Origin of the sequence: Pseudoalteromonas sp. J010, from assembly GCF_003934235.1 — a bacterium.
In the GTDB taxonomy this organism is placed as follows: Bacteria; Pseudomonadota; Gammaproteobacteria; order Enterobacterales; family Alteromonadaceae; genus Pseudoalteromonas; species Pseudoalteromonas peptidolytica.
Genome location: NZ_RDBW01000020.1, coordinates 1 through 115343, shown reverse-complemented (window position 1 = coordinate 115343; position 115343 = coordinate 1). Strand labels below are relative to the sequence as shown.

General features: G+C 41.9%; 90 protein-coding genes and 4 tRNA genes (1 of these 94 running past the window's edge). 29 read left to right on the top strand and 65 right to left on the bottom strand.

The window, feature by feature from the left end; genetic code table 11:
- Both EAG18_RS12700 and EAG18_RS12695 read right to left on the bottom strand, forming a co-directional pair.
- Positions 1-731, bottom strand: partial view of a 4-hydroxyproline epimerase gene (locus tag EAG18_RS12700; RefSeq protein WP_125252754.1) — the 5' portion only. 271 nt of this gene lie to the left of the window's left edge; only the first 731 of its 1002 coding nucleotides appear in the window; the start codon lies at positions 729-731; the stop codon falls past the left edge of the window.
- A gap of 4 nt (positions 732-735) precedes the next feature.
- Complete coding sequence (locus EAG18_RS12695; protein WP_125252753.1) at positions 736-1650, bottom strand: dihydrodipicolinate synthase family protein; 915 nt, start codon at positions 1648-1650, stop codon at positions 736-738.
- Positions 1651-1876: 226 nt separating this feature from the next.
- On the opposite strand from EAG18_RS12695, the gene EAG18_RS12690 reads away from it, so the two are divergent.
- The 3 genes from EAG18_RS12690 to EAG18_RS12680 all read left to right on the top strand — a co-directional run bounded on the left by EAG18_RS12690 (position 1877) and on the right by EAG18_RS12680 (position 4766).
- Positions 1877-3112 carry an FAD-dependent oxidoreductase gene (locus EAG18_RS12690; protein WP_125252752.1) on the top strand — a complete coding sequence of 412 codons (1236 nt, stop codon included), beginning with the start codon at positions 1877-1879 and terminating at the stop codon, positions 3110-3112.
- Between the two features lie 15 nt (positions 3113-3127).
- Entirely contained in the window at positions 3128-4339 is a 1212-nt protein-coding gene (locus EAG18_RS12685) for a Xaa-Pro peptidase family protein (protein ID WP_125252751.1), read from the top strand.
- 115 nt (positions 4340-4454) lie between these two features.
- Positions 4455-4766 (top strand): antibiotic biosynthesis monooxygenase, encoded by a 312-nt coding sequence (locus EAG18_RS12680; protein WP_125252750.1) that lies wholly within the window; start codon positions 4455-4457, stop codon positions 4764-4766.
- A gap of 292 nt (positions 4767-5058) precedes the next feature.
- Here the strand turns inward: EAG18_RS12680 and sucD are convergent, their stop codons facing one another.
- From sucD to sdhC, 8 genes are all read right to left on the bottom strand, one after another.
- Positions 5059-5931 carry a succinate--CoA ligase subunit alpha gene (sucD, locus tag EAG18_RS12675; protein WP_099641555.1) on the bottom strand — a complete coding sequence of 291 codons (873 nt, stop codon included), beginning with the start codon at positions 5929-5931 and terminating at the stop codon, positions 5059-5061.
- Complete coding sequence (sucC, locus tag EAG18_RS12670) at positions 5931-7097, bottom strand: ADP-forming succinate--CoA ligase subunit beta (RefSeq protein WP_010371452.1); 1167 nt, start codon at positions 7095-7097, stop codon at positions 5931-5933. The genes sucD and sucC overlap by 1 nt, the downstream gene beginning before the upstream one ends.
- A 173-nt stretch (positions 7098-7270) precedes the next feature.
- Positions 7271-8764 carry a 2-oxoglutarate dehydrogenase complex dihydrolipoyllysine-residue succinyltransferase gene (gene odhB, locus EAG18_RS12665; protein WP_125252749.1) on the bottom strand — a complete coding sequence of 498 codons (1494 nt, stop codon included), beginning with the start codon at positions 8762-8764 and terminating at the stop codon, positions 7271-7273.
- A 10-nt stretch (positions 8765-8774) separates the two neighbouring features.
- On the bottom strand, positions 8775-11588 hold the full coding sequence (sucA, locus tag EAG18_RS12660) for a 2-oxoglutarate dehydrogenase E1 component (RefSeq protein ID WP_125252748.1): 2814 nt from the start codon (positions 11586-11588) through the stop codon (positions 8775-8777).
- 84 nt (positions 11589-11672) lie between these two features.
- Positions 11673-12392, bottom strand: coding sequence for a succinate dehydrogenase iron-sulfur subunit (locus tag EAG18_RS12655; protein ID WP_125252747.1), 720 nt, complete (start codon positions 12390-12392; stop codon positions 11673-11675).
- A gap of 10 nt (positions 12393-12402) precedes the next feature.
- Complete coding sequence (sdhA, locus tag EAG18_RS12650) at positions 12403-14175, bottom strand: succinate dehydrogenase flavoprotein subunit (protein WP_125252746.1); 1773 nt, start codon at positions 14173-14175, stop codon at positions 12403-12405.
- Positions 14176-14523: a succinate dehydrogenase, hydrophobic membrane anchor protein gene (sdhD, locus tag EAG18_RS12645; RefSeq protein ID WP_125252745.1), complete on the bottom strand. Its 348-nt coding sequence runs from the start codon at positions 14521-14523 to the stop codon at positions 14176-14178.
- On the bottom strand, positions 14514-14891 hold the full coding sequence (gene sdhC, locus EAG18_RS12640) for a succinate dehydrogenase, cytochrome b556 subunit (protein ID WP_125252744.1): 378 nt from the start codon (positions 14889-14891) through the stop codon (positions 14514-14516). The genes sdhD and sdhC overlap by 10 nt, the downstream gene beginning before the upstream one ends.
- Positions 14892-15308: 417 nt before the next feature.
- On the opposite strand from sdhC, the gene EAG18_RS12635 reads away from it, so the two are divergent.
- From EAG18_RS12635 to EAG18_RS12625, 3 genes are all read left to right on the top strand, one after another.
- Positions 15309-16595, top strand: a complete 1287-nt coding sequence (locus tag EAG18_RS12635; RefSeq protein ID WP_125252743.1) for a citrate synthase — start codon at positions 15309-15311, stop codon at positions 16593-16595.
- Positions 16596-16697: 102 nt separating this feature from the next.
- A complete protein-coding gene (locus EAG18_RS12630; RefSeq protein WP_125252742.1) occupies positions 16698-17912 on the top strand; it encodes a cysteine desulfurase in 1215 nt (404 codons plus the stop codon).
- A 3-nt stretch (positions 17913-17915) separates the two neighbouring features.
- Positions 17916-18323 (top strand): SufE family protein, encoded by a 408-nt coding sequence (locus EAG18_RS12625; protein WP_125252741.1) that lies wholly within the window; start codon positions 17916-17918, stop codon positions 18321-18323.
- 61 nt (positions 18324-18384) lie between these two features.
- Here the strand turns inward: EAG18_RS12625 and tcdA are convergent, their stop codons facing one another.
- The 7 genes from tcdA to EAG18_RS12590 all read right to left on the bottom strand — a co-directional run bounded on the left by tcdA (position 18385) and on the right by EAG18_RS12590 (position 25783).
- Positions 18385-19182: a tRNA cyclic N6-threonylcarbamoyladenosine(37) synthase TcdA gene (tcdA, locus tag EAG18_RS12620; protein ID WP_125252740.1), complete on the bottom strand. Its 798-nt coding sequence runs from the start codon at positions 19180-19182 to the stop codon at positions 18385-18387.
- 1 nt (position 19183) lies between these two features.
- Complete coding sequence (locus EAG18_RS12615) at positions 19184-19849, bottom strand: pseudouridine synthase (RefSeq protein ID WP_125252739.1); 666 nt, start codon at positions 19847-19849, stop codon at positions 19184-19186.
- The gene (gene kdsB, locus EAG18_RS12610; protein WP_125252738.1) at positions 19842-20597 is read right to left on the bottom strand and encodes a 3-deoxy-manno-octulosonate cytidylyltransferase; all 756 of its coding nucleotides are present in this window, start codon (positions 20595-20597) and stop codon (positions 19842-19844) included. Before kdsB ends, EAG18_RS12615 begins: the two co-directional genes overlap by 8 nt.
- Entirely contained in the window at positions 20585-20782 is a 198-nt protein-coding gene (locus tag EAG18_RS12605) for a Trm112 family protein (protein ID WP_125252737.1), read from the bottom strand. The genes kdsB and EAG18_RS12605 overlap by 13 nt, the downstream gene beginning before the upstream one ends.
- The gene (gene lpxK / locus EAG18_RS12600) at positions 20772-21755 is read right to left on the bottom strand and encodes a tetraacyldisaccharide 4'-kinase (RefSeq protein ID WP_125252736.1); all 984 of its coding nucleotides are present in this window, start codon (positions 21753-21755) and stop codon (positions 20772-20774) included. The genes EAG18_RS12605 and lpxK overlap by 11 nt, the downstream gene beginning before the upstream one ends.
- Complete coding sequence (gene msbA, locus EAG18_RS12595; protein WP_125252735.1) at positions 21756-23495, bottom strand: lipid A export permease/ATP-binding protein MsbA; 1740 nt, start codon at positions 23493-23495, stop codon at positions 21756-21758.
- A 62-nt stretch (positions 23496-23557) separates the two neighbouring features.
- The gene (locus EAG18_RS12590; RefSeq protein ID WP_343327577.1) at positions 23558-25783 is read right to left on the bottom strand and encodes a DNA internalization-related competence protein ComEC/Rec2; all 2226 of its coding nucleotides are present in this window, start codon (positions 25781-25783) and stop codon (positions 23558-23560) included.
- On the opposite strand from EAG18_RS12590, the gene EAG18_RS12585 reads away from it, so the two are divergent.
- Positions 25784-26293: a DUF2062 domain-containing protein gene (locus EAG18_RS12585; protein WP_125252734.1), complete on the top strand. Its 510-nt coding sequence runs from the start codon at positions 25784-25786 to the stop codon at positions 26291-26293. It begins immediately after the preceding gene.
- 149 nt (positions 26294-26442) lie between these two features.
- On the opposite strand, the gene EAG18_RS12580 is transcribed toward EAG18_RS12585, so the two are convergent.
- The 22 genes from EAG18_RS12580 to EAG18_RS12475 all read right to left on the bottom strand — a co-directional run bounded on the left by EAG18_RS12580 (position 26443) and on the right by EAG18_RS12475 (position 56623).
- A complete protein-coding gene (locus EAG18_RS12580) occupies positions 26443-28164 on the bottom strand; it encodes a DUF3466 family protein (RefSeq protein ID WP_125252733.1) in 1722 nt (573 codons plus the stop codon).
- Positions 28165-28172: 8 nt separating this feature from the next.
- Complete coding sequence (locus EAG18_RS12575; RefSeq protein ID WP_125252732.1) at positions 28173-30089, bottom strand: ABC transporter ATP-binding protein; 1917 nt, start codon at positions 30087-30089, stop codon at positions 28173-28175.
- Position 30090: 1 nt separating this feature from the next.
- Complete coding sequence (locus EAG18_RS12570) at positions 30091-30321, bottom strand: glutaredoxin family protein (RefSeq protein WP_125252731.1); 231 nt, start codon at positions 30319-30321, stop codon at positions 30091-30093.
- Positions 30314-32425: a bifunctional 23S rRNA (guanine(2069)-N(7))-methyltransferase RlmK/23S rRNA (guanine(2445)-N(2))-methyltransferase RlmL gene (rlmKL, locus tag EAG18_RS12565; protein ID WP_125252730.1), complete on the bottom strand. Its 2112-nt coding sequence runs from the start codon at positions 32423-32425 to the stop codon at positions 30314-30316. The genes EAG18_RS12570 and rlmKL overlap by 8 nt, the downstream gene beginning before the upstream one ends.
- Positions 32426-32591: 166 nt before the next feature.
- On the bottom strand, positions 32592-32981 hold the full coding sequence (locus EAG18_RS12560; protein WP_125252729.1) for a zf-TFIIB domain-containing protein: 390 nt from the start codon (positions 32979-32981) through the stop codon (positions 32592-32594).
- A 391-nt stretch (positions 32982-33372) separates the two neighbouring features.
- The gene (locus EAG18_RS12555; RefSeq protein WP_125252728.1) at positions 33373-33900 is read right to left on the bottom strand and encodes a cell division protein ZapC domain-containing protein; all 528 of its coding nucleotides are present in this window, start codon (positions 33898-33900) and stop codon (positions 33373-33375) included.
- Positions 33901-34022: 122 nt separating this feature from the next.
- Positions 34023-35033, bottom strand: a complete 1011-nt coding sequence (pyrD, locus tag EAG18_RS12550; RefSeq protein ID WP_125252727.1) for a quinone-dependent dihydroorotate dehydrogenase — start codon at positions 35031-35033, stop codon at positions 34023-34025.
- Positions 35034-35169: 136 nt separating this feature from the next.
- Complete coding sequence (locus tag EAG18_RS12545) at positions 35170-40008, bottom strand: NAD-glutamate dehydrogenase (protein ID WP_125252726.1); 4839 nt, start codon at positions 40006-40008, stop codon at positions 35170-35172.
- 211 nt (positions 40009-40219) lie between these two features.
- Complete coding sequence (locus tag EAG18_RS12540; protein ID WP_125252725.1) at positions 40220-42541, bottom strand: MMPL family transporter; 2322 nt, start codon at positions 42539-42541, stop codon at positions 40220-40222.
- A complete protein-coding gene (locus EAG18_RS12535) occupies positions 42541-43545 on the bottom strand; it encodes a YCF48-related protein (RefSeq protein WP_275557290.1) in 1005 nt (334 codons plus the stop codon). Before EAG18_RS12535 ends, EAG18_RS12540 begins: the two co-directional genes overlap by 1 nt.
- A gap of 76 nt (positions 43546-43621) precedes the next feature.
- Positions 43622-44989, bottom strand: coding sequence for a DUF1329 domain-containing protein (locus EAG18_RS12530; RefSeq protein WP_125252724.1), 1368 nt, complete (start codon positions 44987-44989; stop codon positions 43622-43624).
- An 11-nt stretch (positions 44990-45000) separates the two neighbouring features.
- Entirely contained in the window at positions 45001-47100 is a 2100-nt protein-coding gene (locus EAG18_RS12525; RefSeq protein WP_125252723.1) for a DUF1302 domain-containing protein, read from the bottom strand.
- A 249-nt stretch (positions 47101-47349) separates the two neighbouring features.
- Positions 47350-47571 (bottom strand): DUF2835 domain-containing protein, encoded by a 222-nt coding sequence (locus EAG18_RS12520; RefSeq protein ID WP_125252722.1) that lies wholly within the window; start codon positions 47569-47571, stop codon positions 47350-47352.
- Entirely contained in the window at positions 47572-50157 is a 2586-nt protein-coding gene (gene pepN, locus EAG18_RS12515; protein WP_125252721.1) for an aminopeptidase N, read from the bottom strand.
- 155 nt (positions 50158-50312) lie between these two features.
- Complete coding sequence (nhaC, locus tag EAG18_RS12510; RefSeq protein ID WP_125252720.1) at positions 50313-51776, bottom strand: Na+/H+ antiporter NhaC; 1464 nt, start codon at positions 51774-51776, stop codon at positions 50313-50315.
- 499 nt (positions 51777-52275) lie between these two features.
- On the bottom strand, positions 52276-54306 hold the full coding sequence (gene prc, locus EAG18_RS12505; RefSeq protein ID WP_125252719.1) for a carboxy terminal-processing peptidase: 2031 nt from the start codon (positions 54304-54306) through the stop codon (positions 52276-52278).
- Between the two features lie 10 nt (positions 54307-54316).
- On the bottom strand, positions 54317-54967 hold the full coding sequence (gene proQ, locus EAG18_RS12500) for an RNA chaperone ProQ (RefSeq protein ID WP_125252718.1): 651 nt from the start codon (positions 54965-54967) through the stop codon (positions 54317-54319).
- Positions 54968-54982: 15 nt separating this feature from the next.
- Positions 54983-55261, bottom strand: a complete 279-nt coding sequence (locus EAG18_RS12495) for a hypothetical protein (protein WP_125252717.1) — start codon at positions 55259-55261, stop codon at positions 54983-54985.
- The gene (locus EAG18_RS12490) at positions 55261-55719 is read right to left on the bottom strand and encodes a GAF domain-containing protein (protein WP_125252716.1); all 459 of its coding nucleotides are present in this window, start codon (positions 55717-55719) and stop codon (positions 55261-55263) included. Before EAG18_RS12490 ends, EAG18_RS12495 begins: the two co-directional genes overlap by 1 nt.
- A gap of 121 nt (positions 55720-55840) precedes the next feature.
- Entirely contained in the window at positions 55841-56218 is a 378-nt protein-coding gene (locus EAG18_RS12485) for a hypothetical protein (RefSeq protein ID WP_125252715.1), read from the bottom strand.
- A gap of 181 nt (positions 56219-56399) precedes the next feature.
- Positions 56400-56490: transfer RNA gene (locus EAG18_RS12480), tRNA-Ser, on the bottom strand.
- Positions 56491-56532: 42 nt separating this feature from the next.
- A tRNA-Ser gene (locus EAG18_RS12475) sits at positions 56533-56623 on the bottom strand.
- A 295-nt stretch (positions 56624-56918) separates the two neighbouring features.
- On the opposite strand from EAG18_RS12475, the gene EAG18_RS12470 reads away from it, so the two are divergent.
- Genes EAG18_RS12470 through EAG18_RS12450 form a run of 5 tightly spaced genes read left to right on the top strand, consistent with a single transcriptional unit; the run spans position 56919 to position 58935 of the window.
- The gene (locus EAG18_RS12470; protein WP_125252714.1) at positions 56919-57584 is read left to right on the top strand and encodes a Bax inhibitor-1/YccA family protein; all 666 of its coding nucleotides are present in this window, start codon (positions 56919-56921) and stop codon (positions 57582-57584) included.
- Between the two features lie 55 nt (positions 57585-57639).
- On the top strand, positions 57640-57993 hold the full coding sequence (gene tusD, locus EAG18_RS12465) for a sulfurtransferase complex subunit TusD (RefSeq protein WP_125252713.1): 354 nt from the start codon (positions 57640-57642) through the stop codon (positions 57991-57993).
- The gene (locus EAG18_RS12460; protein WP_125252712.1) at positions 57990-58349 is read left to right on the top strand and encodes a DsrE family protein; all 360 of its coding nucleotides are present in this window, start codon (positions 57990-57992) and stop codon (positions 58347-58349) included. The genes tusD and EAG18_RS12460 overlap by 4 nt, the downstream gene beginning before the upstream one ends.
- A complete protein-coding gene (locus EAG18_RS12455) occupies positions 58346-58600 on the top strand; it encodes a DsrH/TusB family sulfur metabolism protein (protein WP_125252711.1) in 255 nt (84 codons plus the stop codon). Before EAG18_RS12460 ends, EAG18_RS12455 begins: the two co-directional genes overlap by 4 nt.
- 5 nt (positions 58601-58605) lie before the next feature.
- Positions 58606-58935 (top strand): TusE/DsrC/DsvC family sulfur relay protein, encoded by a 330-nt coding sequence (locus tag EAG18_RS12450; RefSeq protein WP_125252710.1) that lies wholly within the window; start codon positions 58606-58608, stop codon positions 58933-58935.
- A gap of 292 nt (positions 58936-59227) precedes the next feature.
- Here EAG18_RS12450 and EAG18_RS12445 read toward each other — a convergent pair whose 3' ends face one another.
- Both EAG18_RS12445 and EAG18_RS12440 read right to left on the bottom strand, forming a co-directional pair.
- Positions 59228-60457 (bottom strand): amidohydrolase family protein, encoded by a 1230-nt coding sequence (locus tag EAG18_RS12445; protein WP_125252709.1) that lies wholly within the window; start codon positions 60455-60457, stop codon positions 59228-59230.
- 12 nt (positions 60458-60469) lie between these two features.
- Positions 60470-61852, bottom strand: a complete 1383-nt coding sequence (locus tag EAG18_RS12440; protein WP_125252708.1) for an amidohydrolase — start codon at positions 61850-61852, stop codon at positions 60470-60472.
- 447 nt (positions 61853-62299) lie between these two features.
- Between EAG18_RS12440 and EAG18_RS12435 the strand changes: the two genes are divergently transcribed.
- Positions 62300-62644 carry a DUF3718 domain-containing protein gene (locus EAG18_RS12435; RefSeq protein ID WP_125252707.1) on the top strand — a complete coding sequence of 115 codons (345 nt, stop codon included), beginning with the start codon at positions 62300-62302 and terminating at the stop codon, positions 62642-62644.
- Positions 62645-62762: 118 nt separating this feature from the next.
- Here EAG18_RS12435 and EAG18_RS12430 read toward each other — a convergent pair whose 3' ends face one another.
- Positions 62763-63455 (bottom strand): DUF445 domain-containing protein, encoded by a 693-nt coding sequence (locus EAG18_RS12430; RefSeq protein ID WP_125252706.1) that lies wholly within the window; start codon positions 63453-63455, stop codon positions 62763-62765.
- A 125-nt stretch (positions 63456-63580) separates the two neighbouring features.
- Between EAG18_RS12430 and EAG18_RS12425 the strand changes: the two genes are divergently transcribed.
- The gene (locus EAG18_RS12425) at positions 63581-64435 is read left to right on the top strand and encodes a fructosamine kinase family protein (protein ID WP_125252705.1); all 855 of its coding nucleotides are present in this window, start codon (positions 63581-63583) and stop codon (positions 64433-64435) included.
- Positions 64436-64505: 70 nt separating this feature from the next.
- Positions 64506-64709 carry a CPXCG motif-containing cysteine-rich protein gene (locus EAG18_RS12420; RefSeq protein WP_125252704.1) on the top strand — a complete coding sequence of 68 codons (204 nt, stop codon included), beginning with the start codon at positions 64506-64508 and terminating at the stop codon, positions 64707-64709.
- Positions 64710-65005: 296 nt separating this feature from the next.
- On the opposite strand, the gene EAG18_RS12415 is transcribed toward EAG18_RS12420, so the two are convergent.
- Positions 65006-65653 carry a riboflavin synthase subunit alpha gene (locus EAG18_RS12415; protein ID WP_125252703.1) on the bottom strand — a complete coding sequence of 216 codons (648 nt, stop codon included), beginning with the start codon at positions 65651-65653 and terminating at the stop codon, positions 65006-65008.
- Positions 65654-65879: 226 nt separating this feature from the next.
- On the opposite strand from EAG18_RS12415, the gene EAG18_RS12410 reads away from it, so the two are divergent.
- The 5 genes from EAG18_RS12410 (at position 65880) to opgC (ending at position 69846) form a co-directional block, all read left to right on the top strand.
- Complete coding sequence (locus EAG18_RS12410) at positions 65880-67238, top strand: MATE family efflux transporter (RefSeq protein WP_125252702.1); 1359 nt, start codon at positions 65880-65882, stop codon at positions 67236-67238.
- Positions 67213-68208, top strand: a complete 996-nt coding sequence (locus EAG18_RS12405; protein ID WP_125252701.1) for a DUF3080 family protein — start codon at positions 67213-67215, stop codon at positions 68206-68208. The genes EAG18_RS12410 and EAG18_RS12405 overlap by 26 nt, the downstream gene beginning before the upstream one ends.
- A 107-nt stretch (positions 68209-68315) precedes the next feature.
- Positions 68316-68392: transfer RNA gene (locus EAG18_RS12400), tRNA-Val, on the top strand.
- 20 nt (positions 68393-68412) lie between these two features.
- A tRNA-Val gene (locus tag EAG18_RS12395) sits at positions 68413-68489 on the top strand.
- A gap of 253 nt (positions 68490-68742) precedes the next feature.
- Complete coding sequence (gene opgC, locus EAG18_RS12390; RefSeq protein WP_125252700.1) at positions 68743-69846, top strand: OpgC domain-containing protein; 1104 nt, start codon at positions 68743-68745, stop codon at positions 69844-69846.
- 40 nt (positions 69847-69886) lie between these two features.
- Here opgC and EAG18_RS12385 read toward each other — a convergent pair whose 3' ends face one another.
- Together EAG18_RS12385 and EAG18_RS12380 are read right to left on the bottom strand one after the other, a co-directional pair.
- Positions 69887-70879 (bottom strand): NAD(P)H-quinone oxidoreductase, encoded by a 993-nt coding sequence (locus EAG18_RS12385; protein WP_125252699.1) that lies wholly within the window; start codon positions 70877-70879, stop codon positions 69887-69889.
- A complete protein-coding gene (locus EAG18_RS12380) occupies positions 70861-71241 on the bottom strand; it encodes a hypothetical protein (protein WP_125252698.1) in 381 nt (126 codons plus the stop codon). The genes EAG18_RS12385 and EAG18_RS12380 overlap by 19 nt, the downstream gene beginning before the upstream one ends.
- Positions 71242-71364: 123 nt before the next feature.
- Here EAG18_RS12380 and EAG18_RS12375 point away from each other — a divergent pair, with 123 nt between their 5' ends.
- A complete protein-coding gene (locus EAG18_RS12375; RefSeq protein WP_125252697.1) occupies positions 71365-72201 on the top strand; it encodes a hypothetical protein in 837 nt (278 codons plus the stop codon).
- A 5-nt stretch (positions 72202-72206) separates the two neighbouring features.
- Here the strand turns inward: EAG18_RS12375 and EAG18_RS12370 are convergent, their stop codons facing one another.
- The 5 genes from EAG18_RS12370 to EAG18_RS12350 form a co-directional block, all read right to left on the bottom strand.
- Positions 72207-74888, bottom strand: a complete 2682-nt coding sequence (locus EAG18_RS12370; RefSeq protein WP_125252770.1) for a 7TM diverse intracellular signaling domain-containing protein — start codon at positions 74886-74888, stop codon at positions 72207-72209.
- A gap of 100 nt (positions 74889-74988) precedes the next feature.
- On the bottom strand, positions 74989-77226 hold the full coding sequence (locus EAG18_RS12365) for a TonB-dependent receptor (RefSeq protein ID WP_125252696.1): 2238 nt from the start codon (positions 77224-77226) through the stop codon (positions 74989-74991).
- Positions 77227-77515: 289 nt separating this feature from the next.
- Positions 77516-79756, bottom strand: coding sequence for an NAD(P)-binding protein (locus EAG18_RS12360; protein ID WP_125252695.1), 2241 nt, complete (start codon positions 79754-79756; stop codon positions 77516-77518).
- 100 nt (positions 79757-79856) lie between these two features.
- Entirely contained in the window at positions 79857-80834 is a 978-nt protein-coding gene (locus EAG18_RS12355) for an acetoacetate decarboxylase (RefSeq protein WP_125252694.1), read from the bottom strand.
- 134 nt (positions 80835-80968) lie between these two features.
- Positions 80969-81556 (bottom strand): dienelactone hydrolase family protein, encoded by a 588-nt coding sequence (locus tag EAG18_RS12350; RefSeq protein ID WP_125252693.1) that lies wholly within the window; start codon positions 81554-81556, stop codon positions 80969-80971.
- Between the two features lie 511 nt (positions 81557-82067).
- Here EAG18_RS12350 and EAG18_RS12345 point away from each other — a divergent pair.
- On the top strand, positions 82068-82853 hold the full coding sequence (locus tag EAG18_RS12345; protein WP_125252692.1) for a transporter substrate-binding domain-containing protein: 786 nt from the start codon (positions 82068-82070) through the stop codon (positions 82851-82853).
- Positions 82854-82931: 78 nt separating this feature from the next.
- On the opposite strand, the gene EAG18_RS12340 is transcribed toward EAG18_RS12345, so the two are convergent.
- From EAG18_RS12340 to EAG18_RS12325, 4 genes are all read right to left on the bottom strand, one after another.
- A complete protein-coding gene (locus EAG18_RS12340; protein ID WP_125252691.1) occupies positions 82932-83504 on the bottom strand; it encodes a YceI family protein in 573 nt (190 codons plus the stop codon).
- 3 nt (positions 83505-83507) lie between these two features.
- Positions 83508-84083 (bottom strand): cytochrome b, encoded by a 576-nt coding sequence (locus EAG18_RS12335; protein ID WP_125252690.1) that lies wholly within the window; start codon positions 84081-84083, stop codon positions 83508-83510.
- Between the two features lie 402 nt (positions 84084-84485).
- Positions 84486-85868: a cytochrome c oxidase accessory protein CcoG gene (gene ccoG, locus EAG18_RS12330; RefSeq protein ID WP_125252689.1), complete on the bottom strand. Its 1383-nt coding sequence runs from the start codon at positions 85866-85868 to the stop codon at positions 84486-84488.
- 141 nt (positions 85869-86009) lie between these two features.
- Positions 86010-87437, bottom strand: coding sequence for a sigma 54-interacting transcriptional regulator (locus EAG18_RS12325; RefSeq protein ID WP_125252688.1), 1428 nt, complete (start codon positions 87435-87437; stop codon positions 86010-86012).
- Positions 87438-87587: 150 nt separating this feature from the next.
- Between EAG18_RS12325 and rsmF the strand changes: the two genes are divergently transcribed.
- Positions 87588-89027, top strand: coding sequence for a 16S rRNA (cytosine(1407)-C(5))-methyltransferase RsmF (rsmF, locus tag EAG18_RS12320; protein ID WP_125252687.1), 1440 nt, complete (start codon positions 87588-87590; stop codon positions 89025-89027).
- 455 nt (positions 89028-89482) lie between these two features.
- On the opposite strand, the gene EAG18_RS12315 is transcribed toward rsmF, so the two are convergent.
- From EAG18_RS12315 to EAG18_RS12295, 5 genes are all read right to left on the bottom strand, one after another.
- Positions 89483-90817: an ATP-binding protein gene (locus EAG18_RS12315; protein ID WP_125252686.1), complete on the bottom strand. Its 1335-nt coding sequence runs from the start codon at positions 90815-90817 to the stop codon at positions 89483-89485.
- Positions 90818-90946: 129 nt separating this feature from the next.
- Positions 90947-91636 carry a response regulator transcription factor gene (locus EAG18_RS12310; protein WP_045989012.1) on the bottom strand — a complete coding sequence of 230 codons (690 nt, stop codon included), beginning with the start codon at positions 91634-91636 and terminating at the stop codon, positions 90947-90949.
- Between the two features lie 211 nt (positions 91637-91847).
- Positions 91848-92336 (bottom strand): hypothetical protein, encoded by a 489-nt coding sequence (locus EAG18_RS12305; protein ID WP_125252685.1) that lies wholly within the window; start codon positions 92334-92336, stop codon positions 91848-91850.
- A gap of 203 nt (positions 92337-92539) precedes the next feature.
- On the bottom strand, positions 92540-93352 hold the full coding sequence (locus EAG18_RS12300; protein WP_125252684.1) for a hypothetical protein: 813 nt from the start codon (positions 93350-93352) through the stop codon (positions 92540-92542).
- A gap of 499 nt (positions 93353-93851) precedes the next feature.
- On the bottom strand, positions 93852-96569 hold the full coding sequence (locus tag EAG18_RS12295; RefSeq protein WP_125252683.1) for a hypothetical protein: 2718 nt from the start codon (positions 96567-96569) through the stop codon (positions 93852-93854).
- A gap of 275 nt (positions 96570-96844) precedes the next feature.
- Here EAG18_RS12295 and EAG18_RS12290 point away from each other — a divergent pair, with 275 nt between their 5' ends.
- On the top strand, positions 96845-99082 hold the full coding sequence (locus EAG18_RS12290; RefSeq protein WP_125252682.1) for a ricin-type beta-trefoil lectin domain protein: 2238 nt from the start codon (positions 96845-96847) through the stop codon (positions 99080-99082).
- Positions 99083-99270: 188 nt separating this feature from the next.
- Here EAG18_RS12290 and EAG18_RS12285 read toward each other — a convergent pair whose 3' ends face one another.
- The gene (locus tag EAG18_RS12285; protein WP_125252769.1) at positions 99271-99567 is read right to left on the bottom strand and encodes a YkgJ family cysteine cluster protein; all 297 of its coding nucleotides are present in this window, start codon (positions 99565-99567) and stop codon (positions 99271-99273) included.
- A gap of 406 nt (positions 99568-99973) precedes the next feature.
- Between EAG18_RS12285 and EAG18_RS12280 the strand changes: the two genes are divergently transcribed.
- Both EAG18_RS12280 and EAG18_RS12275 read left to right on the top strand, forming a co-directional pair.
- A complete protein-coding gene (locus EAG18_RS12280) occupies positions 99974-101149 on the top strand; it encodes an efflux RND transporter periplasmic adaptor subunit (protein WP_125252681.1) in 1176 nt (391 codons plus the stop codon).
- Positions 101150-101155: 6 nt separating this feature from the next.
- Positions 101156-104317: an efflux RND transporter permease subunit gene (locus EAG18_RS12275; protein ID WP_185745595.1), complete on the top strand. Its 3162-nt coding sequence runs from the start codon at positions 101156-101158 to the stop codon at positions 104315-104317.
- A gap of 300 nt (positions 104318-104617) precedes the next feature.
- Here the strand turns inward: EAG18_RS12275 and EAG18_RS12270 are convergent, their stop codons facing one another.
- Positions 104618-105832 (bottom strand): pyridoxal phosphate-dependent aminotransferase, encoded by a 1215-nt coding sequence (locus EAG18_RS12270; protein ID WP_125252679.1) that lies wholly within the window; start codon positions 105830-105832, stop codon positions 104618-104620.
- A gap of 351 nt (positions 105833-106183) precedes the next feature.
- A complete protein-coding gene (locus EAG18_RS12265) occupies positions 106184-106528 on the bottom strand; it encodes an Hpt domain-containing protein (protein WP_125252678.1) in 345 nt (114 codons plus the stop codon).
- An 88-nt stretch (positions 106529-106616) separates the two neighbouring features.
- Here EAG18_RS12265 and EAG18_RS12260 point away from each other — a divergent pair, with 88 nt between their 5' ends.
- Together EAG18_RS12260 and EAG18_RS12255 are read left to right on the top strand one after the other, a co-directional pair.
- Positions 106617-107237, top strand: coding sequence for a tRNA-uridine aminocarboxypropyltransferase (locus tag EAG18_RS12260; RefSeq protein ID WP_275557289.1), 621 nt, complete (start codon positions 106617-106619; stop codon positions 107235-107237).
- 7 nt (positions 107238-107244) lie between these two features.
- Positions 107245-108045, top strand: a complete 801-nt coding sequence (locus EAG18_RS12255; protein WP_125252677.1) for a CLCA_X family protein — start codon at positions 107245-107247, stop codon at positions 108043-108045.
- On the opposite strand, the gene EAG18_RS12250 is transcribed toward EAG18_RS12255, so the two are convergent.
- The 3 genes from EAG18_RS12250 to apbC all read right to left on the bottom strand — a co-directional run bounded on the left by EAG18_RS12250 (position 108005) and on the right by apbC (position 112858).
- Entirely contained in the window at positions 108005-110470 is a 2466-nt protein-coding gene (locus tag EAG18_RS12250; RefSeq protein WP_125252676.1) for an EAL domain-containing protein, read from the bottom strand. The two genes, EAG18_RS12255 and EAG18_RS12250, sit on opposite strands and share 41 nt — an antisense overlap.
- A 697-nt stretch (positions 110471-111167) precedes the next feature.
- A complete protein-coding gene (dcd, locus tag EAG18_RS12245) occupies positions 111168-111752 on the bottom strand; it encodes a dCTP deaminase (RefSeq protein WP_125252675.1) in 585 nt (194 codons plus the stop codon).
- A gap of 2 nt (positions 111753-111754) precedes the next feature.
- Entirely contained in the window at positions 111755-112858 is a 1104-nt protein-coding gene (gene apbC, locus EAG18_RS12240) for an iron-sulfur cluster carrier protein ApbC (protein ID WP_125252674.1), read from the bottom strand.
- A gap of 202 nt (positions 112859-113060) precedes the next feature.
- Here apbC and metG point away from each other — a divergent pair, with 202 nt between their 5' ends.
- Positions 113061-115097: a methionine--tRNA ligase gene (gene metG, locus EAG18_RS12235; RefSeq protein ID WP_125252673.1), complete on the top strand. Its 2037-nt coding sequence runs from the start codon at positions 113061-113063 to the stop codon at positions 115095-115097.
- Positions 115098-115343 lie beyond the last annotated feature (246 nt).

The following is a 115343-nucleotide window of genomic DNA, read 5'->3' as shown; positions in this document are numbered from 1 at the left end:
CCATAAAATACCGCGTTTGCTGCATGACTATCTGAATGCTGTGGCTTGCCTGTCCATAACACATGGGAGGCACCGCACACGGTAGAGTCTTCAGGGTGGATAGGGTTTATTTGCGCATTAACTGCCGCGCGCACTTTGGGGCTCCATGCCAGTAATTCAGCGGCGCAGCTTTGATCCACGCCAGCAAATAGACTTTGAGGCTCAACAATTATGTAAAAGTTACCGCCGTAAGCGATATCAACAGTAAGCTCTCCTAGCCCATCAACGTGGACAGGCACCGCTTGATACGCCAAAAATGCCGGTACATTATAAAGCCTTACCCAAGTCACTTTACCTGCATTCATTTCATAATAGGCATTCACGCGCCCCGCTGGAGTATCAAGTTTGAGTACACCCTGTTCTTTTGGAGTAATAAGGCCGCTTTCAAGGCCAAAAGTGACTGTCCCGATAGTGCCATGTCCGCACATCGGCAGACACCCAGAGGTTTCGATAAATAGGATTGCCACATCCCCATCTGCAGTGGTCGGTGGATATAAAAAGGCACCCGACATCATGTCATGGCCTCTGGGCTCAAACATCAGTGCGCGCCTTATCCAATCGTAGTCACGTAAAAAATGTTGGCGCTTTTCACTCATGCTCTCACCCAAAAGCGTTGGATGACCGCTTGTGACCAAGCGCACAGGGTTGCCACAGGTATGGCCATCAATACAATAATAGGTGCCCAAAATCATACGCTTAGTCCAAGTTAAATTGGCTTAAGTCAACTCGATTTGCCATTGCTTCATCGAACAAGCGACTTACATAGGCTTTTTCTTCTTGAGTAAGAGGTAATCTTGGCGAGCGAGTTACTTCACTACCTCGTCCAGCTAGCTGCTCGGCATATTTAATGCACTGCACCAGTGTTGGGATTGTATCTAAGCGTAACAAAGGTAAAAACCAACGCCACAGCGCGCGCGCTTCCTCAAAACGACCTTGCTCAGCAAGCCTATAAATAACCACTGACTCGCGTGGGAATACATTAGTCAATCCCGAGATCCAACCCGTTGCGCCAAGCATCAGGCTTTCCAGTGCGATGTCATCAACACCACCAAATACCACGTAGCGATCGCCAAATGCGCTAAACAGCTCGCTAATACGACGGGTATCTTCCGTTGCTTCTTTTACAGAAACAATATTGGACTCTTCAGCTAAGGTTTTCATGCCTTCGATTGACACGTCGACACCATAGGTCACTGGATTGTTGTAAATCATAATAGGTAACGCGGTGCTGCGCGCCACCTGTTGGTAATGATGAATAGCTTCACGCTCGGTTGAACGGTAGACCATTCCCGGCAATACCATCAGCCCATCTATGCCAAGCGCTTCTGCATCCTTGGCAAACTCAATAGCCAGTGCTGTTGTGGTCTCAGCCACACCACTAAGTAGTGGCACTCTATCACCTACCACTTCTGTTGCAGCTTTTAAGACTTGGCGTTTCTCGTCAGCCGTGAGTGAGCAATTTTCACCTACGGTGCCTAATACTATGATGCCATGAACCCCTTCGTTAATCAGGTTATCTATCATCGCTTTGGTGGTATCAAAGTTGATACTTTCATCATCGTGGAATTGAGTGGTTACTGCTGGATATACACCCTGCCAATTTACCTTCATGGTTCTCGCCTTTCATTAAGTTGTTTAGTAATTGTGCTTGCCATCATAGGTATATTGTATACAATAATCAATGTTCAACTTGAGATTTTTTAGCCATCCACTCAAATGATTGGCTTAACTCTCTGTAGTCTTATGATTTATATGTAATAAATTTTTCTTCTTGGTATTTAAACGAGGCCTGATTGATGGCTATGTGGAAATACAATTTAAGATGGTGAGGTAAATCGTGGAAAATAATAATAACATTGCAGTGATAGGTGCTGGGATTATTGGGATCACCACAGCGCTGCAATTAACTCGACGAGGCCACGCTGTTACCTTGATCGATAAAAATCAGCCCGCAGAGGGTTGCTCTATGGGCAACGCGGGGCATTTTGCCACAGAGCAAATATTTCCCATGGCAGATGCAGATATACTCACAAAGGTGCCTAGCATGTTAGTCAATCCGGTGGGGCCTTTGCGAATTGAGACTACTTCTTTGCTCAAAAATATTCCTTGGTTTGTACGATTCTTAAAGCAAATGAAAAGTAGCTGCTTCCATAAAGGTACAATCGCACTTAGAAGTTTAAATGAACGCGCACTCCCCGCATATCAACGTTTGCTTGGTGATAAGTATCATACACTTATATCTAGCAACGGCAGTTTACTGGTATTTGAAGGCGCCGAAAGCGTAGCGCGTCAAAGCTATCACAAATACGCCGAGCAGGACATTTCAGTGAGCTTACTAACAGGTGATCAAGCCCGAGAAATGGAGCCGAGCCTATCAAATACCATTACCTCAGCACTGTATTTTGATAAAGTCGCGCATAGCACAGATCCCTATGCTCTCTGTTTGACGTTATATGAGCAGTTTATGCAGCTAGGCGGTACGTTCAAGCAAGGCTCAATCGATAATATTACCCACACAGGGCATGGCTATACACTTCACTCCAAAAGCCACATGATGGCCTTTAACAAAGTAGTTGTGGCAACAGGTGCTGCAAGTAAAACGCTCTGTGCGTCTTTAGGTTACTCACTACCCATGATTGCCGAGCGTGGTTATCACAACATGTTGGCAGTGAATAATACGCTTACCAGACCCGTCGCATCAAGTGAACGAGGGTTCATTATGACGCCAATGACAACAGGGTTAAGACTTGCCGGTACAGTAGAATTTGCCACACTGGAGAGTAAACCCAACTACAGCCGTGCTCACGCGTTATTACATCATGCACGCATGCTGTTAAACTCATCGCTGCCACAGGAAAATGATAACTTGTGGGTTGGTTGCCGCCCTTCACTCCCAGATTATTTACCCGTCATCGGACAAGCGCCTAATCATCACAACCTTTATTTTGCACTAGGTCATCAACACCTAGGACTGACCCAAGCCGCAATTTCAAGTGAATGTATCGCAGATCTTATTGACAACAAGCCCAACGACATCGATCTTACTCCTTTTAGTATTGCTCGATTTAATTAAACAAGGAGCACAAAAATGAAAGGTATTGCATACCAAAGTGCGCAGCAAGCGCTAGATAACTTAGAAGATATGATCAAAGGCGTAGCACCGATTGGCGAAAGCGAGTATTTAGCAAGAATAGAAAAAGCTCAACACTATATGCAGCAAAACAACATTGATGCACTCTATTTAAATGCAGGTACAAATTTAAAGTACTTTACCGGTTTACAATGGTACGCCAGTGAACGTTTGGTCGGCGCTATTTTACCCGCCACCGGACAGGTCCAGTTTATCGTCCCATTTTTTGAAATTGGCTCTATTAAAGATTATTGGCTGATTGAAGGCCCTATCCATGCTTGGCAAGAAGAAGAATCTCCTTACGAGCTTGTCGCAAACGTACTTAACACACTCAATATTGATAGCACAGGTACACTCGCCATTGACGAAAGCACTGCGTTTTTTGTTGCTGATGGGATCAGGCTCGCGGCACCAGAGCTTTCGCTTATTAATGCAAAGCCAGTAACAGCACATTGCAGAATGCATAAATCGGCAAATGAAATTGCCCTTATTCAACGCGCAATGGACATGACACTTACCGTACATAAAGCGACGGCATCTATGCTGTATGAAGGGATCACCACAACCGAAGTGGAAGCCTTTATTAATGAAGCGCACAAAAAAGTGGGTGCGCCGGGCAATTATTTTTGTATTGTGTTATTCGGTGTCGCGTCCTCATTCCCACATGGCGTGAAAAATCCGCAAACGTTGAAAAAAGGCGATGTGGTTCTCGTCGACACAGGCTGTAAGTTACACGGCTATCTTAGTGATATCACCCGTACTTATGTTTTTGGCGACCCCAGTGAAAAGCAAAAATCCGTTTGGCAAATCGAGAAGCAAGCGCAACTTGCAGCATTTAACGCAGCCAAAGTTGGCGCGAGTTGCGGCGCTGTTGATAAAGCCGCGAGAGAATATATTGCCAGCAATGGGCTAGGTCCTGACTATCAACTACCTGGTTGCCCACATCGCACTGGACATGGTATCGGCTTAGATATCCATGAATGGCCTTATTTAGTCAAAGACAACCCAGAGCCGCTTGCCGCTGGAATGTGCTTTTCAAATGAGCCTATGCTGGTTATTCCTGACGAATTTGGCATTCGCTTGGAAGACCATTTCTATATGACCGACGATGGCCCACGTTGGTTTACTGAACCTGCCCACAGCATAGACAACCCTTTTGGGGTCGAATAGCATTAGCAATAAATGATGAGTTGTTCTGATGAGTAACTCATTATTTATCATGATTGATTTGAGCACAGCTTAATTGGTATAAACTTCACACCTACAATTTACTGCGCCACAACTTATGATAGCAACGACTCCACCGCCACCCTATTACGCCGTAATTTTTACCAATATAAAAAATGAAGACGACGAGGGCTACGCCCAAACCGCGTCGAGAATGGTCGAGCTTGCTATGCTTCAACGCGGATTTTTAGGATTAGAATCAGCGCGTGAAGAAATTGGGATCACGGTTTCTTATTGGCGAGACCTTGAGTCAATCAAAGCATGGAAAGCGAATGCTGAGCACATTGAAGCGCAAAAAAGCGGTAATAATAAATGGTATCAAAGCTATACCACCCGTATCGCTAAAGTGGAAAGAGAATACAGCTTGTAACGACACAGTACCAGTGAGCTTAATACATGCTCAATTTTAAGGCGTAAACCTGACGCAAACAGCGTTAAAAATTGCTTATTTAGAAAAACTAAATAGCAAAATTTTTGCCTTGCCTACAGGATGTAGGTACCTCGGCGTGAGCAGGACGCGGAAGCGGTGTTATCGACAAGATTTTCTCACCTCAAAATAGACCACTTAAGTCAGAAAATTGGTATAACTTAAGGTTTGGATTAGTCATCATCGAGATCAAAAAAGGCTCCATAAGGAGCCTTTTTAAAACGATGGTATTAACTTACCAACCCGCTTTCTCTTTTAGTGCAGAACCGATTTCTGCAAGAGAGCGAACGGTCTTAACACCCGCAGCTTCAAGTGCTGCGAATTTCTCGTCAGCTGTGCCTTTACCACCTGCGATAATTGCACCAGCGTGACCCATACGCTTACCTGGAGGCGCTGTAACACCAGCAATGTAAGAAACTACTGGCTTAGTTACGTTGTGCTTGATGTACTCAGCCGCTTCTTCTTCAGCTGTACCGCCGATCTCACCGATCATTACGATAGCTTCAGTTTGCGGATCGTTTTGGAACATCTCAAGTACGTCGATGAAGTTAGTACCTGGAATTGGATCACCACCGATACCAACACAAGTAGATTGACCGAAGCCAGCGTCAGTAGTTTGCTTAACTGCTTCATAAGTCAAAGTACCAGAACGTGACACGATACCTACTTTACCAGGCATGTGGATGTGACCAGGCATGATACCAATCTTAGTTTCACCCGGAGTGATAACACCTGGGCAGTTAGGACCAATCATGCGAACGCCAGTTTCTTCTAGCTTCACTTTAACATCAACCATATCTAGCGTAGGGATGCCTTCAGTGATACATACGATTAGCTCGATACCTGCGTCAATCGCTTCAAGGATAGCGTCTTTACAGAAAGCAGCTGGTACGTAGATAACAGATGCAGTTGCACCAGTTGACTCTACCGCCTCACGTACTGTGTTAAATACAGGTAGACCTAGGTGAGTTGTGCCGCCTTTACCAGGAGAAACACCACCAACCATTTGCGTACCGTATTGGATAGCTTGCTCAGAGTGGAAAGTACCCTGACCACCAGTGAAACCTTGACAGATTACTTTAGTATCTTTGTTAATTAGTACAGACATTATTTGCCCTCCGCAGCAGCAACTACTTTCTCAGCAGCGTCAGTTAGTGACTCAGCTGCAATGATGTCAAGGCCTGAGTTAGCTAGTACTTCACGACCAGCTTCAGCGTTAGTACCTTCTAGACGTACAACTACTGGTACGTTTACGCCAACTTCTTTAACCGCACCAATGATACCTTCTGCGATCATGTCACAACGTACGATACCACCGAAGATGTTTACTAGTACTGCTTTAACATTGTCATCAGAAAGGATGATCTTAAACGCTTCAGATACACGCTCTTTAGTCGCGCCACCACCAACATCTAGGAAGTTAGCTGGCTTACCGCCGTGTAGGTTTACGATGTCCATAGTACCCATCGCAAGGCCTGCACCGTTAACCATACAACCAACGTTACCGTCTAGTGCAACGTAGTTCAGCTCGAAGCTTGCCGCGTGTGCTTCACGTGCGTCTTCTTGTGAAGGATCGTGGAACTCACGGATTTTAGGCTGGCGGAATAACGCGTTACCGTCAACACCAATTTTGCCGTCTAGGCAGTGTAGGTTACCAGCGTCTGTGATTACTAGAGGGTTGATCTCTAGAAGTGCAAAGTCGTGGTTGATAAACATTTGCGCTAGACCCATAAAGATCTTAGTGAACTGCTTAACTTGAGTTGGGTTCAAACCTAGTTTGAACGCTAGCTCACGACCTTGATAAGCTTGAGGACCTACAAGTGGGTCAATCTCAGCTTTATGAATTAGTTCAGGCGTTTCTTCTGCAACTTGTTCAATCTCTACACCACCTTCAGTTGATGCCATGAACACGATCTTACGTGAACCACGGTCAACAACAGCACCTAGGTATAGTTCATTTGCAATATCAGTGCAGCTTTCTACTAAGATTTTAGCAACTGGCTGACCTTTCTCGTCTGTTTGGTAAGTAACTAGGTTTTTACCTAACCAGTTTTCAGCGAATGCGCGGATTTCGTCTTTGCTGTCTGCAAGTTTAACACCGCCAGCTTTACCACGGCCGCCTGCGTGTACTTGACACTTAACAACCCACTTGTCTCCACCGATTTTACCAGCAGCTTCTACTGCTTCTTGAGGTGTATCACAAGCAAAGCCTTCTGATACAGGTAAACCATATTCGGCAAAAAGTTGTTTTGCCTGATACTCATGCAAATTCATGATGCTTTWTCCAATTTTTTATACTAAAAAAGCTGAATATTTATGCAAATAGTCAGCTATCCCAAATTGCGCACATAGTATAGATCCCAAGGCTTCTGATGAAAACCCCACTTAGACCAAAGGCGCAAAAAAAAAGCTGTATGCGAGCATACAGCTTATTCTTTAAACAAATATTATACGTCTAGCAGTAGACGTGTTGGATCTTCAAGCAACTCTTTAATTGTCACTAGGAAGCCAACTGACTCTTTACCATCGATTTGACGGTGGTCATAAGAAAGCGCTAGGTACATCATAGGTAGGATTTCAACCTTACCATTTACTGCCATAGGACGCTCTTGGATTTTGTGCATACCCAAGATTGAAGACTGTGGTAAGTTGATGATAGGTGTAGAAAGTAGTGAACCAAACACACCACCGTTGGTGATAGTGAAGTTACCGCCAGTCATATCATCTACTGTTAGTTTACCGTCACGACCTTTGATAGCCAGTTCGCGAATGTTCTTTTCGATTTCAGCAACTGATAGCTTATCGCAATCACGTAGTACCGGTGTAACCAGACCACGAGGCGTAGATACCGCGATACTGATATCGAAGTAGTTGTGGTAAACGATATCATCACCGTCGATAGATGCGTTCACTTCAGGGAAACGTTTAAGTGCTTCAGTTACCGCTTYCACGTAGAAAGACATGAAACCTAAACGGATACCGTGACGCTTCTCAAACACTTCTTGGTATTGTTTACGAAGATCCATGATTGGCTTCATGTTTACTTCGTTAAACGTTGTCAACATTGCTGTTGAGTTTTTCGCTTCTAGTAGACGGTTAGCAATTGTCTTACGAAGACGTGTCATCGGTACACGTTTTTGTGTACGCTCGCCAACAGGGGCAGCAGCTGCTGATGCAGCTGGCTTAGACTCAGCTTTTGCTGGCGCTTTAAGGAAGGCGTCAACGTCTTCTTTTGTGATACGACCGCCTTTGCCAGAACCTTTGATCTTAGAAGCGTCAAGGCCTTTTTCTGCGATAAGGCGACGAACAGATGGTGTTAGTACATCTGAGTTTTCGTCAGAAGATGCTGCTGGTGCTTCTTCTTTTTTCTCGCTAGATGCTGCCGCTGGTGCACCACCGGCTACAATTTTACCGATCACTTGTTCTGCAAGTACGGTATCGCCTTCAGCGTGAATATGTTCACCCATTACACCGTCTTCAGGTGCAACAACTTCAAGAACCACTTTATCTGTTTCAATATCAACCAAGTTCTGGTCGCGGCTAACCGCTTCACCTGGTTGAACGTGCCAAGTTGCGATAGTAGCATCTGCTACTGACTCAGGAAGTACAGGTACTTTAATGTCCACTTCTTTACCTTCTGATGCTGGCGCCGACTGAGGCGCTGCTGTTTTTTCATTTGATTGTGCAGGCGCTGCTGCTTCATCAGCAGCACCTAATTGTGCAATAACCTGTTSGCCAAGAACGGTTGCGCCTTCTTCTTCTGAAATTGCAACGATAACACCATCTTCAGGTGCTACGACTTCTAAAACGACTTTATCTGTTTCGATGTCAACTAAGTTTTGATCACGAGTCACTTTATCGCCAACGCTTACATGCCATGTAGCAACCGTTGCATCAGCAACAGACTCAGGAAGAACAGGAACCTTAATTTCGGTTGTCATCTCTTATTCCTTATTTCTTGATTGTTAAAGCGTCAGCAATTAACGCGTTTTGTTCTTTAGTATGTGTAGACATGTATCCACATGCTGGAGCAGCTGAGGCCTTGCGACCTGCGTAAGTTAAATTAGCGCCAGATGGAATAGCTTCCCAGAAATGATGCTGTGAACAATACCACGCACCTTGGTTTTGTGGCTCTTCTTGACACCAAACAAAATCTTTCACGTGCTGGTAGCGAGCCATGATCTCGTCCATTTCTTTGTGAGGGAACGGATATAGCTGTTCAACACGAACAATAGCAACGTTGTTTAACTCTTGTTTACGACGTTCTTGTAAAAGTTCGTAGTACACTTTACCGCTACAGAATACGACACGCTCAACATTTTCTGGATTGATATCATCAATCTCGTCGATCATGTTATTAAACACGCCTTCTGAAAGCTCTTCTAAACTAGACACAGCTAACGGATGACGTAGTAGTGATTTAGGTGTCATCACAATCAAAGGACGACGCAATGGACGTACCGATTGGCGGCGCAACATTGCATAAACTTGTGCTGGTGTTGACGGCACACATACTTGCATATTGTGGTCAGCACATAGCTGTAAATAACGCTCTAGACGTGATGAACTGTGCTCTGGGCCTTGACCTTCATAACCATGAGGTAGAAGTAGTGTTAGACCGCATAAACGTCCCCACTTTTGCTCACCTGAGCTTAGGAACTGGTCGAATACGACTTGAGCGCCATTTGCAAAGTCACCGAACTGTGCTTCCCACAGTACCAATGACGTTGGTTCTGCTGTGGCATAACCATATTCAAATGCAAGTACCGCTTCTTCAGAAAGCACCGAGTCATAAACCTCAAATACGCCCTGACCTTCACGTACGTTTTGTAGCGGAAGATAAGTAGTGGCATCTTGTTGGTTATGCACGACAGCATGACGGTGGAAAAATGTACCACGACCAGAGTCTTGACCCGTTAAACGAACATCAGTACCTTCGTCAACTAACGTTGCATAAGCTAACGTCTCTGCCATACCCCAATCTAATAGCTTTTCGCCCTTCGCCATTAATTTACGATCGTCGTATATCTTTTTCACACGCGATTGTGCTTTATGCGTTTCTGGGTAATTGACAATCTTCTCACCGAGCGCTTTGAGTTTTTCTAACTCAACTTTTGGCTCATATGGCGCGTCCCAGTCATGACCGACATATTTAGACCAATCCGAAGAATGCTTAGTTTCTTTTTGAATTTCTTCTACTACACACACACCTTTATCTAAGCCGTTACGGTAGTCTTCAGAAATTTGTTTTGCATCTTCTTCAGAGAACACACCTTCACGTACAAGCTGCTCAGCATATAGCTGGCGAGGTACTGGGTGCTTTTTGATCTTTTGATACATCAGCGGCTGTGTTGCATTTGGCTCGTCCGCTTCATTGTGACCGTGACGACGGTAACAAACTAAGTCAATCACTACGTCACGCTTGAACTTGTTACGGAAATCAAGTGCCACTTGTGTAACGAATGCAACCGCTTCTGGGTCGTCAGCGTTAACATGGAAGATAGGTGCTTGAACCATCTTCGCAATGTCAGTACAGTATTCTGTTGAACGTGTATCTTCACGCTTTGACGTCGTGAAGCCAACTTGGTTGTTCACAACAATACGAATTGAACCACCGACACCGTATGCACGCGTTTGCGACAAGTTGAAAGTTTCTTGAACAACACCTTGTCCAGCGATCGCTGAATCACCATGGATCGTAATAGGTAGAGCCTTCGATCCGCTTTGGCAATTTAATCGGTCAAGACGAGCTCGTACAGACCCCATAACAACAGGGTTCACAATCTCAAGGTGAGATGGGTTAAACGCCAATGCCATGTGGACATTGCCGCCTTTTGTACCAAAGTCTGACGAGAAGCCCATGTGGTATTTAACATCACCAGAACCTGCATGTTCACCGTATTTACCAGCAAACTCATCAAATAGTTCTTGTGGGTTTTTACCCAATACGTTAACCAATACGTTAAGGCGACCACGGTGTGCCATACCAATAACAGCTTCTTGCTGACCGCTCTCACCTGCACGGTGAATTAATTCTTTCAGCATAGGTACTAAAGAATCACCACCTTCTAAAGAGAAACGTTTTGCACCTGGAAATTTTGCACCCAAGTATTTCTCTAAACCATCAGCGGCAGTAAGGCCTTTGTAGATTCTTAATTTGGTTTCTTTGTCGAATTGTGGCTTAGCGAAGGTCGATTCTAAACGCTGCTGTAACCAACGTTTTTCTTCGGTAGACGTGATGTGCATGTACTCTGCACCGACAGAGCCACAGTATGTCGCTTTTAGTGCAGCGTACAAGTCTTTTAGCTTCATCGTCTCTTTGCCACATGCAAAAGAGCCGACGTTAAATTCTTTTTCTAGATCTGCGTCAGTTAAATCATGAAAAGCGGGGTCTAAATCGCGAACGCGTTCTCGCTCCCAAATCCCAAGTGGATCTAGGTTCGCGTTTTGGTGACCCCTAAAACGAAATGCATTTATTAACTGCAGAACTTTAACTTGCTTGGCGTCAGCAGAACCCTCTGTTGATACCACGACTTCTCTGTGTTTGTTTTTTGCAAGTTCCGCAAATTGCGCTCTTACTTCGGAATGTTTTGTATCAACATCCACACCATCAACTTTAGGTAGTTGATCAAACACCTCTCGCCATTCTTCTGGCACTGAAGCTGCATCATCTAGATACGCCTCATATAGATCTTCTACGTACGCAACGTTGCCGCCGTACAAATGCGAAGATTCTAGCCATGCCTTCATCACACCTTCGTGCATCTATTAGCCCTTTTATCTAGCGCAGAAACTCAAACGAAAACAAGATGGCAAGCGATTGCTTGCCATCTTAGCTAGTAGTATGTGTTATACCGAGCGGTTTAACAACATTGATTTAATTTGTCCAATTGCCTTAGTTGGATTAAGACCTTTAGGACATACGCTAACACAGTTCATAATACTGTGACAGCGGAATACGCTGAACGCGTCATCAAGATCTGCAAGGCGCTCTTCTGTTGCTGTATCACGGCTATCAGCCAAGAAACGATAAGCATGTAAAAGACCCGCAGGACCGATGAACTTGTCTGGGTTCCACCAGAAAGAAGGACAAGACGTTGAACAACATGCACAAAGAATACATTCATACAAGCCATCTAGTTTTTCGCGGTCTTCAATAGACTGAAGACGTTCTTCACCACCAGTTGGCTTGTCGTTGATCAAGAAAGGCTTAACCTTCTCGTATTGCGTATAGAACTGACTCATATCAATTACTAGGTCACGAATTACTGGTAACCCCGGTAATGGACGAATAACGATCTTGCCCTTACCACCTTTCTGCACTGCAGAAATTGGGGTAATACAGGCGAGGCCGTTCTTACCGTTCATGTTTACACCGTCAGAGCCACAAACGCCCTCACGACATGAACGGCGGAAAGATAAAGTTGGATCTTGCTCTTTTAACTGCATCAGAGCATCCAACACCATCATGTCACGACCTTCCTCTACTTCTAGAGTGTAGTCTTGCATACGTGGTGCTGAATCTTCATCAGGGTTATAACGATAAACTGATAATTCTAAAGTAGCCATCGCTGAACTCCTAGTATGTACGTGCTTTTGGTGGGAACGCTTCACGAGTCGTAGGCGCAAAGTTAACCTTACGCTTAGTCATCGAATCAGATTCCGGATGATGAACTGAGTGGCACAACCAATTTTCATCATCACGCTCTGGGAAGTCAAAGCGAGAGTGAGCACCACGACTTTCAGTACGGAAATTAGCAGCTACTGCTGTTGAGTATGCTGTTTCCATCAAGTTATCAAGCTCTAAGCATTCGATACGCTGCGTGTTGAACTCTGATGACTTATCATCAAGGCGTGCAAACTTAAGACGCTCGCGGATTTCTTTAAGCTCTTTAAGTCCTTCTGCCATTGCGTCGCCTTCTCTGAATACTGAGAAGTTAAGCTGCATACACTCTTGCAAGTCTTTCTTAATTTGTACTGGGTCTTCACCTTTACCGACCTCTGACGACTCCCAGCGATTGAAACGTGCAAACGCATTATCAACGTCATCTTTAGACGCATCACCTGTAGACTCAAAGTCATTCAAGTAAGTACCTAAGAAGTTACCAGCTGCACGACCAAATACAACAAGGTCAAGTAGTGAGTTACCACCTAGGCGGTTTGCACCATGTACAGATACACATGCAATTTCACCTACTGCGAATAAACCTTCTACAATACGCTCATCGCCATTTTCACTTACGCTAAGCACCTGACCATTAACGTTTGTCGGTACACCACCCATCATATAGTGACAAGTTGGGATAACCGGAATAGGTTCTTTCGCAGGATCAACGTGTGCAAATGTCTTTGATAAGTCACAAACACCAGGAAGACGAAGGTTAAGCATTTCCTCACCTAGGTGATCAAGCTTAAGCTTAATGTGCGTACCCCATGGGCCTTCACAGCCACGGCCTTCACGAATTTCAGTCATCATTGCACGTGCAACAACGTCACGACCAGCAAGGTCTTTGGCGTTAGGCGCGTAACGCTCCATGAAGCGTTCACCGTCTTTGTTCAGAAGGTAACCACCTTCACCACGACAACCTTCAGTCACTAGTGTACCAGCGCCAGCAATACCGGTCGGGTGGAACTGCCACATTTCCATGTCTTGCATTGAAATGCCAGCACGAACAGCCATACCTACGCCGTCGCCCGTGTTGATGTGTGCGTTAGTAGTCGATGCGTAGATACGACCTGCACCACCCGTTGCCAACACAACCGCTTTAGACTTGAAATAAACGACTTCGCCGCTCTCAATGTCAATTGCGGTAACACCGACGACGTCGCCTTTATCATTTTTAACTAAATCAAGCGCGTACCACTCTGAGAACACGTTGGTTTTGTTTTTCACGTTTTGCTGATATAAGCAATGTAGCAGTGCATGACCAGTACGGTCGGCCGCAGCCGCTGTACGTGCAGCCTGTTCACCACCGAAATTCTTAGACTGACCACCGAAAGGACGCTGATATACGCGACCATTTTCAAAACGAGAGAAAGGTAAACCCATATTCTCTAACTCAGTGATAGCTTCAGGACCTGTTTTAGTCATGTATTCGATGGCATCTTGGTCACCAATGTAGTCTGACCCTTTCACCGTATCGTACATGTGCCATTCCCAGTTATCCTCATGCGAGTTACCTAGCGCAACAGTGATACCACCTTGTGCAGACACTGTGTGAGAACGAGTTGGGAAAACTTTTGAAATAAGAGCACAAGTTTTACCTGATTCTGAAATAGCAAGTGCCGCGCGCATACCCGCGCCACCTGCACCAACTACAACTGCGTCAAATTCGCGTACGTTATATTTCACTTAAACACCCCACAGAACAAACAGGCCAATAGCTACGTAAGCTAGCGCCATAAGGTTTAATACAAAGCTAAGGATAGAGCGGGTTGTTGAGTTCTTAACATAGTCAGTTAGAACCTGCCATAAACCAATACGTGTATGTACCATAATACATACTAGCGTGATCATGGTTGCTGCTTTCACAGCCAAGTTTGAGAACAACCCTGACCATGCTTCATAAGTAAGTTCAGGTGTGATTAACAGATAGCCTACGATGAATACCGCATAAGCTAGGATAATTAACGCAGTCGCGCGCAATGATACGTAGTCTTGTACGCCATCACGCTTCAATGTCGCTTGATTTAAGACCATATCCATACTCCAGCTAAAATTGCTACGATAACCCAAAGTGCTAATGCAATCTTCGCGCTATTGTTGCCTGATTCTAATTCTTCCCAATGTCCCATATCCTGAATCATGTGACGGATACCACCGATAATGTGGTAAGACAATACAGTTAGGGTGCCCCATGCGATGAATTTCGCAATAAAGCCAGACATCAGTTCTTTTACAAACTCGAAGCCTTCAGGAGAAGAAAGAGATTCAGACCAAGCCCAAATCACAAAGGTTAAAGCGAAGAAAAACGCAACACCGGTTACACGATGAAGGATCGACGCTTTAGCCGTTGGTGGCATAGATATAGTCGTAAGATCTAGATTTACAGGTCTTTGCTTTTTCACAGTTACTTGCCCATCTTTGCCCACAAAGGAGCTCATCTACTTGTTTTTATGAAACCCACCTACATATTGCAAATGTAGATGGCACACTCTAGATAAACCAATTAGGACACCAAAAAGTTCACTGGAGTGTAAAAAATTGATGTAAAAATAGGTTTACCCACAGACGATACGGTATAAAACCGTTGACAGTATATAAGGCTACGCGGCCTTTTACAATTCTTGTTTAGATAGAGACGCTTGCGAATTAGCGAATGGTCTAATATTTAATCGCAATAGAATATTTATTATACATTTATGCATAAATCACATAAAAATTGACTTTTAGCCTAGGTTATAAGTTAGAATGATCTGAATTTGCTTAACATTAGTATCACAACATAACAATCAGAATATTGTTATTAAATAGGAGACAAATAGATGGCAGATAAAAAAGCCACAGTCCATATTGATGGTCACGATCCGATTGAGTTACCAATCTACGAAGGTACAGCTGGTCAAGACGTAGTTGACGTTCGTTCATTAGGCGCTCACGGGCTATTTACGTATGACCCAGGATTTATGTCGACTGCCTCTTGTGACTCGTCTATCACTTACATTGACGGTGCCAAAGGAGTACTGCTTCACCGCGGTTACCCTATTGAGCAACTTGCTGAAAATTCTAACTATATTGAACTTTGCTACTTACTACTTAACGGTGAGTTACCAAGCGAAGCACAACTAGCAGAGTTCTCAGATGAGATCACTCGCAACACCATGATGCACGAGAAAATTGCTGCGTTTTTCCAAGGCTTCCGTGTAGACGCTCACCCAATGGCTATGCTGTGTGGTGTTGTTGGTGCATTATCATCGTTTTATCATTCAGACCTTGATATTTCTGATGAAGATCAACGCATGCGTTGTGCGGTTAAGTTGGTTGCAAAACTGCCAACTATCGCTGCAATGGCATACAAATACAACGTTGGCCAGCCGTTCGTGTATCCGCGCAACGACTTAAGCTACGCTGAAAACTTCCTGCACATGATGTTCTCTGTGCCAGCGGAAGATTACAACGTAAGCCCGGTACTTGCTAAAGCAATGGACCGTATTTTCATGCTTCACGCGGATCATGAACAAAACGCGTCAACGTCGACAGTACGTTTAGCAGGTTCTTCAGGTGCAAACCCATACGCATGTATTGCAGCTGGTATTGCATCACTTTGGGGCCCTGCACACGGCGGCGCAAACGAAGCTTGCTTAACGATGCTTGAAGAAATCGGCTCTGTTGACCGTATTGACGAGTATGTTGCTAAAGCAAAAGACAAGAACGACCCGTTCCGTCTAATGGGCTTTGGTCACCGCGTTTATAAAAACTTTGACCCACGTGCAACAGTAATGCGTCAAACGTGTCATGAAGTGCTTAAAGAGCTTAACATTCAAGATCCATTGCTTGATGTGGCAATGAAACTTGAACAAATTGCATTGGAAGACCCGTACTTCATCGAGAAGAAACTATACCCTAACGTAGACTTCTACTCTGGTATCATTCTTAAGGCAATTGGTATTCCAACAAGTATGTTCACTGTTATCTTCGCGATGTCTCGTACTGTCGGGTGGATTTCACATTGGAACGAAATGCTTTCTCAGCCAGGTCATAAGATTGGTCGTCCACGTCAGCTTTACAAAGGCTACACAGCACGCGACTATAAATCACAAAACGACAGATAATACTGACGTTTTATTGCAAAAGGCCGCTTAATGCGGCCTTTTTTGTTTAACTATGAACAGTTATTAGCTAAAATCCCGCTGCCAAATTAACTCAGGTACGTTATGACTGATATACATTCTCTGCGCGACGACTTCCCTATTTTAGGCAAATCACTAAATGGGCAGCCGCTTTGCTATCTCGACTCAGCTGCAACTGCACAAAAACCGAACAAAGTTATTGATGTCATCAAAACTTTTTATCAAGCTGAGAATTCAAATGTACACAGAGGTTTACATACACTGAGTGAAAACGCGACAAATCGATATGAAGCCGCACGTGAAACTATCGCCAAATTTTTAAATGTTTCTGCAAAAGAAATTGTCTGGACCAGTGGTGCCACAGAATCACTAAACTTTTTGGCTCATGGCCTCAGCCAAGCATTAAATGAAAACAGTAAAATAGCGATCAGCCCATTTGAGCATCATGCTAACATCGTGCCTTGGCAAGAAGCATGTAAGCGTACCGGCGCACAGTTGTTAGTGTTGCCTATGCTTGAAAATGGTGTGCTTGATGAAGCGGGTGCTATCTCGCTATTGCAAACACACAAACCAGATATCTTATCGATAGGACATGCTTCTAATGCGCTTGGTAATATACACCCCATCGAATCTCTTATAAAAGCTTGTAAAACGCTTGGTACGAAGACAGTCATAGATGGCGCACAGTCTTTTATGCACTTGCGGCCTGATTTGGTAGCATTGGATTGCGACTTTTATGTTTTTTCTGCTCACAAGGCGTTGGGGCCTACAGGTGTTGGAGGATTATATGGTCGATATAATTTGCTCAATACCCTGCCCGTATATAAAACGGGAGGAGAAATGATCCAAGAGGTAACGTTTGCACACTCCACTTATCGTGATGCTCCTGGTAAATTTGAACCTGGCACGCCTAATATCTCTGGCGTCATAGGATTGGCCGCTGCGGTTGATTACTTGAACAACATTAGCCCGTCGGCACTTCAGCGCTACGAACGAGCCCTCTATCAGTCCCTTTTACAACAGTTAAACCAAATTAAAGGCGTAACCGTGTATGGTGACACGCAGAACAACGTGGGGATTGTCAGTTTTAATTACAAAAATGAGCATCACTATGACCTTGCTACACTACTCAACACCTATGGTGTCGCCGTCAGAAGCGGACATCATTGTGCTCAACCGTTGATGAACATGCTTAATGTCAATGGAACAGTGCGAGCAAGTTTAGCATTTTACAATAACGAAGATGATGTCGAGCATTTTATTAATGCCTTAAAAGCCACAATTGAATTACTAGATTAAACGATGAATATTGAAAATATCACAAAAAAGTTATCAGAAAGTCATGGCTGGCAAGCCAAGTACCGAGAAATAATGCTTTTTGGTAAACAACTTCCTGAGCTTCCAGAGGCATTAAAAGTTGGATCCGCATTAGTATCGGGCTGTGATAGTAAAGTGTGGTTATACGTCGACTTAGACGAAAGTGCACAACAGCTTGTGCTTATTGCAGACTCAGATACGCGTATCGTGAAAGGATTACTTGCAATTATCATCGCAGCATATGCAGGGAAAACACCGGAACAGGCAAGCCAATTTAGTGCTTATACGCTTTTTGAGTCCTTAGGATTAATCAGCCATTTAAGCCCTTCAAGAGGCAATGGTATACGGGCGATTGTCGACCAGATCCAGATGCAAGCAAATAGGTTAGCGTAATACTAACCTGAGCTGCGGACAGTTAACAACATAAGCGTTCAAGGTGCTCATATGAGCACACTTACTTGCTACTTCTGCTTTGCTTATCTAGATACTTTCGTATCGCTTTAGAGGCCGCAAAGAAACCGAAACTCCCCGTTACCATCGTGGCTGAGCCAAACCCTGTGGCACAGTCCATATTTTTTCCACCTTCAGCTTGCTGCTTGGCTTTACATACGGTGCCATCGCTACTTGGATAAACCAGCTGCTCGGTTGAATAGACACAATCTACGCCAAACTTGCGTTTTGGATTATCGCTAAAGTTATATTGCTTTCTGAGAATATAACGAACTTTTGCTAGTAATGGGTCATGCGTAGTCTTTGCAACGTCTGAGTATTGGATCTGACTTGGATCGGTCTGTCCACCTGCACCACCTGTGGTGATCACGGGTATTTTATTGCGTTTACAATGGGCGATTAACGCCGCCTTTTCTTTAACAGCATCAATACAGTCAATAACATAATCAAAATCTTGGATGTAGCTTCTAATATTATCTAACATCAGGAAGTCATCAATAAGGATGACCTCGCAAGCTGGATTAATCGCAATACAACGATCCCGCATCGCCTCAATTTTCTGCATCCCGATACTTTCACTATGAGCATGCAGCTGGCGATTAACATTAGTGATACAAATATCATCCATATCAATAAGCGTTATCTTGCCTACCCCAGTTCGAACTAGCGCTTCAACAGCCCAACTGCCAACACCACCAATACCAATAACACAAAAGTGTGCCTTGCTTAATGCTTCTAACTCTGCGTTACCGTATAGACGAGCAATACCGCCAAACCTAAGTTCTGTATTTGAATCAGTCATGTTACCACTCTAATTGACTTGGCTTTTGCCAATTTGCAAATATTTCATGTGTTAAAAGGTGAGTAAATGCGCCTTCTTCTGGAGGACAAGCTTGGTAGCTCACCGGCTTACCATGCCACTCAAACTCCAAACAAAAGGCGTGTAAATATGTTCTGTCCGCAGATTCCCCACCATACGCAAGATCGCCTAGGATCGGTGCACCAATACTTTTCAGTGCAACGCGGATCTGATGCGTTTTACCTGAAAATGGTTTAATAATACATCCACGTAAATTAACGCCAACGGAGTGAGAATAAAAACGAGTTATAGCTGGGTTTAGCTTGGTTTTCAACAACTTAAATGTACCACGCCGAGACTTAGCCATATCACCCTTTATCCAACCTTGCTTTTTTTTGGGCTTGGCTTTAATCATTGCAAGATAATATTTATCTATTTTCCGCGACGTGAACATCTCTGTAAGCTGCTTTGCCGCTTGGCTCGATTTAGCCAGTAAAATAAGGCCTGATGTTACCTTATCTAAGCGGTGGACTGGAAATAGTTGATAGCCTAGTTGCGTATTTAGTAGCGATACAAAGCCAGGGCCTTCTTCACTGTGGAAGTTAACCCCACACGGCTTATAGGCTACGATATAATCCGCCTCATCAGCAATCAGCTTAAGCTTATCCATTTAGTATCTCTTGGACACGCTGCAAATCTTCAGGTGTATCAACGCCACCGTGCACAGGCTTTATCGCCTTAGCAACTTTGATTTTATAGCCATGATATAACACACGTAGCTGTTCCAGCGACTCTTGTAACTCTAGTGGTGAAACACTGAGCGACAAATAGGTTTTAATAAAGCCCGCACGGTAGGCATATATCCCTACATGGCGATTAAAATGATTTACAGGAACATTATTTTTGTCGAGCTTTAACATGCTATCACGCTGAAATGGAATGGACGCGCGTGAAAAATATAGCGCGTTTTCATGAATATCCGACACCACTTTTACTGCGTTTGGATTCAGCACTTCTTCTACATCATCAATATCAACACACAATGTCGCCATTGGTGCATCGGAATGATGTAATAAAGTAGCTACTTGCGCGATATTTTCAGGCTCTAGCAGCGGTTCGTCCCCTTGTACATTCACCACTAAAGTTTGCTCATCAAGTTCAAGCAGCTCTACAACTTCAGCTAATCGCTCAGTCCCAGATTGATGATCATCTTTAGTCATAAGTACGTTATCAGTAAATCCTTTTGCTGCATCAAACACCGCGCTGTGATCGGTTGCAATATAAACTGCTGTAGCACCGGATTGACACGCTTGCTCATACACGTGCTGGATCATGGGTTTGCCTGCTATATCAGCTAGGGGTTTACCTGGTAATCGACTAGACGCATATCGAGCAGGAATAATGACTACGAATTCCACTGCTCAACCTCATCACTGCTTAGCTCTCGCGCTTCATTTTCTAGCAACACCGGAATATCTTCTTTTATTGGATAAGCAAGTTTAGCCGCGGTGCTAATGAGCTCTTGGTTTTCTTTGTCATATCTTAATTTACCTTTACACACAGGACAGGCAATTATTTCTAGTAATTTGGTATCAAAGGCCATGATGGATCCCTTTATCTTTAAGTAATTCGAGTATTGCTTTTTCAAGCGCTTGTGTTGGTTTGGCATCCACTCTCAAGTAATACCAATTATCTTTTGCAAAGGTGCGACACTTTACCGCATCTTTCTCTGTCATAAAAATAGCATCACCACCAAACGGTGAAAAGTCCGACGGTTGATAAGGGTGATGATCAGCAAAATGTAGACAATGAGTTAGGTCAATGCCCTTCTTTCGTAGTGTATGCTCAAACCTTTTTGGATTGCCGATAGCACATACAGATACACCTTCAGTGTGTGCTTCATTTGACAGCGAATTGTCTGTGACATGGAAAAACCCGGTACCCTCTAAAGCATATGAAAATGCTTCTGAGCCACCGTTATAAACTGTTAAGTCGACGGTTTTCGTTCTACTAGGTAGCTCCCTAAGTGGACCTGCTGGGATCCAATAACCGTTACCAAATTTACGTTCGGCATCTACAATACAAAACTCTATATCTCGCGCCAGTTTGTAGTGTTGTAATCCGTCATCACTGACAATAATATCAATATTATGGTGTTGTAGTAATGATTCAATACTCTTTTGTCGGTCAGCGCCTATCATCACAGGACAAGCTAATCTTTGAGCAAGCAAACAAGGCTCATCACCGCCTTGCTCTGTTGGCGTGTCTTTGGTCACCAAAAATGGCGTAGTAGGAGGATTTGCACCATACCCTCTGCTGATTATCCCCACTTTCAAACCAAGCCGCTCAAGAAAAGGAACCAACCAAAGTACAAACGGTGTTTTACCATTTCCTCCGACACTAATATTGCCCACAATAATAACTGGCACTGACGCGTTGTATTGTTTAGTTACACCAAGTGTATAAAGCTTTTTTCGCACAGCACTTATTAGGCCAAACAATAATGCCAGCGGCAGTAGTAATAAAGTCAGTAGCCCAGGCTTTTTATACCAGCTTTGTTCGATTCTTGACGCCATTTATTGTTCACCAAATTGCATCTTACAAAGTGCGTGATACACCCCCTGCTGGGCAACGAGCTGTTGGTGTTCTCCTTGCTCAATAACTTTACCTTTATCTAATACGTATATTTGGTCGCAATGCTCGATTGTCGATAGGCGATGGGCAATAACAATACTGGTCTTGTCGTGCATTAACTCTTCTAGGGCTTGCTGAATTAAGCGCTCTGATTCGGTGTCTAATGCTGATGTAGCTTCATCCAATATTAAAATCGGCGCGTCTTTTACAATTGCACGAGCAATTGCAATACGTTGGCGCTGACCACCTGAAAGCATCACTCCGTTTTCTCCAACTAGAGTGTTCAAGCCTTCTGGTAAATCCTTAACAAACTCCCAAACATGGGCTTGCTTTGCCACACGCTCTAGCGCTTCATCCGATAACGGACGTTCGAGTGAATACATAATATTATTAGCGATAGTATCGTTAAATAGTACCACTTGCTGAGATACAATTGAGAATTGTGCACGTAAATCCGCCAGCTTGTAGTCACTGATATCAACCCCATCAAGCTCAATACTCCCGGAGTCAATATCATAATAACGTGGCAATAAATTTGAAATTGTAGATTTGCCAGAACCACTTCGGCCAACAAAAGCAATGCTTTGTCCCGCCTTTATATCTAAGTTTAATGCGGTAATGACTGGATCATTTTTAGACGGATAGGTGAAAGTCAGATTCTGTATTTTAATATCACCGTTTGCACGCACCAAAGGCTGCGTGCCAGTGTCCTTTTCTTGCTCTAAATCAATCACGGCAAAAACACTTTTTGCTGCCGATATACCTCGTTGTAAATCGCTGTTGACATTAGCGAGCTGCTTGAGTGGGCGAAGCATCATCATCATTGAGGTAATGAGCGTTACAAAGGTGCCTGATGAAATCTTATCCACCATAGAAGGCATGGCGATAATAGCAAGGATAACGGCCATAGCACTTGCTGCAATGATTTGGATAACCGACACACTCAATGCCTTGGTTGCATCCATTTTTACTCGTTGTTGGCGGTTATGATTATTCACTTTGGCAAAGTGCGAAATGGTTTTATCTTGGCCACCAAAACCATGGATCACCTTGTGACCAGACATCATTTGCTCTGAGCTCTTTGTCACTTCGCCCATAGCATCTTGAATACTCTTCGATATTTTTTTAAAACGTTTTGAAACAATGGTGACAATAACAGCAACGATTGGCACAACAACTAGAAAAATAAGCGACAACTGCCAGCTGGCATAAAACATAGTGATCAGCAGAAAAAAGACAAATGCCCCCTCTCTTATCAAGACTTGCAACGCCTTAGTCACGGCCTGCTGCACCTGCTCCGTATCAAAAGTGATCTTAGAAATCAGCTCACCATTAGAATGTTGATCATGAAAAGATACCGGTAAGTACAACATATGTTCAAACAATTGCTGTCGCAAGCTGCGTACGACTTGTGAACCAACATAAGACAAGCAATAAGAAGCCATATAATTAAATATGCCACGGCCTACCACCAGAGCAATCACAACAAACGGGGCGAGTTTAAGCACTTCTCGGTTTCCAGCAGTCAACCCGTCGTCTATAAATGGATCCATCAGTGCAACGAATGAGGCATCCATTGCTGCATACCCTATCATTCCAATGATAGAAAATATGGCTGCAAGTTTAAAGTCTTTTACGTAACTAAATAATCTAGCGTAGATTTGCTTATCGGTTGGTTGCATTGCCAGCCTCAATTTTTCTATATGGCATTATTGTAACTTTCAAATCACTAAAACTGAATGGAYTATCTGAGAAACCAGTAATTTTCAACTAGTCGGCCTCGTTGAATTGCTATTTTTTGGTCAAAAATCAAAATTCTAATATGTCCATCCAACGCGGTATCTAAAAGTGTTGCGCCTATTTGCTTGTATCTATTAACCACTAGCTCATTTGGGATCTTCCATGGCGAATGAAACGCTCTTGAAAATACAGCAAACTTGGGCATAACAGCCTCAACAAATGCTTCGCTTGAGGAACTGGCACTACCGTGGTGTGGCACCAATAAAATATCCGCCTTTAATGACTCGCGCGCTTCATTAATTAATTTTGCCTCTATTCGTTTTTCAATATCTCCCGGTAACAGTGCTGAGAACTGTCCGTCACTCACCCGAACCACACAAGAGTTGTTATTATCATTGCCAGACAATTCGCTTGGCCAAATTATTTGTACGTCAAGTCCTGCAAACTGATGCTTACCAAGGTTACAACCAAGCAGTTGCTCATTGTTATGAAATTGCAGTAACGACCGTCCACCATCATAAGCATACAGATCATCAAGTCCGCCATTGTGGTCGCCATCATCGTGACTGACAATCGTGGCATCCAACTGAATACGGTTGTTGCTGAGGTAAGGCTTAATTACAAATTCAAATATTGAGAAGTAACCAAAATATTTTGCACCTAAATCATATAACAAACCTTTTCGGTTTTTAGATATTAACACGGCCGTTCCATGCCCAACATCAAACACATCAAGCTGCCAGTTTGGTTGTACTTTAGTAAGATTGCTCAGTAGATAAAAGAATAACGGTAGTACACTCAAGTAATGTCTGAAAATAACAAAGAGCAAGACGCTCAGATAAGTACAAATTAGTAACTCTGCGGATACACTTGAAAGTGCTAACCAGTCAACAGGAAGGTGTTTGAAGCCTAAAAGTGCCATTGTCAACACAGTATCCACCAAATCCAAAGGTAGTTGCCAATCAACATAATCAAATACACAGAAATGAAGTATGAGTACAGGAAAGACGATTATTGAAATAAAGGGAATGATAATAAGGTTCGCGAAGGTTGAGACCACACTAACCCCTGCAAAAAAATACAGGTTAAGTGGCAATAGGAAGACAAATAATGCTACTTGTAGTTTAACTAAGACAAGCAGTTTCCCAACCACCCCACTCCCTGACTTGGGCAGTAAAGTAAGGATAATGGCAACGGCAAAGAAAGAGTAATATAAACCGGGGTTAAGTAATGCAAATGGGTCGATTATCAGTACCACGACCAATGCCGTCGTAAGGATCTGCATGGCACTCACCCTAAGCGTAAACAGATAGCAAGCTGTCCATGCTGAAGCCATGACCAAAGCTCTTGCCGCTGAGACGCTATAGCCGCATACAAACACATATCCGGCGCATAATAACACCGCAAAAATTAAGCATATTTGATGCAGGTTGGTGTGTTGTGAAATGGTGATGGGACTACAATAGAACAGCATTTTTAATGATAAAAAAGCTAAGCCAAAAACAATACCAATGTGTAAACCTGAAATTGCCAGTAAATGACTCAGCCCGAGTTGTCTGAACTGCCGTTTGTTATCAAATGTCGCTTTACTAGTGTCACCAGTCAGTAGAATATAATAAAACCAACCATATTCTGTACCTTGTAACTCACTGGCGATATGTTGGCGATACAATGTTCGCCAATCTGGACGACTCTCTATTTGCTGTATACGTAAGATATTGCCTTTAAAATAATGATGCTTTCTGAAAGCATTGAGCTCAGCATTAAAAAGTCCGATATTAATTCGACTACGAAATCGTTTAAGCTTTACTAATACCTCAACTTTATCACCGATACTAAATACAATGTTGGAGTCATTCTGATAAAGCTTAGCGCGAACACTTCGCCAGCTGTCAATGTCTTCAGAGGCAATTTTTTGCATATCAATTACAACAGCGCCACCACTGGGCGTATTTGAGGCCTCAATCACCTCTCCAACAATCATAACGGGGCCGCTGAGCCATTGTTGTGGTATATGTAATTTATAAAAAACGACATAATGACAAAGAACTACAGAAATCCCTAAAATAAATCCTGCCAATATCTGAGAAAAAGGCTTAGAATAACGCCCCATGAAGTAGAGGAATAAGCTTGTTGCGGCCACGCGCCAGTTATCAAGAAAAAATACTGCGCAGAAGCTCCCTAGGATTATTCCAAAACATATCAGAATCCAAGTAGACGGCAGCTGCAAATGGCGAAAAAAACGATCCAACGCTTTTTACCTGATCATAATAAAATCAAACAACAGAAATCATTAAAAATCTTCGGTAAATTATTACATGATGCTAACTTATGGCACCTCAACCGGCGCTCGGCAAGAGGAGCTTTTTCAGTGGGGTTATTTTTCGCTTTCATCCCTGTTCCTTTTCAAATGGTGCTTGCTGCAGCCCTCGCAATCCCTTTTCGCGTTAACTTACCCTTATCTATTGCATTAGTATGGATCACCAATCCCTTAACCATGCCACCCATTTTTTACTGTTCATATCTGGTTGGTGTATTCGCACTCGGGCAAGAGCAGCAACCGTTTCATTTTGAAGCAAGTTGGGAGTGGCTTGCACAAAGCCTAACGACCATCGGCCCTGCTTTTATCGTCGGCTCGTTAATCTGTGCGAGCATCGCTGCAGTTATTGGCTTTTTTGGTATTGATTATTTATGGCGACGCTCAGTCAATAAAGCTTGGCAAAACCGTGGACAAGATTGATTAATCTCATACCACCAGATCTTAATACTAGCTGCGTTAAAAGTTTCTTATTTAGAATAGCTACATAGAGTATAGACAAGAACTTCGCTACATTAGTGTTAAATATAAAAAAAGCCCTTCAGGGCTTTTTTTATTGGCTAGTACCAGCTTTATTTACGTCTTCTTCTCAGCGCAACCAAAGGTAGAGCTAGCAAACTAAGCCAAGACCAACTTGCTGACTGACGCTCATAAGTTTCAGCTTCAGGTGGAGTACAAGTTTCAGGCTCACCAGAGATAGGAGTTAATACAACCGGTAAGGTGACTGACTCATATTCTATTTCACCCTTACTGTCTTTTTCTATCTCGCCTAAGGTGTTACGTCTTTCAACAGTTTTCGTTGCAACAGCGTAGATTTTATTATCATCGGTGATTTTAACCGCTTCCGCTATAGTGTAAGGAAAATCATCGCTCTTACATGGAAGAAGAGAGTTGATATTCACCAACTTATCTGCACCAATTTCATATAAGAATGCTTCACGTCGTCGGCTAGAGCCTGACTTTTCAACAACCCCCTGACCAACAACAAAACCATTGTTATTAATATCATTAACTACGGTTACTGAGTTTTCAAAATATGCCGGCATTTCTTTAAATTCGGAGGTATTAGTATCGAAATAAAAACCCGTTGAGTCATTCTCTTTGGAGCCATTCGCTGTCCGACCAAAAGCACCAATAATGATGCCATTGTCATTTACATCAATCGCTTGGCTATATTCATAAAAGCTTTCAACTTCTTTAATACGCTTAATTTCGCCCTCTTTAAAATAAACCGCTTGATCATTCGGAAGCAAATCATCATTGCTTTGTCTTCGTGCACGTGAATCACCTACAGTCAGTCCATTGGCATTGGTCGCAATTGCAATACTTGAATAAGCAATCTCACTGTCTTCATCAGGTGTAAAAGCCAGTCCTAAATCAGTTGCACTGGTTAAATTGAAGTCATTATCGAACGTCCACTTGTATGCTCGAGTATGGTATGGATTAGAAAGCCTTTGAATACAGACCTCAACAGGTTCGTCCACGCCATCACAATTATCTTCAATGCTTTCTATCGTACGTTTTGATAACGATGTTGAACTTTGTCCAACTACCACATACCCACCATCATTGGTTTGCTTTATGTCGGTAGCTAAAGACAAGCCGCCATGCTCAGCAAATGCAGGTTCTAAAGCAATTTTTTCACCGGCTGGCGTAATTAGAACACCCTTATTACGCCAATCCCGGACAAAGTAGGTATCTACTTCTGTTTCACCTTCTTTGGTGAAGGTGATCTTTTTGTAAGGCGCAGAGCCCCACCCAACAATCGTGCCGTCATCTGCAATACCGGTTAAATAATTGCTTACAGAGCGAGTTAACCCTTGATAATCCGGTGATTGCTCATCAAATACAACAAACTCTTCTGCTGTATTATTGTTAAACATAAGCGAAATAGAGCGGTTAACCTGCTGATACTCCAATGATGCTGAACGACTCGCCGACGTGATGTAAGACAACATAAACGCATGCGCTTGTGCATTGGTATTTGCAGCATTGTTATTTTGAATATCATCTAGTGTAAACGTGATGGGCTCATCAATTTGCTCGTACTGCTGCTTCGCGTTGTCGTAATAGTTTTTTAAGTTTGAATCGTCAAAATCAATATAAGATACATCAATTTTTACACCAAATAAGTTTGATGCTTGACCAATAACTTCACCCGCCTCATTCGCGTCCGATACATTGGTATATTTACTGTTTGCGTGTCTTGGTAGTTCTGTTAACTGATATGTTGCAGCGACCGCTTGTTGTGAAATGGCAACAGCGATACTCGCGGCTAAAAGTTTAAATTTCATCTTAATCCTTACTGCTGATTCTGTAATGCTTCTAATTCTTCCCAGCGCTCAAACGCGGCTTCCAGCTTCGACTCTAGTTCAGTCAATTGGTTCAATGCCTCGTGGGTGGTTTGCTGATCTTGTTTAAAGAAGTCAGGATCACTGACCAGCGCTTGTTGTTTATTCACTGCCTCTTCAAGTTCCTCTACTTTACTGGGCAATGACTCTAATTCAAGTTTTAATTTGTAACTCAGCTTGTTTGCTCGAGTCGTAGCTGGCGCCTTTTTGAGCGGCGCGGTCTGTTGTTTTTCTTGGTCAACTTTTTGGGCATCTTTTCTTTGTTGGTCGCGCTTTTGCTGATACAGCTCAAAATCGCTATAACCACCAACTATTTCAGTCACTTGACCTTCGCCTTCAAAAGCCCACACACTGCCACAAGTATTGTCAATAAACTCTCGGTCGTGACTTACCACCAAAACAGTACCTTGATATTGATTTAAAATTTCTTCGAGAAGTTCCAGTGTTTCAATATCCAAATCGTTGGTTGGTTCATCCAGCACTATGATGTTAGAAGGCTTTAAGAAAAGCTTCGCAAGTAATAAGCGGTTCTTTTCTCCGCCTGATAACGCCTTTACTGGCGTTCTTGCTCGAGCTGGAGGAAACAAGAAGTCTTGAAGATAACCAAGTACATGGCGTGAGCGTCCTCCCATCATGACTTCTTGTTTGCCTTCGGCAACATTATCTTGAACAGTCGCTTCCTCGTCTAGCTTTTCGCGGTATTGATCAAAGTATGCAACTTCTAGGTTAACCCCTTGTTTTACTGAACCAGAATCTGATGAAATATCACCAAATAACATTTTCAATAACGTGGTTTTACCAGCACCATTAGGCCCAACCAATCCAATACGATCGCCACGCATAACCAAAGTAGAAAAGTCCTTTACAATGACTTTTTGTTGGAACGCTTTGTTCAGATGCTTAGCTTCAAACACCAACTTACCTGAGCGCTCAGCAGTCTCGATGTTAAAGTCTGTTTTACCTTGTTGCTCGATACGTTGCTTACGCTCCACACGTAATGCTTTGAGGGCTCGCACACGTCCTTCATTACGTGTACGTCGAGCTTTGATCCCTTGACGGATCCAAGCTTCTTCTTCCGCTAGCTTTTTATCAAATAGCGCATTTTGCTGTTCTTCAACTTTCAAATCATGGGCTTTTTGCTCTAGATACTGTGCGTAGTTTCCCGGGTATGAAACCAGCTGACCACGATCTAAATCTAGGATGCGAGTTGCCATAGAGCGAATGAAGGCACGGTCGTGTGAAATAAACACGATTCCGCCTTTAAATTCTTTTAAAAATTGCTCTAGCCAAATAACACTCTGCATATCGAGGTGGTTCGTTGGCTCATCTAAGAGTAATAAATCAGGATCACTAACAAGTGCTTTTGCCAGTGCGACCTTGCGTAACCAGCCTCCTGACAACTCTTCAAGCCGCATATTAGCATCCAGCTGTAACTGACTCAGTACTTGCTTGATCCTTGACTCAAACCGCCAAGCATCCTCGCTTTCTAATCTTTGCGTTAGGCGCTCAAGCGTTGTCATTAATTTATCAGACTGGTTAGTTTGCAGCTTCTCACTAATTTCGTGAAATTCAATCAGCAATTCAGCGACGTCGGGTAATCCATTAGCAACGTAGTCAAACACCGAGCCATTTGCCCCTTTTGGAGGGTCTTGCTCCAGCCTTGATACTTTCAGACCACCTACTCGGTTTATTTCACCATCATCAAGTTGAACTTGATCATCGAGTACTTTGAGTAAGGTAGACTTACCTGCACCGTTTCGTCCTACAATACAAACACGCTCCCCTGACTCAATCACTGCATCAGCCTGATCGAGTATAGGGTGCGAGCCAAAAGCCAGTTGTGCTTTAGCGATTCGAATAAGATCCATACTATGCTATAAATTCTTGTAATTGTTGTTGAGAAAAGGGCCAGCCAAGTTCGTGCCCTGTTTCGATTTTTTTGATAATGGGAATCCGATATTGATATGTCGTCATCGTTTCTTCGTCATCAACGATATCTATTAATTCAATTTCTGCTTCAGGTAATAGCTGAATGAGCATTGCTAATGCTTCTTCACACAAATGACAGCCTTCGGTGTGAAATAATGTGCACTTAATCATGGCGGATCAACCAACTGTTATGAATTTGTTTGTTGCGCTTAAAGTCTGGGGATAGAGTTTGCGTAGAATACTCTTCAGCACTTAACCCCAAGGCCGCGAGTCCAACCTCATCGATTTTAAAGCCACGCTTGTTATTAGAAAACAAGAGTACGCCATTAGGTGCCAATATTTTTTTAACCCAGCCAAATAATTTTAGGTGATCTCTTTGTACATCAAAGGCATCTGACATTCGTTTTGAATTTGAAAATGTTGGAGGGTCTAAAAAAATAAGATCATATTGACCAACTGCTCGCTCGAGCCATTTTAAACAATCAGCTTGCTCAAATCTGAAACGAGGATTCTTCAAGCCATTAAGCTCAAAGTTCTCTTCCGCCCATTTCAAATAGGTTTTCGACATATCAACCGTAGTGACCGATTTAGCACCACCAACAGCTGCATGTACCGAGGCGCTTCCTGTGTATGCAAACAGGTTCAATACCCGCTTATCTTTTGCATGTTGTTGAATAAATTTACGTGCTAAGCGGTGATCTAGAAATAACCCCGTATCAAGGTAATCAAATAGATTGACTTTAAACTTTGCGCCATATTCTTCTACTATTTCAGTACGATTTTGCTTGTCTAATGCCTTGTATTGCTCTTGACCTTTTTGACGCTTTCTTACTTTTACCGCAATGTTAAGCGGATCAATATTAAGCTGTTCGGCAGTCAGTGTGATCACGTCCTGTAGACGTTTTTGCGCTACCGTATCATCAATTTCTTTCGGCGCCTTATATTCAAAAATCACCGCACTATCGTTATAAACATCTACCGCAACGTTGTATTCTGGAATATCCGCATCGTAAACTCGATAAGCCTTTACGTTTTCTTTCTTTAACCACGACTTAAGATTCTGCACATTTTTCTTTAGGCGGTTACCAAACGCGCTAGACCCTTCAAAGTTTAAGCCACTACTTTGTTTATTTTGTTGTACCTGCGCATCGTTCATTTCATACAGGTTTAACAGCACATCTAACGGGCCATTTTTAAACTTATATGATTTTTTACGTGCTAGCTTTAGTACTTTTAGCAAGCTCTCTTCACTGGCCAATAAAGCCAAATCCCAGCCTCTATAATGCTTTTTGAAAGCAATACCCATATTGCGGTAAAGCGTGATTATCTCAGCCATTCCACCTAAGCGCTCACCGTAAGGTAAGTTACTGAGTACTGTACCTGGACGCTTGGCGGCAAGGCTCAGCTGGTTGGCATCTTCAAACTTAAATTTGATATGTGACCCAAGTCCAGCTCGCTTGGCATTGCGCTCTGCTATGGCAAGTACACGTTCATCTATATCGCTACCTATTAACCATAGGTTTTTCTGTTCTGGGGATACGTTAAGCTGCGCTTTTAACTCGCTAAACTTGCTTTCACGAAAGCTTGGCAAACGTTTAAAAGCAAAATCCTTGTTTGGATTGGCTGGTAATCCAAGCGCCATTGATGCCGCTTCAATCAACAACGTACCCGAGCCGCAACAGGGGTCAAATAGTGGTTTATTGGTATCTTGCAACCAACCACTGCGCTTCACAAGCGCTGCGGCTAAGTGCTCACGGATAGGTGCTTTACCTTGTTTATCACGATAGCCTCTGTCAGACAAACGAGGGCCAGAGAAGTCAATATAAAGCGCACAACCTTGTTTGGTCAGTTTCGCAATTATGCGAATATCTGGTGTTTGCTTATCCACATCGGGGCGCTGTTCGAACAGGTCATTAAAGTAATCAACAATACCGTCTTTTACAACTAAACCAGAGAATTGAGTATTTTTTAGCGCATTGTTGGTGCCATTAAACTCAACAGCAAACGTTTGCTTAGGACTAAACCAGTCTTGCCAAGCTTGAAAACGCACAAATTTATACAGCGAGTCTTTATCGTTTACTTCTGGCTTGTCATCAATCAGCAACATTACGCGTGTTGCAAATCGAGTCATCATACAAAACTTTTGTACGTCTAAATTAGTGCCAGTGAACTTTACAGATCCAACCGTTTGCTTGTTAATTTCAAAACCGAACTCGGTTAATTCTTCTACCAGTAGCTGCTCTACACCAATAGATGTCAATGCGATAAATTGCAATTTGAATACCCTTAAATTTCAACTGAGCGCAGTATAACACACAAGTTATGGTTAGTTATTAGTTGACTTTGATTGAAGACGATAAATAGCAGGAGCACTGTTATTATATGCAAATTAGCTTTAGACAAAGCCAATCCGTCTGTTTTTATTGCCAATTTCAAACTCGTTAAGACAATATGTTAAACAAATTAAAAATATCTAGCTTGTCTAAGATACTCGTGTTGCTATTAACGCGTTGGTAATTTTGCAACAGTGCCTGTAACTCCCCTGCTTCAAACCAAATACTGGCACAACACGGACATTCGCTAAACGACGCATTATTGAGCTGATACGCAACAAGCTTATGGCCATCGTCTGGACATGATTGTACAGCGTTCTGTTTGAGTGGTGTTCGGGTCGCAAGAAAGCCTGCGTATGTAAAATGGTAGGTATGTTTAATCGCTTCTACAAATTTACGAGGCAGCCAAACTGCATCACAAGATGGGCATTGATAACCGCAATAGCCTTCAATGTCGGTGTAGATCAGTTTTAAAGTTTTGTCGCAAAGACAGTTCATAGTTATTCCCTTAATTCATTACTACAATGATTTAACACCAATTATCTTAATTAAGTGGTCTATGTTGAGGCGAGAAAATCTTGTCGAAAACCCCGCTACCGCCTCCAGCTATCGCTAAGGTACCTACATCCATTTAGGCAGGGCATAAATTTTTCTATTTAGCTGATCTAAATAAGAAATTTTTAACGCGGTTAGCGTCAGATTTACTCCTTCAAATTGAGCAAGTATTAAGTCTAATTGGTTTAAGGTACAAGTTAATACAACCTAACGGCTCGGGTCAATTAGACTTTATAAAAGCTAATAGCTACTTTGTGGAGAAGTACTTTGATTGGGAGCTAGAGTATATTTATGGGCGAGACATTACGTTGTGTTATTCCTTAACTCAATATCGCTAAGCGCTTTGGTGTACTAGGTTCGATAAAACTAGGGGAGATAATCTATCATTCAGTACCTTAATTGCTTGAAATTGCTCAAGTTCAATTCCTTCATCTAAGATAAATTGTTGACTTAGACTTAGACATAGGCTTGCTTTGCCGTCATGCTCTATTATCAAAAACTCGCCTTGGCTTTGTTTTGAACGTAAACAAACCACAGCTTCACTAACGGGCTCGCACCCATTGTACGGTTTGAAAAACCAGCTTTTAGCTTGCATTGGCTGAAGGTGGAATTTAGCAGCGGTTGCATTCAAAGCAATTTGACAGCATTGTGGCTCACTCCAGACAGAAAAACCACAAAGGTAATCGAATACGTTTTGATAAAATTCGGCCTCATTTAGGCTAAAGGTCGGGCTTGATGCAGAGTCGTCGGTCAGGTGTCGAATTCGAAAAGGCGTACAAAGCTGAAGCTCTTCACCTAAGTCAATTAACAGCCTATTTCTTTTCTCGCAGCGTATCCATTGCCACTCTTTTGAAGCTTGCAAAACGACTCTCCCACAAACTAATTAACTATAACCAGTAAGTGGGAGTATAACGCGAAAAGCGCAATGATGAAATTTTTTATAATAACGTTTTGTTTTCGATCATTTTGTTATATGAGCGATCCTTATAAGGACGTAACGATCCTTTTGACCAATTCTGGTCCCTCGTAAATAAAGCCAGTATACACTTGAACAAGATCAGCTCCCGCTGCAAACTTCTCTTTAGCAGACTCAGCACTGTCGATCCCACCAACACCGATAATGGGTAGCTTACCTTCAGTAATACGCTTTAGTTCGCTAACAACGTGCGTTGATTTCTCACGAACCGGTCGACCAGACAGGCCTCCAGCTTCATTTCCATGCTCTAAGTTTTCTACGGCATCACGAGCTAATGTTGTATTTGTTGCAATAACACCATCGATACGATTGTTCACAAGAGACTCGGCAATTTGCGCTAGCTGAATACCATCAACATCAGGGGCGATCTTAACCAGCATAGGCACCGACTTGTTGTGCTTAGCTACCAGATCCATTTGTTCATTTTTTAAGCTTTGCAACAGATCATCTAATGCTTCACCATATTGCAAATCTCTAAGACCCGGTGTATTTGGTGAAGAGATATTGACGGTAATATAAGACGCGTGCTCAAACACTTTTCTCATACAGTGAATGTAGTCATCTTTACCTTGCTCGTTCGGTGTATCTTTATTTTTACCGATGTTGATCCCAAGGATCCCATCGTATTTTGCCGCTTTAACATTGTTAACTAAGTAATCAACACCCTTGTTATTAAATCCCATGCGATTGATAATCGCATTCGCTTCAGGTAGACGAAAGATCCTAGGTTTATCGTTGCCAGCTTGCGGTCTTGGCGTAACAGTGCCTACCTCGATAAAACCAAAGCCCATTTGTGCGAATGCTTCGATACACTCAGCATTTTTGTCAAGACCCGCAGCCAGCCCTACTGGGTTTTTAAATTCTAATCCCAAAAAGTYAACTGGTTTGTCTTGAACTGATTGAGACCATGCAAGGCTCATTGGCGTATTTGCAAAGCGACGAAGGTTGCCTAGGGCAAAATCGTGTGCCCACTCCGCATCTTTGTTGAACATAAAACGACGCGCAAGATCGTAAAACATGGTAGCTCCTCAGTATTGGTACGTAATCGACTTAGCTAAAATCACCTTTTTGTGATTTTAGCTAAATGGATTATGACAATGACATTAGACAAAAAAATACCCCAGTCAAAGCTGGGGTATTGTAGCGATTTCTAGATTATTTGGAAGTATCACAGTTGTGGCTTAATAACATTAGCTCACGCAGTGCAACTGAGAACTTAGCAAAGTCATGGCTTTGCGACGTCTTAAACTCAGTTAACATTTGTTGCCAACGGTGTAATAAACCAGCTTGTTTATCCATCCACTGCTCAATCTGTTCATTGATGTCACTATCATCACCGGCAAAGCTATTTAGCACTACCTCTGATAGTGAGCGTTGCTGCCAATCAAGTTCTTCACGATAAGATGCACGAGCAAGTGCTTGCCAGTGGTTTGCCACAGGCTGCGCTGTAATTTGGTCCAGGAACCAATGTAGACCCATGTTTGCACCCAGTGTGAAGTAAGTGTTTGACACAACGCCAATCTTACGACCCGCACTATGAGCTACTTCTGCTAAGTCCATTACCGAGAACAAGCTTGAAAGCGATACGATGCGCAGTGCAATCTCAGCTGGTACACCTTGAGATTGAAGGTCGCGCGCTTTATCTACAATTTGCTCGCTTTCGTTTGCAACCATGTAGTTGTGTAAGTTTGCACTTAAATCTTTGAATGTAGGAGCAAAGAACGCGATAGTTTGCTCGATTGTTTGAGACTTATCACGATGACGTAAAAACCAACGCGTTGCACGACGAACCGTACGACGTAATTGATACAACATTTCCGTTTGGACTGCTGCCGGGATCTTATTATCCAGTGAAGAAATAGCTGACCACGTTTCTTTCATTTCAAAGATAGCGCTTGCAATTGAGTAACAAATTGCAATCTCTGCATCTGTTGCTCCTGTTTCTTCATGCATACGAACCATAAAGTTAAGACCCATGTCATTAACGATATTGTTCGCAAGTTTAGTTGCAATGATCTCTTTACGTAGCGGGTGGTTATCCATTGCAGCATTAAAACGCTCACGTAGTGGTAACGGGAACGAGTTAACTAAAAGCTGACGGTAATATGGGTTTTCTGAGATCTCATCAACCACTAACGTTTCTTTTAGTACCATCTTGGAGTAAGAGACTAACACCGAAAGCTCTGGACGAGTTAGGTCTTTACCTGCCGCTGCACGCTCTGCTAGCTCTTCATCTGTTGGTAAGAATTCGATTGCACGATTTAGCTTGCCATCTTTTTCAAGTGCATGGATAAAGCGTACTTTCTCTTTTAGCGTAGCTGGACCTTTAGACTTAGTGATCGAAAGTGTATGCGTCTGACGGTAACAGTCTTTTAATACCAACTCCGATACTTCATCAGTCATCGAGTAAAGTAATTCATCTCGCTGTTTCTTCGTCAAATCGCCTTCAGCAACTAAACCATTCAGTAGGATCTTAATATTAACTTCATTATCCGAGCACGCTACGCCACCAACATTGTCGATAAAGTCAGTGTTGATACGCCCACCGTTTGAAGCAAACTCTATACGTCCTAACTGAGTAGCACCTAAGTTACCGCCTTCACCAAATATCTTCGCACCAAGTTCACCGCCGTTGATACGCAGTGCATCGTTTGCACGATCCCCAACTTCAGCGTCAGTTTCAGATTTAGACTTGATGTAAGTACCGATACCACCATTCCACAGTAAATCAACTGGCATCTTCAACAATGCTTTGATCAACTCGTTTGGTGTCATGCTAGATTTTTTGGTGCCCATCATCTTCTTCATTTCAGCGCTTAGCGTAATTGCTTTGGCTGCACGAGAGAAGATACCACCGCCTTCAGAAATCAGATCCTTATTATAATCTTCCCAGCTTGAGCGTGGCAGATTAAATAGACGTTCACGCTCTACATATGAGCTTGCTGCATCTGGGTTTGGATCGATAAAAATGTGCATGTGGTTAAACGCAGCTTGCAAACGAATGTGCTTAGAAAGCAGCATCCCATTACCAAATACGTCACCACCCATGTCACCAATACCAACCGCTGTAAAGTCAGTTGTTTGACAATCAATGTCCATCTCACGGAAATGACGCTTAACCGACTCCCACGCACCTTTTGCAGTAATGCCCATCTTCTTATGGTCATAACCGATCGAACCACCAGAAGCGAACGCATCTCCCAACCAGAAGTTGTAAGACTCTGCGATACCGTTTGCGATATCAGAGAAGGTAGCTGTCCCCTTATCTGCTGCAACAACTAGGTATGGATCATCTTCATCATGACGAACAACATCGATTGGCGGAACGATGTCACCATGTACGATGTTATCTGTGATGTCGAGTAGACCACGAATAAAGATCTTATAGCACTCTTGGCCTTCTTTGAAGAAAGCTTCACGCTCTGTTGGCAGTTGTTTACAAACAAAGCCACCTTTAGATCCCACAGGCACGATAACCGTATTTTTAACCTGCTGCGCTTTAACTAAGCCAAGTACCTCTGTGCGGAAATCTTCGCGACGGTCTGACCAACGTAGGCCACCACGAGCTACTTTTCCGCCACGCAGGTGTACACCCTCTACACGTGGTGAATAAACGAAGATTTCAAACGCTGGTAGTGGCAATGGCATATCTGGCACTGCACTTGGTTGGATCTTAAATGACGTGTATGACTTATTCGTACCATCTGCCTCTTTTTGATAGAAGTTAGTACGTAGCGTTGCATTAATCATGTCGACATATAGACGAATAATACGGTCATCATCAAGATTCGCAACGTTCTCTAGTTCCTGGTAAATAGCATCAATGACTTTAGTCAGTGTTTTTTCTGATGCCGTTTTCTTCGGAGAGAACTTCTTGACGAACAGATCAACGATCATCGCCGCAATGTGCGGGTAGCGGTCGAACGTGTTTTCAATGTAGGATTGCGAGAAAGTCACGCCAATTTGACGCATGTATTTTGCGTACGCTCGTAAAATAGACGCTTCGCGTCCAGTTAAGCCACCTAACAAAACTAAGCGGTTGAAGCCATCGTTCTCAAGACGATTATTCCAAACATTCGTCAATGCAGCACGGAAACGTGCAGATACTTTGTCAAAGTCGGTGATCCCCTTGCTGTCGATAAGCATAGAGAAGTCCATGATCCAGTTTACTTGCCCATCAGTGGTCTTAACTGCGTATGGTGTCTCACCAATAACGCGCAGACCAAAGTTTTCAAGCATTGGCATCACGTCTGATAAGTGAATTGGCTCAGCTTTATGGAATAAACTTAAACGTACTAACTGAGAGGTCGCCTCTTCTTGAGGTCTATAGAACAGCATCTCCAGTTTATTGTCTTCGTTGAGCTGTTCAAGTTTCTCGATATCTACTACCGCAGCACTTGGTAATACTTGGTCTTTATAAGCAGACTGGAACGCATTAGTGTATTTACGGTTTAACTCATTACCACGAGACTCACCCGCTCTTTCAAGCAATGCACCTTGTAGCTTGTCTTCCCAAGTACGAGCGGCTTCAACCAAGTTATTTTCAATTTCTTTCACGTTATAATCTATATTGTTGTCATCAACACGTACAATGTAATGTGTACGCGCTAACGTTGATTCTGAGAAGAAAGTAGTGAATTCTACTTTTTCACTCGACTTAAATGCACGCGCCAGTAGTTGCTGTGTTTCACGTCTTAATGCAGTGTTGTAACGTTCTCTTGGTACATAGACCATACAAGAGAAGAAACGACCGTATACATCTTTACGCACAAACAATCGGCACATGTCGCGTTCTTGTGTTTGTAGCACGCCCATGGCCACTTCTAGTAGCTCACTTTCGCGCGCTTGCACCAACTCATCACGCGGATAGGTTTCTAGAATATTTAACACCGCTTTGTAAGCATGTGTGCCTTTAGCAAAGTCACACTGCTCCATGATACGGTTAATCTTACTCTTAAGCACCGGAACGTCGGCTGCACTATTGTTATAGAAGCTCGAAGAGAATAACCCGATAAAGCGGTCTTCACCAATCACGTTGCCTTTGGTATCAAATCGCTTGATACCAACATAATCTATGTACGCAGGACGGTGTACACGCGACAGCGAGTTAGTTTTTGTTAAGATTAACAAGTTACTACTGCGAGCTTCTTTTCTAGCTACCTCAGGTAACTCTGAAAGTAAGCGGCTATGATCATCTCCCGAGTTTTTCATCAAACCAAGGCTTGTGCCTTCGACTGGTTTTAACTCGTAGTCACCTTGAACTGGTGTAAGGTCATACTGACGATAGCCCATGAAGGTAAAATTATCGCTCACCAGCCAGTCCAAAAACTCAACAGCTTCTGCAACTTCTTCTTTTGAACAACTATAATGACGAGTTGGCAGCTCTTGGCTGACACTCACCAGTTTGTCACGAATGGGCTTCCAATCAGCAACCGCAACAGACACATCATTTAAAACAGATTCAAGCTCAGCTTTAAATTCAGCGATAGCTGAATTATCTGTCTGTCTATCAATTTCAATGAAAAATACGGTTTTAGTAGAGGTTGATTCTTGCTCTGCTTTTAAGTTAGAAAGCGCAGTGATTGCACCATCGTCGTTTCTTTGTATCTTAAGTGGAGCGTGAAGTAATAGGTGAGAGACAATATTTTTGCGATTCATTGCCATACGCACTGAATCAACTAAAAACGGCATATCTTTAGCAATTATCTCAACAATAGTATGCGAAGATTGCCATCCATCTTTTGCCACCTCAGGATTAAAAACGCGAATGACGGCTTCGTCAGACTTATTTTTATCTAGGGCGTTCCAAAGGCTCAATGCTGCGCCGTATAAGTCACTGTCGTTACGATGTGCCAAATCCTCTTTAGACATATTGCTGTACAAGGTTTTGGCAAACGTTTCGACAAGTGACACTTTGTCAGCATGGACTTTTTTGTGGATTAGCTTGCATACGTTATCTAGGATAACAGAAGCCGTGCCTTCATTTTGTGTCATTATGTGTTCCTTAATCTATACCACCTTTGAACGGTAGATTATTTGTACAGCCATTTATTAGCGTGGAGTCAGGTAAATTCTAACCTTTCTTACGCTAATAAACAGCCTTTTTGACGAAAACATTTCAAGCTTTTCAGCTGTTTGCTCAACTATTCACAAAAAATAGATATAAATCGCCAATACCAAATAAAAAGGAGCACAATTATTCACATTATTTTTTCTGGTCAGACCAGAGAAGCGTTCCAATTGCCGGTAAAAGCAACACAGCACCCAGCATATTAACCAAGAACATAAAGGTTAATAAGATACCCATATCAACCTGGAACTTAAGCGCAGAGAAGATCCATGTACTTACCCCGATAGCAAGTGTTATACCCGTAAACAGTACAGCACTACCGCGCTCGGCTAACGCATTACGATAAGCCGCAGACAATGGCATACCTTGCTTAAGCTGTCCCATCATAGAGGATAGGATATAAATGCCGTAATCGACACCTATTCCCACACCAAGAGCAATCACAGGTAGTGTTGACACTGTTAGTCCTATCTCTAATTGCACCATCAGCGCTTGCGCAAGTGTTGATACAATGTACAGTGGCAGCACAACCGCGATGGTCGCTCGCACGCTTCTAAAGCTTACCAAGCACAATAAGATCACAGCACCATAAACATAGATCATCATAGGTACCTGTGCTTGTGACACCGACTCGTTCGTCGCGGCCATCACCCCGATGGGGCCTGATGCTAATTTAAACGCAACATCATCCGTGCCCTCTTCTTGAGCAAAAGTTTTGATCTGAGTAATAACGTGATCTATCGACTCGGCCTTGTGGTCTTCCATAAAAATAATTATAGGCATCACTGAGCAATCGCCGTTTAAAAGCCCTGAGCTAGTCTCAACACGAGAAGTCGCCTGTACTAAGGAAGCACTATTTCTTGGTAATGTCTGCCACTTCAAATTACCCTCGTTGTACCCTGCATTCACAGCTTGAGCTACAGAGCTCAAAGAGACCGCTGATTGCACACTAGGGAGGTTTTCGATGCGCCATTGAAAACGGMTAATACGTGCCATCGTATCGTGATCAGTACATGCTGCGGGAAATGCTTCGACTATCACTTTAAGGATGTCTGACGAAATTGCATAGCGGTCTGATATTAAGAAGGTATCTTGATTATATCTGGCATCTTCGTGTAAGGCTGGTGCGCCAGCATGCAAATCTCCAATACGCATTTTATCGGATTGCCAATATCCAAACGCAAACAGTAATGCACTGATGAGTAAAATCACACGTGCTACTTTTTTGTCTGTTGTCTTAACAAGGGTCTCTCGTATTGACTCGAACACATCGTGACTCGTACTCTTACCGTCTCCAATTCGTTTGATATTCGCTGATTCGAAAAAAGACGCCATAACAGGCAGTAATACTAAGTTAGTAAAGATAATCACCGCTACACCTAAGCTTGCTGTAATGGCTAGCTCACGAATAATACCTATATCTATCGCAAGTAAGGTTAAAAAGCCCACCGTATCTGATAACAGCGCAATACCACCTGGGATCAACAACGCTTTAAAGCTTGCTTCTGCCGCAACTTTGCTTGATACGCCTTCAGACACCTTTTTGCCGATAGCATTGATCATTTGCACGCCATGGCTCACACCGATAGCAAATACCAAAAACGGTACCAAAATAGACATGGGGTCAACACCAAAGCCTAGTGTGCTTAATAAACCCATCTGCCAAATAACCGCGATAAATGAACACGCTATCGGCAATAAAGTTAGCTTAAAGCTTTTACAAAACATCCAAACCATGATGAACGTAAATGCGATGGCAAGTGCAAAAAATAACACCACACCTTTTGCGCCATCGGCAATATCTCCGGCCATTTTCGCAAAGCCAATAATGTGAATGCTAACTTTATCAGTACTCAGTGGTGCTCTGATTTCTGACTCTAGTTTTTGTGCAAATGCCAACGTATCTAGCTTTTCTTGTGTTTGTGGATCAATTTCCATTAACTGTGCTGTGACCATGGCACATGAATAGTCGCTGGCTACCATCCGGCCAACTACCTTAGCTTTTTCAATATTTTGCTTTACAACGCTAAGGCCTTTTTCAGTTGGTTGAAAATTGGCCGGAATGATAGGTCCGCCAGCAAAGCCATCTTCAACAACTTCAACAAAGCGCGCGCTGGGTGCAAAGATAGAGTTTACTAACGGGCGGTTTACCCCAGGAATAAAGTAGAGTTGGTCATGAACCGCTTTTAGCTGGGTAAAAAACGGTTCATTAAAAATATCGCCGTCTCTATCACACACCGAAATCAGAATACTATTTGCACCACCAAATTGCTTCTCGTGCTCTAGGTAGACTTTCATATAGTCATGATTCAATGGAATATTTTTATTAAATGACGCATCTAACTGAATTTGGGTTGCCTTATACCCCAAAAATAACGTGGTCAAAATAAAAAATGTGACAACGGTAATGCGATGCCTAAAGATGACATAAACTAACTGATTTAAAAATGCTTGCATTAGTTACCCACCTCTATTTCAGCAATCCCCTGTTCAGTCGCAAGGACTAAGCTCTTGTTTTTAAGCACGCCAGATAAAATTGAGTGGCCATTTTTTAATTGCTTTGAAGTGACTTCACCATTTTTAATACTAAAAATGACACCGCTGTTGGCGAGCATATAAGTCGTTGAATCATCGACAATAATATTGTTAATTGTGGCTGTTTTATCTGTTTTTAATTGTTGAACTTGCTGCCCACTACCGATAAACGCGTTGCCACGAAGCCCCGCTACGACGAAGTGATTGTCTTTGGTTTCGTTGATAGAAAAAAAAGAACCTCGATAAAATGAGTCAAACTTTTGCCATGTTTTGCCCAGATCTTCACTTTGAGCAACCAAGCCCATTTCTCCTGCAAGGTACATGTTATCGTCCGTGATAAGTAAGCGATTAAAGTGCGGTAGAATAAATGCAGTTTCTTGTTCATACCCAGCCGGATCTTGTTCTTTTAAGTCATTTAGGTATTCAACATCATCGGGATGAACAAACTCGCTAATAAACCGCTTATTCCAAGATTCTCCACCATCAAACGTTTCAAAAAACATCCCATAAGCACCTACTGCAAAACCGTGCTGCTGGTTAACAAATTCAATGTCTAGACAAGGCTTCTCGAGCTGTGGCAAATACTGCTTCACTGTCCACGTTTTGCCGCCGTCTGTGGTTTTTAAAATACTGGCATCATGGCCACAGGCCCAACCTGTATCATTACCTTTAAATGTCACTGCAGTTAGTAAGGATTGAACTGGCACTGATGCCTGTGTCCATTTTTGCTCTGCCTTTTTATATATAATTGTGCCATGTTTACCCACTGCGACTAATGCTTTACCTGTGTCGGTAATATCTGTAAATAGTGTCTGTTCTGGGTGTGCGACCATTAAGGCTGACTGCGGTGCAATCTGATCGCTGCTTTCGGCCACAGCTAAATGCGCCATAGTTAATATCGAGGCTGCTACTACTTTCTTAATCATGAGAAAACACTCGAGTTGTGAGAGGAAAGGAGGAAGAAGGCTGAAGCAAGATAGCTCCAGCCTGATGTTTCACTAATTAACGACGACCCTCACGGCGCAAAGCACCCTGAGTAAATTCGTTATCATTGAAAGATTGACTGAAGTCATACATGTCTTCTTCATTATCTAAACCAATCGCAAGATAACGACGAGAGTTCAGATCGTAATAAACATCTAACGTACTCCAGTGTGTAGGCACTTCATAATAGTTCAGACCATGTGCCATCGCTACTCGATACATCTGATCACGATTATCGTATATATCAGCTACGTGGATTTGCCAGCTATCCTCATCAATATAAAACACGCGTTTTTTGTAAATATGACGAGTGCCTTCTTTTAGGTTAGCTTCAACTACCCACACGCGGTGCTTTTCATAACGAACATGTTCTGGGTTAATATGACCTGCCATCAGAATGTCTTCGTACTTCAATTTATCGCTATGTAGCTTGTAACTGTTATACGGAATATACATTTCTTTTTTGCCTACTAGCTTCCAATCGTAGCGATTTGGTGAGCCGTTAAACATGTCAAAATCATCTGTTGTACGTAAGCTGTCTGACGCAGTTCCAGGTGCGTCATAGGCAACGTTTGGCGCACGTCTAACACGACGCTGGCCGGTGTTGTATGTCCAGGCTTGACGAGGAGTCAAAATTTGGTCCATGGTTTCATGCACCAATAAAGCCGTACCAGCTAGACGCGCAGGTTCGGTTACACGCTGCTTGAACTTAAATAGAATATTTGACTCTTGCAACGCTTCAGGTGTTGCATCCGTCGCTGAATACTTCACCAATAACTGTTCATCGAAACCAATAATATTGTAATCGCCAGACTCTGTTGGCATTGCCTGACCACCATAACGGGCAATAGACAAACCACGGAAGCGCAATAGGTGGTTCCAAATTGCTTCTAAGCCGTTTTTAGGCACAGGAAATGGGATACCAACAGCGGTATTCTTGATCCCGTTACCCCCTTCAATTAGTTCAGCTGTTGTCGCATACTTTTTCGTTGCATCGTAAACAAACTGAGGATAAGACGCGCTTCGTCTCGTAGGGTAGATATTCATTTTGAACGTATCTGGGTACGTTTCAAATAGTGCAATCTGACCTGGACTCAATAACGATTTGTATTTATCGAGGTTCGATTTGTCGATTGTAAATAGCACCTTGTCATCGGCAAATGGATCTGGGTGGTGCATTCCCACCTCATAACCTGCTGGTGGCGCAGTAATACCACCATTCCACGCTGGAATGCTACCATCAGCATTCCCTGCCTTCTCCGCACCGATTGGTGTTAAATCTTTTCCTAAACGTGCAACTTCATCTGGGCTCATTTTAGCCATTGCACTACTTGCAGACATCATTGTAATTATTGTTGCTGCGATAAATGTAGGTTTTCTAAACATAACGAAAGCCCTTAAATTGAATACTTAATATTGAATGAGACAAAGTCACGATCTGCGAAGGTATTTGTTTTACCACCACCCCAGAAGGTGTTGTAGCCAAAATCAAATGACCAAGTGTTCAGGTAGTTAAAGTTTAGGTTAATCCCAAGTGATTTACGATCTTCAACAAATAAGAACATTGGATCCGGTGTTATACCGTTCACATCATGCGAAAACACAACTTTTGGTGAGAAGTTAACGCCACTAAATAAGTTGTTATATTCCCCTTTAGCAATCAGTCGATAGCCCCATGCTGATGCAGATGGGAATGGATTTGTTTCAGGTCCATTAGAAACCGCCTGATGTATTAACCCATACTCTCGACCCGATACACCTTCAATTACTCCGCTTCGACCAGTACCGGCCACGTTCAAACGAAGTTCATCATACTCTGGCATATCTTTGATTGTTACGGCACCGACTTCACCGACAACAGCCCAGCTGTCAGCCCCTAAAGACGGGCCAAACAAATGTGTTGCTGTCAACTGTGCTTGGATGGTGTCTCGTAATATATAACCTTGCGCAATTTCTCCAGGGTTTACGAAGGCAATATCATCACCTTGGCTTAACTGTGAGAAACCTTCAAAGTCTTCTCTTATCCCTGCTGCTGCAAGTTGTTCAACCATACCTGCATACAATAACTCAACATCATCAATTTGGAGAGGCTCATCTTCTCGGTATGCAATTTCACCAGATAGCGCAGTTTCACCAAGCGCCGTATTAAAGCTCAAACCATAAAGTTTGATGTCTTCAGGGTATGTGATCTTTGCCTGCGTGAACGCATTTAGATTTGTGATGTTGTCTTCTGTAATAGGATTATTTCTAATGTAATCCAGATCAGCAGCTAGCGCGGCACCAGTAAAGTTAGATGCCTTACCTGAAATAAGCGGTCTACGGCTATGGTAGTTAATGTAATATAGCGCAAATTCAGTATCATTAAGCTCAGGCGAGAATATGCCTAAACGTAGTCCATATTGACCACCATCATCAGGCTCGCTGATACCACTTGCACCCTTTCCTTTAAGCGCTACTCTCGTTGGATATGCCATGTACATCGCAGCGGCTGTCTGACCTATTGTTTCGGCAGTTGGCACAACCCCTTGTGCAACAAGTGAAGCTGTTGCGTCGGCGTATAAGCTATTAAGTGCATCGGTCAAGTGATATAAATCAATATCAGGGTTTGAAGTAAAACCAAGCTGAACGTTTTGCATGTAGCCGTTTTCAGAAGCAAAGTCATTAGTTGAGAAGTAGCTGCCGGTAGCTGGTAGTCTTGTTTCGTGCCATTGATACTGATAGAAGCCTTCAAGGTTTACGTTTTCAGATAAGCCAATTGACGCCCAAAGCATGCCAACAGGGATAAAAGCTTCTTTGACTTCTGAACCTGGTGCTTTGAGTCTATCGATATCCACCGGGTTAACATTGATACCATGTGATATCAGTGTACTCTCACCCCAGTTTACTACCTGCTGACCTAAACGTACCGATAGTGGGTTTTTACCGTCATTCAGGTCAAAATCAGCCCAGATAAAGGCATCAAGTAAACGAAAGTCTGAACAAACTTGTTCTCTTGTATTATCATCTTCACACGGATCTACTTTCTTACCAGACACTGGATTGGCATATGCAAAGTCTCCGTCTTCCATCGCAAAATCATAGAAGTACATAAAGCGTGTAAATAAACCAAAGTTGTCTTTGGTTATTGCGAGATCGTGCGTCCCTTTCAATAATTGTGAGAAGGTATCGCCTGAATCAAAATTCAGATTACCAGCATCACCATTATTTGAATAGGCGCCCTGTTGCGACCATATTTGAGACGAAGAGTAGATCGTATTGCCAGTCGTTGCTTTATAACCATCCCAATTAAACTGAGGATGATTACTCTTACCGATGAAGTCAAAATTACGGTCTTCTACACGAATACTTTGACCATAAGAGAACGTTGAGTCGAAAGTGATATCAAACTCACCAACTTCAAAACTAGCAGCTTGTACTGATGTCGCGGCAGCTCCCATGATTGCCGCACTAAGACCGAGCATGATTTTGTTTTTCACAAAGAGCGATCTTTTTATCATTATTTCTCCCCCTTTTGGCGGGTCTTGTCTAGAGCTTAAGCTCTTAGAGTTATTGTTTTTTGTTGTCTAAACGATAGAAGCGAAAGCGAGAAAATACAAATACTACGCCATTAAATCAACGCTTTTTCGCCTCTAGGGGCGCATTTTACTCTTGGTAAGACGTCCTACCAGATAATTTATAACACGTATTTCAAGCTTATAACAAACTCATTTAACAAAAATAAAATATGTTTTTCAGTTTGGCTGATACTAAGTAACTTTTTCTAACGACAGAAACTTGTTGCTATCATCCAAAATTAAGCGGAATCTGCCTCTGATCCCAATCGATGAAATAAATGGACGAATACGCTCAGCGGGAAAGCGTATCGTCTTCCCGCCATCTTCGATCACTTGTACTGAAGTATAATGTCCATGGTAATAACCAAGGCACTTGTCATAACTCAATTCCATGTAAAAGAAGTACTCTTTCATTTACTGCGCCAACGCCTTTTCTACTTTTTCATATAAATCATCACTTAGCCCTTCTAGGCTCGCCAAACGTTCCAACTGTGTTCTCATCAGCTTCTGACGCGTCTCATCATAGCGTCGCCAAGACATAAACGGCGTGATCATGCGGGAAGCATTTTGTGGGTTGATGCCATTTAGCTCGATTAGAAGGTCGCCAAGTAGCTCGTAACCTTTGCCGTCAATTCGATGGAATTGAGCCGGATTACTGCGAGTGAAGCTACCAATGAGTGCTCGTACTCGATTTGGATTGCCTTTTTCAAAACATGGGTGGTCATAAAGTGCATTTATTTTCGTTATCACTTCATCATTTGGCAAACTTGCGTGTAGTGCCAGCCATTTATCCATTACCAACGCGTCGTGACGCCACTGACTGTCAAACTCGCTGAATAAGGCTTCCATCTTCTCGTGCTCAGCTGATACCACAGCTTTGAGAGATGCAAGTTTAGTGGTCATATTATCTGACGCAAATTGTGTTCTCAGCGCATCTTCAACGAGTGTCGAATCAGTTTTTACCAAGTAGTATAAGGCTTTATTTTTAAATGCCCGAACGGCCACATCCTGCGCATCTAAAGAACCTGACTCGGTTGATGAAGTATAAGCGAGTTCCAAGTCTTGCTGTAGTGCCTGAGCAATCTGTGACTCAAATGCCTTAGATACGTTCACTAACGCGTCTACTGGAATTGTCGTAAACTGACTCGCAAGCGTATCAAAAGTAGGTAAACTTAATAACTCTGCAAGCAGTGCAAGATCTCCTTCTAGGTGCTTAACCAATGAAGATAAGGCATCGAGTACTTTACTGTCTAAGCTATAGTCACCAGAATCAATCGCAGCTTTGACGGCGATCATAAATATCTGCTGCATCGCTTCCCAGCGAGCATAGTCGCTTCGTGCAAAACGCAAAATATGTAGCAATTCATCAGTGGAATAATTGTATTCCATAATTACCGGTGCAGAGAAATCTTCTAATAGTACAGGTACAGGTTTTGTTGCCACTTGCTCAAATTCAAAGCGTTGTTCAAACTCAGTAATATCGAGTGCTCTTTGAATTTCACCCTTTTGCGTCAATAACGGAATGCTCAGCCCTTGCTCATCAAGCAATTCCAATTTGAATGGAATATGTAACGGCGCTTTTATCGGATCGCTATCTGCATGGCGCTGTGTGACTGTCATTGTATAGCGCTGTGCAGCACTATCGTATTCTGTCACTACATTTAGTCTAGGCGTTCCATGTTGCTCATACCACAGCTTGAACTGCGTTAAATTAACGCCAGAGGCATCCATCATAGCATTGACAAAATCATCACAGGTCACGGCTTGACCATCATGTCGGGTAATGTAAAGCTGCATCCCTTTTTGGAAGTTCTCTTCACCGAGCAAAGTATGCATCATGCGGATCACCTCGGCCCCTTTATTGTATACAGTCACTGTATAGAAATTATTCATTTCTATTACTTTTTCAGGCCTGATTGGATGGGCCATTGGGCCAGAGTCTTCAGCAAATTGATGAGTTCTCATCGCCATTACCGCGTCTATCCGATTTAACCCTCGAGACCCCAGATCGCTACTAAATTCTTGATCTCTAAATACAGTAAGCCCCTCTTTTAAGCTCAACTGAAACCAGTCTCGGCAGGTAATGCGATTACCAGTCCAGTTATGGAAGTACTCATGGCCAACAATTGATTCAATAGTGTGAAAATCTCGGTCTGTTGCAGTTTCTTGGCTTGCAAGTACACAAGCACTATTGAAAACATTGAGGCCTTTGTTTTCCATTGCCCCCATGTTGAAGAAATCTACTGCCACTATCATATAAATATCTAGATCATATTCTAACCCAAAACGCAGCTCATCCCATGCCATTGCTTTTTTCAATGAAGTCATAGCATGTGGTGCTTTGTGTAAATTACCCTTATCTACAAATAGCGCTAATTTAACTTCCCGCCCAGACTTGGTTTGATAAGTATCTTCTAAAACATCAAAGCTGCCTGCAACCAAAGCAAATAGATAGCTGGGTTTTTTATATGGGTCATGCCACTTGGCAAAATGTCTGCCATCTTCAAGCGTGCCCTCTTCCACTTTATTGCCATTCGACAACAAAAATGGATACTTAGTTTCTGCGATAATAGTCACAGTGTAAGTGGTAAGTACGTCGGGTCTGTCCATAAAGTAGGTGATCTTACGAAAGCCCTCAGCTTCGCATTGTGTGCAATAAGCACCATCAGATAAATATAACCCCTCAAGAGAAGTATTAGTCTGCGGAGATATGTGAGTCACAATGGTGAGTTCAAATTCAGCTGGCAGCTCATTCAATATAAGCTTAGCCTCTGTTTGCTCACGAGTGTGCCACTCTTTACCGTTTACTTGACAGGATTGCAGTTCTAAATCAACCCCATCCAATACTAGCTGTGATGCGCCAGCAGCTGCACGAAATTTACTAACAGCAGTCACTATGGTATTTCGTGGACTTAACTCAAAGGTCAAAGACAACTCATCGACTTGATGGCTAGGTGCAATATAGTCCTTACGATATTTAGCTTGTGGTTTTTGAGTCATAGATATTCCTTACAAAAACGCCCCAAATTGGGGCGTGTGATTAAATAAATTCATTTACGCCCATCTTCAATCATTGTAGGCGATTTTCGCTTTTGGATCTGAGCTACCGTCGATTGTCATCAGTAACCTTGTAGCTTCTTTTCAAATCTCAGCACTTACTTTGATCCTTCAACCTTCATCTCTGGTGGCGTAATTTTCAAAATTTTAATACCAAGATACGCATAGATAACCGCTAATAATGGGTTAATCAAATTAAAAAACGCATACATGGCATAATCAAATGGATTGATCAGAAGTACGCTCTGCATGTAGGCACCACAGGTATTCCATGGAATAAGTGGACTGGTAATGGTACCGCCATCCTCTAACGTGCGAGAAAGATTGACACTTTTTAAGCCTCGCTTTTTATATTCTTCTTTGAACATTCGTCCTGGAACAACTATCGCTATGTATTGATCGGCAGCAACCAAGTTTGTGCCAACACAGGTAGCTATTGTTGACGCAATAAGTGAGCCCGTACTCTTCGCTATTTTTAAAATACTGCGTACAAATACATCCAAGAGACCCGTTTTTTCCATTATCGCGCCAAACATCAGTGCAGTCATCACTAACCAAGTTGTGGTAAGCATTGAGGACATTCCACCACCGCTGAGCAAATCATCCATTTTTGCATCGCCAGTTTGTAGGGCAAAACCATCAAAAAAGGTTGCCCATACGAGTTTAATATAGCCAACTAATTCACCTTGGCTGCGATCAATTTGACTCGCAATTAACTCTCCTTGAAACAAAACAGCCCAAACAGCGCCGATCACAGCGCCAATCGAAATAGCGGGAAAGGCTGGCATTTTTCTAATCGCAAGTCCCAGAAGCACTAATAGTGGAACTAGCATGAAAATATTTATATTAAAGTTGCTTTGTAATATAGAAACGATCTCATCTATGCGTCCGGCCTCGCTATTTACCTCAGCGTTGAAGCCCATAAAGATAAAAATAATAAGTGCGATGACAAAGCTTGGGACTGTCGTCCACAGCATATGTTGAATATGATCAAACAAATCGCTTCCAGCTACTGCTGGAGCGAGATTAGTCGTTTCAGATAACGGGCTCAGTTTGTCACCAAAGTATGCTCCGGATATAACAGCGCCCGCCGTGACCACCTGGTCTAGCCCTAAACCTGTCGCAACACCAAGCAGTGCAACACCAATAGTGGCAGCAGTTGTCCATGAGCTACCGATACTCATCGCGACCACACCACAGATCAAGCAGCTCGCGGCATAGAACCAGCTTGGATTAATAACCTGCAAACCGTAATAGATTAGCGTCGGAACAGTTCCGGATAGTAACCACGTGCCGATTAAGGCACCAACCATCAACAGAATGATAATTGCACCAAGGGAAATCGTGATCCCCTTGATCATCGCTTCTTCCAAAGTTTTCCAAGTGTAGCCATTTTTCAAGCCAATTAATGCAGCTGTGAAAGTAGCAAATAACAATGCTATTTGGTTAGGACCCGACGAAGAACTATCACCATACAGGTATACGGCGGCCCCCAGTAAACTGACAAGCAGCGTAATCGGGATAAGCGCGTCGACAAATGACGGCTGTTTTTGTTGTTTCAAAAGGAATACTCCTATGCACGACGACTCATGCTTATAATTATTTTATTTGTAGTATACCGTTTTGAGCCGTTTTGAATATCCTTGTATGATGTGGACAAACCACATTTAACATTCAAAAAGCCTCAAAAAAGTATTAGCCCAAAAAATTTCGCAGATCATAGCAAAATTTGTAAAATAAAAGTAATACCAATTTCACTAATAAATACCAATTATCTTAATTAAGTGGTCTATTTTGAGGTGAGAAACCTTGTCGATAACTCTGTTACCACGTCCTGCTATCGCTAAGGTACCTACATCCATATAGGCAAGGCAAAAATTTTGCTATTTAGTTGATCTAAATAAGAAATTTTAGTGCTGTTAGCGTCAGATTTACTCCTTCAAATTGAGTAAGTATTAAGTCAAATTGGTATTAGGCACCAATAGCTGGCATTAATTATCCGCAGCTCAAGTTAGATAGGATGAGACAAAGATAAAAGGCGCTTGAAGCGCCTTTTATCAGTTACGAGCCTTGTTTGGCTATTCGACCATACGATATGAGATCTTGTGTGATCAGTGCTGCCTCTTCTAGATAGGGATCTAGCTCAGATATGACTTCAGGTGCATCGTCTAAATCTTCGATGGGTTCCAAACCAAGTCGTTTCAAGCGCTCATTTGTACGTTTCAGTACGAGCGCATCTCGCTCTTCACGCTCTTTAATTCTCTCGGCTTCAACCAGAGATATAGATTTATCGTCTTTACGTGCCTTGTATTGTTCAATATCTTGATAGACATAAGTGAACTCAGGCTCTTTTTGAACTCGCTCGTCATGGCGCTTACTTAAATATTGGATCATAGAAGATAAATTATCCAAACTTGAGTACTTGGCCCTAACGATGCTATCCCAAGGTAATGCGTTATCTTCCTGACTTTCCCCCCAATCTTCAGGATTAACAGCTGAAGGCAATAAAATGTCTGGAATGACGCCTTTGTGCTGCGTACTACCACCATCAATACGATAAAACTTAGCAATGGTATAAGTTACGCTTCCCAAAGGATTTTCAAATAAATCGTAATTCTTACCCAGCCCACGATGTTGCTGAACCGTACCCTTACCAAAGGTTTGCTCACCAATCACAACGGCACGGCCATAATCTTGCATCGCAGCGGCGAAAATTTCAGATGCTGATGCGCTATAACGATCAACAAGTACAGTTAAGGGGCCATCGTAAAATGTAATGCCATCTCTATCTTGTTGGCTTTCAACTCGATTATATGCTGTGTGGATCTGAACAACAGGGCCTTGGTCGATAAAGAGACCTGATAGCTGTGTCGCCTCATACAAAGAACCACCACCATTTTGTCGTAAATCGACGATCACACCGTCAACTTTTGCTTCTTTTAATTTGGCAAGTTCAGTTTTTACATCTTGAGAAAGGTTGTTGTAAAAACTTGGAATTTCAATAACTCCAATTTTGCTCTGCAGATCAGAGTACTTAGCTTCAAATACCTCTGACTTTACAGCGCGGTCTTCAAGTTTTACTTTGTCTCGGACAATCTCAACCACTTTTGGTGTACCGTGGCTATCAGCTCCTTTCAAGTACTGTAAACGTACTGTAGTGCCTTTTGGTCCTTTAATGAGATCGACAACGTCATCTAAACGCCAGCCAATCACATCTACAAATTCTTTTTCACCTTGCGCGACACCGATAATTTTATCTTCTGGTTTCAGCTTTTCAGTTTTATCTGCAGGCCCACCAGGCACTAAGCTACGGATAACTGTATAGTCTTCATCATAACTCAATACCGCCCCGATGCCTTCAAGCTCAAGATCCATGTCCATCTTAAATTGCTCGGCTCTTCGAGGGGACAGGTAAGAGGTATGTGCTTCGATGCTACGTGCAAAAGCGTTCATAATGACTTGAAACGCATCTTCACTGTTAGTTTGGACCAAGCGCTTTTGTGCATTTTTGTATCGCTTGGTGAGTATTTCTTTAATTTCTTCCCAGTTTTTACCAGTCAGTTTCAATCTCAGCGCATCTGATTTAACACGCTGGCGCCAATACTCATCAAGCTCAACCATTGAATTTGCGTAGTTATCGTCTTCTCTATCAAAGATGAACTCGTCTTTTTTCTCAAAGTCCATTTCTTTTTCGAGGAGACCTATTGCAAAATCATAACGTTCAAAACGTCGCTTCATACTCAAATTGAACATGTCATAGGCAAATTCGAGTTTGCCTGAAATCAATGCGTCGTCAAAGCGCTTTCTGTATTGCTGAAAGCTTTCGATATCCGACTGCAACAGCAAGGATTTATTAAAATCGATTGCTTCTACATAGCGGTCGAATATCTTATCAGACAACGCATCATTAAAGCTGAAGCGTTTATAGTGTTGTCGAGTAAATAAGTTGGTCACTCGCTTACTAGCCGTTGTATGCTGCGCTTCAGGTTTAAGAACCGGCAAGTCTTTAATGGTGACTGTGCTTGTCGAGGCTAAAGAAACACTCGATACGAACGCGGCGACTAGGGAAATGAGTGGTAACTTTTTACTCATATACAACTCCTTATTGGATAAATAGGCTGTCTGCTTTGGTCTTAACTTGCATTCCTGTTACAAGCTCTACGTGCACTTCATCATTTTTAACTTCAGTGATAGTAGCATTAACAAGCGCTTGACCAAGCTTAACTTTTACTTTGTTATTAACCTTGACCTGTTCTGCTGGTAAAGGTTCAACTTTACCACTGCGCTTAGGTTTAACTTCAGCAGGTYTATTATTCATTTTAGGGCGCTTTTGGTCTTGACGATCCCTTCCATGTGGTTTCTTTTTGTAAGATTTTGTTTCGCCGTCACGATTGTTTGGACGCTGTGGCTTTTTACGTTTAGCCATTTTAGCGCGGCTCTCAGCAAGTGCCTTTTCCGCATGCTCCACATGTTCCTGCTCAACCTTTTCAGCTTGATTACCATCAAGGTCAATACGAAACTCATTTTTAGTGACAGCTTCTAAATAGCGCCAATTAGATGTGTATTTACGAAGCGCTTGACGTACCTGAGTTTTACTGACTTTGTCAGACCCTTCAATACGCTCTGCGATATCTTTAAAAATACCTACTTTAAGTGGTTTGATCCCTTCCTTTTGCTTAAAGCACTTAGGAAATTCGGAAAATAAGAAGTCTAATACTTCATTTATGTCTTTTAGCTTGTTTGTGGTTTCCATTTTTAAACCTATTAATTACATCTGCTCATCGAGCGACGAGTTTATATAGTGTGTTACCCAGTCAGTTAGCTCTTCTATATCTGCTTCAAGAAGTGCCAAATCACCGCGAAGATGTTCCCAAATGCCTTCGATGAGATTATCAATTGTATCGCAATCTAAATCTTCAGGGAGTAAATCCCATGCGTGATGAATAAGCTCATTTAAGCGCTCTGCAACCACCTCTTCTTCGCCTTCCCAATCACCAACATCGGCATAGGAAAACAAATAATCTTGTACCTGAAGCATATCCTTCATTAAAGTGTTTCCTCAAAAACTTTAACAAATGCTTCTAAGCCTTTTTTGTCTTGCTCATCAAATCTTGCCAGACTAGGACTGTCGATGTCTAGCACAGCTATCACTTTATTATCTTTGAAGACAGGGATGACGATTTCTGAATTTGATGCCGCGTCGCATGCAATGTGACCCGAAAATGCGTGAACATCTTCAACCAGCTGCGTTTCGCAGCTTGCCGCAGCAGTTCCGCATACCCCTTTTCCTACGGGTATACGGATACAAGCTGGATTACCTTGAAATGGTCCAAGTACAAGTTCATCTGCACTGTCCATAAGATAAAACCCAGCCCAGTTGATATCCTCAAGGGTTGTAAATAAAAGCGCACTCAAGTTAGCCATATTGGCAACCATGTTATGCTCACCACTGATCAAGCCCTGAGCTTGTTTCACTAAAGTTTGATAAAAATCTTGCTTTTGCATTACCATCAAATTCACGAATTGAACGACAAAAGCTAAAGGTACTCTTTCGGAGAAATAATTAAAACCTTTTCGACTGAAAAAGTATTAATTATCTGTAAAAGCTACGCTACTCGGTCAATTATCACTCAGTTTTATGATTGCTTGCCCGCAAACCAAACAAGAAAAGCCCTGCTGCTAGCATTGACATTAAGGCGTTAACAATAAAACCCACTCCCGATTGTGTGGAAAAAAGATAGCTGAATAGCGCACCACCAAGTAAACCCAATGTTAGCAAACCGCTATATTGCACCTTGTTGTACTTAAACATGAGGATATATCCAGGGACAACGAATAGGCACATGGCAAGACCAACGATATAAGCATTCGAAATTGCACTAAGTAGTAAGTTAAAGAACATCTCACTGCGACCGAGTGTAAAGCTGTAGTAGATACCAAGTACACTGCCTACGATCAATGGGGACAATAAAGAAAACCCTACCCCTTTGCCAACTTGTTTCATATTCAACACTCTCTACACATATTATTTATTCAACATGATAGAGTATTGTGCAAGCCAAGACCCTGCACTAGCAGACTTTGGTCTAATAGGGATTTTAATCGAGTATACACGGCTGAAGATATAGCGCGGAAAAACTTGATACTAGAAACAAAAAAGCCCTCGAATTCGAGGGCTTAAAATGTGGCGGAGAGATAGGGATTTGAACCCTAGATACGCTATTAACGTATGCCGGTTTTCAAGACCGGTGCTTTCAACCACTCAGCCATCTCTCCAAAACCTAAAATTTACGCACTGTGGCATAAATCAAAAATAAGTGGCGGAGAGATAGGGATTTGAACCCTAGATACGCTACTAACGTATGCCGGTTTTCAAGACCGGTGCTTTCAACCACTCAGCCATCTCTCCGCAGCGGGGCGAATAATAGAGAATCCCCCTGCGCTTGTGAAGCTTTTTTTTAAATTTTTTGACTGTTTGCGTAAATTTCGCCCCTTTCGGATAATTAGCAATCAAAATTAAGCTGTTTGCTGTGTTTCTGCGAACTTATCACAATATTCAATGTCTTAAGCTAAAAGGAAACTATGATATATACAATCACATTAACAGCGATATTGATCTAGAAACCATTGCCCCAACATATAACTATTGATACTCTTGTCCGAGTTATTTTTGGGACAGCATGTTTTACTAAGGAGCTTGAATCATGGCATTCAATCATTCATACAACACTGCAAAACCGTTAATGTCGACAATGGAAACCAATAAAGTGTTGAAAAACACTTACTTCCTATTGGCTATGACATTGGCATTTAGCGCCGTAACCGCTGCAATTTCTATGACAATGGCACTTCCGCCAATTACGGGGATTGTATGTTCACTTGTGGCTTTTGGCTTGTTATTCGTAATAGGTAAAAAGGCAAATTCTTCATCCGCGATAGGTTTGGTCTTCTTGTTCACCGGTATTCTGGGTTTTGGTTTAGGTCCGATGCTCAACCATTACGCAGCATTACCAAACGGTGGTATGCTAATCGCGCAAGCGCTTGGTACGACCGCACTCATTTTCTTTGGTTTATCCGCATATGCACTAACAACCAAAAAAGACTTCTCATTTATGGGTGGTTTTTTAACTGTTGGTCTTATCGTGGTTATTATTTCAAGCTTGGTAAACTTATTCATCGGTTCAAGCATTGCGTTTATGGCCATTAACGCTGCGGTTGTACTGATCATGTCAGGCTTTATCTTGTATGATACCAGCCGTATCATCAACGGTGGTGAGACAAATTATGTACTTGCGACTGTGAGCCTGTATTTAAGTATTTATAACTTATTTACTAGCATCCTTGCGCTTTTAGGTGCGTCGGATGACTAACTCAGATTTTCTGATAAAATAAGCCCCATTAAGGGGCTTTTTTTATGAGTACAGTTTGAGCAAAATAGCCATATCAGTACACTTTGGTGTCACATCACAATCAAAATTAACTTTGCTAGAGCGCTATATTGACGCCACTTATGCAAACAATCACCAGATAAGCTGTATTTTTCTATATCAAGATGGTGTGTACCATGCCAGTCAGAACATAGTATCTGCTTCAGATGAGTTACAACCTTCCGCTGTTTGGCAGCGTTTAGCGGATAAGGCAATTCCGCTATTATTATGTGTTACTGCTGCCGAGAAACGTGGGCTAAATACCGAAAATACAACACCGTTTACAGTTGCAGGCTTGGCCGAATTTGCCATGATATCAAGTAAATCAGATAGGTGGGTGCAGTTCAAATGAGTCGTAAAGTACTTGTCATCTCCAGCAAAAGTCCATTTGACGGCAGTGCGATAAAAGATGCGTTAGATATGACACTAATATACGCGGCGGTTGATCAGCAAGTAAGTTGGTTATTCATCGATAGTGCAGTGTTGGCGCTCCAGACAAATTTAGATGCACCATCTTTAGGGTTAAAAGATGTATTTAAGCAATTGAAAACGCTTGAAATCTACGATGTAGACCAAGTATATGCCTGTCAATCGGCGATGATTGAGTTCAATTTAAGCCCAAACCTACTTGCCATTGACGTAGATATAAAAGACCAGCAAGAAATCTCAGCATTAATTAAACAACATGACTTTGTGGTAACTATATGAGCGTGTTACACATTATTTCTAGCATTGAGGCTAGTGCACGATTACAGTTTGTCTCTTCGGACGATACCATTTTACTTTGTGACGATGGCTGCTTTGCCCACCGTCAAATGGGGGCTCACAATGCTGCTGTTATGATGTTACAAGCCTGTGCCGAAGGTCGGGGGATCCAGCCAAATGATGAAATACAGCTAATTTCAGATGCTGACTGGGTCAAGCTCACTATCTCCGCCAAAACATTAATTACTTGGTAACTATAATGATAACATTTAATAATCAGACTATCGAAACAGACAAACAAGGCTACCTTTTGGATCACTCTCAGTGGTCAAAAGCACTGGCGCCTATTTTAGCGGCAGAAGAAAATATTGAACTCTCAGATGCTCACTGGGAAGTCATCGAGTTTGTAAGAAACTTTTACCTAGAATACAACACCAGCCCCGCTATTCGTATGCTAGTAAAAGCAATGGCTAAAGCGCTTGGTGAGGATAAAGGCAATAGTATCTATTTGTATAAGTTATTTCCAAAAGGCCCAGCCAAGCAAGCAACAAAAATCGCAGGTTTGCCAAAGCCCGCCAAGTGTATCTGATACCACTTAGCCTTAACGCCTGCACAATTCAAAAGAGTAAACCTGACGCTAACTGCGTTAAAAAATTGCTATGACAACAAAAAAGGCCTCTTAAGAGGCCTTTTTTAAGCTGTTGATACTACCGCATCATTATACCAAGTTGACTTAATACTTGCTCAATTTGAAGGAGTAAATCTGACGCTAACAGCGTTAAAAATTTCTTATTTAGAACAACTAAATAGCAAAATTTTTACCAGGTTATCGACAAGATTTTCTCGCCTCAAAATAGACCACTTAATTAAGTAAATTGGTATTATTTTGTATATGCTCTTGGCATATCAGAATCGGTTGTATATCTATCTCTTAGCTTGTCATGACGTGACTCGGTAGACACTTCCTCGCCATTGATCCATATCTTATCAATTGTAGTGCTAAATTCGAAAGGATCTGCGCTCCACATCACAATATCTGCGCGCTTGCCAACTTCTATTACACCACCATCAATACCAAGCGCAGCCGCTGGGTTTGCAGTAATTGCCTTTAATGCGCCAGCATGGCTCATACCATTTGCTACAGCAATACCTGCATCAAAACGCAGCTGGTAAACATTGTGACTTCCATCACCACCAATGGACAAAATAACTTTCACCCCAGCTTTTTCTAGCTTTCCAGCATTATCAAGGCTTGCGTGCATAGAATCAAAACTAGAGGGTAAATTTGACACCGCACTGAGGATAACTGGCACGTTAGCTTTAGCTAACTCGTCAGCGACTAATACAGCATCATTCGCACCTTTAATGATTAGGTCAAGGCCAAACCGCTCCTTAACTTTAATCACTTCTAATATATCTGAAGCTCGTGATACTGAAGCAATAACTGGCATTTCGCCCGCTAGCACTTGAGTTAACACCTGCTCTTCAGCGGTTGGTTTAGCTTTGTCTTTATCATCCTTTTTATTTTGCTTTTCTTGGTGCGACGCAAGCTTTTTGACGACATTATCTAATGACTTTGCACGAGACCCTTCGCTTTTGGCACCCAAGTGAATAACTAAAGCGCTTTGCCTATCAGTTACGCTATCAAACGTACCCGATAAATCAACCACAAAGCCAAGCCCTGCGAATTCACTTTTGCCACCCCAAGGCGTAACTAAGTTTTGTGTAACACCACCCTTTCTTGCGTACGCGATCAAGCTACTACGAGGGTTAAATGCAGTACTTGCATCAAAGTCTATACCAGCTGCGTCATCACCGGCGTCCCGAGAAGCTGCAACTGCCCCCACCTCAACCAAACCTAGTTGGTTCATGGAGCCGATAAACCCTGGCGTGATAATTTTACCACTGGCGTCAATCGTCACATCAGCATTTACGTTATTTGGATTAATCGCTTTTATTTTACCGTTTTCAATTAGTAGCGTGGCCCCCTCAATCACCCCTTCAGCCGTCGCGGTGTGTAGAGTAGCATTTGTAATTGCAGTGACTTCTGCAAATGCAGCCGAATGAGCAAGTAAAGCGCTAGTGATCATGGTTAATTTCATGGTTTTCATCTCATCAACTCCTTACTTTTGACCTAACATAAAGTCACTAACTGCTTGGTATTTTTCATCGTTGCGGTCATAAACTTTGCCACCATCTATAAATACCTGCTCTGCTTGAGAATAAACACTAAAAGGATTCGTGTTCCAGATCACCACATCGGCCTGCTTACCCTGCTCAAGCGATCCAGTTTTGTCTTGGATCCCAAGAGATTTTGCTGCATTGGCAGTGATCCATTTGATAGCATGTTGCTCACTAATATTGAAGCCTGACTGATTAGCTGTATTCATCACTTTTGAGGCTTCATGATTCAGGCGCTGGATAGTTGTACCTGAATCTGAGTGAACCACTGCACAGGAGTTTTTCACTGCATCGACAATGGCGACATTCTCCTGAACCATATCGTACGCTTCCATTTTGAAGCCCCACCAATCTGGCCAAAGTGCCGCACAGTTACCATTTTCAGCCAAAAGATCTGCAACTTTATATGCTTCAATACCGTGATGGAATGTCCCAGCGTGATAACCAAACTCTTTAGACAAGTCGATCATCATGGCCATTTCTTCAGCTTTATAACAATGGTTATGAATTAAAATCTCGCCATCTAACACTCCACGTAAGGTATCAAGTTTGATATCACGTTTTGGTGCATCTGGATTTAAGCCAGCGGCATATTCTGCTTCATATTGTTCCCAAGCGCGCTTGTATTCACCAGCTTCAATCCACGCTTCTCGATAGCCAGCCATATTCCCCATACGAGTATACGGTGCTACACCCTTAGAGCCATATACGCGCTTAGGGTTTTCACCACATGCCATTTTGAGGCCGTAAGGTGCATCTGGAAACTTCATCGCTTGCATAGTTGGTGCCGGCACATTTTTTAATGTAACCCCTCTACCCCCAAATAAATTGGCAGAGCCTGGTAAGATCTGTAATGTAGTGATCCCCCCTTCCCGTGCTCGGTTGAACCCAGGGTCTTGAGGCCAAACAGAATGTTCGACCCAAACTTGTGAAGTATTTGGGTTGACTACCTCGTTACCATCACTGTGCGACTCTACACTTGGACTAGGGTAAGCACCAAGGTGTGAATGCACGTCAATAATGCCGGGTGTGACCCACTTACCTTGTGCATCTATTGTGGTATCAGCTGTGACGGACAAATCTTTGCCAACTTGTTGAATTTTCCCGTCAACAATAAACACATCACCTTGCTCAATCTTATCACCAGTTCCCGTTAATACAGTTGCATTAGTAATTAAAGTGGATCGCGAAGGTACTGCTTTATACGTGCTCGGATAGGGATTTTTTTCTATTGTTACTTTTTCTTTCTGAGGGCCGTTGTCCTGACAACCCATCAGCGCAGCGGCAATACCAGCTACAACTATGGAGGGAGTATATTTAACCATTTTTGTCATCTCTATTGTTTTTTTGTGACTTTAACTTGTACACCACTAATTTACGCAATTATGCGCTTTAGTGACAAGTAATTACGACGAACGCCCCTTATTATAACTTATGTTTTGACATTCGGGAGAGACAAAACCTAACCATTGATCTGGAATGTAAATTAACGTCAGTATTGACACGTTTTGACATACTTCCGTCCATTGGTTAAAAAATCGCATGCTTTTGTGAGATGCCGCATTAATTAAATGTAAATACTCCTATTTTGATAAAAAAAACTTTTCCAAATATGACGAAGTGGAGAAAAAAACACCTTTTAAAACAGGGAAGTAAAAAACAAATACACACTTGTAATACTCTATTACATTCCGAATTACTTGATTTACAGCATTCATGAGGATCTTTGGCAATACTAACTAGGTGTCCAAGAGATAGCCAAGGAGCTAATCATGAAACTGTTCAATTTAGTATGTCTTACTTCACTTTTTGCTGCCGCTAGCGCGTCAGCAGCTACTTTCAGTCCAGCAGATGACTCGGTCGCCACCAAAGTATGTATGTCTGTTGTAAAAGATAACAAGCTACATCTACATAACACACTAAAAAGTAGCCGTTTAGATAAGCGGATCATTGAAGACAAGCTACACTGTAACGATCTTCCTGTCGGCGAATTTGCAGCCACCTATGGCTTCAATACTGTGGCAAAGTATTTAGGTGCTGATGAAAATGTAAAAACGAGCATCAAAGACATTGCAAAAGTCTCTGACAAAACCATACATGTCTCCGGCTCAAGGTAATCACTAAGCCGGCGACCCTAAGTTAGCAATTAGTATCCAAGGCGTAGATACCCTGACTACGCCTTTATCATTATCCCCAGAAAACTGCGATGACTTGAGCATTAACCCATTGAATAGGTCAAACTAACGCCGTTAGTAAACCAAACGATCCACCGAAAACACCACCCCAAACTACGAGCCAGCCCAAGTGTGTTTTAATCATATTTTGTATAATCTCCTTCACCATCTTGGGAGTCAGTTCGTTCAATCGTTCATCTACTGCCGTTTCAATCGTCTTGTGAATGTCATCTCCCATTAGTCCAGCACTCAAGGCTTCGCTAACAGCAGCGTCAAACTCGGGTTGTTCACCAAGCTCAATAATAGCGACGCGCATTTTCTCAATAAATGGTTCCCTCAGTGGCTGGACGGCTTCTGTACCACCGAACATCTGTAACATTGCACCAAATTGAGAGGCCTCTATCACGTTGAGTAATCTGTCGAATGCAGGGTTTAGGTCAACTTTGTTCGCTATTGGAGTTAAATCGAATTTGGGATGTTCATTACTTAAAAATTTTTCTAACTTTTCTTTACTGAAAAACTCACTCAAAATAAGTTCTCGAATAGATGCTTTAAACGACTCAAACTTTATCGTGATAATCCCCGATCCGTATAGGAATGGTACCTTTTCGAATAACATATGTATCGCCAACCAATTTGTCATCGCTCCTGATAACGCAAATAGCCCTATTGAAAACACCACATCCTGCTGCCACACCAGGCCGCATACTGTGATGACCGCCGCAATCAAATTGGTAATGATATTTTTATTCAATGTACTTCCTTTGGATAAAATCGCTTGACCGATATTCTATTTTTTTTATAAAAAAGCCTCAAGTATTTGTGATCTTGAGAATTTCAACCATATTTTAAAGTAAGTGGCTCTGTTGGATCTTACTTATGTGGAACAAGGTCAACCAACAAATCTCTGAATCTCTTCATGAAACATTTGAACTGTCTTCAAAACAGACACTTAAAAGCTATGGCTCTAAAAAGCTATACAAAATTTCTAACCAGCATCATCAATTTCTGGTGAAGGTGGCTCCCATACAAGCGCTTGAGCGTTTTGAGTGTGAAGTAAACAACAGAGAGAAGCTCATTCGCGATTCGGACTTTTTAATCGCAGACACCATTACCCTCGGTACCAGTGTAGAATTTTGCTTTTTGGTATTAGAGTGGCTGGAACTTGATCATCGTAACGAAAATTGGCTTGAATGCGGTGAAAACCTTGCAAAACTTCATCAACGTCACGAGCAGGAGATGTATGGACTGGAAGAAGACAACTATATCCATGAGCTACCTCAACCAAATCAGTGGCACAAAAAATGGGAGGTATTTTTCGCCGAGGAAAGAATCGGCTGGCAGCTTCAATTACTCGCTGAAAAAGGCGTTGTATTGACCGATATAGATACGTTTGTAGAGCACCTCAAACCGTTATTGCCACATCATGTCGCGCCCTCATTAGTTCATGGTAACTTTTGGCATGGCAACATTGGTTTCAGTGAGCGCAAGCCAGTGTTGTTCTCACCGGCTTGCTACTATGGGGATAGGGAGGTCGATATCGCTACCGCTTCTTTATTTGCCCCACTCCCAGAGGCATTTTATCAAGGTTATAGTTCAATCTACCCACTTGCTGACAATGCGTCGCAAAGGTTAGCAATTTATAGGCTATACCCGCTGTTAGTTCAAGCTAACCTATTTGCTGGCAAATACCTACGGGATGCCGCAGAGCAGGTAAATGCAATACTCAAGTAATTGCCATATTTTCGTCATAATGAACTATAATTAGCTGGAGTACATCTTGGCCAATATTTGTGGGGGGCCAATGAAAAATCTATACCAGCAACGTATCGAATGCCCGCACTGCGGGCACCATATTTTCGTTAGCCTAGATACCAGTGAAGGTGATCAAGACTACTATGAGGACTGCGCGGCATGCTGTAGCCCAATACATCTAAATATGCATCTCGATCATTTGCATAACAAACTTGAGTTAAGAGTTGATAGCGACGATGAGCAAATATTCTGAGTAACTTTAAGTGTAGGCTCAAAGATACTGACTAGCTTACTTAAGATTTCTGTTTTGAAGCGAGAAAGTCTTGTCGACAATACAGCTGTCCCTAAAACTCTCGGGCTAGATAAGAAGGTAAAGCAAATTGTGCCCTGACAGTAAAGAGGTAGAGTACTCCTTCTCCAAACTTCTGGTTAAATAAATGTTTAACGCAATCCGCGTCAGATTCATTCCTTGATATTGAGCAAGTATAAAGCCTAGTTGGTTTCTTATCGTCAGCAAAAGTCAAAAAAGCGAAGCACCCACGACACCATTTAATCGCTAACATGCTCCAGCAAGGACTGCTTTTTCATGTAATTTTCTACGGTATTTATTATCGTGTAGGTTTGCTGGTCGACCTCAATATTAACAGTATCATTCTCACTACAAATACCTAAATTGGTTAGCGCCAATGTTTCTGGTATTAGGTGAAGCCAAAAGCCATTTTTGTCCACTTCCCCTACCGTAAGGCTCGCCCCATTTACTGCAATAAAGCCTTTATACATAACATATTTTAGCCATGCTTGCGGTAGAGCAATGTGCATTTTTACATTGCCAGCACTGCGTTTAATCACGCTAATATGGCCAGAAGTTTGAATGTGCCCTGAGATAATATGTCCGCCAAGCTCTGTGCCAAATGTCATCGAGCGCTCGAAATTAACCTGCTCTCCTCGCGTAATATTGCCTAGGTTTGTTAACGTTAACGTTTCATCAATCACATCGAAGCTAACCTGACCGACCACATCATTGTCTAATCGTTCAAAGTGCACTACGGTGAGGCAACATCCATTAATCGCAATACTTGCACCTAATGTGAGTTTATCTAAATATTTGCTGCCAACAGACACCACTAGCCTGACTAGGTTTGCTTCTCGTTTGGCTGATACAACTGTCGCTTTGGTTTGAACAATTCCAGTAAACATATCTACCCTCATGATTTCAGAAACTGGATTGTAACTAAATCAACTGAAAAGGTGTACTCAATATCCACATGATATTTTACCTCCAGTTAGTTTAACTTGGATCGCAGCCCAGACTAGAAAACAATTACGCCYTCGGATATAAACCGCATGTATTAAACCGCAAAGTTTTGCTATATGTCTTTTGCTAAAATAAAATAACGTTTTATTCCTCAAGCAGTACCGCATCATGAATTTCTCAACTTGGGAAGCTAGACGTTTGTTACAGTTGGCTACCCCCGTTTTTCTTGCACAAGTAACTTTAGTACTCATGACCGTTGTAGATACTATGATGGCAGGCCAGGTAAGCGCTGAAGACCTCGCCGCTCTTTCCATAGCGACGGGTGTTTGGAACCCTTTAATATTCAGTTTGCAAGGTATTTTGCTGGCATTAACGAGCATAGTGGCACACTGTCATGGTGCTAATGACCAAGCTGGCATAAAACAGTTTTTTCAGCAAAGTATGTATTTATCTTTAGGGCTGTTTTCTATCGGGATCTTAATTGCTAATTATACGCCAGTTGTTTTTAGCAACATCGGTGCTAGTGACAACGTGCAAGGTCTCGCACAAGGTTACATCGATTTTGTWAAATGGGGACTCTTAGGCTTTTTAATATTCACAGTTTATCGCAACGTAACAGAAGGTGTAGGACAGACCAAACCTGCATTCTATATCAGTGTCGTGGGGCTTGGTATCAACATCATTGCGAACTACATCTTTATTTACGGAAAATTTGGCGCGCCAGCCCTCGGTAGCGCTGGGTGTGGTTTAGCCACCACAATTGTGCTTTGGTCTATGGCAATCGTACAGTGGCTTTACAGCCTAAAAAGTAAACATATTCCAGGTAAGGCTCTGATTACTGGGTTTTCCAAGCCAAACCTATCGGTCATGAAGTATATTGCCGCACTTGGTTTTCCCATTGCCCTAGCAACGTTTTTTGAGGTCACGCTGTTCGCTTGTATTCCTTTATTTATTGCGGATTTAGGCTCAATAGCTGTCTCCGGTCACCAGATTGCAGCAAGTGTAACCACCATGTTGTTCATGATGCCTCTTAGTTTATCTATGGCTATCGCTATACGTATTGGAAATTTAACTGGACAAGGGGCAACAGCCAACCTTCGGGTTGCAATAAAAACAGCCTTTACTTTGGCAATCTTAATTGCACTATTTGTCGCGGTGGTAACGTATATAAGTAGAGATAGTATTGTGTGGCTATATACGAAAAATGAGGAAGTTGCTGCACTTGCGACCAGTATTATGGTTTTAGCCTGTTTGTATCAATTACCAGACGCGTTACAAGTCTCTGCAAACGGCGTGTTAAGGGGGTTAAAATACACCAAACCAATATCGTGGGTAACATTTATATCTTATTGGTTAATTGGATTTTCTCTGGGGTACATATTGGCAAAGACAGACTGGATCACAACAGCGATGGGGCCACAAGGGTTTTGGATTGGTATCATAATCGGGTTGAGTACCGCAGCGGTGTTGCTGGTGACATGCGTGAATAAGAGGGTGAATTTTGAAATTAGCAAAGCATATACTTAGTCTAATTATCATATTACTTGTGACTGCTTGCTCAAAGCAGCCGTCGGATACGTTCGCAGATTATCAAAGTAGACTTGCTTCAGCCAGTGATATTGAAGTGGTTAAGCCTCAACCACTTCATAACATTGACATACAAACAGTATCTCAGCCGCAAAGCGAGCTGAGCATTTCTATTTTAGATATTGCCCAAACTGGGCATTGTAAAATAACGAACTTAATTGCAGCTCAGAACAACCAATTAGGGAAAGTAAGTTATCCGAGTGAGCGATTAAAGTATACCATTGAGTTCCTTCAGCATGCTCCCGACTGCATTACTCATCCCAAAACCAAAAAAGAACTCAGCCAAATCTTGACCCAAGCTCTGGCAGAAAAGCGAACGCAACTGCCTTTGTTTTTTCTACATATGATGACTAATGAAAAAGAGCTCGCAAGTCTTGGGTTATTAACTACCTCAGAGATCCCACCAGAACCAACCGCACTAATGGGCGACACATTAGCGGCTGTTAATATACTCGCTGATGTGGCTGTCAATATAAATGATCCCGATCAGATTGCAGCAACCACCATAACGCCTGCATTAAAAACATTATCTCACCGATTTATATCATCACTTTTGACCAGTTTACGTAAACAAACACAGTTTAATACCGCTGCCACTTTACAAATGAAAAACCTCAAGCTAGAAGAAGGTGTGTGTCGCAAAGGGAGTAACAGAAAACAGGCACACATTATTAGTAATGTTTTCTCTAAGTACTACCTGAACGATATACAGCCATATCAAGCAATGTTAACATCAATAACGCAGCAGCTCATCCGAGACTGGCAACCTATTCAGATAGTGTTTGAAAAACATGGCATTTCTGATCCGCTCATGCTGCAATCGCATTTAGACGAACTCAAAGCTTCTGCTAAAGCGCACGTCATTTGGTGGCAAAACTTTTATAAACTGTGTGAAATAACACCATCATGAGCAAAAAAAAGGCAAACAATCAAAAAATTAGGAAAGGCGCTTGATCCAACCGCTCAGTCACTATATATTACAACGCGTTGACAGGGATTCCCCTGATAAACGTCAGTACGACCGTAGCTCAGTTGGTTAGAGCACCACCTTGACATGGTGGGGGTCGGTGGTTCGAATCCACTCGGTCGTACCAAAAACACCTCAAAAAATTGTACAACCGTAGCTCAGTTGGTTAGAGCACTACCTTGACATGGTAGGGGTCGGTGGTTCGAATCCACTCGGTTGTACCAAAACTCAATAAGTCTTAATATATTCAATCCTTCCTTATCTAATTAAGTGGTCTATTTTGAGGCGAGAAAATCTTGTCGATAACCAGGCAAAAATTTTGCTATTTAGTTGTTCTAAATAAGAAATTTTTAACGCTGTTAGCGTCAGATTTACTCCTTCAAATTGAGCAAGTATTAAGTCAAATTGGTATAATACCAATTTTTTAATTAAGAAGTCGATATAACATCGCTAGGCACTTCAAGGAAAGAAAAATAAATGGATAGGTATATAGTGTATGATGGGTTAAGGGGTTGGCTTCTTATCATTATTACCTGTAATCATTTATATGGTAATTTCATTCCACAGATCACCCGAGCACCATTAGGACTTGTGTCTGCAGCCGAAGGATTTGTTTTCTTGTCAGGCTTTATTGCTTACTTGGTTTACTCACGATACAGCGAAGACAGTGCCAAACTCAAGACTAAAATTTGGCGGCGTTGTTGGACTATCTATAGCTTTCATATATTAGCTATCACGTTAACCTTTACGTTAGTCGGAATATTGCCGATATACGTATCACAATGGTCAGGATTTTTTAACGCAGCGAACTGGTTTGTCAGCCCCACGCAGAGCTATTTTTTAGCCTTGCTATTGTTAGAGCAACCGGGCTACCACGATATTCTAGTATTGTATTTAGTCCCTATGATCTTACTTCCTTTTGCTATTAGTGCCATCAAACGAGGGAATGCGACTAGGGTTGCAGCCATCTCCGTCTTTATTTGGTTGGTGTCTCAATTTGTAACTGTGCAGTGGTTTACACCGTTGCTTGGCCTATTAGGTTTAGATATATCAGCGAATGTTAGCTACTTTAACCCCTTTTCATGGCAAATTTATTTTTATATGGGTGTCCTCCTTAGCTACTTAAAATATGATAAGAATATAAAGTTTAGCTTTCCCTTGAGCATTAAAGTTTTTTTACTTTCACTGCTCGGAGGTATAGTTTTAATTAAACACACGGCTCCTGAGTTAATGCAGCCGTACGTCTATGGTAGCGGCAGCGCTTCGCTCGTATACCAGTTCAACTTATTGCTTGTCATCTATCTCTTTATGTTGTTAATGCGTAGTGTCCCTTTTGTCTTTACGTTGAAATATCCAGTTTTTTTAGGGCAACATGCCCTACCCGTCTTTAGTTTTCATACCATTGTTATTTACTTTTTACAGCCTTTCAGCCAGCCATATACATTAGCATATTGGTATTGGGATCTGCTCACTTGTTTATTTTTTCTGGCGCTACTTGCTCTACCCGCCAAGATGGACCAAATATGGCGGGCAAGCAAACTAAGAAACCAATTTACTCAGTGGTATCGGCTCCCAAGTTAACTAACCCGCGCTTTGGCTATACAATAAAAGCTGATTGGTATTAGCATACTCTTACAACGACTTTACCTCGATTCAGATTTTGCTCTAAAAGCTCATGTGCTTGGTCAATATCATCCCAGTGTAGCGTTTTGTATATCGGGATCTGCATCTCAGGCTCTGCAAGTCGACTGCTAAACATAGAAGCAAAACTCGCAACTAATTCTGTTTTGTATGCGATTGAACGGTTTCGAAGTGTGCTACCGTGTAGATTAAATCTCTTTGCTAACACTTTTGCGAAATCGAGCTCTGCGTATCTTCCACCCAGCATTGCCAATAAGATACAACGGCAGTCCATTGCAGCAACTTTTAGGTTGGCTTTAAGATAATCACCAGCTACAGGGTCTAGTATTACGTTTGCCTTTAAATTACGTTTTTTCATTTCTTCAGCAAAGTCAGACTCAGAATAGTTAATCGTATGATCTGCACCTAAGGAGATAGCATACTGGGCTTTCTCTTCACTGCTTTGGGTAGTTACCACTGTAGCACCAATATGTTTGGCGATCCGAATGGCTGCACTGCCAACTCCAGATGCTCCACCATGGCAAAGCAGCACATCATCTGCTTTTAATTGACCTACTCTTATTAGCGCATCAAATGCCGTCAGGTATATCTCAGCGAGTCCTGCACTATAGCTATGACACATACCTGAGGGGACAGGGATAAGTAAAGCGGCCTCCGCAACCACATATTCTGCATAAGCACCACCTGAGGTTAAACAAAAGACATCTTTCCCCAACAGGTGTTCAAGTGCCCGATCAGCAACTTTAACTACAACACCTGACGCCTCCAAGCCTAATATTTCGCTATCCCCTTGAGGTGGCGGATATTTACCTTGACGTTGAAGAATATCGGCACGATTAACACCAAAAGCATGTACTTTGATTAAAACTTGAGTGCCCATGGGAGCTGGTGTATCCGTGTACTTATTTTGAAATTTGGAAGATGCGTGACAAATGTAAMGCATCTTAGCTGGGATCAATCGACTTTTTTCCATACTTCCCTTTCAACAAACTTACCATCTTCATAAAGCTCATGATGCCACAGTTTCCCATCAACTTTATAGTTGAATKACATAGTTCTTCCTAGTAAAGAAGGAATATTCCCATACTCGTACGTTTCAATAAATTGATCGCCTTCTAGCTTATAGCTACCACCCCCCGCATACTTAAACTCGCCTCGACTTTGAGTGATATAACTATGATGAGTTTCTGTGATAAGTTTGATCGATGTTAGTTCGGGAGCTTTTGCGGTGATACGGCCATTTGGCGTTGCATATTCCCCTTCGACAAATTCCCACGTCCCAAGTAATGGGTTTGATAAGGCAGCAGTACTAACCATGAGTATAACTAATTTCATTAAATTTCCTTGGTTGATGTTTTGTATAGTTTTACACAATAGACTGTTCAGTTCAGTTGAGATAATCTCAACTGAACTATTCAAGTGAGCCTGTGCGTTAGTGCTAACCAAAAAGCGATAAACATGAGATTTTATATTTTATTTGCGCTGGCCTGCATTACAAATAATGTAGGTGCAACACACATTGAATTAATGTATTCAAGCTGGGTAAGTAATACAGATCAGAAGCACATCAACACTTGGGTTTCGCACAGTATAGAGGCCACTGAAAAGACATTGGGCGCTTTGCAGCAAACCAAACTCAACATTACGGTTGAGCCTGTTTTCTTAGCTTCCGAGCCAGTACCTTGGGGGGCAATAAAGCGAGGGGAATATGACTCAGTGGAGTTACATGTTAAACGTTTCACTTCTAGTGAGGTATTACTTAAAGATTGGACTATTTATCATGAAGTTGCCCACCTCTATCATCCATTACTAGATTATCCTGACTTTTGGCTAGCCGAAGGGTTAGCCACTTACCTACAAAATATCATCATGCTTGACAATGCTGTGTTTGACATCGATGAATTTAACTTACGACTACGCTCGGGATTAAAGCGTGGCAGAGACAATACCAAGGCGGTACCGGGCACTTTATCATCTGTCAGCGAAAACATGTGGTCTTTGAACGCGCAGCAGCGAGTGTACTGGAGTGGAGTCGCCTTTTTTATAGAGGCAGATTTGGCACTATCTACAAAGGGGAAATCAGAGTCTGTCAGAACTTTGATTGCACAATTCCAACGCTGCTGCAAAATGACACACCCTTCAGGACAAAGGCACAGTGCTCAACTATTTATTGCACACCTTGATCGGCTATCTAAAACGACTATTTTTTCTAACCTTTATGCCAGTTACAAACTTAGACGCGATTTTCCAATCATAAGTTCATCTCAGCTAAATGCGCTCCAGCCACTGCGCTAGCACTTTCACGCTTGTTCACTTTTTTGTTTCCCAGATTCAATTGCGCGAGTCATCGCACCTAGCAAATCATGTAACTGAGTATCTATATTTTGTAACTGTTTATTTTTCAACTTTTCATCAAGTTGATGGGCAATTTTATGTATATCAATACAGTCAAACATGGCAGCCGTGCCTTTGATTGCATGTACCGTCTTCGCTAAGGCCTCGTAATCTTGATACTTAGCTTGGTTCTTAATTTGTATGATTTGTTCGTGTAATCCCGATACATATTGTTGTTTCAGCTGATTAAACTCAGCTTCTGGCAGGTCAAGCTCTTCTTCTACTTTAATATCCAGATAGTGCGCTATTTTTTGACTAAAGATAAGTCTATCAATTGGCTTTGCAAGGTGATCGCTAAAACCTAGCTTCAAATAACGATCGATTTCATGCTGCATGGTGTTGGCGGTAAGTGCAATCACTGGTGTACTGCACCCTGTCGCTTGAATAAAGCTAAACGCTTGTTCACCATCCATAACCGGCATCTGAATATCAAGCAGAATAAGATCAAATTCGTTGTCCAGCACCGCTTGTACTGCAAGTTGGCCATTTTCCACAGCAGTAACTGATAATCCCATTCTTTCTAAGATCCGTTTGATTAACTTACTGTTATCGGTATTATCCTCCGCGAGTAACACCTCTCCTTTTAATGCCTGAGTAATTTCTTCTGGCACCTTGATATGCTCTCGTACATCCCCAATTTGTGCTAAGCTTTCTACCCACCTAGTTCTCTCCGTCGTATATAGCCCTAACGACAATGTAAATGCTGTGCCCGAGCCGACCTCACTTTCAACAAAAATATCTCCATCTAACTTATTCGCGAGACTCTTTGAGATGTTTAATCCAAGCCCAGTTCCTCCATACTTTCTTGAAGTAGAAGAATCAGCTTGGTAAAACGCACTAAATAACTCCTTTTGTTCATCTGCGGTCATTCCTATCCCAGTGTCACGCACCGTGATCAGTAACCTTTCATTTTGGCACGCAACATCGATTGAGATTTTCCCAACCGTGGTAAACTTCATGGCGTTAGAGGTTAAATTAAGCAAAATTTGACGCAACCGCGTAGGGTCTATTACAACAAAATCAGGTAATGGGAAATGATAATTTAGAGCAAATTCCAACCCTTTATCTCTTATCTGCTTACCCAGTAGAGAGTCCACATGTGCAATCGCCTGAAAGAGATTAGATTCAACCAATTCAACTTCGAGTTYATTCGCTTCAATTTTAGACATGTCTAAAATATCATTTATCAAGCCTAAAACATGTCTCGAGTTTTGCAAAATAACTGATATTGCATGATTCCGCTCATGAGGTTTTATATCTCCAAGCATAATGCCATCGGCATAACCTATAATGGAAGTCATAGGAGTTCTAATTTCATGGCTCATATTTGCCAGAAAACGGCTTTTTGCCTCACTCGCATCTCTAAGTTCTGCAGCAGCCTGTTCTAACTCATAAGTGCGCTTCAGGACTTTTGCTTCTAGGTTTTTGTTTAGCTCAATATTCTCCTCACTGGTGATCCTAAATTTATCAGCAACGGCAAAAGCCAATAAAAGTGCATCTAGTGCCGAGCCTATCAGCCCATACAAATACAAATTGCTTGATGACTCAGGAAGTAAACTGAGATTAGTAAAATTACCAATCATATTTGGCACAGCCATAGCAACATAAGCAAAAACAAAATAGCGTGCGGGTTGAAACCCTTCAGACCACCGCTTTACCCCAACAAATAAACCAAAACACATTGCAAGACCAGTCACTAAGGTTGCCCAAATAAAGCCAAACCCTGGAAAAAGAATGCAAAATGGTAAACCCAATGCAGCTATCACCCCCAACCAAATTGAAATTGAAACATAATTTGGATGGGCATCTTTAAGCTTTAATAGGTGTATGTAAAACAGTGCGTTAGTAAGCGGTGCAAGTGCAAAGCCCAACCAATGAAGATTAGCTGAATAAAACCCAAACAATTGGTCTGGTACGTGAAAAAAATGACTCCATGCAAACACCCAAACACAAGTAAATAGCGCGTAATAAAGGTGGGTAATATCTTTCGATCCGATATAAATAAGTAGATTATATAACCCCAGCACAATGCCAACCCCAAAGCAGAGTGTCATTATTAAGTTTTCATATACGATTTTGCGTTCAAAGTCCCTTAGCGGCTCAATAGTCAGCTTGACGGGTGTATAGAAGAAATCGCTCTCAAATAGAGTAATAATATAATATTCTTGGTTAGGCTCTAGATGAATTTGGTTTCCATAGTGAAATGCAAACTCGTTTTCGACCACACCGCCGGAAAATACACTGATAACAGATTGGGGCGTGTATATCCGAGACTCAATTTTGCTCAGCACGGTGTTGTAGGGGTATAGCACAAACTCACTAAGTGGACTTTGATTCTTCACTTTAGTCACTAAAAAATACCGACCTGAAAATAAAGCTCTTTTCTCAAAGGGTTGTTGAGTGGATTCCCAAGTCTGTATCTCATCCCAATTCTGAGGAAACCGGGTGCTAGATGTTGCCTCATAGATGCGCCCAATATTGTGAAGGTTTTGATAATGCCAAGGTTGTGAAAGCGTCAACGATTTTTGATCAGCAAAACAGGCTCCCGAAAACCAAAAAATACAGAGCAAAATAGATAAAAAGCGCATGCTAACGGGCATCCCTTTTCTATGAGCAGCTTTCTTTTCACCTAATTTGCGCAATTTTATACCTCAAAAATCTAATTACTATTTTTCCACGAATTAAAACTTAAAAGTGGTAGGTAACATCGAGTCCAATTCTTCTTCCTTCCCCTTTAAAATCCTCAAGCATGCCTATAAAGCTACTTAAGTCGAAGATTAAATGACTATATTCTTTATCAAGAAGGTTTTTACCCCACACTCCCACTTGCCACTTATCATATTTGAACTGTAAATTAGCATTCCACAGAATATAACTCGGCTGAGAGGCGTATAGCGACTCATTTTGATCGAAATAGTATTCACTTTGATAATCAAAGCCAACTCTCGCTTTTACTCCGACAGAGTTCCAACTAAATTTATGCTCAGCATGGCCTGCAATATTCCATTTGGATGTGAAAGGGAGCCGATTGTCTGTTAAGGCAACTCCGAGTGGGTCCACAAATTCTTCAAAGTTAGCCTCTGGAATATAACCAACATCTAGTGAAACCTGAGTTTGTTTCGACACGCCCCAAGTGTTTTCTAGCTCAACTCCATAAATAGTCGACTTGCCCACGTTTTTTAATAGTTGATAAGGGGGCGCTCCAGGGATCTCTGAGGCTTGATTCATAAAAACCTGTTGATCTTTATAGTCATAATAGAAAGCCGCAAAGTTAGTGCGTAAGTTAATCGGTTCGAACATTAACTTCGCACCCAGCTCATGCGCAATCAGTTTTTCTGGTCCGTAGCTAGCTCGTAAAGCAGCCGAGCGAGACACCAAGAAACCACCATTGTATCCACCACTTTTCACCCCATTTGCAAGGCTATAATACAAGCTTTTAGTTGATTCGAGCTTATGGATCACGGAGAATTTACCTGATAGGTTGGTATCCGATGTTTCACCTTGTATGTCGTATGAAGGAATTAAGATCCCAGCAGTGTTGTCGCCAAATGGGATGTTCATGTAGGAAAAAGTATCGTAGTCGACTTTTTCATCACTATACCTCAAGCCCAATAATAGCGCGGTTTCCTCACTCAGCCTGTACTCATACTGACCAAAAATTGCATGCGAGGAGATCTCTATATCGTTATCATAGTAGAAAGTTGCTGCACTTGAGCCGTTTTCGGTTCCTCGTAAGTCGCGTAAAAGATCATTGTAGTTATCTTGGTAAATACGCTCTTCAAGTTGAAATAAACCCAGCGTTAAAAATCCACGTGAACTGCCTTGCTCATATCGCAGTTCATTAGTTAACTTTTCAGTTTTTAGCCCTAACTCTCCCTCGCATAGTGAAAAAATACTACCATCGCAATTAAACCCATGTATGCGATCCAACCGATTAAAAGCGCTCAAATATACAAGTTGCGACTGTTCAGCCAGTTGATAAGTTAACTCTCCGGTGAGCCCTTTACTCACGCTGTGATGTTGCTGATAGTTATTTACTCTTACAGCCCAAAAATCGTCGCTGCCGCTATTAAAGCCAAATAGATCGACACAATTACTGCTGCCAAGCTGTGAATAGGCGCATCTCGTTCCATCAGCAGGGTTTGCGTAAATACCAATGTTACCAACTGGCTGTACCAAACCATTCCAATGACCATAATCAGCCTTTATGAAAAGGCTAAAATCGTCAAATTCACCAAAATAACTTAACCGAGCATCATTTTGTTCCATACCAGCTTCAGGAAAGCGATCATCAAGATTGTATGTGGTGTAATCGTACTTTTTGTGGCTTCCGGCAAACCTCATCGCACTATCGTTAGTAAGACTCAGATTGATTACTGTCGAGGCACTTGAAAGTGAGTCAGAGCCAATCCCGGCGGTAAGATAAGCATAATCGCCATCCTCAGGACGCTTAGTCCTTAGCAAAATAGCACCACCTGTCGTGTTGCGCCCAAACAGCGTCCCTTGTGGCCCTTTCAATACCTCTATTTGCTCCATATCAAATAGATTAATGATTTGATTATTTGCAGAGCCAACAGAAATTCCATCAAGATATAAACCAATGGGAGAAGTATTCGCGGTGTTATAATCAACCAGTCCCACCCCTCTTATGTTTATCGCAGGTGGTGTACCCTCTGCCGCGTTTTGGCTAATTTTTACATTAGATACGAGGCTTCCAAGCTCAGTTGTGTCTTTCACCGCGGCATCTTTGATTAGACTGCCAAAAATAGGTTTGACGGCAATCGCAACATCATTAATGGATTGCTTTCTTTTCTGTGCATAGACTTCGATTATTTCGATATTTTCTGCTTTGGCACTTGCCTCTGAAGAGATAGCAAAAAGTAACGCAAGAGTAACCGTGTTCATCAGCACATTTGAATGTGGCATAGTTTTAATCCCTAGCTATATCATGCAATTGCACTTTCAGTATAGCTGAATTAAAACGACCCCCAAGTAATTACACTTAATTAACCAGAAGTCTCGGTGTGCAACAAGCTAAGTTATTGTTTTTTAAATAGCTCCTTCCAGCGCTGTCTCATCTAAAAGTTTTACAGCGACCCCAACATCTTGGTATCAAGTACGGTAGTTTCCGTACCCGATAACCAAAGTTAAAACCTCACACTAATACCATTATTTGAAATATCGAGTGGTCATGGGTCTCATTTTCCACCGCATATCAGTCAAATGGTGCAAACCCTTGCTCACCACTGATTTGCTCTGGATAACCTGTAATTGCTCTACTCGTTTGCATACCCGCCATTACAGCGGCCTCTACACACCCAGCATTCACTCCTGTTTTTATCCAATCCCCCGTCAGATAAAGATTACTAAATACAGTCTCATTCGTTGCTAGGCGGAACTTACTACTGCCAACCACGCTTAATACATATCGCTCACTAGGATCTACATTAACCCGCCAATATTGTGCGTCAAACCTTGTCGCGCCAGAAGTATTGCCTCTATCAAACAACACGTTCCAGTCGAAGTCATCTCCATGGTAAGCTTCTGGCCAAAGTGGCTGCATCTGACTGGTTAACTTCTTTAAACCGTTTTCTTTTACTTCAGCTTTCATACGCTCGGGAAAATGATGATCTGATGGTGGCGGATAATTGGCACAGGTAAATGCACTACAAAAGTAAGCTATATTACTCGGCTTTTGGTCTTTCCAATCCTCAACTTCAAGTAAATTAGACATCGCAGCCCATGTGTCAAAAGGCTTCGAGAAAGCACTCAAAATTGGCCTTTCATCGCTTTGTGAAGGGTCATGAAAACCCAATTCACTGTCTGTTTTAGTCAACCATAGCTGCATCGCTTGCGTGGCTACTGTTTTAACATTTGTTGCTTGTTGCTTTAACTYTTCATCTTGATCCAATAAATTTTCACAAAGTGGCGAAAGTCCAGCCACAGATATTCCAAAAATAACTAAATCAAAATCTACAGCACGCTTTAGCGTTTTCCGCGGGAGTGGCTGTCCAAATGTGTGTTGGTATATCGACTCCCAATTGGACCAATAAGATTCCAAGTTCACCTCATGCTGTTGGATCAATTCAACTTGCTGTTGGTCAATTTGCCCCCAAATCGGTTCGCTTGGCCAACATGGCAAGTCTTTCACAGGCATTAATGGAGAATATGACTGCGCAGAATTTAATTTTACCTGTTCAATAATAGTGATTTCATCAACATAATTGCTTTCACCGCAAGTCACGCCTTTGAGCGCTTCAACTTGGTTGAAAAATTCGAATTTTACTCCTCTTGCTTTTAATAATTCGTATATGGGTGCAAAGATAATATCTCCCATACCAGCCTGCATTTTCCACATCACACCGCCGCGGTAACACAGCATAATTCTCAGCATAGCAAGAGAAGCGACTCCAGCTTCAACATTGGGCTTTTCAAAGTCACCATCCTCGTAGCCAAACACGAGGTCATAGAATCCCCTTACCGGAGCGGACTCTACAGACAGTGTTTCATTAGCACCATTACGCCTGAGCCATTGTTTAAAATCATATTTATCAATGTATCCAAAGCCTCTGGAATACACTTTATCGCGCAATAATCCGATAATCATAGCAATACCTAGGTCAAGACATATATATAAACGTCTTATGATCGGATTATCATCAATTAAGTCATTTACCTCTGATTTCAGCCAACGCCTAATTTTACGCACCATGTACCATACTACTAGGTGATCTTTCTTGTTTCCTAAACGATGGTCTGATCCTCTTACTGTTAAAAAAGCATCTAGTTGAGCAATCAATAATTTAGGAGTCGACAGCACTTCCTGAATTTGTTGCTCCGCGTCATCAAACAAACGCTTCGCTTTGTCCTCAATATCATCAAAGAAATTACTGACTTCCTGCCCTAAATGTGCCAACAAACTTTTATCTCTATTTTTTCTTGTTATGAGTTGTGTTGTTTTATGTGTCTTCACGACTTCATCTTCTATATCGTCAACCCATTTATGTAGCCACGCAGCAAGAAGTTTTAAAATCTGCCAAAAATGTAAATCCAATGTACCGTTTGCTGGATTGCCTGGGATAGTTGGAAAGTCAACAGACCAGGTCTGCCACTGCCTATCTATATATTCTTGGAGTACAACCAAACTATGTGGTTTTAAGGCTTGCTCCCACGTGTGGATGGGCTTGTTACTTGGGCGAGCTAGTTTGTCATACACAGTCTCAATCATTCGAAACGAATTTACATAGGCACCAAACCACACATGTAGACCATGCTCTTCGATGCGCTCACCATGTTTTGGATTGCGTCCACTCGCACCTTTACCTCCTAACCGCCAGCCTTGCTGATATATTGTAATGTCATAGCGTTCTTGCCAGTTTTCTTGCTCTGTCATATATACAGCAGCTGTCATAGCAGAAACGCCGCCCCCAAGGATAGCCACTTTCTGTTTGTTCATAGTTATTCCATTCACGTAACATTAGTTTAATGCACTCAATAATGAGGCTTAGCAATACCGAGAGACCACTTAACAGACGTATATCGCTTCTGATATTCGATTATCTGCGTTGAGTTGTTATGCCTGAAGTCGTCGATACAATCTCCTCTACACCCGCTTGATCAAAATCCATTTTTACATAGTACGGAAGTTTTAATTCACTTTTACCGAGTGGGATGCCAAACATCTTGTTTAACGGAAATGAATCTAGGTGTTGAAGATCAAGATGGAGGTCATCCTTTATGAAGCCAATTTTATGAATTTTCTTTACTTCAGACGGTGAGTGCACCACAGCCGAATACACGGCTTTTTCACCATAACCATCAGGAATTTGTTTGAACAGGATTTGATCCATTTGTGGATGTGTAAACCCGGACAGAAACTGCTTCAAAAATTGGCTATCCACATCTAAATCACATACAGAAGCTTTAAAAAGGGTGGCTATTTCGTCACCAACTTCCAACACCTCTTTTAACCAAGATTCACCATCATCTTCTGGATAAATTGATAATAAGTCATGCCAATCCATCTTGGTACTTGGGTTAAATGTTTTGAAAGTATCTAGAGAAAGAGAAAAGTGCAGTGGCTTGCCAAATTGCTCAGGCATTCGATAACGGCACAAGTATTTATTGTAACCCCAAATCTCTCTGCCATTGATAAGCGCATTTATGTTATTCACCGCAATAAATGCTGGATACCAATAAAGGTGTTCAGCCTTTCGGGTCTCAAGACTGACCTTAAGTATCGGTAACCAAATAATAATATCCGTTTCCTGCATATATCCATAATCAGAAAACGGTGCTACTTTTGACGCAATATTTTCAATGTCAGTAAACGTTAGCAAACACCAATTAGTTAGTGCCTTGAATGTAAAATCACTACTTGGCACTGTATTTAATGTGCTATCGATATAAGCCTGAATTTTTGCTTTTTCACCTTCAACAAAAAAGCCATACATTTGCGCATTAAGCATTCGACAAGGAGGCTTTGCAATCGGATTACTATAAAAATGTCGATAGTCTGGTAACTCTGGATACATCTTACACTCCTTTAATATAATCAAGAAAAACATATAACTAGTGTCAGGTTTAGTTCCAAATCACCTATGCTTCAAGTCCAGGTAGCATAAAGTTGGCTACTGTGAAGGTGTTAACTCCCCAGCCTTCCAGCTGACTACAAAGTAACGGGTTCAGCCAACACTGGGGTTGAGCTAACCCGTCCTTCCCTTTGGCAAAAATATTGATAATGAGAATATGCGTAAGAATCGAAGTTAGTAGATAGCTTATTCATAAAACCATGTAAATATCTTGTCCTCACGCAACTTACTCCCTTTTTACACCGAAGCGCATCAATAACAGGCTCAACATCAAAATGTGGTTCAACTTGGGCAAAGAATATAGAAACATCACAATTAGGCTTATGCTGTAAGTGATTTCTCAGCTGACTTGGGTAAAATGCAATCAGATGCTCGACCGAATTGACACTACTGAATTCAGATAAGGCAACCCAAGCAGCTGCGCCGCCTGCACTAAAGCCGATAATTAATTTTGGATTGAGAGTATCAATAGCTGCAACGACTTTTTCGGCAAAACGTTGATGGCCACATTGAGCTAAAAATAATTGGTAGCATTCAGCCTCTGTGACATTCGTTGGCTCCTCAACATAAGGTGAAAGTACCTTTACATCTCTACCAAGGCTATTAGCAAACCGCTTAACATGCTCTGTGTGGCCAAATATGTCGGTTACAATCAGAATAGTCATAGATTTTCCTTATAATAATTTATCGTTATTGGTTTGACTGGCTTCCTTACCTTTTTGGTCTCATGATCGTCAAATTAGCTTGCAGTATGCAGAAATGGTTTACTTAAATAGCCCGTGTTGCGCCATAGTAGGCTCGCTACAAAAGCACACTCCTATTAGCTAACTCAAAGTCGATTATAAAAAACGAGATACTATCTTAGCTTGGTATAATATGCTTTATAAATCAAAACAGTAAAATAGGTCATGTACACAATAGGACATGCTAGCGCTAAACATTTTCAAAAGAGTTCGGCTACTTGCTACAACCATTCTAAAACGTCTATTTTCCCAAAACTAAGACTTTATTTAAAACTAGCACACCCCTCCCTACTGTAAACATTAAATACAAATTAAATATACATTAATTTAATCATCAATAACGCAGGTGATGCTAAGCTTAGTATATGCGCGTTAAGGGCTTTAAAGTTTGATTAAAATCATATTGTTTTTTCTCACAATAACGTATGCCAGTATGAGTCATGCTAAGCAAATTACATGGATAGTCATCGACTTTGCGCCTTATTATATCCTTGCCGATCGATTAGAAGGCCAAGGAAGAGATGAATTACTAATTCAACTCATTCAACAATATATGCCTGACTATACCTTCAACTATAAGTTATATCCCGCTTCAAGGGCGATACACGAATTATCAAATGTTAATAACCAGTATTGTGTCATCTCTTTGTATAAAACCGCAGATCGTCAGCAGCACATCGCATTCAGTGACGAGTATTCGACCATCGGATTATCAACATCAGTTGCGCTGCGCAAAGATGTCGCTCACGCTCTAGGTGTTAAAGATAAGGCCATCAACCTCGCTTCACTGGTGACAAAGCATAAGCTAAATGTAGGCATTGCGGCTAACCGCTCATTTGGTGATGAGCTCGACACATTGCTTACTAATTTACCCAATAAACAAGTGTCAATAAGACCAGGGCGTGATGCTCTGGCGAGCTTAACGGTCATGCTACTTAAAAAGCGCGTTGATGTGATATTGGGTTATCCAAGTGAGCATTACTATCATAAATTACATGTCGACAAACTTGATGAGTTAACTCAGGTTAGGCTTGACCTTACGTCTCAAATAACAACAGGATTTGCTGGGTGCAGTAAAAATGCGAAAGGTCAAGAAGACGCCGCGGCAATTAGTTTGGCTTTAGGGAGTGTACGTAAAGACGAGCGCTACAGATTGACAATGTCTCGCTGGCTACCCGAGCAATTTAGACCTCAATTGGCAAGTGTTTTTAATAAGTGAAAACCGCTTAGCGTAGATAGCAAAGCGGTTTATGACATCATTACAAATGAATTAAATAAGACTAGCTCTTAGTTCGTATTATTTGCGGATCCCCTCCAAATGCAGTCCAATAGTCACGTGTGTGGAAGCCGGCCCCAAATCATAGTCAATGCCGTAATCTGCCAGTTTTAGCTGTGTTTCGCCTTCAAAACCAACTCGATAGCCTCCCCATGGATCTTGACCCTCTCCTACTTTTTTAACGTCAAAAGCTATCTCTTTGGTCACCCCATTTAATGTAAAAGTGCCAACAACGTTTGCGTGTGTTTGGTCACTAAACGTGATGGACTCACTTTTAAATATGGCCTTTGGATGTGCTTTCACGTTTAAAAAATCACTGCCTCGTAGGTGTTTATCACGCTCTGCATGATTTGAGTCAATAGAGGCTGTATCAATGACTACATTTATCTTTGAGGTATTTGGGTTTTTGGCATCATAACTAAACTCCCCCTCAAAGTTGTTAAAACGACCATGTAACCAACTATATCCCAAATGCTTAATCTTGAAATTAACAAACGCATGTGCGCCCTTGGTATCAATAGTATAATCAGCAGCACTGGCACTCACGGCCATTGTCAAAGCTGCAATACCAGCAGCTAAATATGGTGTTTTCATGTGTTATTCCTCATGTTTTTTTGGAGTCATAACCTTAATCATGCGCGCTAAGGTCTGATCTTTGTTTATAAAATGATGCTTTAAGGCGCCTAAGATGTGGATTAAAACGACAGCTATTAGCCCCCACGCAACGTATAAGTGAATAGTGCCCGCTATATCGCTTTGACGATCAAATAGCTCACCTGCACTTGCGACGGAAAACCAACCAAACACCTCTATACTTCTGCCATCAGAGGTCGAGATCAGGTATCCAGATAAAAATAAAGTAACTAAACCTAGGTACAAAACTAGATGAACACATCCCGCCAGAATGTTTTGTAGCCTTTGTAGAGGTGTTGCTGCGCTTAAAGGTTTAACCGCGGGATTTAACAACTTCCAGACCAAGCGCAGTAGTATCAATATGGACAGTAATATGCCAACGCTTTTATGAATGTACAGCGCATCCCGATAAAATGGATCATAATAGCTTAGCTCTACCATATATATGCCAAGGCAAAACATGCCGAATACTACAAAAGCACTGAGCCAATGAAATATGATGGCTATTACCCCATATCTTTGACGTGTATTTTTAAACATAATTTAGCTAATAAAACTCATTCTCAATAACATACATAGTAAACGCTAATAGTACGAAGAGAAATAGCGATATTTAGCGATTGGATGTGCATTTATGCACATATAAAAAAGCGCCCTACTAGAGGGCGCATTACGTCGGGGGAGTGTAATACCAGTTCGGCGTAATACAGCATCGGTATAAGAGAGCAAACCTGACTTAACTGGCACTAAAGGCACTCGCTAAAGAAGGACATAGCAAGACTTTTATGTGGCGGTTATAGGATTACTCACCTCAACTAGATTTCTGATTAGTCAAATTGGTATAGGGAAAATCAACACCTTGAGTGGTTGTATCAGCCACACTTCGCAAATCTATCTAGCTCGTGTAGCTCATACAATCAGTACTCAATTCATTAAATCGTGCTAGTTTTTATAAAAATAGCTATCTTTTGTAATACTAATCGTTGCATCCTGTTGCGACTCAATCGTAAATTGAATTGGGAGCCGCTTACCTTTTAAGTCATAACCATCAGCTGTCACTGTTACTGGGATCAATGCCATATCTCCACCAGCAATGTGGGTTGTCACCGGTGCGGTCAATTTGGCATTTGGCAATCCTTTTAAACTTACCGTATACGTCAAGTCATGCTGTGTTTTATTTATCACACTCAAGGTATAAGGGTTCTCTACTAACCCTTCATAATTAACACGGTACAGTGCATTACGGTCACGGATCACGGATGCTTCTATCGGTGTACGATTGAATGCCCAAATTACCATAGTAACCATGATCAATACCGTGATCGCACCATAACCAACAATTTTTAGCCTAAATGGATTAGATTTTTTACCTGCTTGCTGGTGTTCGCTTTGATATTTGATCAGATCTGGTTGATAACCAAATTTATTCATCGTTTCATTACACGCATCAATACACAACCCACAGTTTATACATTCATATTGCAAGCCATTACGAATATCTATACCAGCGGGGCAAACTTCAACACACAGGTTACAATCAACACAGTCACCTAACCCCTTTTGCTTTGGATCATCCTTACGTTTACGACGACCTCTGTTTTCACCACGCCCGCTATCATAAGTTACAACGAGTGTATCTTTATCAAACATAACGGATTGAAAGCGCGAGTATGGACATGCGACGGTACACATTTTTTCACGCAGAAAGCCCGCATTACCATAAGTACAAAATGCAAATAAAAATACCCAAAAGCAGGTAAGGCCACTCCACTGAAATGTAAACATGTCCAGATATAGCTCTTTTGCAGGAATAAAGTAAGCCATAAAGGAGGTGGCAGTGAATACTGAAATTAACAGCCATATAGCATGCTTGGCCGTTTTTTTAGCGATTTTTTTGCTATCCCAATCTGATTTATCAAGTTTTATTCTTTGGTTGCGAGTCCCCTCAACTCGATGTTCAACCCAAGTAAACATGAGCATCCAAATTGTTTGTGGGCATGTATAGCCGCACCAAACGCGTCCAAGCCATGTTGTGACAAAAAATAGCGCAAACGCACCTACCATGAAAATCCATGCCAAAATCATAAAGTCTTGTGGTAGGAAAGTGGCTCCGAAGATCTTAAACTGCTGAGTACCAAAATCGAGCAATATGGCCTGTTGCCCGTTATATGGGATCCAAGGAATAAGAACGAAAGTTAACATTAAGAACCAACCTAGGTTTCTCCTTATTTTTTGAAAAAACCCTTTTTGCTCTCTGACGTAAATTGGCCCCTCTTGCTTGTAGGGCTTAATGATCATGTCTTCTTCTTTGATATCAAACTTCATGTTATTTGCTACATTGGTAATACACAAAGTTTATATTGCAACTTTCAGACCAATCTGAAAGTTTATAAACAATTGATTATTAACAACTTTTAAAATAGCAAAAATATCAAATCGCGAAATATCACGAACAACCGCGAAATATCACGGATCTTTGCTAATTTTCAGCTTTTTCATTTTAGACCTTAGCGTACTTTCCGGTACACCCAGCTTCTCTGCTGCGCCATTTGTGCCTGATATTTTCCAATTGCACATATCAAGTACCCTTGTAATATGTTCGGCTTCGGCTTGCGCGAGTGTTAATACACCATGCTCTGCTCTTGTTTGCTCAGATAGGTTGAGTGATTGAGATAAATCAAGCAACCGCCCCTTAGATAAAATAGCCTCTCTCTCTAGTATATTTTGTAACTCGCGAATATTTCCCGGCCAATCATAGCCTTGTAACGCATAGAGTGCTTTTTTAGAAATACCTTTTAGTTGCTTACCGAGCTTTTTATTGAGTTGCATAATGATATTGTTTGCCAATACAGGGATGTCTTCAATACGCTCACGTAGTGCAGGTACTCGAATAGGAAAAACATTTAAGCGATAATAGAGATCCATTCTAAAGCTCCCCTCTTCAACCATCTGCCGCAGATCGCGGTTAGTCGCAGCAACAATACGGATATCGACTCGGATAGACTTACTCCCACCTACTCTTTCAAACTCGCGCTCTTGCAAAACTCTCAATAACTTACTTTGTGCTTCTAATGGTAATTCACCTATTTCATCTAAAAAGATGGTGCCCTTATCTGCCAGTTCAAACCGCCCTTTTCGTTTTTCATTGGCTCCAGTAAATGCCCCTTTTTCATGACCAAACAGCTCTGATTCTATTAATGTGGGAGAAAATGCAGCACAATTCACTTTGACAAACGGCTGTGACGACCGCTCACTAAGGCGGTGTAGGTTTCTGGCAACTAGCTCCTTACCAGTACCATTTTCACCCAAAATCAATACTGTACTGTCGGTCTTACTCACTAACTCTAGCTGCGCTAACATAGCTTGAAAGATATCGCTGTTACCGACTAATCCGGAGTCTTGCCAATTTTCATTTAAGGTTTCTAGCAAGTAAGCATTTTCATCTTTGAGCTGCTCGGTAAGTACTTGAACTTTATTTAATGCCTCGCGTAATGCGTTTTCCGTATTGTGTTGCTGTGAAACATCGCGAAATATCGCGACTGCACCTATAATTTGTTTATCTTTATATATAGGCGTAGACGTATACTCCACAGGAAAACAACTACCATCCTTTCGCCAAAACACCTCATGCTGTACTTGGCGTGTTTTACCATCAAACATCGTTTTATATATTTTACACTCATCTGCGGGATACTCACTGCCATCAGCGTGACTGTGATGATGGTATTGATGGATCTTTTTGCCCAGCAATTCGGCACTTTGCCAGCCCGTCATTCGCTCCGCTGCGGGATTAACAAACACGGCGTTTCCAGATAAATCAAAACCATAGATCCCTTCCCCCACTGCATTCAACAGTAGTTTGGGATCAGCCAAGAAATGTTTAATAATAGACATACAAAACCTCGCGATATTTCGCGAACATTCTATCTCTATTTGCAAGTGATGTCAGCCGGTTGTTCAAAAACGCCTACGTAGGTAACAAATCTGCATTTTTCCAAGCTAATTGGTATAAAATAGTGAAAAACTTACAACCTGAGTTTACTCGTGGACAAAACAACTTATATTCCTAACGACTTCATAGATGATGTAAAAACTTATCTTCCTGCGCACCTGAGTATTGATGATTTTATTGCTACCTGTCAGTCACCGCTGCGTCGAGCAATCAGAGTGAACACATTGAAAATGTCTATCACTGAATTTTTGCAATATTGTCGCGAGAACGACTGGCATGCTCAGCCTATCCCATGGTGTGAAGAAGGCTTTTGGATAACAAGAAGTGATATAGAAGAAGCGAAATTGGCGATTGGTAATACAGATATTCATTTAAGTGGTTGTATCTATGTTCAAGAAGCCAGCTCGATGTTACCGCCAACAGCGCTCAAAACCACAATTACTGACAATGATATCAATCTCGATATGGCCTCAGCACCAGGTTCAAAAACGTCACAACTTGCAGCGTATATGGGCGGACATGGGGTGTTAGTCGCCAATGAACTATCTTCATCACGTTTAAAAGCGCTTGCGGCCAATATGAAACGCATGGGAATACACAATGTTGCCTTGTCTCATTTTGATGGCTGTATTTTCGGTGACTATATGCACGAATGTTTCGACAACATTTTATTGGATGCACCATGCTCAGGTGAAGGGACTGTACGAAAAGACCCTAATGCACTAAAAAATTGGTCTATTGAGTCTAATGTTGAAATTGCGGCCGTACAAAAACAACTGATTGATAGTGCGTTTCAGGCATTAAAGCCAGGTGGTAGCCTTGTCTACTCGACATGCACATTAACGCCTTTAGAAAATCAACAAGTTTGTCAATATCTGATAGACAGTTACCCCGACGCTGTATCAATAGAGAGTCTAGCAACGTTATTCGAAGGTGCTGAAGATGCTGTGACACCCGAGGGGTATCTGCACGTCTGGCCTCAAGTTTATGATAGCGAAGGTTTCTTTATTGCCAAATTTACGAAGATCATGAGTGTTCCTGCAAAGGATCCGAAACAAAAAAAAGGCGTATTTCCTTTTAACCCCGTTGATAAAAAAACCGCTCAAACCTTTTCCAGTGTTTTAAAGAAGCAATTTGGTATCAGCGAGCTTCAAGGTACATTAATGGCAAGAGACAAAGAAGTATGGCTCTTTCCCAGTGGTTTTGATGCAATTCAAGCACGGATAAAATATGCTCGTATCGGTATTCTAGTGGGTACAACTCACAAAAATGGAATAAGGCTAGAACACGAATTTGCCACCGCATTTGGCCACCTCGCAACACAAAACATACTTGAACTAACAAAAACTCAAGCCAGAGATTATTTCAACGGCAAAGACATCCGTTTAGATACAACAACAACCCTGACCGGAGAAGTCGTACTAATGCTATGTGGCAGTGCCATTGGACTGGGTAAATGGCAAAAAAACAAAGTGAAAAATAGTTTACCGCGTGATTTGATCAAAGACGACCTGTTAATAACTTGGGTATAACCTGAATATACCCTTTTGATATTTTTAATATCGATTAAGAATATCACAGGCAACACTATGTTTTTTATAAACTTAATAAATAGTTCATTTATTTGTAAAAACGCTGAAAGGTTAACTAAACTTAACGTTACTTTCTACTTCTCCCTAAAGTCTTAGAAGGTGTTTTTAGTTAGCGCACGGCTCAACCTTGAGCCTTTCCCTAAGCCCAGAGCTTGCAGGTAAGTCTCTGGGCGTTTTTTTCTAAAAATAAGGTTTCGCTTAGCATAAAACCTTTTCATACCGTGCTTCTTCAAGCTGTGATGGTAGATTTAATTACTACCAAAATGAAGACTATGGAAGGTATGATCCAAGTATAGGGCTTGTAAATTTGACGCTGTCTATGTCACGGGATCTAAAGATTATCATAGGTACGTTTGTGAAAGTGACGAACATAAAACAGCCTAAATAGTTTTGCCTTACTTGCCCGAACATTCAAACTCTAAATCAGATATAGTAACGGAGACTACCAGCCCTGAGTCATATCGTTTATTTTCTATATGAACTGTTCCACCTAAACGGTTTGAAACAGTATTTACTATCGCAAGACCCAATCCAAAGCCACCGCTTGATTTATTTCTGCTAGAATCTAGCCTTGAAAATGGCATTAAGATATGGTCAATTGAGTCTTCTGGGATCCCAGGGCCATCATCCTCGACTACAAAGCTAATCAGGCTGTCTACTTGAGCAAGTGTTACTTTTATCTGAGTCCTAGTGTATCTAATTGCATTGGATATTAGATTATCCACTATCAATTCAAAATAAAGCGGTATGCCCTTTAATTTGATTTCATCTGATATTTTACAGTCAAAGTGGATGTGCTGGTTATTTCCTATAAAAAATCTAATCCTCTCTTTAATGATATTAGAGAAATCACAAATTGAGAGCCGCTCATTACTCTGCGAGCTTGACACACGTGCTAGTGTAAGAATGTTGAGCGACAAACCTTCTAGCTCATTAGCGTAACGCTTTAGTTGAAAGAAAGCAGTATCATCTTCTAAAAAAGCATGCTTACGGGTAATCACCTCTATCGCAAGTGCAAGGCCATTGAGAGGATTTCTCAATTCATGAGACATGGCGTAGGACATTACCTGCTGCTCTTCCATCATCTGCTGAATATCCTCAGCCATTTTATTCATCGTCTGTGCAAGTGAGAAAAGCGGCTCTGGTACTTGTGCTTGAATGCGTGTTTGAAGCTTACCTGCACGCCAGTCATGGCTGGCAAGCTCTATTGGCTTAAGTATCCGTTTCAACCATAGCAGTAACAACATAAGTATTAGTGCAAGTGCTGAGATCCCAGCAATCAGTACCGTAAGCTGGAATCTTGCGTAAAGCATTTCTTCTTGTTGATGAAATTCCTCTTCCTTTTTCTGAAACTCAGTAAGTAAATGAGGCTCTTGAGCCGTACTAATTTCTCTAATCACGAGCGAACGATTTGAAATTACTCGTGTTTGAATTGCTACAAGTACGTCCAGCTCATCGCTAGTATATACCTCTACCCCTTCTAGCGTTTCTAAATAGGTCAATTTACGCTTGTACTCTTGCAGATTGTCATCATCAAGAAAACAAACATAAAAACCATGACCATCAATGTCATAGTTCCATTTACTTTGAGAGCGCGCGACCGGATCATGCTCTTGTAATACCTCAACTGATATCTTTTGTATGTCGATAACAAAAGCCTTTGTGGCATATTTTTCATCTACATTTGTAAAATAGCAGATGGTAATAAGTAAAATGCTGATCAGAGCCAATAAGATCCAAAAAAAGAAATGCCAGAATATATGTATGCGCCTATTCAACCTAATACACCTTCAATAACGCCAATTAAATTTATTACCCCATAAACTTGAAAGAGGCATATCTAACTTATGGTCTTAACGCTATGTCTTTGCGAGCATATAACCTTTATTTCTCACTGTAACAATGATCGAATCGCCGATAAGCGCTGTGGAGAGTTTTTTTCTGAGACTTGATACCCGCATGTCTATTGAGCGGTCTTGAGCATCACATTCAATACCTCTTGCCAACATAGAACATTGATCACGAGATACTGTGCTACCAGCATTTTCTGCAAGGAGGTGTAATACATCAAACTCTGCGGAAGTTAAATCGAGTACTTGCCCTGAGCTTAAAGTCACTATTCTTTGATCCGGGAAAATATTCAATCCGCTTACTGAAAGGCACCGACCAACCTCTTTGTTCACCTCGTTTAGCCGCCTTAAAATAGAACTGATACGTGCAATTAAAACAAGAGGCTTTAATGGTTTTAGTATGTAATCGTCTGCACCGGCTTTGAGTAGCGCAACCTCAGAAATATCATTATCCTGGCCCGTTAGCACTATCACTGCGCCTTGATAAAAGCACCGCAACTCTTTACATATCTCAAGACCTGATTTACCTGGTAACATCAAGTCTAATAAAATCACATTAGGAGTATGCACTCTAGCTTGTGCAATAGCCTCCTCACCATCAGTGCAAATTTTACATTGATATCCTTCTGACTCTAATAACATGGCGGTCAATTCAGCCATTTCAAAGTCATCTTCAACAATCAAGATAGAAGTATTCATAATGTTTCCCGTGTTCTAATTTTCTTGAGGGTCTGTGATGGGCAGCGTGAGCCTTTACCTGGTTGCCGCATAATTGAATTGTTGATAGCACGTTTAGAAATGAGTGAAATATTAGCTATGAGCAAATACAAAGCATTACAACATTCAGCTAGCCCCTTACAAATAAATCTCACATCATGCTCAAGACTAATAACCGCTCCCCCAAAATCACTCATTTAGTAGCAGACGACCTAAAAACGGTAATGAAAAGATTGGGTTTAAATATCATAGCAAAGCTAATCATTGACTGAAGTACGCTTCCTGATATCCAAAAGCTGTCAGCYGCAGTACTCGAAATTGCACTAAAAAACGCAAAGTATATTTCACTTGGTAATGTACTAACACAATCAACTAAGAAATACAGCCCGACAAGCTGGATCAAAAATGCTTCTGCATTTTTATTAAACGGTTTTGCGTCTACATCATCAATATGCTGTGCTATCTTGCCTGAAATCTTAAAAATAAAATAAGCACAGATAAGGCCACTTAAGATAGAGGAAGAAACCACAGCTAAATACGCAAAGCCGTCGTTGCCGGTTACTTCGTCTACTCCACTGGTTAAAAAATAATTAATGATTCCGGGCATGTTCATGCATACCTGGATCAGCATCCATATTGCCACCACCCGCAGTGATAGCGCTGTCAGTTGTTTGGTATTCATATAGTTGTCCACTTTAAAGAGCTAAGTTGAATAGCTTTCTACGAAGGAGTATGGCTTTTTATGCTTGAATGTAGAGATAGGGTGAGTAACTTAGCGTCAGTGCTCGCGCTTAGCTACTCTTCAATCTCTATCATAGTAAAAGGCTAATCTTTGATTACATGTAAGTACAATCAACTAGCTCTTATTCTATCCAAATCTAAAACTTAGAATGAGTCTTTACTAATGAGTGTACTAATAATGCTTTTCTCGTGATCTTTTGCCAATAGCAGTGTATAACGGTGATTAAGGATAAATTTATAATCTATCACAACACTATTTGAACCTGACTTTGCAGTTAGCGACACCAGTTCTGAATTATTTTTGCACGAAACAATATGGTGAATATTAGAGTCACCAGGCACTAAGTYTGCACTTTGGCCATCAGCACATTTACCCTCCAAATTCAATGTTGCATTTTCTGATAAATCGAACGCATCTACAACAATAGCGCTTTGTGAGGATGGCTCAAAATTGGTATGAATAAGCGACTGAGATAGCTCGGTTTCACCGTTGTGATAGGTGACCAAAAGAGTAGATGTATCATCGATTTGTTCGTTAAAGGCTGTGCTAAAGCCCGACGTGAGTTGCTCTTTATTGTTTGCGTTGTTTGTTGTCACGCTGACTTTATTTTGGCCAGGAAAGCCTAAGGTGAACTTTACTGTTTCATTTACTTTAGGTAAAAACACACCACCTGATGTAACGTATGGCATGATACTATACGTAGTCCGCTTAACTTCAGTATGAGAGCCACCCACTGACTTCACATAGTGGTAGTTATGGTCTAATTCAATGTTCGTCATATTGATGGCGGTAATACCTAGGATGCTCTCAGTCACGTTCACCGTGTTATCAGTAGTCGTATCAACTCCCGATTTCACATCCACCTCTTCAACTTTTTTATTTTTATCGCTGCCGCCACCGCAGCCTACAAGAATAGTAAGTAGTATAAGGCACGACGCAGTAATATGTATTTTCATTAATCCCTCTTTTTGTAATATTTTATCTAATGCAACATTTGCATTAAATCATATTGTAAATAGCACAACTGTTATAAAGTGTTATAAATAGTTTGAATTTAGAGCAAAAAGCTCAAGTAAATAATTCAACCAGTTGGTTCTTAATGGAAAGTTAAATTCTCAACCACGTTTAAAGTGATAATATTTTATATTTATGATTCAGAGTGCAAAGTAATTCCAGCTATTGAGCACTCAAAGTGTAACTCCCCCAAAAAGCTCACACAGTTCGTGACATACGCTGGATCCATGACGCATACTCTTTACAAGCAATGAGTCATTATGATGTAAAACACCCAAGGAGTAGAGTGTCGGTGCACAACACCCTCAGTCCAAAAGAATGGCAGAGTTAACAGCAGCAGTGTAAGCGACCCCAACAGTAAAAGGATAGACCCAGTTATGAGTCTGGGTCTATCACCCCTTTGAAGCCAAAGTGTTTAAACTTTAGTTGCATATGGCTATGTTACCAGCCGGCATATCCTAGGTTGTCTTCACTGTCACTGGGACTGCCAACAATATTACCAAAGCAATTTACATGGGCACGATAATCATCACTGGCCCACGCTTTTCCGTAACCGAACCCTTGGTCGGCACCACGTACATACACGTCTTGGCGATTATCAATCATGGATTCAATATTACGCCAGACCGTCCCATCTCGTTTACTCACGTTATGCCAACCGGCACCTGGACTTGAAGCTTGAATACGCACCTCTGCATCTGGTGGGAATTGACCGCGCTCAAACTCAACATATTTACCATCACCTATACGGGTATCATTCACCAAAATAATACCGCCAGAACGGACACTGTAACGCAATTGATGGCTTGTACAGAACTTACCGTCAATCCCTCCAGTAGTGGTGTAAGCATCGGTATATGATAAGTACCCGTCTTTTCCGTCACCTTGGAAGAACACACCAACTCGGCGTTTTAAGCCACCCATGTTGGCTTTAATTGCAGTTTCAACACCTGTACTTGAGGTAAAATCGTCAACACCAAACACGTTTAGTGGATAGCCTCGGGTAACATACCAACGCAGCATGTCATTGATACCTTGATGATGAACCGAAGGCAAAGAAGTATATAAATCATTGTTACGGGAATCCATCCCTTCGCGGTTGGCTTTCTTAGCCATCTCAATCAAGTTGCTCGCCGTACCCTCAAAACTCATTGAGGCCGCAAAAGTGGGCATCGCTGGCGCTGCTAATCCACATACAGCAGCTGCTAATGGCGCTAATGGTCCCGTTGCAAATGCCCCTGCACTACACATACCGGTGATCATGCCAACAGATCCAGGATCTCGCAGTAGGCCACCAATAATATTTGCCGTATCAGGTGTGACAGCGGCGGACATATAGCTCATGGTATCTTGTGGATCTTGTAAATATTCTTGTAACTTACCAAGTCTCTCGTTAAATAGGCCTTCAGGGTTTGTTTCACCTTTAAATTTATATCGAAAGCCATTTGTCCAGAACTTGTCATCATGAGGGTTGTTACTCGTATTACCAGAAATCATCACCATGATATTCTTACCGGTCGACAGTAACTGCGAAACCGTAGGGTTAAAGTTGTTGGCAAGTGAACTTTTGGTCACCATTCTGTCACCCATCACTGACACAACCTTGTTAAAAAACGCTTGTTTTTCAACTTCAGTCATACCATCAACTTTATTACTGCCAGTACCTGGTTTATGAAAACGACTCATTTCTAACAATACAATTTCATCGGGGTTATTACTGGCAAAGTCAGCTATCTGTTGCAGCGATGTGGTTAAATCATTGCTTCCAGCTGCGCTGTGAAACCACACATATTTTAGCTTGCCATCAGCTTGAGGCAAGCCGGCAACGCGTAAGTCTAAATATCTAAAACCGGCTTCTAGTTGGGCTTTAAAGTCATCAGTCTGAGTCTTATCCCAGTTAAACACTATTTCTTCAAAACCAAGCTCGTAAGCCTTGGTGAAAATATCCTCTTTTTTCACCAAAGGGTTGCCTTGTTCAATATCATAAGAACCACTATCGTGAGTTCCGGGGATCACAATTTGTGAGAGTTTTTTGTCTTTGATATGCTGATATATTTCACTCATCCAGCGTTTTTTATCAATACCAAAAACCCCAGAAACAATTTGGAACGAATCTATTTCATCATTAAAGTGAGACATTTTACTAATAGGATAATCAGTTTCAAAAGTCACGCCTCTAAAGTCATCATAGCTAAAACCTTTTAAACCAATCCCAGAGCCGTGCATCGAAATAGCAGAAGTGCCATTTTTAAAGCGATGCATATTTGACACTTGCTCACCTTCAGCGGCACAAAATGCAGTTCCACGATATTCTGGATGTTCCCACAGACAAATATAATTATTACTTGGGCGGTGTGCTACTTTAAAAGAGTCAACATCATCATCAAACTCACCAAATTCGGCGATATCTTCGTAACTGGTAAAGCTCTCGCCACTAAAGTTTGAGTGAGAGTATCCCGTAAACGTCACCTCTCCAGAAAGCCGCAAAGACGAATTAGAATTAATCATGTTAGTCAGGTTACTAACGCTCTCCCCTGCCTCTGCGCATTGTGCAGAGCCACGGTAATTTGGATGCTGCCAAATACAAGCGAAGTTATTACTACTGCGCTTTATTACTTTAAATGAATCTATATCATCGTTAAAGGAACTCATCTCGGCTACAGGTAACATCATAGTCATTGTCGAACTAGAAAAATTAGCTCGTTCATAACCGATAATTTTTACATCGCCATGAATACTCACCGATGAAGTTTCATTCTTAAAGCGATTAAGATTTGATACTGACTGACCCTCCGCGGCACAAAATGCGGTACCGCGTTGATTTGGATGCTGCCAAAGACATGCAAAATGTTGGCTTGGCTTATTAAATACAACAAAAGAATCCATGTCATCGTCATACTCCCCAAGCTCTTTAATACTAACAAAACTAGTAAAGTAATCATCCCGCTGATGGGAACGCTCAAAACCAGACATGGCAACATTTTTACCTACTTTTATGGATGACACTTCGTTTTTCTCATTCATATCATTGTAAGCGCCTACACCATAACACCCCATTAAGTTATTAAAACCAGGATCACGGTACAAACAAACTTGATCGTCATTAGCCCAGCTATGTCCAGACATAACGAGTAAATAAAGTGGAACTATTTTTCTCAAGGTTATCCCCTCTAAATTGAAATTCTAAAATCACATGCCCCACTGAAAACTCAAAAAATTAACAAGCAGGCATCTTTTTTTATCATCAAGGCAACGCGAAAAACAGAGCAAAAGACAAAAGCAAACAATTAAAAATATCAGTAGGTTAATGCTTACAATTAACGACAGCAAACGACATAACTTGACAGACGAGCGCGGCAAAATTTGGCAACATCAAAACTGAAAATGCTAATTAAAAGTTTATTTTTTGTTATTTAACGGAAGGAGTAGTAAATATGAAAAAACCAATTTTGACATCAGCTATTGCACTTGCATTATCTAATGCAACGCCAGTTATGGCAGATTGGGCAAGTGATGCGCTAAGCCATCAATCACGGTTACAGAAGCAAGTACCGTTAGTTGATGGTATTTATGCTGGTACTCATAATTCGTACAGTTCAAATGCTTATAATTTAAAACTTTATGAAAACCAAGATATCAGTATTACAGCACAGCTTAATGCTGGAGCAAGAATTTTAGAACTCGACATTTATCGCACCCGCGACGTTGAGTACGGTGCATTATATCTATGCCATAGTTCAGGTCGCTGTAGTACAGCAGCCGGTACTCTTAGCGAGTATATCTACTTTGATACCGCACTACGAGAAATCGCAACATGGGCGAAAGCTAATCCAGACCAAGTGCTACTTATTAAGATAGAAAATGGCAATCTAGAAACTGAAGATTGGGTATATTTCCGTGAAGGTATACAGATGCAAATTGGCGATATTGTGTACCGTCCAGAGGGTCGCTATAGCTCAATCCCTTCAGACCTCACACCAAAACATCTATTAGATTTAGGTAAGCAAATATTATTTTTCGGATGGTCAGCGGACAAGAGTGACATCTCAAAAGAATGGATGTTTCAATACAATGGCATAGAAGAAGGTAATGAAGGTCCTWGGAGTAACTGTTCTAAACATGCTGGCGAGGGTAAGTTTTCCTTGTTTTTTGAACAGCGAGACGAAGATAATCCAACACCCGATACTCATATACGCCCAAACGAAGTGAGCGGTAGATCAAAATGTGGTGGCACGTGGTTCGGCTTTGATTGGTTATCGGCGCAAAATGATGCTCGTATGAAGGCTGCAGTTTGGAGCTGGGCGGAAAATCAACCTGATGCTATTGCGGGTACGGGTGGCACTGACAACGTCTCTTGTGCTGTGAGCCATCAAGGTAGATTTTATGATGATAGCTGCGGCTTGAGTTTTAAGTTCGCTTGCGAAAACCCAGAAGGAGAATGGAAAATCACTACTGCCACCGGCCCTTGGTCTACAGGTGAATCTCAATGTCAAAGTGAATTTGGTGATGATTTCCGCTTCTCAGTGCCAAAAACGTCTAAGCAAAACGAGTCGTTAAAAATGGCTTCGGCTTTGACCGATCACTGGGTTAACTACTCAAAAGGTCACGGCGAGCACTGGTTAAGTGGAGAAGACCGCATCGCGCTGAGCGACGAGACGCCGCAAGAGTCACTTTTAAAAGCGGCGATTGTCACCGATTATACTTTCAATTATTCAGATGAAGATACGGATGCCGGATTAAACTTAGCCATCTACCGTCCTAAGCTTCCTGGTGCAAATTGGTATATGCTTGGCGATACCCCAGCCTTTGCCGCAGATGGCCCTCATGCCTCTGGATATGCACGCCACCCAGGTCAGTCAATTGTGGTTTATGATGATGGTTCAGGAAAATTGGCAGATCCAATTCGTTATGATTGGAAGTGGAATGATTGGAAAACTGGTGGTAAATACGATATCACCTTTTGGCACCCAGTTGCTCCTAGCGGATATACCTGCTTGGGCGATGTGGCTGTTCGCTCTCACGACAGAAGTCGTCCAAATCTGCCAATCAAATGTGTTCGCGATGATTTATTAGTCGACGGACAAGCACATTTTTATTGGAATGATAACGGCTCAGGTGGTGAATATGATGCCACAGCTTATCTCACCATCGCAAAAGGTGATGCCAATGTTAATCATACTACAGTAGCAAACACCATCAGGTTAAGTGGTGGAACTGCTCATAAAGTGCTTAACTTTGACAAAATTGACATTATAAATGGCCCCAAAGCGATCATTGATAAACAATATACCGAAATAAAGGCACTCGGTAAGTGTATTGAGCCAAGCAGTGACGCTTTCTATGACGGCTTGAATGTTCAGTTATGGGATTGTAACACCACAGCACGACAAAAATGGGCATATGATGAGGTAACAGGGTTTATCAGAAATCAACATAATCCACTATACTGCCTTGACAGCACAGGTGCCAYCGGTGACTTTGATAGTGTTACTATTTATCAATGTACTGATCATATTAACTTGAAGTGGAGTTGGACAGGTGAGCGTATCAAGCCACAAGCCAATTCAGCTTTATCTTTAGATGTACTCGAAGCCAATTCAGCAAATGGTACGGATATTATTCAATATCAAGATAATAATAGCGCCGCGCAAGTTTTTACTAGAGGCAATTAAAACATAAAATCAAGAGCTACCTTGGGTAGCTCTTACTATCCTGCGCTCGATTACCAAAAGCAAGTAAGACTGACGTAAAACACAGACGACACAATAGCGAGCAAAATACTAAATATACTACAGAAGCCGGTATATTCTCTGGTTACACTAGTACGATTTTAGTTACAGGAGACGAAACCAATTCCTGTCTAGCCTGTTAAACTCTCTAATTCAATGAGGTATGTATACGCATGCTCTTTGTTGTTGAAACAAATGTCTATATCGACATCGAAGTCCAAGCAGACTTTAGGCCTTTCTGGTTTTCCAAATAGCTTACACAAATCATTATTATCTAGCTGAACACATCGAACACCTGAAGGCTTTCCATCGGGCATCCCTGGAATAGGTGTTGTAATGGACGGTGCCACACAGCATGCGCCACACCCTTTTCCCACCTTATCAATACACGGGGAACTATCTGTAGCTATGAATGTACCAACCGGCATACTTGCACCACCTGAGGTTTTTAAAATTGATGTATATTTTAGTACATTCAATTCTTACTCATCAACTCTTTATACGTAACCAACAAACGCCAACCTATAAAATAGTAAATCTGATAATTCAGGTTTCGTCGTAGTAACTCGTTTACCCTTTTTATGTTTAAAAATAAAGTATTAAAAAGGAGATGTTATGATTTATCTTACTGATTGATAATCTTAGATTTTCCTAAGAACCAGAGGCGACGCTGCCTTAGAATGTAACGATTAATTTAGGTACGCAAAGCTTTGTTACATATTCCCGTAGGATTTAAACACCTCGACATAACTATTCGCGTATTCTTAAGCTTATCGATGATCCAGAGCCGTTAATCTGGATTATTAAAAATCATTCAACAGGAAGGATTTTAACGTGGCTAGTAAAAAACAAATCATTCTACCGGTTGCCGTTCTCGCGGTGAGTATTGCAGCGGCTGTTGCCATGTCTGCAATGAAACAGCCTCCAGAAGAAAAACCAGAGGAAATCACTCATCCACTGGTGCAGGTTCAACCAATAGAAGTTGCACCAGTTCGACTTAACGTCTCCTCGTACGGTGTCGTCGCACCTAAGTATAGTACCGAATTAGTTGCTCAAGTGAGCGGTCAAGTTATTGATCTTGATGAGAAGTTTGTAAAAGGCGGTTTTGTTAAAGAAGGAGATATACTGGCGCGTATCGACCCTAATGACTACGAAGCTGCGCTTATTGAGGCCGAGGCTGCATTGGCACAGGCAAGTTCAGCGCTAGAAATAGAACAAGCTCAAGTGCAGGTTGCCAAAGCTGAGTGGCAACGAATAACCGCCAACGCGAACGAAAAGATCCCGTCAGAGCTTTATTTAAGAAAGCCACAGCTTGCAGAAAAGCTAGCGCGCTTTAAAGCAGCACAGGCTGCGGTAAAACGTGCCAAGCGCAACTTAGAACGTACTTATATCCGCGCCCCTTACGATGCAATTATTGAGTCTCGTACTGTCAGTCTTGGTAGTGTAGTAAACCCAGGTAATGGTTTTGGTAAGCTAAATGCTACTGCTGTCGCAGAAGTTAGACTCCCTGTAGCAGACAAAGAGCTACAATACCTACCTCAACAAGGCGTAGGCGCTGAAGTAATGTTAACCGCCGACGTGGCTGGTCAGTCTATGAGCTGGAAAGGACAAATTGTCCGCAGTGAAGGAGTAATAGATAACAAAAGTCGGATGACATACCTTGTGGCTCAAGTTGAGCAACCCTACAGTCATTTGCTAAAACCACTTCGGTTTGGTGCTTACATTAATGCTGAAATTCAAGGTCTATTAATTGAAAATGCAACACTTATCCCTCACCACTTAGTTAAATCTGGGCGCGTAGCGACGCTCGATGACCAAGATAAGCTCAGCTATAAAAAACTCAACATCATCCGTGAATATAACGGTATGGTCGTCGTAGATAATGGCGTTAGCGCTGGTCAACAACTTATCACTTCAGCCCTAGACTACCCTTCAGAGGGAATGCAGTTACGCATAGATGATGCTGTCATGCAAAGTGCTAACACACAACTGGCACTTAAAGAGGAGTAAGTGATTATGCTAAGCACAGAAAAAGGCCTAATAGCTTGGTTTGCACGAAACCCTGTCGCTGCCAACCTACTGATGATTTTTATTATCGTAGGAGGACTGCTCACCGCATTCTCAATTCGCAAGCAGATGTTTCCGCAATACGACAGTAATTGGATTAGTGTCCAAGCTGTATACCCTGGTGCAGCACCTCAAGAAGTCGAAGAAGGTATCACCATAAAAATCGAGGAATCCATGGAAGGACTCGAAGGGATAAAAAGACTAATTACTTACTCAAACCGAGGTTACTCTCAAACATGGATAGAAGTGGACGAACAGTACGACACCAAAGAGGTGCTTGATGAAGTAAAAATGCAAGTTGATGCTGTATCAACATTCCCGTCGGGTATGGAGCGCCCTATTGTTCGCCATGACAAAGCAACACAAGAGGTGATGTGGCTATCATTGAATGGCGATCTCACTCCTCATGATCTCAAAGAACTGGGTAATCGTATTCACGAGGAGATGCTATCACTCCCAGGTGTTAACCTAGTGCGCTTTGATGGCGGACTGGATTACGAAATATCAATAGAGATAAGCCCCGATAAAATGCGTGAATATGGGCTGAGCTTTAGAGCCGTTGCTGATGCCGTCAAAAACTTTTCAGCAAACATGTCCGCAGGACAAATCCGCTCTGAAAATGGTTATATTTCGATGCGCGTCGAAAACCAAGCATATCGTGGTGATGAATTTAGAAAGCTCCCCCTGTTGACTCTACCGGATGGCGCGCAAGTCTATTTAGGTGATGTAGCCATCATTAATGATGGTTTTGAAGAAGGTTTACAGTACTCGAAATACAATGGTAAAAATTCTCTTGTATTTGAGGTGAGTGCCTCTAAAGATCAAGACATTACCAAAGTCGCCTCTGTGATAAAAAATTATTTGGAGGCTAAAAAAGGCGCTTTACCACAAGGTGTTGAACTAGAACCATTTATTGATTTGACCTACTACCTAAATGGCCGCCTTAACATGATGCTAGAGAATATGGCGCTTGGTGGCGTATTGGTTATGTTAATGCTTGCACTATTCTTACGTGTTCGTCTAGCATTTTGGGTTATGATGGGGCTGCCAGTGAGTTTTTTGGGGGCATTTTTAATGATGCCTATTGGCTTTTTAGACGTCACAATTAACCTAGCCTCACTGTTTGCATTTATCCTCGTGTTAGGAATAGTAGTCGATGACGCCATTGTTGTTGGTGAGTCCGCTCACGCAGAAATCGAAAAGCATGGCCATAGCTTAGATAATGTTGTTCGAGGAGTGAAGCGAGTCGCAATTCCTGCAACGTTTGGAGTACTGACAACAGTTGCTGCATTTTTGCCACAAACCCTAGCAACAGGACCAACAGCTGCATTTTCTAAAGCCATTGGTGGCGTTATTATTCTTTGTTTGTTGTTTTCTTTGGTTGAATCTAAGCTAGTTTTACCTGCCCACTTAGCAGCAATGAAGGACAAACCTAGCAACCCAAAAAACCCGTTTCATCGGTTAAGAGAAAAGATGGATCGTGGCTTACAAAGTCTTATCGAAAACAGCTATCGACCTTTTATTAACCGCTGTATCCATTACCGTTATACCGTCATTGTTGGATTTTTGGCTGTACTTATTGTCAGTGCAGGAATGTTTGCTGGTGGCTTAGTTAAGTTTGTTGCTAACCCTAAAATTCCACACGACTTTCCAAGAATTTCTATTGATATGAACTTATCGTCATCAGAAACAGCAACTTTGAACTCGATCCAAAAGATAGAACAGATGGTGCTCAGTGTTGATAAAGAAATCGAAGCTGAATATGGGAAAAAGATGATCCGTGATTATATGGTCAATATGAATGGCCGTACCAGTGCTAACATCATGGTTATCTTGGTTGAACCAGACGCTCGTCCAATCGACACTTTTGCATTGAGTGCTAAGTGGCGTGATGCAATGCCCACGCTGCCTGGAGTGAAGTCGTTAAACATTCAAGACAGTATTATGAATGGTGGACGTGATGACGGCGATATTAGCTTTAGATTAGAAGGTAGAGAAAAGGCTGCACTACAAGAAGTCGCTGCTAAATTAAAAGATAAATTAGCCACCATCGAAGGGGTTGGTGACATTAACGACTCGATGCAATCTGCAACCGATGAAGTGCAGTTAGAGCTTAAGCCACTGGCCTACAGTCTTGGGCTCACTTTGGCGGACGTCGCCTCTCAGGTTAACTTCAGTTACTATGGTCTTGAAGCTCAACGTATCTTACGCGATGGTGAAGAGATTAAAGTGATGATCCGTTATCCAAAAGAACATCGTGATACAATCAGTGACATCCAAGATGTTCGCATCTTAACACCACAAGGCGCTGAAGTTCCGTTAGTTGAAGTCGCTGATGTAAAACTCGTGGATGGTGTTAACCGTATCCGTCGCGAGAATGCCAAACGCACTATCAACGTATGGGCTTCAGTAGATACAGAAGTAGCTCAGCCATTTGAAATTGCTAAACAAATTCGTGATGAATACTTACCTAGTTTACTCAAAAATTACCCAAGTGTACAAAGTGCTGTTGCTGGGCGAGTTCAAGAAGAGATGGATAGTGTTGCCGAGCAAATTCGCGATTTTGCGCTCTCGTTGATGATCATCTTTGCCTTACTCGCAATACCACTGCGCTCTTACTCACAACCACTTATTATCATGTCGGTTATCCCATTTGGAGTAGTTGGTGCAGTATTTGGTCATATGGTTTTAGGGATGACCATGAGTAGCCTATCTTTCTTTGGGATCATCGCAGTTGCTGGTGTCGTGGTGAATGACTCCCTCGTTATGGTCGATTTCGTCAATAAAGCACGCGATGCAGGAACTAGCTTGAAAGATGCAGCGGTTGAAGCCGGCTGCAAACGCTTTAGAGCGATTCTCTTAACGTCGCTTACCACGTTTATCGGTTTGGTACCTATCATTATGGAGACTAGTTTACAGGCTAAGATAGTGATCCCGATGGCTGTTTCGCTGGCCTTTGGTGTACTCTTCGCCACAGTGATCACATTGGTGCTTATTCCATGTCAGTATGTTGCGCTGGAGGATATTAAACGCCTTGGTCGCAAGTGGCTCAAAAAAGACGGGCATGAGCAATCAAAGGTAACAACTGAGTTGAAATCTAACACCAATTAAATTCTGAGCATTTCGTTTGGATTGGGGTGAACTACCCCTCTTCGAATTTTAGTTCTAAAAATACATTTACATTACTAGCCCACCAAAAAGCTCGGAAACTTTTCCGAGCTTTTTATCGTTTGTAAAATGCGTTCTGCAAAGTATGAGTTAGTTAGCTAATTACCCGAGTCTCAGGTTACGTAAATAATCTATTTTGAGGCAAAAAATTGCTCTTTAGTTGTTCTAAATAAGAAATTTTTAACACACCTCATGCCAGATTTACTCCTTTAAAATAAGGTGGTATTAACTCACTTCTATGCTTTACTGACGATAGTGAGCAAAGAAGCGCTTTATTCGCTCCATTGAAGGCACTAAATCGTCTTTATGTGGTAAGAACACCAGTCTAAAATGATCCGCTGTTGGCCAATTAAAAGCTCGTCCATGAACCAGCAAGATTTTTTCTTCTTTTAGTAAATCCAGCACCATACGTTCATCATTTTTAATATTAAAGCGCTGCATGTCTACCTTGGGAAAAGCATACAGTGCGCCTTTGGGCTTCACGCAGCTTATCCCTTCAATGTCATTCAGGCCATTGAACGCAATATCACGCTGTTCATACAATCGTCCCCCGGGTTCTACAAGCTGATCGATAGACTGGATCCCACCTAGCGCCTGCTGAATTGCAAACTGCGCAGGCACATTTGCACAAAGCCGCATGGAGGCCAACATTTCAAGTCCGGTGGTGAGATCTTGCATAACCGAAAGTTTCCCACTTAATACCATCCACCCCATGCGGATCCCCGCAGCTCTATATGTTTTGGCAAGACCATTAAACGTGATCACTGGAATATCGTCACATAAACTAGCTATCGAAAAGTGCTCGGCATTGTCATAAAGAATTTTTTCGTATATTTCATCACTTAGCAGTAAAAGCTTGTGCTCTCTGGCGATATTAATGAGAGATTCAAGAAGCGCCTTATCGTAAACTGCACCTGTGGGATTGTTTGGATTAATAAGGACAAGTGCTTTTGTTTTACTTGTGATTTTACTTTTTATATCTTCAATATCCGGAAACCAATCTTGTTGCTCATCACAAAGGTAGTGAACCGGTTCACCTCCTGATAACTTCACTGCAGCTGTCCAAAGTGGATAGTCTGGTGCAGGAATTAGCACTTCATCTGCATCATTAAGTAACGCTTGTGCCGTCATTTGAATTAGCTCACTAACACCGTTACCAATAAAAATATTATCGACGCTTATATTCGGGAAGCTTTTTTGTTGATAGTACTGATAGACAGCCACTCTGGCAGAATATAACCCCTTCGAGTCGCAGTATCCTTGTGCCGAGTAAAGGTTCTTTATAATGTCTCGGTGCATATCCTCTGGCATATCAAAGCCAAACGCAGCAGGGTTACCAATATTTAGCTTGAGCACTTTCATGCCCTCATCTTCCATCTTTTTTGCCTGCTCTAAAACTGGGCCACGAATGTCGTAACTTACCCCGTTTAATTTATTACTTTTTGTTATTTGTAGCATTTATTCCCCCCTCAATTTGCTCAAGCATATATCACAATGCTGTATTAATGCTACGCTGGCAATCACTTTTTGTGTGGTAAAAATTACTACAAGATACATAGTATTAGACAGGTACTGACTGACGGCAATGACCAAAGCTGAGCACTATGTTGTTTCAACCTCAGCAAGCAATATTTAGGATGTAATGGTAATAATCTGACTTGGCGTTGAGCGATACCATGCGTGGCATTAATGCTCTGTCGATTTTTAAGCGAAAAATATAACTAAACACGTTGTTTAGAACGACGCGGGCTGAACATTCTGGCCCAAAAAGGAAAAAGAGGTCGTATCACCGACCTATACCCCGTTTAGCTATGTTTTGACACTCAACCATTGCTCTAGCTTAGATTTTGAACCTACAACTTGGGAAGATAACTCTTGGATCGCATTGTCAACAACGCCCTGATCGTTTTGTATTAGTGCATGTTCTAAGGTTTTTGCTAGGTCGCTCAAGCTAGACGCCCCAAATTGAGCTGCGTTAGATTTTAAGCTATGAGCATGACGAATAGCAGCCTCTTGGTCGTGATTCAAACTTAACATTAATTCCGATGCCAAACGCTCAAATTCCGAACAACAAAAATGAACGGTGTCTTCAAACTGCTCCCCTAGCAACATTTGCATGTTTTCTAAGGCGCTTTCATCTATTACGATGCTCATAATTTTCCTTAAATTTTATATGCTATTACTTATGCTAGCCAAATCTAGTTTCTTGTGCAAAGTAAATACGCAATAGATATGGTAAAATATGCCATCTTTTTTAAAACTTTTTGTCTTTATGAAGCGTAATACTTGTCCTGTTTGTGCCTTTCCCCTTCAAACCTGTGTTTGTTCATATATCGGTGAATTAATAGATAACTCAATTGAAGTGGTTGTTATGCAGCATCCGAGCGAGGCAAAAGTAGCAAAAAACACCGCAAAGTTACTCGCTTTGCAATTACGTAACATACAAATAGTGGTTGGAGAAAATGAACGAGACTTCGATAATCTAAAAGCATATTGCGAACAAAAACACGTCGCGCTGCTTTACCCTAATGACCAAGCTCAATCGCTGGTTCAACAACGCGATGAATACGCTAACTTACATGCTGTTATTGTCCTCGATGGAACCTGGAAAAAAGCGACCAAACTTTATCAATTAAATCCATGGCTACACCATTTGCCAAGTCTCAAATTTGATACAGTTGACGCCAGCGAATACACCATCAGAAAATCAAAGCATAAGTACAGTTTATCAACTTTGGAGGCTACAGCGCATTTTCTTAACCTCATTGACTCCTGTAATGTGGATGCACTTTATACATTACAAAAAGGCATGGTCGAAGAGCAGATGAAATTAATGCCTGTCGACGTAAAAGCGAGATATTGAATTACCGATGAGCCAGAACACAAAACGCTCAAGATTGCACCAAGGATATGGTCGTAATGGTCCAGATTATCGCTTTGGCGATCAGGTCGACTTTAGCGAAATAAAGCTGACTTTCGGATTCAAAACCATGACTATTGGCAGCTGGGTAACGCCTGAGGAGTCACGCTTATCTGCAAACTTGATTTATGACTCCCTTGCCGATCTAGCACAAATTCTTGGGGTTCCACCTACAGTAATAGGGCTAAGAGGAACCTTGAACTTTGCCTTTGGAACAGGCGGAAGACCAGGAGTACAAGCACATTACGCTCCAACCGCTAGAACACTTGCACTCGCAAAAAACGCCGGTGGTGGTGCACTTGCCCATGAGTGGTGGCACGCTTTTGACCACTATATTTGTCAACATTTGATCAAACAGCCAACACAGGCTTTTGCATCTTCAGCATGGCTTTTATCCACAAATACAATCGCTCACCCTCTCAATAATATCTTATCTGATTTTTATGCTGCCGTGCTACTGACTGAGAGCAAAGCGCAGCCAAATGAGTATTTTCATGTCGCTAAGCTTGCTGATAAAGCAAATAAACAAGTCTACTACGCGCTGCCAGAAGAACTCACTGCACGGATGTTTGAAGCGGTGATTGCCTATCATGACGACATTGAAAACTCATTTCTCGCAGGAGGCATAAAAGGCTCTGAGCAAGAGAAATTGGGGATCTATCCACTCCAAAGACACAGAGCGCACTGTGCAAAGATAATTCATCGCTACTTTAGCGAATTAGGAACGATTTTATATCAGAAGCAGAGTTAACTTTTTCCAGCCAACTTAAAAACTCATTAAACGGTAACGGCCGAGAAATAAAATAACCTTGAGCGTAGTCACAGCCATAAGCCTGCAAGCGAATATAGCTATTGATGTCTTCGACACCTTCAGCCACCACTTTTGACCCCAAACTATGTGCCATATCACACGTTGCTTTACAGATAGTTTGATTGCTTTTTGAGGTTTCTATATCCATTACAAAGCTTTTATCGATTTTTAATTCATCAAAACCCAATTTACTCAAGTAAGCAAGCGATGAGTATCCCGTGCCAAAATCATCTATCGCAACTTTGACTCCTATCGAACGATAATCATCAAGCATACCTTTAAGCTCAGTTTCATTACCAATCGTCACAGACTCTGTAATTTCAATCATTATTTGCGACGGTGCCAGTGATAACTCATTGATAAGCGTGATGAGCTGCACTGATAATTCTCGGCGGCTTAGATCTCGTCCCGAGACATTTATAGAAATTACATGCTCAGGAATTTGCTTCGTGATCTGAGCTTGGTATTTTAACGCCTGCTCCACCACCCATTCGGTGATCTCGTAGATTTGTCCGGATGACTCAGCAATCGGTATAAACTCATCGGGTGGTATATAGCCAAGATCAGGTTGCAACCACCTAATTAACACTTCAGAGCCAAATACTCTTCCTGTTCTAAGGTCAACTTGAGGCTGGAAAAATAAGCTAAACTGTTCTTGTTCTATTGCACTTTTTAAAAAAGAGGTCAATTTTAATTGACGCTCACTAGACATTGAACTTTCAACGTCAAACAAGTGCCATCGTTGGCCATTGTGCGTTTTGGTATTTAGCGCCTGCAAGGCGCGTTGTACCAGCTTTTCAGTTGTTTTGGCGTGCATTGGATAATTTGCTACACCCACATCCAAGCTATCGACAATTTTGGTATCTTTATACCACACCCCTTCCTCAAAAACGGATGATAAAATACAAACATACTGTTCAACTTGACTGACTTCAATTTTACCATCAAGCACTATCGCGAAGACTTGGTCTTCCAGTCGGTAAATATGTGTATCTCCTTTATTTGCAACAGCTGCACTACCATACGTATTAATTTGCTCATGTACTTCCTTAAAGAGTTTACTAATATGTTGATTCGCAAACGTCAGGCCAAAATTCAGTCGAATAGATGGTAATATTAACGGTTTAAAAAGCAATAACGTATGGGGCTTATTCTGCTCTTCAAGTTTTGCAAGAGCACCGAAAAGAGCGAACTTATTAGGAAGTGCTGTTTCTTTATCAAATTGTGCATAATGGATATAAATGCGTCTTTTTTCAGCATCATGCCAAATTACAAACAAAAGCAGCAGTATCAAGTGTAAAGCAATTAGACTGTCATTCACTATCGACACATGCTCTGTGGTACTGTTGATAGTCTGACTTGCCGCAAACCCTATTAATACAGCCACTATAGGAGACCAAATCGCCACACAGAAATACACTTCTTTTGCATTGCTTTTATCTTGACTAGCTAAAATAATGGCGCTCAAAACGATCGCCACAATAACCATTGTTGACTGCATCGCAAACGGTAAATCAACGTTGGCAACGGCAGCAGCAATCCCAATCAAAACATATACTCCAGCTATCAACTTGATTCCTGATTTGAACTTTCTAGCTAGCCGATTTTGCGTCAGAAAATAATGAAAAAACAGGAGACAAAATCCAAGTGAGAAGCACATGAAACTATCACTAAAGTGCATAAAATTAGCACTATTTTGATAGCTTATCACAACGTCAGTGAGTCCTTTATGAGCAACATATAATAGTGCCAAAGATAACAGATACCCACCGACGGCGAGCAAACTGGTGCGCTTTGAAATTACTCCTGTACTCAACATAAAAATGCTGATCAGGCACATTACTCCAAAAAAAACTCCCATGAAAAACAGCCGTACATTGGTCGTTTTCACGTAGTTGCTGTAAGGTATAATCTCGACCTCTGAGGTAGAAACATAAGGTGAACTTATTTTGGCGAATACAACACGGCTGGGCGTGTTCGGCTCAAAGATAAAATGAGGGGAAAGATTGGGTAGCGCGGCCGAAATATTAAGCTCACTCACAGGATATAAACTATCATCTGTCGCCATCAAGTAAAACTCTACACCACCAAGCGAAGGTCGCTCAATAGACACCACTACTTTGCTGTTTAGCATCGATTCAGGAACTTGAACACGAAGCCAAACGTCAACCCCCTTGGGTATTGACACAGTGCCCTTTGATGCTGTGAACGTAGCGTCTGAGAAAGCGCCATAACCCACTGATATTTCAGGGTTTCCATCTATTGCTTTTAGCGTGTACTGGTTAAGCGTTACAGATGCAGCTGTAAACACACAATATATAGTAGCGAGCATCAGTGCGGCATATCTAGCTACGCTAAGCCACATACTTTTTCTCCTTGCTTCACTTTTATACCGAGTTACGTATTTAACCGGAGGTTTGGATAAGGAATGCGTCAACTCGAATACGTCAACTCATTGTTTTTGAGACCACATTAAACTACATTCTTATCTAGCCAGACAGTTTTAGGGACAACAAGGCGAATTTACGAACCAATAGCTGGCTATTGGGAGTCAATTCAACGCAGTTAGCGCTAAAACCGACAGCTAGAACGACATTAATTAATTATCCGAAGCTCAGGTTGTTTTCTAATCGTTTTGCTGTTCACCATGACGGTGACTACTAACATAAGTATGGTGAGGTTCAGAGTAAATGCAAAAATATTATTGAATTTAAATCGTTATGGAGAGGTTTGAGAGACAGTCTAAGATTAATGTAACTACACAGCTTATCAGCCGGGTATAATTTTATCGCCCTTTCCTAGCACCGTATTTGAGGGCCGTGTTGAGCCTATCATAAGAGCGGGCTGTCGTGTAGCGTTCGCTTAACATACCCTCGTTGTCTGAAATGTCAGTGTGGTGAAAAACATTTAATACCAACTGTGCAGATAGAGTGATGGCATTGACTGGCTATCAAAGAATAATTGCGTATAGTTAATGGCAGTCATTGATAGCCAGAAAATTTGATGATAACCGAGCTCACGTGAGCTGCGAGTAAGTATTAATTACCAGCAGCTCAAGTTAATTATTTATCATCACTGATGCGAGACGCAACGGCGCTATTTTGATCTTTATACTTTGCGTCTTTACGTTCATTGTATGGAAACTCAGCGGCGCAGGTCATAGTTTCAAAACTCATCGCACCGATTTTCATGTTTGGTCGAAGTGCCAAAGGCAACTTGCCTGAATTGTAGAACTCTAGAACAATATTGCCTGACCAACCGGGGTCAATACGATGCGCGGTAACGTGAACCATTAAACCTAGCCGTGCCAAAGACGAACGACCATCAAGCCAGCCAACGAGATCAGCAGGTAGCGTTACCTTTTCAAACGTCATCGCCAGCGCAAGCTCCCCAGGGTGCAAGAAAAAAGCTTGACCATCTTCTAACACAATTTCATCACTCATGATTGACTCCATCGCGGCATTGATCTGATCTTTGGGGCCACTGAGATCTACATAAGGTGCGGCATGATCTTGGAATACTCTAAACTTGTTACCAAGTCTCAAATCTACCGTTACCCCTGAAATCATATCTGGTTCAGGCGTAGGCTCTATGACTATACGCTGTTGTTCTATYGCTTCTCGAATGTGGGTATCCGATAATCTCATTCTTAATCTTCCGTCATCACAATCTCAACACCCGACGTTGAGTTTGATTGATAATATAACATACTGGCAACCAGTTGGGCACAATCAACATAATGATCGGCTATATCATGATTATCCGTTTCGTTTTGTTGGTTTGGCTGATGAGTCAAAGCAACAATATCTTTACCTTGTTCTGTCGCTACTCTGATTTGGTCATTAAGCGGCACTTCCGCGAGTAAAGGTACACCATATCGACTTGCCAATGTAGTACCACCTGAGTGACCAAAAATTTGGTTGCGGCTGCCACACTGCTCACAATTGAAGTAACTCATATTTTCAACCAGTCCTAAAATAGGCAACTGCACTTTTTCAAACATCGCGATACCCTTTTGCGCATCCGCCAGCGCCAGCGTTTGAGGGGTAGTGACGATCACAGCACCACTGGCTGGCACTTTTTGCGTCATTGTAAGCTGAATATCCCCGGTGCCAGGCGGCATGTCTACAATCAGATAATCCAGCTCGCCCCACTCTGTTTCATTTAACAACTGGGTAAGTGCTTGAGAAGCCATTGGACCTCGCCAAACTGTGGCATTTTCTGCTGGAACCAAAAAGCCGATAGACATGGCTTTAATTCCCGACTTTTCAATTGGTAGTAAGGTTTTATCATCTCTTGCCTGAGGTTTTTCGTCCTCAAGAGCCAGCAAACTTGGTAATGAGGGCCCGTAAATATCGGCATCTAAAACACCCACTTTTGCGCCTTGAGCACGCAGCGCGTAGGCTAGATTAATCGCCGTCGTTGACTTACCCACCCCGCCCTTGCCTGAGGCAACAAGAATAATATGTTTAATGGCTTTAAATTTTGGTCGACCGACAACAATAACGTCAGATATCACCTCAACAGGCTTATTTAGATGTTGCTTCAAGTAGCTAGATATTTCTTGATCACATTGAATAGCAAACGGGAAGTTAATATGTACTTGAATTTGCTTGTTTGACTCTTGTACTTTAATCACCCAATTCGCATCAATTCCCACTGGTAATGCAGCACTGCGATAGCCACTTAAAAGCTCAATTATTGCTTGTTTGGTATTTTTTCCTCTGGCAAACCATTTTTCCAGTCCAAACATACAAATTAAACTCCTCTGGGTGATGAAAATAGCCTCGGAATTATGTAACATTCAACACATTAAAACCAGTCAATTCGCGGTTCATGGTCTGAACAAAGGTAAGTCACCTCACGCACTTGTGCATTCGAGCGTCAATAAGGTGAAAAATAAGCCAATTCAACACCATCAATTAAAAAGATCGCGCTAAATTCATGGAATCGTTATGACGAAGAGAAAAATTCTCATTACCAGTGCATTACCATATGCAAATGGCCCAACACACTTAGGCCACTTGCTTGAATATATTCAAACCGATATTTGGTCTCGCTTCCAAAAGCTACAAGGCCATGAAGCTTATTATGTCTGTGCAGATGATGCGCACGGCACGCCAATCATGCTTAATGCACAGAAGCAAGGTATTACGCCAGAAGAAATGGTTCAGCAGGTAAGCATTGAACGTCAACGTGACTTTGCCGATTTTAATATCGAGTTTGATAACTACCACAGCACACACAGCGACGAGAACCGTGAACTAAGCGAGCTTATTTACACTCGTTTAGACGAAAAAGGTTATATTAAAAAGCGTACAATCTCGCAGCTCTTCGACCCTGAAAAAAGTATATTTCTACCAGATCGCTTTGTTACTGGTACTTGCCCTACCTGTAAGTCTGAAGATCAAAATGGCGACAGCTGTGATGCCTGTGGTGCAACCTATAGCCCGACAGAATTAATTGAGCCTAAATCTGTAATGTCTGGTGCGACGCCAATTTTGAAAGATTCAGAGCATTACTTCTTTGACTTGCCAGCGTTTGAAGACATGTTAAAAACATGGCTGCGTTCAGGTAGTTTACAATCGGAAATGGCAAACAAACTAGACGAATGGTTTGCAGATGGCCTACAGCAGTGGGACATCAGCCGTGATGCACCGTATTTTGGTTTTGAAATACCAGGTGCCCCTGGCAAGTATTTCTATGTGTGGTTGGATGCGCCAATCGGTTACATGGCAAGCTTTAAAAACCTATGCCAAAAGCAAGGCCTGAACTTTGACGAGTTTTGGGGTGAAGGTTCTGACGCTGAGCTATATCACTTTATCGGTAAAGACATCATCTACTTCCACAGCCTATTTTGGCCAGCAATGTTAGATGGTGCTAATTTCCGCAAACCAAATAATGTTTTTGCTCACGGCTTTGTCACCGTAAATGGCGCTAAAATGTCTAAGTCTAAGGGGACTTTTGTAAAAGCTCGCACCTACCTTGAGCACTTAGATCCTGAATATTTACGTTATTATTACGCTGCTAAACTAAACAGTGGTGTTACAGATTTAGACCTAAACCTTGAAGATTTCGCGGCACGCGTGAACTCAGACTTAGTGGGCAAAGTGGTAAACATAGCAAGTCGCTGTGCAGGCTTTATCACTAAAAAGTTTGGTGGCAAACTAAGCGATACTGTCATGGACGAAGCGCTACTAAATAGCTTTGTTGCTGCAAAGGATTCAATTGCGACACACTTTGAAAACCGCGAATACAGCCGCGCTGTACGTGAGATCATGACTCTTGCTGACAAAGCAAACCAGTTTATTGACGCCGAAGCGCCTTGGGTGCTTGCAAAGAATGAAGACACTCTTGAGCGTGCACACCATGTTTGCTCCATGGGTCTTAACCTATTCCGCGTCCTGCTTACCTACTTAAAACCTATCCTTCCAGGTATGGCGAAAAATGTAGAAGCTTTCTTAAACACTGAGCTTACTTGGGAGAGCATTGACAGCGCCCTTGTTAATCACGAAATCAATAAGTTTAAAGCGCTAATGCAACGCGTTGAACTTGATAAAGTCAATGCCATGATTGAGTCTTCTAAAGAAAGCCTCGAAAAGAAAGTGGGTGGTCAGTCTGTTGAAGCCGATCCAAATAGTCCGCTTGCCAAAGAGCCAATCGCAGCAGAAATCGAATTTGATGATTTTGCTAAAGTTGACCTGCGTGTCGCGAAAATTGCAAACGCAGAACATGTTGAAGGTGCAGATAAGCTACTTAGGTTAACCCTTGATTTAGGTGGCGAAACACGTCAAGTGTTTGCGGGTATTAAATCAGCGTATTCACCTGAAGATCTTATCGGCAAGTTAACCGTAATGGTTGCCAACCTCAAGCCTCGTAAGATGCATTTTGGTATGTCAGAAGGCATGGTGCTAGCGGCAGGTCCTGGTGGTAAAGAGATTTATATCTTGAATCCAGACGAAGGCTCACAGCCTGGTATGCGGGTGATGTAATCACCGTATTACTTATATACAAATGAAGGCTTCTATTTAGAAGCCTTTATTTTTGCTGATACCAGATCTCAGTGCCAAATTTTATACCGATTTGCTTAATTAAGTGGTCTATTTTGAGGCGAGAGAATCTTGTCGATAACTCCGCTACCGCGTCCTGCTATCGCCAAGGTTCCTACCTCCTTGTAGGCAAGGCAAAAATTTTGCTATTTAGTTGTTCTAAATGAGAAATTTTTAACGCTGTTAGCG

Coding starts and splice junctions, on each gene's coding strand:
- EAG18_RS12425 (WP_125252705.1), top strand. CDS start 63,581: ATGTGGAACAAGGTCAACCAACAAATCTCTGAATCTCTTCATGAAACA.
- sucD (WP_099641555.1), bottom strand. CDS start 5,931: ATGTCTGTACTAATTAACAAAGATACTAAAGTAATCTGTCAAGGTTTC.
- EAG18_RS12440 (WP_125252708.1), bottom strand. CDS start 61,852: ATGGTTAAATATACTCCCTCCATAGTTGTAGCTGGTATTGCCGCTGCG.
- EAG18_RS12575 (WP_125252732.1), bottom strand. CDS start 30,089: ATGGATCTTATTCGAATCGCTAAAGCACAACTGGCTTTTGGCTCGCAC.
- EAG18_RS12260 (WP_275557289.1), top strand. CDS start 106,617: ATGCCATCTTTTTTAAAACTTTTTGTCTTTATGAAGCGTAATACTTGT.
- EAG18_RS12265 (WP_125252678.1), bottom strand. CDS start 106,528: ATGAGCATCGTAATAGATGAAAGCGCCTTAGAAAACATGCAAATGTTG.
- EAG18_RS12345 (WP_125252692.1), top strand. CDS start 82,068: ATGAGTCATGCTAAGCAAATTACATGGATAGTCATCGACTTTGCGCCT.
- EAG18_RS12570 (WP_125252731.1), bottom strand. CDS start 30,321: ATGATTAAGTGCACATTATTTCACACCGAAGGCTGTCATTTGTGTGAA.
- EAG18_RS12535 (WP_275557290.1), bottom strand. CDS start 43,545: ATGATTAAGAAAGTAGTAGCAGCCTCGATATTAACTATGGCGCATTTA.
- EAG18_RS12340 (WP_125252691.1), bottom strand. CDS start 83,504: ATGAAAACACCATATTTAGCTGCTGGTATTGCAGCTTTGACAATGGCC.
- EAG18_RS12270 (WP_125252679.1), bottom strand. CDS start 105,832: ATGCTACAAATAACAAAAAGTAATAAATTAAACGGGGTAAGTTACGAC.
- EAG18_RS12685 (WP_125252751.1), top strand. CDS start 3,128: ATGAAAGGTATTGCATACCAAAGTGCGCAGCAAGCGCTAGATAACTTA.
- EAG18_RS12625 (WP_125252741.1), top strand. CDS start 17,916: ATGAATATTGAAAATATCACAAAAAAGTTATCAGAAAGTCATGGCTGG.
- EAG18_RS12445 (WP_125252709.1), bottom strand. CDS start 60,457: ATGAAAACCATGAAATTAACCATGATCACTAGCGCTTTACTTGCTCAT.
- EAG18_RS12415 (WP_125252703.1), bottom strand. CDS start 65,653: ATGTTTACTGGAATTGTTCAAACCAAAGCGACAGTTGTATCAGCCAAA.
- EAG18_RS12310 (WP_045989012.1), bottom strand. CDS start 91,636: ATGAATACTTCTATCTTGATTGTTGAAGATGACTTTGAAATGGCTGAA.
- EAG18_RS12455 (WP_125252711.1), top strand. CDS start 58,346: ATGAGCGTGTTACACATTATTTCTAGCATTGAGGCTAGTGCACGATTA.
- EAG18_RS12495 (WP_125252717.1), bottom strand. CDS start 55,261: ATGAAGGATATGCTTCAGGTACAAGATTATTTGTTTTCCTATGCCGAT.
- opgC (WP_125252700.1), top strand. CDS start 68,743: ATGGATAGGTATATAGTGTATGATGGGTTAAGGGGTTGGCTTCTTATC.
- EAG18_RS12275 (WP_185745595.1), top strand. CDS start 101,156: ATGCTAAGCACAGAAAAAGGCCTAATAGCTTGGTTTGCACGAAACCCT.
- EAG18_RS12635 (WP_125252743.1), top strand. CDS start 15,309: ATGGCAGATAAAAAAGCCACAGTCCATATTGATGGTCACGATCCGATT.
- prc (WP_125252719.1), bottom strand. CDS start 54,306: ATGAGTAAAAAGTTACCACTCATTTCCCTAGTCGCCGCGTTCGTATCG.
- ccoG (WP_125252689.1), bottom strand. CDS start 85,868: ATGAAGTTTGATATCAAAGAAGAAGACATGATCATTAAGCCCTACAAG.
- EAG18_RS12485 (WP_125252715.1), bottom strand. CDS start 56,218: ATGAAACAAGTTGGCAAAGGGGTAGGGTTTTCTTTATTGTCCCCATTG.
- metG (WP_125252673.1), top strand. CDS start 113,061: ATGACGAAGAGAAAAATTCTCATTACCAGTGCATTACCATATGCAAAT.
- EAG18_RS12355 (WP_125252694.1), bottom strand. CDS start 80,834: ATGTATCCAGAGTTACCAGACTATCGACATTTTTATAGTAATCCGATT.
- EAG18_RS12580 (WP_125252733.1), bottom strand. CDS start 28,164: ATGAAATTTAAACTTTTAGCCGCGAGTATCGCTGTTGCCATTTCACAA.
- EAG18_RS12680 (WP_125252750.1), top strand. CDS start 4,455: ATGATAGCAACGACTCCACCGCCACCCTATTACGCCGTAATTTTTACC.
- EAG18_RS12470 (WP_125252714.1), top strand. CDS start 56,919: ATGGCATTCAATCATTCATACAACACTGCAAAACCGTTAATGTCGACA.
- EAG18_RS12285 (WP_125252769.1), bottom strand. CDS start 99,567: ATGCCGGTTGGTACATTCATAGCTACAGATAGTTCCCCGTGTATTGAT.
- EAG18_RS12350 (WP_125252693.1), bottom strand. CDS start 81,556: ATGACTATTCTGATTGTAACCGACATATTTGGCCACACAGAGCATGTT.
- EAG18_RS12615 (WP_125252739.1), bottom strand. CDS start 19,849: ATGGATAAGCTTAAGCTGATTGCTGATGAGGCGGATTATATCGTAGCC.
- apbC (WP_125252674.1), bottom strand. CDS start 112,858: ATGTTTGGACTGGAAAAATGGTTTGCCAGAGGAAAAAATACCAAACAA.
- EAG18_RS12630 (WP_125252742.1), top strand. CDS start 16,698: ATGACTGATATACATTCTCTGCGCGACGACTTCCCTATTTTAGGCAAA.
- EAG18_RS12520 (WP_125252722.1), bottom strand. CDS start 47,571: ATGAAAGAGTACTTCTTTTACATGGAATTGAGTTATGACAAGTGCCTT.
- sucC (WP_010371452.1), bottom strand. CDS start 7,097: ATGAATTTGCATGAGTATCAGGCAAAACAACTTTTTGCCGAATATGGT.
- EAG18_RS12450 (WP_125252710.1), top strand. CDS start 58,606: ATGATAACATTTAATAATCAGACTATCGAAACAGACAAACAAGGCTAC.
- EAG18_RS12545 (WP_125252726.1), bottom strand. CDS start 40,008: ATGACACAAAATGAAGGCACGGCTTCTGTTATCCTAGATAACGTATGC.
- EAG18_RS12250 (WP_125252676.1), bottom strand. CDS start 110,470: ATGTGGCTTAGCGTAGCTAGATATGCCGCACTGATGCTCGCTACTATA.
- EAG18_RS12655 (WP_125252747.1), bottom strand. CDS start 12,392: ATGGCTACTTTAGAATTATCAGTTTATCGTTATAACCCTGATGAAGAT.
- tcdA (WP_125252740.1), bottom strand. CDS start 19,182: ATGACTGATTCAAATACAGAACTTAGGTTTGGCGGTATTGCTCGTCTA.
- EAG18_RS12325 (WP_125252688.1), bottom strand. CDS start 87,437: ATGTCTATTATTAAACATTTCTTGGCTGATCCCAAACTACTGTTGAAT.
- EAG18_RS12560 (WP_125252729.1), bottom strand. CDS start 32,981: ATGAACTGTCTTTGCGACAAAACTTTAAAACTGATCTACACCGACATT.
- EAG18_RS12435 (WP_125252707.1), top strand. CDS start 62,300: ATGAAACTGTTCAATTTAGTATGTCTTACTTCACTTTTTGCTGCCGCT.
- EAG18_RS12530 (WP_125252724.1), bottom strand. CDS start 44,989: ATGTTTAGAAAACCTACATTTATCGCAGCAACAATAATTACAATGATG.
- EAG18_RS12605 (WP_125252737.1), bottom strand. CDS start 20,782: ATGGCCTTTGATACCAAATTACTAGAAATAATTGCCTGTCCTGTGTGT.
- EAG18_RS12460 (WP_125252712.1), top strand. CDS start 57,990: ATGAGTCGTAAAGTACTTGTCATCTCCAGCAAAAGTCCATTTGACGGC.
- pepN (WP_125252721.1), bottom strand. CDS start 50,157: ATGACTCAAAAACCACAAGCTAAATATCGTAAGGACTATATTGCACCT.
- sucA (WP_125252748.1), bottom strand. CDS start 11,588: ATGCACGAAGGTGTGATGAAGGCATGGCTAGAATCTTCGCATTTGTAC.
- EAG18_RS12335 (WP_125252690.1), bottom strand. CDS start 84,083: ATGTTTAAAAATACACGTCAAAGATATGGGGTAATAGCCATCATATTT.
- EAG18_RS12585 (WP_125252734.1), top strand. CDS start 25,784: ATGGCGAAAAAAACGATCCAACGCTTTTTACCTGATCATAATAAAATC.
- sdhD (WP_125252745.1), bottom strand. CDS start 14,523: ATGGTCTTAAATCAAGCGACATTGAAGCGTGATGGCGTACAAGACTAC.
- EAG18_RS12375 (WP_125252697.1), top strand. CDS start 71,365: ATGAGATTTTATATTTTATTTGCGCTGGCCTGCATTACAAATAATGTA.
- EAG18_RS12695 (WP_125252753.1), bottom strand. CDS start 1,650: ATGAAGGTAAATTGGCAGGGTGTATATCCAGCAGTAACCACTCAATTC.
- EAG18_RS12365 (WP_125252696.1), bottom strand. CDS start 77,226: ATGCCACATTCAAATGTGCTGATGAACACGGTTACTCTTGCGTTACTT.
- EAG18_RS12490 (WP_125252716.1), bottom strand. CDS start 55,719: ATGCAAAAGCAAGATTTTTATCAAACTTTAGTGAAACAAGCTCAGGGC.
- msbA (WP_125252735.1), bottom strand. CDS start 23,495: ATGCAACCAACCGATAAGCAAATCTACGCTAGATTATTTAGTTACGTA.
- EAG18_RS12255 (WP_125252677.1), top strand. CDS start 107,245: ATGAGCCAGAACACAAAACGCTCAAGATTGCACCAAGGATATGGTCGT.
- EAG18_RS12420 (WP_125252704.1), top strand. CDS start 64,506: ATGAAAAATCTATACCAGCAACGTATCGAATGCCCGCACTGCGGGCAC.
- EAG18_RS12525 (WP_125252723.1), bottom strand. CDS start 47,100: ATGATAAAAAGATCGCTCTTTGTGAAAAACAAAATCATGCTCGGTCTT.
- lpxK (WP_125252736.1), bottom strand. CDS start 21,755: ATGGCGTCAAGAATCGAACAAAGCTGGTATAAAAAGCCTGGGCTACTG.